The following is a 115,343-nucleotide window of genomic DNA, read 5'->3' as shown; positions in this document are numbered from 1 at the left end:
GCCTCCAAAGGGTAGCCTCCGCCCAGCTTCTTGGCGTCAGACAGCAACAAGCCTTCCGATCCACCGCAGCGGTGGGCCGAAAGGCTTGTTGGAGTGCGCCCGGCATGGGCTATACTTGGCGGCGAAAGTCCGCTGCAGGCTATTGAATGTGGCTTTCTTCTTTAAGTACGAGCATGGTCGCTAGTTGTCGGAAAAACGCTTGTTCGCTTCATACTGGCCGTACAATTGTCCGCAGGCGGCGTCAATCTCCACACCGAAAGATTGACGTATGGTTGCCTTGAATCCCGCTTGCTTGATTTGCTGGTAAAAAGAACGGATATCATGCTCTTCAGGACGCTTGTAATCGTCCGCTACACCCAAGGCCGGATTGTAACGAATAAGATTTAGGTGATAAAGCTGCTTCAGGTCCATTCTTTTCCTTAAAATCGAAATCAGCTTCTTGGCATGATCCGGCGAATCATTCACCCCGGGAAGCAGGACGTAAGCAATGTATACTTTTCTCCCCGTCATTTTCACATGCTCATCTAATACTTCCAGCACGTCTGCCAGGGGATATTTTTTGTTGATCGGCATCAATTCGCTTCTTTGATCGTCAAAAGGAGAGTGGAGCGAGAAGGTGAGATGAATTTGCGGAAATTGCCGCGTCAGCTTCTGAATTCCCGGAATGATGCCGATGGTGGAAACCGTAAGTCTCCTTTGACTTAATCCGAATAATTCCGGTTCGGTCAATGTTCGGATGGCGGTAAAAGTATTCGGATTAGCCAGCGCTTCTCCCATCCCCATGAAGGAGATGCTGTCCAGGGAACGATTCTTTAATGTGAAATATAAAATTTGATCGGTGATCTCGTCGGCCGTCAGGTTTCGCTTCAATCCGATCGTACCGGTAGCGCAAAAACGGCAGCCGAAACCGCAACCAGATTGGGAAGAGATGCAAAACGATTCCCAGCCTGCACGGTATTTCATTGCCACAGTTTCTACTTTATCTCCCCCGGACAGTTCAAAGAGCACCTTGTCCGCCTGTGGCGACGATGTTTGCGCAACAGGTTTAATTCCAAGAATGCTGCTGCCGAATTGTTCGACGATTTTCTCGCGCAACCTTTTTGGCAATACGGTCATGTTTTCGAATTGATGTATTTTTTGTTTGAATATCGCTTGCGCGATTTGGGTAAACCTGAATTTCGGCTCGTTCTCGGCATGCAGCAATTGCTGCAATTGCCCATATTTTGTTGCAATCTTTTCACTAGATAACTGATGGAATGTACCTTTGGTCATGAAAACTCCTCCTTATAATCCGCTTCATTTCCCGGATAGGAGGAGGCTCCATACGCCAATAAGATACACCCCTCATGCAAGGGGAATCTAAAGGAGTATCTGAAAAAGCCCATACGTATCCTATCCGGAAAAAAGCGTAAATTAGTTACGAATTTTTTCGTCTGGATAGGATTAGTTGTACATCGTCTTGGGGCTCACCCTTTCTGTTGCTGATGAACGTCAAAAAAGCCTCTTGTCCGCATCATTCCCGGACAGGAGGCTTCATACGCGAAATAGAGACCGCCCCTCATTAAAGGGGGGAGAAATCTCGCAAATGTATACAAAAGCCCATACTTATCCTGTCCGGAAAATATACCTATTCACGAAGCATTCGTGTGGACAGGATTAGTTGTACATTGGCCTGAGTTCATCCTTTCAGTTTGAATTACTAGTCTAATTTATCATAAATCCGGTATGGATTCAAGCTCATAAAACGGTGTCAAAATGGCTATGAAACTCCCGAATCATTCGCCAAAGCTGTTCGCAAACAGCATGGTGTTACTCCAAGTGAAGCCTTAAAAGGGATCAGTGCAAGTTATATTAAACAAAAATCAATCCGAAAAGCTGCTTCTCCTTACATTAGAATTGATTAAACAAAAACACGGAGAACTCAAGATCAACTAAGAACGGAACCACCTAATTATTTGTCGTTAATGGTGGTGACGTTCAGCAAATTACAATTAAACTAATCTGCCCGTTAGCTAAATAAGGCGACGGATCTGTATCCTGGGTTTGGAGTGGGAACGGGGATCTAACTGGATTTCATGCAGCTAGTTTGTGAGCTAGAGGTTAGTTTCGAAAACTACCTTGGAAATCCGTCTATTCCACCGTCTGCTGGTGCCGTTGCAAGTGGAATGGCGCGTCTAACTGTATTTTGTACAGGTAGATTCAAGCGAATGGGCGAAAACGATCAAACTAACTGGATAAACTACAGTTAAAATGGGCAACTTTGGGCGAAACGGCTGTTTTGGCGCAAACTAGCTGTAGGTTTTCCAGTTAGTTTCCATATTTCTTCCGAATATAGAAATCTAACTGTATGAAATCCACTTAGAATATATGGGAGAGTCTAAAAGTTTCATTCATTTTCCATTAAATGCAAGTTTAATGCAGGCAAATCCCTATTAACCACAACAGGAGTGGACGATGGACGAAAGTTAAGTCGGAGGAGCGGATCAGTGACGGAATAGCAATCGATAAGAAATGTAATCTGTTGATCTTGTATAATATAGAGCTAAATAAAGAGTCTCTTCGATTCATTATAATGAAAAGGAACGATGAAGATGAATGACAAATCGAAAAGAACGGACACTGCTTCGAGAAACATTCAGGTGCCTCCGCAAGCAATCTATCGGGCATATATGGACCCGAAGGCGCTCGTTGCCTGGCTTCCTCCGAAAGGAATGGAAGGCCGAATCGATGCGTTCGAAGCTCGGGTAGGCGGGATATATCGCATGACGCTTACCTATATCGGCTCGGACCATCCGACGGGCAAATCTTCGGAAAATGCGGATGTGGCGCAGGGAGAATTCCTCGAGCTCGTCCCGGATAAGCGGATCGTGCAACGGATCGTGTTCGATTCAGAGGATCCTGCGTTCGCCGGAGCCATGATCATGACCTGGCATCTGGACGAGGTTCCGGGCGGCACCGAAGTGACGATTGTGTGCGAGAATGTGCCCGAAGGCATCCGTCAAGAAGATCATGAAGCCGGGATGAGTTCCACGCTGGCCAATCTTGCCGCATTTCTCGAGTGAATATATGGAATGTAAGACGTCTGGTAATCGAAACAAGAGGAAATAGCAGTGTTGAAGGGGAGTTTTTTACGCAGCGTATCGGAGGAGAAGAGTGGAATACCTCGGGCATCATGAATATTTCCAGAGTGATCGCCCTCGCCTCCGATGAATGCGTTGATTACAAAGTTTGGGAAGGCTGTTTATTTTTAATCCGTTGCTGGAACGACAGGGTCGCTATAAATACAGTTACTCCCCATAAGAACAATCCTCCGTAAGTTACCACATACACCCAAACGGCTAACCCCTCAGCGTAGCCTTTTGGAAGCACTCCGAAAAATTGAAGAGCTGTCATGAAACTAATTAGAACTGTCACGATCCCAACTGACCATCCTGATACGATTAATAACCATTTGGGCAGTTTCTCCCCCCAGGAAGTCACGAAAGCTAAAGCAAATAAAGAGGCCAGTATCGCCAAAATAGCTGTGAAGTCTATTCCGACGGTATATAACGTGTATAGAAAAGCAGGTCCTTCCTTTAAAGTATCACCAAACCCCGCCACATCTTGTACAGCTTGTTCTGTAGTAAGTCCTATCGTAAATCCCGATGCCCAAAGCGATTTTAAAATCGCATACGGCAGCAGCGCAAAAGCTGCGACATAGCCCCATCTTTTAGACAAATAAGTTTTATCAGCTATATCTGACTTCATATCTTTCTCATTTGTTATGCTCAAAAGACAATCTCCCTTCTAAACTAAGAAATGAAACCTATCAGTTTTCAATACTACTCAAAAAAACGAGTTTTCAAAATTCTCTATTTTGACACGCTTGATGATCTTGTTTTCTGTTTCAAAAGACCAGCTATCCAGGTTTAGTTCCCTTCCGATAGCTTTCTATATAATGAAGCCCTCGACACTATCTGTCTATTACACTTGTATAAAATAGCATACACTTTATTGAAATATAATTGAACTAAATTAATTGAATAATTGCGGAAATGAGATGATGCTGTATGAAAAAGGGGGATCTGAATGTTCAAAATTGGGGATTCGCCAAATTGAGCGGTATCTTATGTTTGCGAGACGTTGCCAATAAACAAACCGCTCCAAGAAGCGCAGAACATCCGTTAACGATTTGGTGCTAATGTTACCTAAGTCTCTCTTTAGTACATTGAATCGTCGAGGAGCTGTAGCAAGTGCACCGATGAAAATCGTTGAGGGGAAAATCACAATGCGTACGATTGTAATAGCCGGAGGAACCGATGGGATTGGAAGAGAATTAGCCTTACAACTTTTACGTAATGGGGAGCATGTCATTATTATCGGTCGCAGTTCTGAGAAAGGCGAAGAATTGCGACTAGAGGCTGCCCGCTTAGATGGGGAAGACAGATTCTTATTTCTCCAAGCAGATTTAAGCCTCGTCTCTGAAAATATCCGGATAGTCAACGAAGTACAAGCTGTTGAAAATATTGGTCAAGCTCATTTATAAAATAACTGGTCTGCCTGTCCACAAAGCAGTAGAACCCGTTCTTCATTTCATAAAGTCGCCGCCTAAAGGTCCGCTAACTGCTTATAAACAAAACAAGAAATTAGATATGGCTCAAGTTATATTAAACAAAAATCAATCCGAAAGGCTGCTTCGCCTCACATTAGAATTGATTAATCAAAAACACGGAGAACTTAAGATCAACTAAGTATGGGACAGCCTAAATATTTGCCGTTACTAGCGGTACGGCTCAGCAAATTCCAAATAATTTAAGAAGCATGATGGGAGTCCCTTCGCGGACTCTTTTCTCTTTTTACATTTTCGCAACGCCTGGGTTTGGAGTGGGCATGGGATCTAACTGGATTTCATCAGATTGTTGAAAAAGCATCTACGCTCTCGTATCCATCTCTTGAGTAATCAAAATAAAGATACAGATGCGCGAAGGTTGGCGCGAACGAGTGCGTTTTTGTACGAAAAATCGTACAGATAGACATGCGTTGCCGCGAATGTCCTGCATTTGTATGAAATATCGTCCAAACAGCCGTGCACAGCCGTGAATGTCTTGCTTTTGTATGAAATATCGTACAAATGACGAAAATTTCCGCGACCGATTTTTTCAACAGTCTGAGTAGTTCCATCTATTCTAGTCCATCTGCCCCATTCGCTCCAATTTACCTACACAAAATACAGTTAGCCTCATTCATGGATTCTTTTGGATTGCTCGAAAACACCGTTTTTGGATATATATAACCAATCCATCTATTGATATACTAGCATAGTGTTCTTCATCCATGCAATGTGACACAGGCTGAACAATTCCTAAGTACAAGCCCGCAATTTAACTGACGTACAGTCTGTTTGTACATAGAGAAGGAGGAATGTCGATGTTTAAAGTTTTGGTATCGGATCCGATCAGTGATTTTGGATTGCAGCAACTGACGCGTGCTGCGGATGTGGAAGTCGACAAAATAACAGGACTCGGCGAGGAAGAGCTTATTTCCATTATCCGTCCCTATGATGCGCTGCTCGTCCGTTCTCAAACGAAAGTCACTCGGCGTATCGTGGAAGCCGGTGTTCAATTGAAAGTCATTGGCCGGGCAGGGGTTGGTGTGGATAACATTGATTTGGATGCTGCAACGAGCCAAGGAATTGTCGTGGTCAATGCACCCGATGGCAATACGGTCACAACGTGCGAGCATACCTTTGCGATGATGATGGCATTGGCCCGGCATATTCCGCAGGCCTATGCCCAAACCGTTGCCGGGCATTGGGACCGCAAATCATTCCTTGGCGTTGAATTGCGACACAAGATACTCGGTGTGCTCGGGCTTGGCCGAATTGGGATCGAAGTGGCCAAACGCGCAGCGGCTTTTGGGATGACCGTTATCGGCTACGATCCCTTTCTACCTGAAGAAAAGGCAAACAAACTGGGCATCAAGCTGACGACAGTAGATGAAGTCATACGGACAGCTGATTTCATGACCGTTCATACGCCGCTAACGAATGAAACGCATCATATGATTGCGGGACCGCAATTTGACGTCATGAAACGGGGAATGCGGATCGTCAACTGCGCCCGCGGGGGGATTATTGACGAGGCGGCTCTTGTTGAGGCGCTCGACGAAGGGATTGTGGCAGGCGCCGCTTTTGATGTATTTGAACACGAGCCTCCGGCGCCGGATCACCCGTTCTTAAGGCATCCCAAAATAATTGTTACCCCGCACTTGGGCGCGTCTACTTTGGAAGCACAAGAGAATGTAGCCGTTGATGTCTCCGAGCAAGTCATCCATATCCTGCGGCATGAACCGTTTAAAAATGCAGTCAATATGCCGGCCGTTCCGACCGACTTGCTGAACAAATTACAACCCTACTTCACATTGTGCGAACAATTGGGAAAAGCGATTGCCCAGATGACCGATGGCGCCGTATGTCAAGTCACAGTCGAATGTTCAGGCGAACTTGCTGATCTGGATATATCGCCACTAACCCCTTATGTGATTAAGGGTATACTTTCTCACCATCTCGGTGCGGAACAAGTCAATGTCGTCAATGCCATTCACTTGGCGAAGTTTCGTGACATTCATCTTGTGGAGCGCAAATCTCTGTTAACCCAAAGCTCGTCCAGCGAGATTACGATTCGATTAAAGACGGCAATCGAGGAGAGATGGGTGACAGGGTCTGCGCTGCCCAGCGTCGGGGAACGTCTTGTCCGAATCGGTCCCTATCCGGTTGAAATTTCACCTGATGGATTTGTTTTGTTAATTTCACAGAAGGATAGGCCGGGCATCATTGGGCGTGTTGGAACATTGCTCGGGGATAGCGGCATTAATATTGCCACGATGCAAGTGGGCCGCAACGAAGCTGGCGGTTCGGCGGTCATGATATTAAAAATCGATAAAAAAGCACCCAAGAACGTGATGGAATCGTTATACGCAATACCGGAAATTAAGCGCGTACGGGAGATCGCCTTTGATTAATTTAACAATGTGGCGGATAAAGGGATGCAGGGAGCCTAAATTAACAGGATCATTTACAAACGTGGAGTAGAAAGAGGGTAAGAGACATGGGGAATCCAGTTGAAGAGAATCTCAAAACCGTGAAACAGCAGATGAAATTGGCATGCCGAGCTTCCGGGCGCAAGATCGAGGACGTGCAATTGTTGTTGGCGACCAAAACCGTACCGCTTGAAAAGCTGCAAATGGCCATGCAAGCGGGTGCAGCTCTCTTTGGAGAAAACAAAGCGCAGGAACTGCGGGGGAAATTTCCACTTATGCAGCAGTATAATCAGGTGGAATGGCATTTTATCGGACATCTGCAAACGAATAAAGTAAAGGACGTTATCAAATATGTTACGCTCATTCATTCTGTGGACCGTTTGAAATTGGGGCAGGTTTTGCACAATCAGCTCGTTAAAGAAAACAAGACTATGGATATTCTGATACAAATCAATACGTCCTACGAAGAAAGCAAATTTGGCGCTCCGCCGGAATCGGCATTGGAATTGGCTGAACAATTGTCCCAGTTTGAAACGTTAAACGTGAAAGGCTTAATGACCATTGGAAAATTGAATGCCACAAACGACGAGACCCGGCACTGCTTCCGATTACTAAAACGGATTCAAACAGAGATTAGGGAGAAGAAGCTTCCACGGGTAGAAATGGATATCCTCTCCATGGGCATGTCTGGTGATTTTAAGGTAGCCATCGAAGAAGGAGCTACCATCATTCGCGTAGGAACAAGTGTATTCGGCCAACGTTACTTGCCGGACAGTTATTACTGGAATGAAGACGCGAGTCAGGTCGATTAGGGGAGAGGCAGGAGAAAAGATATGAACACAACATCACCTTCGCTGCGCGGCCGTGATTGGATATCGCCGACCATAGCCGCTTTAATATCTGTCATTGTCAACTATGGGGGCACCTTTATTCTCGTGTTTCAGGCAGCAAAAGTCGCAGGCCTAAGTCCCGAAATGACCGCCTCATGGATATGGTCGATCTCCATTGGTGTAGGTATAACCGGGATATGGCTAAGTTATCGATACCGGGAACCAATTATTACGGCTTGGTCAACACCAGGTGTGGCATTTCTCGTTTCGGCATTAGCGGTAACCCCTTATCCGGAAGCCATTGGCGCTTACATCATCTCGGCTCTAGGATTTATTGTTCTAGGGTTATCGGGCATGTTTGAACGTTTCGTCCGGCTTATTCCTTCGGGTATCGCTTCCGGGCTGCTAGCAGGCATTTTACTGCAGTTTGGCATTTCGGCCTTCGGAGGGGCGCAAGTTGACCCATTGCTTGTCGTTATACTGTTTGCCGCTTATGTCGTGCTGAGACGGTTTACATCCCGCTATGCGATTGTAGGCATACTGGCCATCGGACTGGTGCATTTGATCAGTACGGGGAAAGCGGATTTCAGCACGATCCGATTGGCGATTGCCTCACCCGTATTTGTCGTTCCGGAGTTTTCGTTACATGCCATACTGGGCGTTGCATTGCCGTTGTTTATTATTACATTGACGGGACAATACATGCCCGGAATGCTCGTATTGCGGAATGATGGGTTTAAGACGAGCGCGAATCCGATTTTGACCGTAACGGGTTTGGGCTCGCTTCTTGCAGCGCCATTCGGCTCGCACGCTTTTAATGTAGCAGCTATTACAGCAGCGATTTGCACAGGGAAGGATGCGCATGAGGATTCGACAAAACGTTATATTGCAGGCATTGCCTGTGGCATTTTCTATATTGTTGTCGGCATTTTTGGCGTGACATTGGCCGCTTTATTTCTGATCCTTCCTGCAACCTTTATCGCAACGTTAGCGGGATTGGCATTGCTTGGCACCATTGGCGGCAGCCTTGCGGGCGCTTTAACGGATCCGAAGGGACGCGAGACCGCATTGATTACATTTTTAGCAACAGCCGCGAATGTGACCTTGCTTGGTGTCGGCGGCGCATTTTGGGGACTTGTCGCGGGTTTGGCAGCACATCTGTTTATTCATGGGAAATTTCACAAAAAGCAATACAGACCGAGTGGAGTGCAACAAGCCGAACAAAAACAATAGGAGTCGGGAAATAATTTATAAGAAAGTGGTGGTTATGCTGATGAAGAGTTATTTATTTCCTACCTATAATAAATTCCCGCTCACACTGGTGAAGGGAAATCAAACGACACTGTGGGATGATGAAGGGAAATCCTATTTGGATTTTATGACGGGCCTCGCCGTTTGTAATTTGGGTCACGTCCCGGATCGGGTAAAGGCGCGAATTCAGGAACAACTGGAGCAATTATGGCATGTATCCAATTTGTTTCATATCCCGACGCAGGAAGAGCTTGCCGAGAAACTTGCGGCAATCAGCTGTGCGGATCTCGTTTTTTTCTGTAATAGCGGCGCTGAAGCAAACGAAGCGGCTATCAAATGTGCTCGCAGGTATCACCAACGTGTGCTTGGGAATGAGAGATACGAAATTATTACGTTTGAACAATCGTTCCATGGCCGTACACTTGCGACCTTGACTGCTACAGGACAAGGGAAAGTCAAGGATGGCTATCTTCCACTTCCGGAAGGGTTTGTGCATGCCCGCTTTAATGATATCCAGAGTGTAAGAAGCAGGATTACGCAGAAAACGGCTGCTGTCATGCTGGAACTGGTGCAGGGAGAGAGCGGCGTTCATCTTGCGGAACGAGAATTCGTGCTTGAACTGGCCAAGTTGTGCGAGGAAAAGGGAATTCTCCTGATCGTCGATGAAGTGCAAACCGGAATAGGAAGAACGGGGAGCATGTTTGCCTACGAGCATTATGGAATCGAGCCGGATATTATCACGCTGGCGAAGGGATTGGCTAGCGGTCTGCCGATTGGGGCTATGATGGGAAAGGCAAAACTAGAGGGTGCCTTTTCAGCCGGAAGCCATGCATCCACGTTTGGCGGTTCACCTCTTCCCACGGCAGCCGGGCTGGCGACTATTGAAACATTGATGGAGGACGGGTTGTTCGAACGGGCAAAAAAAGCGGGGGCGTATGCCTTGGACAAGCTGGAAAATGATTTAAAAGTTTATCCTGCCATTCGTGCAGTACGGGGGTTAGGACTGCTCATTGGTATTGAGTGTGCGGAACCTGTTGCGCCAATCATTCAGAAATTACATCAGAACGGACTGCTTGTCTTGCCGGGAGGAACCCACGTGATCCGATTGATGCCAAGTTTATACGTAACCAGCGACGAAATAGATCAAGCGGTCCATATATTAGGTCATGTTCTGAAGGAACCGGACGGCAGCACGAATGGACTATAAGTAAGGGTGAAATCGGGCGTATGATGGAAACATGAATGCTTCCGCGGGGATGCCTGTATCATAAAAGCATCCCCGCCAGACGAAAAATGCCTTCTTCAATGGCTGTTTCATCTACTTTAGCAAAACCGAGTACCCATCCTTTTCGATCGCTTTCCAAGCAATACTTGCTAAGCGGATAAACCCGGATTCCTTTTTCGAGCGCTAGGGAAGTCACGGCTTCTTCATCAAACGATGGTTCAGCCTCAAGAAGCATATGCAAGCCTGTTTCTACGCCGCTTAATGTGAAGCGTTCACTCAGACCTGACGTGATGATGGCCTTCGTCATGGCCTCGTGTCTGCGCCGATATACATTTCGTACTCGTCTCATATGGCGCATGAAATGACCATGCTCGATAAAATGAGCAAGCGTTAATTGCTCCATAATCGGAAGATGACGATAGATTAATTCATGGACCTTAGCTAACTGTCGAATGGCCTCTTTGGGGCCGATGATTGCCGATATCCGAATGCCGGGAGCAATCATTTTGGAAAAACTCATCATATACAACGTGTTCTGAGGTTGCTGGCTGAACAAGGTTGGAAGCGGATCGCCGCGATATCGAAATTCGCTGTCGTAATCATCCTCCACAATCCAAAACCGATGCTCGGCGGCCATGTGCAACAATTGTTGTCTGCGAGGCTCCGACATAATGACTCCGACAGCACATTGGTGCGATGGCGTAACAAACACAAGTTTGGACCCAGTCGGAAGGCGGTCTACGCAAAGCCCGTACTCGTCGACCGGAACGGGGACAACTTGCATACGCCGATACTTCATCGCCATCCAGGCAGCAGGGAAGCCGGGATCTTCAACCGAAACCGTTTCTCCTTCATGTAAAAGGGCTTGGGCGATCAAATCGATGCTATGTTGTGCGCCCGAGGTTAATAGGATTTGATCGGTATTCACATGAACGCCTCGTTCAAGTGACAAATAACGTTGAATCTGTTCTCGGAGCGGCAGGAATCCATAGGCGTCGCCGTAAGCCCAACTGTCCAGGTCTGTTTCTGCGGAGGCCTGTAAAAAGGATTGCCTCCAGTTTCTTTGAAAATGTTCATCCAAATACGGCTCATGAGGACTGAAATCGATCTCTGCTTTTTGATTGTCTTTATCTCCGAACCAACTGTGTAGATGGCCGACTGCAGCGTTTAATAAAGGCAATTCGGGAGGGACGAGTTCTTCGATCACAGCATCCTCTGAAGGGCGGGCCGCATAGGTCCACTCGCTAACTCTCGTCCCGCCGCGGCGAGAGGTTACGGTATACCCGCGGCTGAATAATTCCTCGTAAACAGTCTGTATGGTGGAACGGGAAACGCCAATCAATTGAGCGAGCTCGCGGGAGGGGAGCAGTAATTCGCCAGGCGGCCATTTCCCGGTTGTAATATTATGGATCGCTTGGTCCAGCAGCTGCTGCCAAATGGGACGTTTATCATCCCGGTTCACTTTTAGCATTCGATTCACCTCCAGTATTTCTACTGAAATTATGGATTGTTGAAATCACGTATATATGGATGGTTTATATCAATCCATTGATTGATATACTATCATGACAATCGTCGCTTTAGCAACACGATAGGATTAGATATAACGAATTTTGCATATCTAATCAGAAATTTTTGCAATCGGGAGAATTAACCGATCCCTTCCTCCGTAGGACAAGAATTAACAATTAGGCAACGAAATATATGTGGATAAAACTGTTAAAAAATCCCTAATATTGGCAGTATCGCTAATGGATGAAGGGCTGACTGTTGCATCGGGAGGTACAGATAATCATATTGTTTTGGTTGATTTACGCTGATGACGTCCCGTTTTCCTCAATATGAAGAACTTTAATTGTCTGATAGCACGAAAATTCGGTTAATTACGGGGGTGCAATCGATGACTTACGCGTATAATTTCAATGCTGGTCCGGGAGCCTTGCCATCGGAAGTATTGCAAGAAGCACAGGAAGAATTACACAGTTTTCAAGGGATCGGTGCATCGATACTGGAAATGTCCCATCGAAGTAAACCGTACGAAGCCATTCATAATGAAGCGCAGCAATTGATTAAAGAACTGCTCGAGCTCTCTTCTGATTACGACGTTTTATTGTTACCGGGGGGAGCAAGCGCGCAATTTTGTATGGTGCCGATCAATTTTTTGACCAAAGGAAAGACAGCAGGGTATGTAAACAGCGGAACATGGTCGGGAAAGGCGTGGAAAGAAGCGCAGAAAATAGGGAAGACCCTCGTTCTGGCAAGCGGGGAAAAAGAATATTTCAAACGGTTGCCTGATCTAAACAACCTGGATATTCCGAGGGAATTGGCTTATGTCCACCTCACTTCAAACGAAACGATTGGCGGCATACAATACAAGAGCTTCCCTGATACCGGGGATGTTCCGCTTTTTGCGGATATGTCCAGCGACATCATGTCTCGACCCATCGAAGCATCGAAATTTGCACTTATATACGCAGGCGCACAGAAAAATATAGGGCCAGCAGGCGTCACCATTGTCATTGTCCACCGTCCTTTATTGGAGCGTATTCCCGAAGCTATCCCTGATATGTTAAGTTATAACGTACATGCCAAACATAATTCGTTGTTTAACACGCCGCCAGTTTTTTCAGTATATATGGTGAACCTCGTGTTGAAGTGGATTGTGAATCAGGGTGGATTACCGGAGATGGCCGCGCGCAATCGGCAGAAGGCGGATTTGCTTTATCATGTGATTGATACTAGTGGCGGTTTTTATAGAGGATTGGCTCATAAGGACAGCAGATCCATGATGAATATTACTTTCGGTATATCCAGCCCGGAAATCGAAAATAAACTGCTTGTTGAACTGGAACAAGAAGGATTCATGGGATTAAAAGGACATCGAGATGCAGGGCATTTACGTGCTTCCGTTTATAATGCTGTACCTTACGAGCATTGCAAAACATTAGCGGAATTTCTTGCTGATTTCCAAAAGCGGAATGGTTGAGTTTAAATAATGGGAAAAGAGGCTGTAGTGCTCTGACGATAATTTCTCTGAGTGTAAAACGGTTTGGATATTGTCAAAAGTATTCTTGATTTGTTCGTTCATGTTCTCGGGAATGTTACCGTTTCGATCCGCTCCGATTTGACCAGAAGTAACATACAGCTCGGAATTTCTTGGAATTTTGGTAACATGAGTGTAGCTGCCTACCGGACCATGCATACCTTCAGGGTTTTTTCTTGTAATTTTGGAATTTTCCATTATAAAACATACCTCCGCAATATAAGAATGTTCTGCCGTTTTTGACAATTCATTTTTGGACACACTTCACCCGTAATCATGAATTCTAGAAAAAAACAGCAGTAGAGTATCCATATCCACAAGAAATAAACGCTAAAGATCTTTTCTTCATGGATTGAACACTCCTTTCTTATTGAATGCGAAGAGAAAAAATTTACAGAATTATAAATATATATAGAGGAAATAAGCTTGGATGTCAATATCAATCGGACGCTCCTCCCTATACGGGGATTCCCGGTTACATTATATGCACGCTGGTTCCCAATGCATATACGCTGCCCCGTTTGAAGGCGGCTCTGGCACATGAAGTCAATCACAATGTTCGTTACCAGTACATCCAATGGGACCATACCGTCACCTTGGGCGAGCTGATTGTCAGCGAAGGGCTGGCGGAAAATTTTGCGACTCAACTGTACGGGAAGGAGCTTCTCGGCCCTTGGGTTTCAAAGACGGATGCGGAAACACTGAATAGCCGGATCAAGCCCGTGTTGAAGGAACGGCTGCATATAACGGGTTTTGATCAAATAGCACCGTATCTATACGGCGACGAATTGACCAAACTCCAGAGCTCCACGCCGGTCGGTATGCCGTATTGCGCGGGCTATGCCTGCGGATATTATTTAGTACAATACTATTTACAAAAGACGGGAAAATCGATCATAGAAGCGACCATAACCCCAGCGAATCAAATCCTGGACGAAGTCAGGGAATACTGGAATGAAACTTTGAATTGACAGCATGAGGGATTGTTGTTAAACTAATTAAAACGTAATTATTACGAATAATACAAGCCCATTTTCTGACGAATAGTCAACTGATTCCGCAATAACTCAGGACTGGGTCCAGTTTCCAGGCGAGTTTCCCAATCTAGCAGCGACGGAAGAGTTGCAAACTGCGGCATCCATGAACTGGATGTTTTGACGAATTTCACTTCAATAAAAAGCGGAGGTGTTTGCTATGAGAGTTATTGTTACATTAGCATGTACGGAGACGGGAGACCGTAACTATACGACCACGAAGAACAAGAGAACTCATCCGGATCGGTTGGAGCTTCGCAAGTATAGCCCGCGTTTGAGACGGATAACCTTGCATCGGGAAACGAGGTAATCTTGCCCGGACTTTGGTCCGGGTATTTCATTCTTCATTAATCGTAAAAATTACATATAACGGAGGAGAGGCAAGTTGTTCACCCGAAAATTAGTCAAGACAGGCGGCTTCACAGGCTTGGTCTGCGCAATCATTATCGCACTTTCGGTTACAGGCTGCTCAGCCGACAAGAACGCTCCCGAGCCAGATGTGGTGGGGGAACAGTCCGGGCAATCTGAAGCAGGGGGGCAAGCTGAGCAATCTGCAGCGGGAGAGCAATACGGGCAATCCAATCCGCCAGCAGAGACTGAGCCAACTACTTGGACATTCACGGACACAAGCGGCAAGCAAATTACACTGGGTATTCCGGTTGAAAAGGCGGTCGTCATCAATCGAAATACGGCAGAAGCGATCACCCTTCTCGGAGCGGGCGATCGTATTATCGCTACTGGCGACAATACGGTCAAAAACAACCCGTATCTCGGTCTCGACAGCTTGCCGGAAGTCGGGGAAACCGGACAGGTTAATCTCGAAACGATCCTCAGCCTGAGGCCACAGGTCGTATTCGCTTATACGAACCGGCCTGATGAGCGGTTGGAAGAAAAACTGGAGCCTGCCGGTATTAAGGTCATCCGAATGAACAATTACTTGCCAGATCAGGTCGATGAAGAATGGAAACTGCTCGGCAAACTGTTCGCTCAAGAAGATAGGGCTGCTCAGTTTCTGGAATGGAAGCACCAAATCGAAAGCATCCCGGCAGAACGGATCCAGTCGATAGATGAAGGCGATAAAAAGAGTGTCATGGCGCTGTCCGCAGGTTTTCTGAATTCCAATGGGGGCTATCGCGTTTTTCCGAGCGAATCGTTAGGCGGCGAGCCTGGAGTAGGTGAAGGCTATGCCACGATTTTGGCTGGGGGTAAAGATGCGGCCGATTTGCAGTGGAATCCGGCTGAAGCCTCTACGACGATCATGGTCGATGAAGAATATGTGCTTACGCGAAATCCGGACGTCATTACGCTGCATGGCACCTGGCTTGGCGGATATGAGGCAGTGGATGCGGAGCCGCTCGAAGAGGCATTTTCCAATATTGTATCGATCTCTTCTATTGACCAGCTAAATGCCGGAAAAAATCGGGAAGTCTATTTCTTCCATACGAATTTTATCGGGTCGGATAAACGATATATCGGGGTGCTGCAGCTTGCCAAATGGCTGTATCCCGACCGCTTTGAGGATGTTGACCCGGGCACTTACGCCAAAGAGTATTTTGAACAATGGCTTGGCGTTCCTTATCAAGGGATTTGGTATTATTCGTTCAAGGAGAATCATTGATGGAGAAATCAATCCGCCATAACGAGACGCAGTCACTGGAATCGTTAGAGCCCGTATCGCCAGCTCGCCCTATGGCATTCCTGTATCGCAGCAGCTCATTGCGCAAGCTTCTCCTGCTTGTTCTGCTTCTTGTTTTGCTGGTGCTTGTAGCGGCAGCAGCGGTCATGAAAGGCTCGGCAGATGTGCCGCTACAGGAACTGTGGGCAATGCTGACGGGAGGCGCTGTAGATGAAATGAACGCGTATATCGTGCGTGAAGTCCGCCTTCCGCGAATTGTGATGGCGGTGGTGACCGGCATAGCGCTCGCTGCTGCAGGTGCGATTATGCAGGCGCTGCTGCGCAACCCGCTGGCGGACCCGTTCACGCTGGGCGTTTCCAGCGGGGCTTCGTTCGGCGCAGCGCTCGCCATTGTGGCGGGTGCCAGCGCTTTTGGCATCAATCTTGTCCGTAGCGGTCAATGGCTGATCGCTTTCAATGCTTTTGTATTCGGTTGTTTAGCAGTAGGGGTCGTCTACGGTATCTCGCGCTTGAGAAGCAGCTCCACTACGGTGCTGCTGCTTGCAGGCGTGGCGATCGGCCAATTGTTCGCGGCTGGTGTATCGGCGCTCAAGTATTTTTCCAATAACGAGGCACTCAAAGACTTGATCGTCTGGCTCATGGGAGGCTTTTGGGGAGCTGAATGGGGGGTGCTGCACATTCTTTTGCCGTTATTTACCGTATCGCTGTTCGTACTGATGAAGTATGCGTGGGATTTGAACGCTCTCGTATCCGGTGAGGAAGTAGCGAAGACGCTTGGCGTTAAAGTGAAGAGAATGCGCTGGATCTGTCTGCTTGTGGTGACGCTGATGGCGTCGACCACGATAGCTTTTACCGGAATTATCGGGTTCATCGGACTGGTGGCCCCCCATATCAGCCGGATGATGATCGGCACGGATTACCGCTATCTGCTGCCATGCTCATGCCTAACCGGTGCGTTGCTTCTGCTGCTGTCGGATACCGTTGCCCGGCTGCTGCTGTCTCCGATTGAGATTCCGGTCGGGATCGTGACTGCCTTTTTCGGCGCACCCTTTTTCGTTTACTTGCTAATCAAAAAACGTCGGGAGTACTGGACGTAAGGGGGGAGAGCCTTGTTCGTAAACATTGAGGGCTTATCGTTGGGCTACCGTTCCAATGTCATCCTGCACAATATTCATATGAGCCTCGGCAAGGGAGAGGTGACCAGCATCGTTGGGCCAAACGGGGCGGGGAAGACAACGCTGCTCAAAAGTATGGCCTCTATCCTTCCGCCACAGAAGGGAGTAGTGAAGATTGACGGTGTGGATGTTCGTTCGATCAGGTCAACGGATTTAGCAAAAATTCAGGCCTACGTGCCACAGCAAGCTTCATCCGGGTTCCCGCTTACGGTCCTGGAAACGGTGATGCTTGGACGCAAGCCCTACATTCGTTGGGGAGTTAAGCGGCAGGATTTGCATATTGTCGAAACTTTGCTTGCCGAGCTTCGATTGGAGCGCTATGCCGAGCGTTATATGGATGAGCTGAGCGGAGGCGAACGGCAGAAAGTGTTGATCGCCCGCGCGTTGGCTCAACAGCCGGATATGCTGCTGCTCGACGAGCCGACTTCGGCGCTAGACATCCGTCATCAGCTTGAAGTGCTGGAAATCGTCCGCGGTCTGGCGAAGCGTTCCGGAATTCTTGTTGTACTGATTCTGCACGATCTGGAGTTGGCAGCCCGCTATTCGGATGTCGTCTATATGCTCAAGGACGGCACTGTATTTGCCAACGGCACACCGGAAGAAGTGTTTACCGCTCCCAATATGGAGGCTGTTTATGGGGTGCGGATGGAGATTGAACAGGCGGCTCACGGGATGAAAATGACCGCCGTAGAGCCGCTTCAGGTATAGCAGAAGGAGGAATTTTATGTATCACGGTGTACGATTTGACATGAATTTCAAACAGCTTTGGCAGGAAGGAATGAAGGACTGGAATGGAGAACTGCCGGAACGAATGACGGATGATAGCAAGGAAGAAGCGTTCTGGGAAACGTTTATTCCGAAAAAAGCGAATGCACTGGATGACTATGCGGCAGCTATTCGGACTGAGCTTCTCCGTCTCATTGAGCCTGGTGACAGCGTGCTGGAAGTCGGTCCGGGCTGGGGCAATTACACGTTTGCTGCCGCGGAGAAAGCATCTGCGCTGACTTGTGTGGACAGTTCCCGCAGTGTGCTCGATTATTTGCAGGAGGAGACGAGGCGGCAAGGTCTTCCGCATACCCGGTTCATTCACGCCAAGTGGGAAGAGTATATGCCGCCTGCCGAATCCTTTGACGTTGTCTTTGGGATCAACTGTTACTACAGGATGCAGCAGATTGACCGGGCGCTTCTGAATATGAACCATGCAGCTAAACGGCTGGCGATCATTGGACTGACTAGCGGGCCGGAAAAACCGCATTTGTATGAAATCCATCGTCAGCTCGGCTGCAAAATCAAATTTCAGCGGCGGGATTACATCTATTTAACTAACATGCTGTATGAGTTAGGTATCGATGCTAACTGCAAGATTATTGATATACAGCGGACCTATCGCTACGACAGCGAAGAGCAGCTGATTAAGGCCAGATGCAGATTATGACCGCAAAGCTGCGGAAGCCATCCTCCATCAATATGTGATTGAACACGATGGAGGGTATCTGTACACACACCAGTTCAAAGCGGCGCTCTTGTATTGGAGACCGCAAAAGCTCTATGCAAGCAGAGCATTAAAAGTCGAGGGAGCATTAGAAGCTAAAGAAGCCTAGAAGTAGAAAGGGACCGGAATTCGGAGAAACATAGAAGATAAAGGAGCCTGGAAGTTGAAGAGCCAGAACCTCGCAGCCAGTAATGAATAATTACTCGACTGCGAGGTCTCTTCTTTGCTTTGAAGACCGATTAGCCGGCCACACAACCGGCAAACTGTTTGCGGAACCATTCCTCATCCAGATTGCGGCCGATAATCACAAATTCGCTGATTGGTACTTCATTCGGCTGCCAGTCGCGGTCGGGATAAGAGCCAAACAGCATATGAATCCCCTGGAACACAACACGCTTCTTGACTCCCTTGATATTCAGAACGCCTTTGTAGCGGAATGTATCAACACCGTGATCGACAAGCCACTCGTTAATGAATCGCTCCACCTTGTCCAAGTTAAGCGGACGCGTCTCGCGGAAGAAGATCGAGGTGACCTCATCATCATGGTCATGATCATGCGCTTCCTCTTCAAGAAATCCGGGTTCGATCTCTAGTTTTTTCTCCAGATCGAAGGCGCCGATTCCGAGAATTTGTTTGATGTCTATTTGTGCCTGTTGGGTACGGTAAAGCTTGGCAGCCGAATTCATCGTATGTAGGCGCTGTTCCAGCTTTTGGAGCTCTTCTTCGGAAACGAGGTCCGTTTTGTTCAGAAGTAGAACGTCCGCGAAGGCGACTTGTTCCTGTGCCTCGTGGCCTTCGTCGAGATGCTGTCCGACATGCTTTGCATCTACGACTGTGACGATGGCGTCGAGCTTGAAAAATTGGGAGATCTCAGGATCGACAAAAAAGGTTTGGGCCACCGGAGCCGGATCGGCGAGTCCTGTCGTTTCGATAAGCACGCGGTCAAAATCCGCTTTGCGGCCGCCGCCTTTGCCGAGCTTCGCTTCCATGAGCTGGCCGAGAATGCGAATGAGGTCGCCGCGTACGGTGCAGCAGATACAACCGTTATTCATTTCGAAGATTTCTTCATCCGCACCAACGACCAGTTGATTATCGATGCCGACTTCTCCAAATTCGTTAACGATGACCGCGACTTTTTCGCCATGATCGGCAGTAAGTACATGGTTCAGCAGCGTCGTTTTGCCGGCACCCAGAAATCCGGTGAGCACCGTAACGGGAACGCGGGGATCGGCTTGCAAATTTGACATAAGGTTCACTCCCTAATATTATGTTATTAAATCGTAATATTTACTATTAATTGAGTATAATCCCTCCTCATGTCATTTGTCAAACGTTGTAGCGACATGTGATGCTTATATGGTTGAACACAATATGTTTTGCGTATATAATCGTAATAATTACAATTAGAATATTGAGAAACGCTGCCACTCTGTTTGATCATTATTGCTTGAAAGGAGAACATACCCATGTCAACGTGGAATTTGCAAGAGACCCGCTGCCACCTGCTCATCTGCAACGGCGGCAGCTGTACGAAACGGCGAGCTGAAGAGGTGACGCAAGCAATCCGGGATGAAATTTCCCTGCTCGGAGCAGATAAACTGATTCATACGACGAGAACCCGTTGCAATGGTCGTTGTACCGATGCCTGTGTGGTAATCGCCTATCCGGACGGGGTTTGGTACAAGGATATTTCTCCGGAGCTGGGAAGGGAGCTTGTCCGCAAGCACCTTTCGGGAGATCGACTGGACGAACGGCTGGTCTATTCGTTCGATGGCCGATTTATCGCCTCCGGTCTCTCTGTCACTGGTAAAGAAAAGGCTTCGTGGCAGGCAGTAGACCTTTTAAACGATGGAAAAATTTTAGCTGAAAGAAAGAGAGGGTTATAGATTGATAGACAAGGTACCGGTCATCATTCTATCGGGTTTTCTGGGAAGCGGAAAAACAACGCTGCTTACGAAGATCCTGGAATATTACGCCAAAGGGCGTTTGCGCCCCGCTGTTATTATGAATGAAGTAGGAGATGTCAATCTCGATGGTCAGCTGGTGGATGAAAATATCCCCATGCGGGAAATGCTGAGCGGCTGCATTTGCTGTACGATCCGCGGCGATTTGGGAATGGAGATCCGGAACCTGGTTATGGAATCTTCACCTGATCTGATCCTTATAGAAGCGACAGGTGTTGCCAACCCGTTGGAAATTTTTGAAGCGGTGACGGAAGCGGCCCTGCTAGTGCCTATTGATATCCGGACGATGATTTCGGTGGTGGATGCGGGACACTTTCTCGAGTGGCGGCGGAAGGGGACTGGAAAGACCTATCATCTGATAGAAGATCAAATTCGGTGTGCTTCGCTGCTTTTACTGAACAAAGCTGATCTTGTCAGCGCTGCAGAGCGGGATGAGTCGAAACGTCTGATGGCAGAAATCAACCCAAAAGCATCCATACATCCGACCGTTCATTGTGAAATCAGCGAAGAAGCGCTTAATCAGGTGCTGCTTGAGAATAACAGGCTTTGTTTCGAGGAGGCTCAACAGAAGGATCCCTGCAGCCATTCCGCACATCATCATGATAATGAAGGACATTGTGAACATCACGGTGGCTATGATCATAATCATTCTTACGATCACGTTATGGTTTATACGCATTACTTCGATCGGCCTTTGGACAGCACCCGCTTCGAGCAGATTATAAGCGAACTGCCGGATAATGTATATCGGGCCAAAGGTATTTTTACGGAGGCAGAAACTGGAGAGCGGAAGATGTTTCAATACGCTTACAGACAGTTGGATATTTTTCACATTAAACCGCAAGGCAGTGTTCAGGACGTTGCTGTTTTTCTAGGTGAACAATTCCCAAAGCTAGAGCTTAAAAGGAAGCTGGAAGCTGCGCTTTGACTTTTGGCTGCAAGGAAAAAGGGACTCATTATTTTCTCAATGGAAGAATGGACAACGAAGGAACTGCTGAAGCGGCAGCTAATCAGCTCTAAGATGATTCTGAACTGATCTATATAGAAAGTAAAATATTATATAGTAATTATTACAGTTAATATATTACTAATCTATTTTTATGAAAAAAACAAGATTGAAGGAGTCTGCACCCAACAAATACATGCCCGTATTATTGAGGACCCCGAAGGAAGCAAGCCGTATTTTATTCCTCATAGTGTAGCAAGAGGAACGAATATCTGAATATCCGGACGAACCGCCTAAATCATTCTAACGACCGGTTGTTGTTTGAGTATAGTGATCGACGGCGAAGCCAAATAGCACTTTTAACATAAATAATTGGCAAGTGATTAACATATACGGCTCGATATTGGGCAGCAGGGGGATACAACCTATGCCGACGGACAGAAGCAAGGCTGCAACAAACCGCTGCGACTGCTTCCCGATCAGCGCGTTCACGATAAACGCTCCTGCTATTGTATACGCCCATACCGCAATAGAATATCCGATCGCAGTGTTTAACAAAACTGCAATAATGACGATATGAAAATGAATGGCGATGAACACGAGCCGGTTCTTCTTTCTTGCTGCATAAAAATTGCTTGTTGAAGCCGTGAAATTAGCTATACAGCCCGAAAAAATATCGAAAATGAACAATAAAGCCAGGATGCTTCGCCATACCGGCAAATGGGCGGTCATTTCAGGGTACAGGAAATATAACAGTGCAGTCAGCCCTCCGCCAAATAATAGAACGGCGGCAATGGATAAGATATGCTGTTCTTCGCCGAAAATATCATGCAGGATCGATGGAATCCGTATTGGTTTCATTTCTCCACACTCCTCTCAGTATTATGTTTGAGCACGGTACTCCCAAATTACACTAAAGTTTTGTAGTAAATATACTAAAATGCTACATAATTATTATAACTATTCAAAATTGATTTTCAATAGTTTTGTACTGAATTTATTGAATTACTCTAAAATTTAAGTTACACTTCAAATGAGGTGGGGAAGATGAACGGCTTCGAACGAAGAAAGCAGAAAAAAATGGAGCAAATCTTCAATGTCTCCGTGCAGCTTTTTTTCAAATACGGGTTTCAAAAGGTAAGCGTGAATGAAATCGCCCGGATGGCAAACGTTTCGCCCGCCACCATATACAATTACTTTGGAACCAAGGAGCGGCTCTATGCCGATATGCTTGTGAACTGGATGGACAAGCAGTTGGAGCAATATGAAAGCATTCTTGATTCCGAGCTGTCCTTTCTGGAGAAAACGAGGAAAATCATGCTGCTGGAGGCCAAGAACTTAAAGATCTTATCCGGCGAATTTCCTAAACTCCCTGAATCTGACGTAGAAGGGCTGGCGCAAATGCTGGAAAGCTATACAGAGGAAAAGGTAAAGGGGTTTTTCATAAAGTTCGTCGCGGCGGGAAAGCAGGCGGGGCATATTCATCCGGATCTGACGGAAGAGGTAACGATGCTGTACTTCACGATGTTCAAGAACGAGCTCGGCAAGTATTGGGGAGCGGCAGGTGAAGACGGCCAAGCCCTAAATATCGATCAATTAATCGAGTTGTTTTTCTATGGATTGGCCGGGCGGGATGCGTAAAAGATGAAGCCGAATGATATTGAACGATAGCGTTCATTGCATCACCGCATGCTTCAGTGCCTGTTGGAATGAAATACTTATTGACATATTTAAGAGCATACAGTATATTGTGTGTAACCGGTTACCTATAAGTGGAGTGAAAATATGATTTCTATCAAAGATGTTGCCAAGCATGCAGGCGTATCTGTAGCAACTGTGTCTAGAGTCTTGAACAATAGCGGATATGTAGGCCAGGATACGAGGATTAAGGTAGAAAAGGCAATTAAAGAGCTTAATTACAAGCCGAACGAGGTAGCGAGAAGCCTGTTCAAGAAGCAGTCCAGCGCTATCGGCTTGATCGTGCCCGATATTACTAATCCTTTCTTCCCCGAGCTTGCGAGAGCTGTTGAAGATACGGCCATTCAGTTAGGATATAATGTAATTCTTTGCAATTCCGATGAAGATGAAAACAAGGAACAAAACTATCTGGACGTGCTGCAGCAGCAATATGTCAAAGGTATTATTGTATCCTCAAATACGATGACAGCGAAACAAATCGAACAGTTGAATATTCCCGTAGTTAGTATCGACCGCGTGATCAGCAAAGGCTTGCCGACGATTGTCGTAGAGAATAAGAAAGGGGCAATGATGGCGACGCGCTTTTTGCAGAGCAAAGGCTGCCGCAGGATCGGCCATATCAAAGGAACCAGCGGCGTAGTCAATGCTGAGGAACGCTGCGAAGGCTACAAGGAAATCGTCGGTGGGGAACCTTGGTTTAAAGAGACATACATCACGGAAGGCCAATATGATATGCAATCGTCCATTCAAGCGGCACTGGAGCTTCTGCAAAGGCATCCGGATATTGACGGAATCTTTGCGGCGAATGACATTATGGCGATCGGCGCGATTAAGGCCGCGTATCAGCTCGGTAGAAAGGTACCCCAGGACATAGCTATCATCGGTTTTGACGGCATCAGCCTGTCCAAGGCGACGACGCCCGAGCTGACTACGATACAGCAGCCCATTTATGAAATGGGCGAGAAGGCAACCAAGATGCTGGTGAGCTTAATGGAGCGTCAGCAGACCGTGGAACAGGAGAATTATAAAATATTGGACGTATCGCTTATAGAGAGAGAATCGACCTAAGAAGGAGAGATAGGGATGGAGCGGAAACCCAAAATTACTGTTGTTGGCAGCATCAACATGGACCTAGTCACCATAACAACTCAAATGCCTCAAATGGGAGAGACGCTCCTTGGCAAGCAGTTTCAGATGAATCCCGGCGGCAAAGGAGCCAATCAAGCGGTAGCGGCAGCACGGCTTGGTGCGGATGTTCGTTTGATTGGCTGCGTCGGCAATGACCTTTTTGGTCAGGACATCTTACAGCACCTTAGAAATGAAGGGATTGATGTGTCCGATGTGGAACCGGTTACAGATCGTACGGCCACGGCTACGATAACGGTTTACAACGCAGACAACAGTATTATTGTCGTACCGGCGGCCAACCATCATGTAACCGCATCTTTTGTCGAGTCCAAGCGAGAAGTGATCGCAGATAGTGATGTTCTTCTCGTACAGTTGGAAATACTACTGGAAGGTGTGCAAAAAGCGGTAGAAATTGCCAAAGAGAACGGAGTTACCGTCATTCTTAACCCGGCTCCCATTCAGGAACTGCCTGCGGAATTGATACGGCAAGTGGACTATCTTACGCCGAACGAACATGAGCAAATGGTATTGATGCAGCAGCTTGGCGAGGACATCAGAGAGAAGCTGATCGTTACGAAGGGAAGCCAGGGCCTGTCGTTTTGGCAGGAGGGCCGGGAACTGAACGTTCCCGCCTATAAAATCGATGTCGTGGATACGACCGGAGCCGGGGATTCCTTTAATGGCGGGTTAGCCGTTGCCCTAAGCCAAGGTATGTCGCTCAAAGCTGCTTGTGATTACGGCAATGCGGTTGCTGCCTTGTCAACCACGAAGCTCGGGGCGCAGACCGGAATGCCGACCGCAGAAGAGGTAGCACAGTTTATTCAAGGAGGAAGAAACCAATGAACAAAAGACCGATTATTATTGACACCGATCCGGGAATCGACGATGCAGTTGCCTTAGCGATAGCCTTGTACAGCGAAAAGCTGGATGTACGCTTGATTACTACCATAGCCGGGAATGTGGGCTTGGATAAGGTTACGTTGAACGCCTTGAAATTGCTGAAGTTTTTCAAGAAAGAAATTCCGGTGGCGATGGGCGCCGATAGACCCTTGATCAAAGAACCGATTGATGCGAGCAATGTACACGGATCAACGGGGATGGACGGCTACGATTTTGAAGAGCCGACGAAGGAACTGCTCTTGAAGGAGAATGCGGTCAATGCCATGTACCGGGTCATCATGGAAAGCGAGCAGCCGATTACTTTGGTTCCGATCGGTCCTTTGACAAATATTGCGCTGCTGCTCAAAGTGTATCCGGAAGTGAAAGAGAAAATTGCCGAGATTGTACTCATGGGCGGTTCAACGGGACGCGGCAATGCCGGAGTTATGGCGGAATTCAACATATATGCCGATCCGGAAGCGGCCAAAATTGTGTTCCAGAGCAATCTGCCTGTCGTCATGGCCGGGCTTGACGTTGGATGGAAGGCGCTCGTGTACCCGGAAGACAGCGAGCAGCTGAAAGACATGAACGAAACCGGAAGAATGATCTATCAACTGTTCCAAAAATATAGAGGCGGCAGCATGAAGACGGGATTGAAGATGTACGACAGCTGCGCGATCGCCTATCTCCTGCAGCCTGAAATGTTCACGGTGGCGGACACATTCGTGGATGTTGAGATTCACGGCTCATTAACATCAGGCTGTACCGTCGTTGACTTGAAAGGATATTTGGGACAGGCCGCCAACGCCAAAGTATGTGTCGATATCGATCCGCAAATGTTCAAAAAGTGGTTCATGGAAAGCTTAAGCAAGTGCAACTAAGCTGAACCTTGCTCTGCCGGTTCTTTTTTACCAATGACTACCTGATCTGATCTGTTACACCCAATCTGCATCTTAGGAGGAAACCAGCTATGGGCTCTAATGTAGTCATGTACGGCTCAGCGATTATTGCTGTACTTATCGTGATTTATATGCTAATCAAGAAAATGGATATCAAGATTACGCTTTTTCTGATGGGGATCATTTTGATTCTGGTCGCCACAGCTATGGGCAACGATATCGCCGTCAAGGGTTTCGAATCGACGGGCTCTATATGGCTGGATCCGCTGCAGGTCATCGTTACTCAGTTCAAGCAGACATTCGCGGCTGCGGGCTTCATCATTCTTCTGCTTGGAGGCTACACCGCCTACATGTCCTCCATCGGAGCGAACGAAGTGACGGTCAGCGCCTTAACGAAGCCTATTTCCAAGATAAAGTCGCCTTATATTCTGGTACCGATCGTATTTTTGTTAGGAAATTTATTGTCTCTCGTTATTCCGAGTGCGTCTAACTTGGCGATCATTTTGCTGGCAACCTTGTATCCGATTTTAAGAAAAGCGGGCATGTCGGCGCTTTCCGCGGCAGCAGTCATCGCTACATCCGCCACGATCGTTCCTACGCCGCTGGGAAGCGACAACGTCGCCATCGCAGAAGAATTGGCCAAGCATGCGCTGTTCGCCAACTTGACGGTAACGGACTATGCGTTCAGATATCATGCTGTCGTATCTATTCCGACCTTAATCTTTATCGCTCTGGTTCATTATTACTGGCAGAAGCGCATGGACAAGAAAGCAAGCCATTTGCAGGCCGACGCCGAAGTGAACCATGAATCCAAGGAAGACATCGAGATCAAAGGCGGCAAGCTGTTCAAAACGGTTTATGCGATCCTGCCGATCTTCCCGATCATTCTTCTGCTGGGTACTTACGCGGTTAAGCTTACGACAGGCAATGCCATAGAGCTCAGCGTAGAGTCGGCGACCTTGGTATCGCTCGTGCTGGCCATCCTTTGCGAACTCATTCGCCACAAAGGCGACAAAAGCGTGCTGGAAAAAACGGAATCCTTCTTTAAAGGAATGGGCGGAGCGGTTCCGATCGTCGCCCTGCTGGTTGCCGCTTCCGTCTTTGTTACAGGGCTGAAATCCATCGGCTTGGTGGATGCGCTGCAGCAATCGATGCAGAATATCCAAGGAAACGGAATGGACTTCGTTCTGCCGCTTATCCTGGTAGCCATTACTGCGCTAATCGTTATTCTTAGCGGCAGCGGCACGGCCTTGATCTTCGCCATGGTGCCGCTGATGGTTCCATTAGCCGATGCAGCGGGCATTAGCCCGATAGCGATCTCGGTGCCGATGGGACTTGCGGGCAACTTGTTCCGTGCGGTGTCCCCGGTTGCTGCCGTCGTGCTGATCGTTGCCGGTACGGTGAAGACGGATCCGATCGCTATTGTAAAAAGAACGTCGGTTCCTATGATCGCAGGCGTGATCTTTATGTTCGTCCTGTCGATGGTTCTCTTTCTCTAAACTGAAATTCATCATAGTGCCATAGTCACTCATTTTCCCTTCATGGATTCGTATGATCGTTAACGAAAACGAAGGGGATGGAGTGATTATGGCATTTTTTTTAAAAATATAAGAAAGTATAAGTTTTCATAATACTTGTTCTTATATTTCATCGGTAAACGCGCCCGTCCTAAGGACGGCGATAGCCGTTTATCCTTGCCACATATAGAATTTACAAGTTTTTGCTTCCTTAATCCCATCAAACTCTATTTGGCGATATAAACAACCTTTAAAAGCGGTCGCTCATCCTCGATGAACTAAGATAATTATTTTTTATTGACACGTCATATTATTAATAGTAATATTATGACTATGAAAAACACGATTAAAAAATCACCCGTCGCTCTAGCCGTACTTTGTTTTCTGATTGAAGAGCCTATGCATCCTTATCGAATGCAGCAGCTTATTAAGGAGAGGGGGAAAGACGAAGTTATAAACGTTCGCCACCGAACGAGTATTTACCAGACGATCGAACGCTTGCATCGGGACGGAGCCATTGCCATCCAGGGCAAGAAGAAAAATGAAGGGAGACCGGATTTAATTGTTTATGAAATCACGGATCTGGGACGAAATGCCGCATATTCATGGATCCGGGAAATGATCTCCAAGCCGGCTCAGGAGTTTTTAGAATTTCCCGCTGCGGTTTCATTCCTGGCCATGTTAACGCCTCAAGATGTCGCATTGCTCTTCAAACAAAGAATAGACGCCCTTGAAAATACACTTGCCCGACTTCAAGATCAGTTTGAGATAGGGGCATCACTGGGTCTGCCGCGCTTATTTTTACTTGAGGCCGAATATCAACGAACATTGCTTGTCGCTGAAGTGGAATGGCTCCAATCCGTAATCGCCGATATACAATCGCACAAGCTGACATGGAGCATGGAAGAGCTGCGGGAGAAAGCCGAGCAAATAGATAACCGTATGGAGTGAAAAATAAACTAATTTACGAAAGGGCGTAATTAGATGAACAAGACACTAAATAACTCTTCATCATTCGATGAATCGGTTCCTGTCCTCGTAGTAGGAGGAAGTTTGGTAGGTCTATCCTTCTCCCTATTTCTGGCCAGGCAAGGAATTAAACCGTTAGTCGTCGAACGCCATCCGGGGACGGCGATTCACCCGCGCGTGTCGAGCCTGACTGCCCGAACAATGGAAATATTCCGTTCGGCCGGCATCGAGGACGAAATTCGCCGTGAAGAGCCCCCTTTCCCTAGGGAATTCGGCGTCATGTTTGTAGAGAGCTTGGCCGGGGAAATGTTTGATAACCTGATGGAAGATATGAGTGCTTACTTTACGGATGCCAGCCCTGTTGAAGGAAACGGCATCGCACAAGATCTGCTTGAGCCGGTCCTCCGGGAACAGGCTGAGAAAGCCGGTGTCGATTTGCGCTACAACACGGAGTTGATCGAATTCGAAACGGATGCGGACGGCATCTCGGCTACGATTCGCGATCGAATCAGCGGCGAAACGCGCCGTGTTCGGTCCGGGTATATGGTCGGAGCGGATGGCAGTAAAAGTGGAACCCGCGCACAATTAGGGATTGGTCAGCATGGAGAAGGTACGCTCTGCCACCTGATCAGCATCGTTTTCGATGCGGACATTCATGACCTGTTTGGTAGACAAAACGCTCATATGTGTTTTCTCGCCAATGATACCGTAAGCGGAAGTCTCGTTCTGTACCCCGGAACTTTCAGGCGGCCTCATATATACCGGTTGGACGTTGTATTTGATCCTGAAGAGGAAACCATCGACGATTATCCGGAGGAGCGCTGCATTGAATTAGTTAGGGCCGCCATCGGAATTTCTGACATCCCGGTTACAATCAGAAAGATATTGACTTGGGAAATGGCCGGCCGTGTAGCTGACCGCTTCCAAGAAGGGCGCATCTTTTTGGTTGGCGATTCCGCACGGGTTCAACCTCCAAGCGGCGGCTTGGGAGGTAATACCGGTATCGCCGAAGCGCAGAACCTCGCCTGGAAGCTGGCCGCCGTCCTGCGCGATGAAGCCGGTCCGGCTTTGCTTGCTACTTATGATGCTGAGCGGCGGCCCATCGCGGATTACACGGTAGAGCAGGTCATTATGCTTTCCCAGCAGCGCGAACATGAAGGATCGGAAGGGATTACGGTAAACACCCTGCATGTCAATATGGGTTATCGTTATCAAGCCGGCGCAATCGTACCGGAAGCCGACGGGATGAACCTCCCCATGGTACAGCCGCCCGAGTTATGGACGGGACAGCCGGGAACCCGCGCTGCGCACATCGTTCTCGAACGGAACGGCCAACCTATTTCAACGTTGGATCTATTTGGTTCCCGCTTTGTCCTGCTCGTTGGCCCAGACGGACAGAACGCGTTGGAGGCTGCTCAACATGTTAAAGATACACTCCGTCTTCCGATGGATATTTATCAGATTGGCGGTCATAGAGCTGACTTCAGCAATCCTGGGAACGATTTTCTTGACGCATACGGAATCACTTCCACGGGGGCTATCCTCGTGCGGCCGGACGGGTACATCGGATGGCGAACAACGGCTGCCGAGGGGAATAAGGAAGAACTGGAACAAGTTATCACCCATGCGCTGTCAACCATCCTCTCGTTAAATACATTCTAAAAAGGAAAGGAAGATCATCATGCTTACTTTTGAATATTCCGAAAGCTATGAGTATCCGGCCTCTATCGTTTTTGCACGCCTCATCGATCTAAAGGGGCGAGCTTCCTGGATGAAAGGCATTATTGAGAATCGAGTCACTCCTGAAGAACCTGCCCGGTTGGGGACCAACTATTTCGAAAGCGGAAAATATTCAGGCTTTAAGAGCGAAAAAAATATGGTCGTGACCGAACTTGTTCAGGATCAATTGTTGACCATAGAGACGGTTCCCGGCGAAAAACAATTTTTTCGTGAAACCTATCGTATTGAGCCGATCTCCGAAAAATCCTGCCGTGTTCATTTCACCATTCAGGTTGACAATGTTCCGAAGGTAGCCGAATTTTTCATGCGCCAATCGATGAAGAAGGAGCAGCCGAAAACAGCGGCCGGCTTGAAGGCCGTGCTTAATAGCTAACCTTAAAGCAGCAGCTTGATCATTGCCTCGATGCCAATCGATACCGGCTGTGACGGCTCTCGATCGTTGCCATATGAAAATCTCCGTATGATTCACTAAATGGAAGGAGCAAAAAATGAAACAACAAGAAGATCTGCTGGCCTGCCAACTTCAACTGCAGACTGAAGCATCTGCGATTGTGGAAGAGTTGAACCTTGACCAATTGCTGAAGGCAGCCGGTACCCCCGTGAAAGTAGGGAGTGCGGCACTTGGATTAATGGCTTGGAGAGACCTCGATATGACGGTCGTTTGCTCCAAGTTGAACATCGCTGCAATTACCGGAATTGCTTCACAATTGATGTCCAATCCCGGTATCCGGGATTTGAAATTCATTAACGATACCGGGAAATGGAACACCGACCCGGCCTACCCTGACGGTTATTTTCTCGGGATGACGTATGAGTCCAGGAACGGAAACAAATGGGAGCTGGATATTTGGTTCGTAGATGAACCGGAAAAACAACCCGATCTGCAGCATGTTCGCACGATGCCCGATCGTCTTACTCCCGCAGCAATTATTTCTATTTTAAGTATTAAAACCATATGGGCATCACGGGCCGAGTATGGGGAACAAGTGAAAAGCTTCGATATCTATACCGCCGTTTTAGACCATAATGTGCGCACGCCTGCCGAATTCGAGCAATGGCTGCAAGGCCGTAACGATATATCTCTTTGAACGGCCATTAATGCAGAGAAGGGGGAAACCAGATGCCCGATTTTTCTACCTTAATTACGTATGTGATTGTTGTTATAGGTCTATTTTTGATTCCAGGCCCGGCCGTTCTTCTTACAATTACCCGTACCGTTCAGAACGGGCGCAAAGGAGGCATTATGGCGGGGCTCGGCATCGCAACCGGGGATTTCCTTCACACGTTATTTGCTGCCGTGGGGCTTTCCGCCATACTGATGACCTCGGCTCTCGCTTTCAATGTCGTCAAATATGCGGGGGTGGCGTACTTGTTATATCTGGGGATTTGCGAAATGATAAGGAAGCCCTCCGAACCGCAACTTCCAAAGGTTGAGTCGGCAGGAGCCTTAAAGTCATATGTATCGGCTACTTTGGCAGAGGTTCTTAATCCGAAGACGGCGCTGTTCTTTCTGGCGTTCCTGCCTCAATTTGTTCATCATGAACGAGGTGAAGCCGTAATGCAGTTTTTGATACTTGGATTCATCTTCGTCATACTAAGTATATTGTATACAACCACAATTGTATTAAGTGTCTCTACGCTTGGTAAAATGGTTAAACGGACGGCATGGATAAACCGTTTAAGCCGTTGGAGCGGCAAGCTCGTCGGAACGATCTATATCGGGTTGGGCTTGAAGGTTGCGTTCCAAAGACAGTAATGACGAGAATGGTCTGCAGCTCTTCCGGTTGGTACTTCGAATATAGCTCAAGCATGGCATCGTTCAGCGGCGCAACCGTTCACTCTAACTATAATCAGGGCTATCGCCATTTCGGCCGATAGCCTTATTGCGGTGCCCTTCTTGCGACCGTCATTGACGAATTCCGGACAGACTGCCGCACCCCACCCTACAGAGCCATCTTGCTGCCGTGAACCTTCCCCAAGCTCTCTATCCTTGCTCCCCTTGAATGTCCTGGCATTTCAGCAATTGCTTGTAGCTCTTGTTCCATTCTATCATGCACTCGATGATCGGGATTAACTGCCGGCCATGCGGGGTCAAGGAATATTCCACCTTCGCGGGGAACACAGGATAGACCTCGCGGTGTACCAGAAGATCATCCTCCAGCTCCCGTAACTGGGTGGTCAGCGTTTTTTGCGTGATGGGCTGCAGCATTTTCTTGAGCTCGCAAAAGCGGATGGTGTCGTTGCGCAAATGCCACAAAATCATTGCCTTCCATTTCCCGCTTATAATCGAAAAGTCAAAATCCTTTTGACATATTGACATTTTTCTGGCCGGGTCCATAGTTTATCCTCCTCCTGTAGTATCCTTTTGCATACCTGGTATCCTAAATGTGCGCTATTCCCAAGTTTACTTATAGGAATTATAATAAAATTAATGTTCAGAAAAATCAAACGGGAATTGAGGTGAAGACCCCTTTGCTCCAGAAATTTGATGTCATCATTGTAGGGGCGGGCTCCTTCGGCATGAGCACGGGCTATCAGTTGGCCAAGCGGGGAGTCTCTGTACTGCTGATCGATGCGCACGATCCGCCCCACAGCTATGGGAGCCATCATGGAACGACACGCATAGTGAGAGGGGCCTATACGATGGGCGAAAGCTACGTAAAGCTTGCCCTGCGTTCGATAGAGCTGTGGAAGAAGCTGGAGCGGGAAGCGGCGGAGGTGCCGGGGACTTTAGGCCAAGACTATGCCACTCTCTATGATCCTATTGGTGTAATCAGCATCGGTCCGCGCGGGTCCCGCTTTATCCGGAGCAAAACAGAGAGCTGCATAGCTTTCGGCATACCGTATGAAGCGCTCAATGCACAGCAAATCCAGGAGCGCTGGCCGGGATTTTCCGTGCCTTCTCATATGGAAGGCCTTTATGAGCCGGAGGGCGGCATTCTGTACAGCGAACAGATTATTGCAAGCTATAGAGCGTTGGCCGTTCATTATGGAGCGAAGCTGCTGCCCAACACCAAGGTGCTGCAACTGGTCTCGGAAGCCGGGGAGCCCTTAGTGGTTACAGAGCGCGGCAGCTTCACCGCAGGCAGCGTCCTCGTCAGCGCAGGTGCGTGGTCGGCACGGGTGCTGCCGGAGCTGCACAACATCATTAAGCCGTACCGCAAACCCATTGCCTGGTTCAAAGCACCGAAGGAACGATACGGGAGAGGCCGGCTCCCCGCCTTTATTTTCAATAACGGGGGGGCTGAAGAATACTTTGGTTTCCCGGCGCTTGACGAATCGGGTTTGAAATTAGGCCGGCATGATGGCGGGTATCCCGCTTTGCCGGATCAGCCCGTACCGCCTTTCGGGGCCTATGAGGAGGATGAGGCAGAGCTTCGGCATGCGTTGAATCTATTTTTGCCGGAGGCCGGAGAGCTGCTGGCCGGACAGACCTGCTTGTACGAAAATGCTCCCGGTGAAGAGTTTATTATTGATGAGCTGCCGGGCAGAAGCCGTGTCTGGTTTGCGGGAGGAGGCTCCGGCCATGGCTTTAAATTCGCCAGCGGCATAGGAGAAGCGTTAAGCGTTGCAATGCTGAAAGGAAAGGAACACTACCCTCTCGATTGGGACGCTTTTACATTAAAAGGAGTGAATCTATAATGGCATTGTCAAAATCCGGATCTTCTTTACTTCTTTCCATTATACTTGTTTGTTCTGTTCTATTTTCCGCCTGCTCCAGTTCCAAAGCCTCCGAAGGCCAGCTTGAAGTTGTGCGAATTGGTTACCAGAAAGGCAATACGCTCAACATTTTGAAGGTAAAGGGAAATCTGGATGAGCGCCTGAAGAAGCAGGGAATCAAGATTGAGTGGAACGTGTTTCCGAGCGGCGGCACGGTGCTTGAGGCGCTGGCTGCAGGCAAAATCGACTACGGCAACGCAGCGGATGGATCGGGTGTATTTGCTCAAGCGAGCGGACAAAGCTTTGTTTACGTCGGAAGCGATCTGCCAAACCCCGAAGGCATGGGCATTATGGTGCATAAGGATTCCGGTATTGCCGGCATTGGCGATCTGAAGGGGAAGAAGGTTGCCGTTGTAAAGGGCGGCAATCATCATTATTTGACTGTGCTTGCCTTGGAAAGCTCGGGGCTTCAATATGATGATGTTGAATATGTGTATGTTAAGGATGCATCGGAGGGCAGAGCGCTGTTTGAAACGAAGCAGGTGGATGCGCTGGGCTCCTGGGATCCGTTTTTTGCCACGGTGCAAATGGATTTGCAGCCTGTAACGCTTACGGATGGAAGCCATTATTCGCCAAACCGGACCTTCTATTATGCGACCAAAGAGTTTGCCGAAGCGCATCCGGAAATCGTCAAGGCGATTCTTGAGGAAACCGATGTCTCCGACCAGTGGGCCAATGAAAATAAAGGCGAGGTTGTGAAAATGCTTGCCGGGGAGCTCGGCATAGACGAGGAAAGCCTGGCTAAAATGGTAGGGCGCAGAACCTATGGCGTAGAAGCCATTAAGAAGGAAATTATTGCTCCGCAGCAGCAGTTGGCAGATACATTTCACAAAATCGGTTTGATCGAACATTCCATTGATGTAAGTTCCTATATGCCTGTCGGGAAAGAATGGGTGCCGGATTTGAAATGATGAAGAAGCGTACGATCGTTAATTTTATGCTGCCATGGCTCCTTCCTCTTCTGATCATCGTTATATGGCAGTGGACGGCCTCTATGGAAATTGTATCCGCGAAAATTTTCCCCACTCCTGTTACGATTGCTGAAACCGGCTGGAAAATGATTGCCAATGGAGTATTGGCGGAGCATATGCTGATCAGTCTGCAGCGCGCCCTGATTGGTCTGCTGATCGGGGGAGGAATAGGATTGGCGTTGGGGATACTGAACGCCAGCTTTCATTTATCCTATCGCTTGTTCGATACAACTATCCAGATGGTAAGGAACATACCGCATCTTGCTTTAGTCCCGCTAGTTATTATATGGATCGGAATCGGAGAGTCTTCGAAAATCTTTCTGGTGGCGCTTGGCGTTATGTTTCCGGTTTATGTTAACACTTATCACGGGATAAGGAACGTCAGCAATGATTTGGTGGAAATGGGCAAAGTATACGGCTTGAAGCGCCGGGAAATTTTCAGGCACATTCTGCTGCCTGGCGCGCTGCCTTCCATTTTTGTCGGCCTGCGCTATGCGCTCGGTGTGATGTGGCTCACGCTCATTGTGGCAGAGACCATTGCGACCAATTCCGGCATTGGCTATTTGGCGATGAATGCCAGAGAGTTTATGCAGGCAGACATTATCATACTGAGCATCATTATATACGCATGCTTTGGTAAAATCGCAGATTTGCTGGCCAAATGGCTGGAAAAAGGGCTGCTTAAATGGAACCAGACTTATCATCCGTAAACATTGGTGGGAAAGGAGTTTCTCTATGACCCGTTCTGCGGTTATCCCGGAAGGAAAAAACGGGGTGCTTATTCAAATTAAGGCCGTAACCAAGTCATTCCAGCAGCATGACGTGCTCAAAAGGCTTGACATCACTTTATATCCCGGGCAATTCACCAGTATCATTGGAAAAAGCGGAAGCGGAAAAAGCACGCTGTTAAAGCTGATTTCCGGGCTGGATGCGCCGTCGGAAGGCGATATTCTGCTGGATGGAGAAGCGCTTAATGGCATTAGCGGCAGCACGACGATGATGTTTCAGGATTCGCGTCTGCTGCCGTGGAAAAGTGTGATAGATAACGTAGGAATCGGTCTGCAGGGCGAATGGAGACCTAAAGCGCTCCATTTTCTGCAGCAGGTAGGATTAGAGAATAAAGCAGAGCAGTGGCCTTCTACGCTGTCGGGCGGCCAAAAGCAGCGGGTCGCCCTGGCACGCGCATTGGTGCGCAATCCCCGGATGCTGCTGCTCGATGAGCCGCTTGGCGCGCTGGATGCTCTTACCCGGCTTGAAATGCAGCAGCTCATCGAACGGCTGTGGCTGGAGCAGCGGTTTACCGCTCTATTGGTTACCCATGATGTCAATGAGGCCATTACTTTATCCGATCGCATTCTATTGCTTGAGGATGGAGATATTGCTCTTGACATGGACATTGATCTGCCGCGTCCCCGCTCCAGAACGGACTCTCAGGTTGGGAAGTGGGAGAGACAAATTTTGGACCGCATTATGCGGAACTCTTAATATAAAATGCAGTAAAGTTGAGGACATCAGACTATGGACCGATTAGACAATATGTTTGTGTTGAGCGCGGAACAAGAACGGCGCTTGAAGGCAATCGGCGAGCTTGCGGACGGCTTTGCAGAGGAAGCCCACCGTGTGGATGCCGAGCATGATTTTGCCTATGCGCATATCGAGGCGCTGCGCAGGCTTGGTTATTTCTCGTATACTGTACCGGCTGACGAAGGGGGAGAAGGCATCTCCTTGTATGAGTTTGTCCTGTATCAGGAGCGGCTGGCGCAGGGGGATGCCTCGATTGCCTTAGGCGTCGGCTGGCATTTGGGGGTTGTATATGATCTGAATCATAAGAAGCAGTGGACGGAGGCTGCGTTGACCGATTTGAATGAGAAGATCGTCAAAGATCAGCACTTGGTGAATCGCGCAGCGACCGAGAAGGCTTCAGGGAGCCCGACACGCGGAGGCAAGCCGCTGACAACCGCCAAACGGCGGCAGGACGGTTCTTATGTGTTAAATGGCAGAAAAACGTTCACTACTCTTTCTCCTGTGCTGGATCATTTTATTGTTACGGCGAGTGTTGAAGAGGACACGGCCGAATTCCTCATCCCGCGAAATACGGCAGGTCTTCGCATCGAAGAAACCTGGCATACGCTAGGCATGCGCGGAACAGCCAGCCATGATCTGGTGCTGGAGGACGTTGTATTGCCCGAGTCTGCACTGGCCTGTCTGCTTCCCAAGAAATCAGCCTCGGCGGCAACGCCATATTTGCTTCATATACCTGCATGCTACCTTGGCATTGCGCTTGCCGCCAGGAAGGAAGCGATCAAATTTGCTTACAGCTATCATCCCAATTCCTTGCCCGCTCCGATTATCCATTTGCCGAATATCGTTCAGCAGCTTGGCCAAATCGAACTGGAGCTGCATGCAGCCAGACATTTTCTGTATAGTGTGGCGGCAAGATGGGATCGGCAGGTGCTGCCTCCTGAGCGGTTAAATGCAGAGCTGAATGCGGTGAAAGTGACCGCCGTTCAGACGGCCATGTCTGTCGTTGATAAAGCGATGCGCATCGCAGGCGCACATAGTCTTGCATTGGACCATCCGCTGCAGCGGTTGTACCGCGATGTACGATTTGGCTTGCATAACCCGCCTATGGAGGATGCTGTGCTTTCCATGCTCGGCAAGCTGGCCATTTCCGATTACGAGGACGCGTACGGGCGCGGCAATGCCCCCTCAACACGCTCTGAAGGAAGATAGTTCCCGGGATTTTTAAAGAAAGCGCCCGTTGACCGGACCGTGGGTTATACAGTCCGGCAGCGGGCGCTGCCATGGATAAAATGATTAAGGATAATAAGAGCGGAGCGCTTCTTTAATGCCCAGAGGATTTCTGCGAAGATCCTTCGCGCTGAAGAAGATATCCCCTTTAATCTCGGAATAGCGCTTGTTGTATTCCAACTGATTAATAATTTCCTGCGCACTCTGCCAGCCGGCTTCCTTCGTCCCCAGCTTATACGGAGAATGGCCGATGTACAGGTCCACTCCGGTTCCCTTCACCTCTTGCACCCACCAATCCACCAGCTTGTCATATCTGGCGGCCGGAAAGGAAAGGCTCCAGTACAGCTGCGGATTGATATAGTCGATCCATCCTTCCTTGATCCAGGTGCGAACATCGGCATACATACTGTCATATGCCGTCAGCGAGGCCTTCGTATCCGAACCGGTCTTGTCCGTCGACTGGTTGCGCCATACGCCGAACGGGCTGATTCCAAAGCGGACCTGAGGCTTGGCGCTGTCGATCGCTTGTCCGAGATCACGCACAAATGCATTGATATTGCTGCGTCTCCAGTCGGCCTTCGAGGCGATTTTGTCCGGATTATATGTCAGGAAAGTCTGGTCATCCGCAAATTCTGTATTGGACGGATAAAAATAATCATCCAGATGGACCCCGTCAATATTATAATGGTTTACCACTTCCATGATCGCGTCGATAATGTGTTGGCGCGCTTGCGGAATGCCCGGATTGATGTACAGCTTGCCGCCGGCATTGACGATCCAGTCCGGCTGCTGCTTCACAATATGGCTGGAGGCAAGCTGCTCGGTGTTGGTGTCAACGGCGGCGCGGAACGGATTGAACCAGGCATGAAACTCCATATTCCGCTTGTGGGTTTCCTCTATCATGAAGGATAGCGGATCATAATCGGGGGCAAGACCTTGAGTGCCCGTCAAATATTTGGACCAGGGGACAAGCTGCGATGGATACAAGGCGTCTGCGGCAGGACGAACCTGCACGAATACCGCGTTCATCCCTAACTCCTGCAGCTCGTCGAGCAGCTCGCGGAATTCCTCCATCTGCTGAACAGACTTGCCGTAAGAGGCTTGCGACGGCCAGTCGAGATTATAGACGGTTGATATCCATACTCCGCGCAGCTCGCTCTTCTCGCCCTTGCCATCGCTGTCCGGGGCTGCCTTCTCTGATCCCGGTAAGCCCTCTCCGGCCCCGGCAGCGGGGACAGGCGCTTCATTATCGCCCGTAGTCAATGTAATACGCTGATCCTGCTGGTTCCAGCCGACCTTCAGGCCGAGCTGCTCCGCGATAAAGCGAATCGGCACCATCGTATAACCGGATTTGTTTGCGACGGGAGCATCAAGCGCTGCGCTTTGCCCATTGACTATAGCATTCGACAATCCTTGCTTCATAATAATCAGCTTGCCGTCTCCTCCTCTGATCGTTGCTTGCCGCTCCTGCTGATTCCAGCTTACCTCTGCGCCCAATGCTTCGCTTATAAGGCGCAACGGCACCATCGTTACGTACACTTCGGGGACGATGTAGGGAGAGACGTCGCTCTCCAATCTTTTACCGTCCAATACTATTTCGATTTCCCGGGCAGAGCCGGAAGCTGCGGCGGCTTCAGCGGCCGGTGTTACCCATGCAAGAAGCATAACTGCGACCATTATCCAAACGAACCGGTTCCTTCCTCCCATCCTGCTGGCTTCCTCCTGTTTTCATTTAATCTAGTAAACTTTTCCTCTAACATTAGACGCCGGAATGTAGTATTTGTTGCACATGCAGTTGATTTCGTTTGGAGAGTTGTAGAAATCTAAGTGGATTTAGCCCCCGAGGGGACTTATTGCATGGATCGGATTTGGTGGCGCAGCAGCATGGGGGGATAATCGTATTCCCGCCTAGCTGCCATTTTGGCCTGGGAGAAGGAAAGCGTCTACCTTGAAAATCCGTCTATTTTTACTATCTGCCGGTGCCGCGGTCAGAGACATGGGGGTCTAACTGTATTTTATGCAGGTAGATTGAAGCGAAAGGGGCGAGGGGACTTGACTAGATGGAAAAACTACATTTATAATGGAGTATTTTTGCTGATATTCTTCTTTTTGTATGAAATAGATGGAGTTTTTCCATCTAGTGTTCATTTTTTGCTCTAAAGAAGCAAAACTAGCTGTATGAAATCCATTTAGACGCGCTATTCCGCTTGCACGACTCCGGCGGAAAATGGAAATAAACCCATTTTCAAGGTAGCTGTCTTATTTTGCGACTATTTAGCCATTGCCGGGAATACGTACAAGGTTGTTCTTCGGTGATGATCTTTTTTATGGGAGCGGATTTTTCCTTTTTTTGTATATAATTGGTTTTGGAACCGAATAGCGGGTATGCTGATCCCATTAAGGATATGGAGAGATAATAAGTATCGTCAAAAGGGGTGGGTGTTGTTGAGCAAAAAAAGCATAGGGGAATCCTTGAAAATATTGCTTGTTCTGGCTGGAATTATACTCGTTCTGATCGTTATTCTAGGATTTTCAGTCTACTCGTTACTAAGCTTCAATTTTATCCATATCCGGATTTCATCGATCGGTTCGGTGTTCGCTTTTATGGGGTTAGTCCTGCTGGGGACGGGGGTTTTGGGTATCGTAGGCACCTTGCTGGACAGCTTGAGAAGGCATTTGCTTAAGGAACGCTTCCAATTATCCGTTAAGATCCTGCAGGAGCTCGTGCTGATTGCCGTTTTTGGAGTGATCATTCATACAATTGACCAATGGATCGATGGAATAGAGATCGGGAATGTACTAACGGAAATTTTGTTGACTCTTTTCTTATACGGGCTTATCGCCCTTCTTGGAAAGCTGGGCAAGCAAATTCGGAAGCAGGATGCCGAAGAGATAGCCAGGCGCCGCTTATGAACGATAAGCCGGCACGCAAAAAAACCGAGGGCTCCCCTCGGTCTATAGTATTCGCGGCAAAAAAACAGATCCCGCTAATGCGCGGTTTGTCCGCCGTCCACGGTGAAGGTTTGACCGGCCGCGAAGCTGGCGGACGGCGAGGACAAGAAAACAACCATTTCCGCGATCTCTTCCGGTTTGGCAGGCCGTCCTGCCGGTACATTGCCGACAACCGTCTTCCGAAATTCGGGGTCGTCCATCCATCCTTTGGTCATCGGAGTCTCCGTAAGTCCCGGCGCAACCGCGTTCACCCGAATGCCCTGCGACGCATATTCGATCCCTGCCGCTTTGGTCAATCCGACCACGCCATGTTTCGCGGCAACGTAAGGAGCCATGAACGGGTCTGCAATCAGCCCGGCTACGGAAGCCGTATTCACAATCGTACCGCCGCCGGACTTGAGCATCGCTTCAATTTCGTATTTCATCGCCAGGAAGACGCCCTTCAGGTCAACGGCAATCGTTTGATCGAAATCTTTCTCATTCATTTCAACGAACGGCTTGGTCGGCGGCAGGATACCGGCGTTATTAAATGCGTGATCCAACCGGCCGAACCGGGCGACCGTCTGCTCTATTAATGCTGCGACTTGTGCGGCGTTCGAAACGTCGGTTTTGATAAACACAGCTTCTCTTCCCATCGCTTCAATCTGCTTCACGGTTTCCTGGCTGCGGTCGTCCACATCGCCAATCGCGATGGACGCCCCCCGTTTCGCAAACGCCAGCGCAGCGGCCCGTCCGATCCCTGTCGCCGCTCCCGTAATCATTACCGTTTTGTTGTCAAAATCGTTAAGAGTTGTCATGTCACCCTCCTGTTGAGCACCTGATGAATGTTGCTGCGATTGAAGCCGGTATTTCGCTAATTGTATACTATGCCGCCGTCAATCATCACCGATTGTCCGGTCATATAATCAGAGTCCGGGGATGCTAGATAGGAAACGAAGTTCGCCACATCTTCCGGCTCTTGAGTGCGGCCTAATGCAATATCTTCTGCAAATTTTTTGAAGGCTTCTCCTTTTTGCAACCCCATATATCCGACCATCGCCGCATCAATGCGATCCCACATGCCTGTTCCGACAATTCCGGGACAATAGGCGTTGACGGTGATTTTATCTTTGGCAAGCTCCTGCGCGGCGACCTGGGTCAATGCGCGGACAGCAAATTTGGAAGCCGAATAGATCCCGAGCATGGCAAAGCCCCGGTGTCCTGCAATGCTGCAGGCGTTGATTATTTTCCCGCCGGTTTCTTGTTTTTTCATTTGTTCGGCCGCCGCTTGAATGCCGTATAATACACCGAATACGTTCACTTGAAAAAGCTTTTCCAGCTTGGCCGGCTCGACATCCGTTAGCGGCGATACCTGGTCAATTCCCGCGTTATTGACAAAAACATCGACTCTTTCAAAGTGATCGACCGCCGTCTTGACTAAAGTTTTTTGATCCTGCTGCTTGGAAACATCGCCAACGAATGAAGCAACATGGATGTTCTGTTCTTTAAATTCATTGACTGTAGCGTTAAGCACTTCTTCGTTCATATCGCTTAAGACGATGGCGAAGCCGTCATGTGCCAACCGTTTAGCGATACCTTTCCCGATTCCTTGCCCTGCACCCGTAATGACTGCTACTTTTTGGCTGTTCTTCATTGATCATCATCTCCTGAGGCATAGTTGTCTATTTTCGTCTGGAAATAGGATGGAATAAACGTATTATGTTCCATTCATCCATTGATTAGTCGTCAATTTCTCTGGAGTGATCGACCGTTCTGACGTCAGGAATGCAGCACAATGAGCAGTAAACGCAGTTGCTTTGATGAGGGACAAAATTGCACCATTGAATAACGGCGTAGCGCGGATTCTCAAGATTCAAGTGGATTCAGGGTTCGACAATGTGTTGATATTATGGATTTTAAACAGCGGGTCAAAACACAAGAAGCAAGTGAATTGTTCGGAATGCGATTGGAAAATTGACATGGTATCGATGGTTTGCTATGACGACGTGATGCCGGGAAAGAATAAACAGACTGATTTAATTCCGAGTGGCCGCTATCGGATTTCTAGTATTTTTCTTAGTACAAGCAATGATATAATCAGGTCATGGACTTGAATAGCGGTGGATCGTGACCACGGCGCAGCTTCCCGTTAGATAGGGGGTGAGGCCGGTGGTCGCACTTGTGGCGCTACTGGGATATTCAACGGATTCGCTAGTAGGAACTAAATTGGTTTTTCCAAGTGTTCTATTCCCTAAAAAATATATTTGAAAAAAAGTTAAATAAACCGTAACATCTTTCATTGTGAGATTTGTTAGAATCTGTAAACTTCGATAAAAAAGGAGCCCGACTTCCTTTTCGAACATCGTAAAATATTGGGATAATAATGGGGGGAGCTTTAAGGCTCCCTTTCTTTATGGTGCAACTATTTGATGGAAAACATCGTTTTGAAGGTAGGGGGTGGCGGGTTTGCTTAAAGCAAGGATTCCTATATATATGAGTATGTTGCTTGTACTGATCGCATTGTTCGTTGTTGGGTGCGACGGCCCAAACAACGATGACACGAAGGGGAAGGTTATGAGTTTAACCGGCGTGTTAAAAAGTGATTTTTCAAATGTAAATGAAATCGATGTACAATTCAGTGATGGAAACAAGTTTTCAGTTACTGATTCGAAAACAATCCAAGATATTGTTTCCCGGATCAAGAGCATTGAGGTTCGAGAAACAGATAGTAAAGGCGTCGGGTATTTGTATTTTTTTGATTTGAAAGACGGAAATCAAACGTATCGTTTGGATAGTAATTTGACATTTGGCGGAAAGAATTACGAATCCACTAACGATAATTCAAAAAAACTAAATGATTTTATTCTAAAATTAGGTAGAGACAGAATTCCTGGGTTGCTTCCAGGTGTGCAGTAAGGGCGGGGATGGCACCACACCCTACGTACGCACTACCGCCACCACTGTCCTCGGAGATGATGTCTATGTTCTGTGCTCAGAACTCCAATACGACCAGAATTTCATCTACAGAATAAACCTGAAAACGAATAAGACCGAGAGGGTAGTGAACTCGGGAGTCAGATGGTTCCAGATAATCGATAACAAATTGTACTATGTAAAAGACGAGGATAACATGTTATATTCTTCTGCGCTAGACGGGACGGGTGAAATGAAACTGTCCGACCATGCCGTGTCATGGTTTGACAGCATCGCCGGCAAAGTATTTTATACAACCGAGAAGGATACGAACCGATTCGAGCTGTACCAGGCCGAACCGAACGGGAAAGATCCGCTTGTATGGAAAACGCCAATAGCCGGCGTGCAAGTGTTGAACGACCGGCTCATCTGCCATGTTGGCGAAAATGATGATTACGGCGTCGTACTGCTGGATGGTTCAGGTCAACTGGTGCTGAAAGTGGCGGATCCGATCTCTCGTGTGCTTACTTCGGATGAAGGGGTTTTACTTAAATCTGCTCGAGATCCCTCGGTCAAATTCATTCGTTGAACGAAAAAAAACCGGACGAAAAGGCGCTCCTGCCTTTCCCGTCCGGTTTCTTCCATATATGCTCTTTCCCGCATCCACTAGAAAAACGATTCGTGTTTCCGAATCCTAAAAATGTATGTCCAAGTTGCGGACTTCTTACGAACCGTAAAGAATCCCTCGAAAAATCTTTGCTTTCATTGTAACATAGGCGAGAGGAATAGCCGCAAGGAAAGCCCTACGAAAGGAAAGAGGGGGAGGGGTATGAGAAGAACGAAAATTGCAATATACCTCTTTATATTCGTCTTAATTCTAACCGGTATACGACTCGCCTGGTTACAAATACAGGGTTCATCGAGAGCTGTAGCAGTTTCCGGAGGTGTGCTGGATTTAAGCGAGTGGAACAAAGAGCAAGCTCCGCTATTGTTACTGAACGGAGAATGGTTTTTTTATCCCAACGAACTGATCCATTCTAAAATGGAGCCCATAACGGAACAAAAACTCGTACAACTGCCGTCAAGCTGGGAAGATGAGCTTCCGGAAGGAGTGGGTTATGCGTCGTATCGGTTAAGGCTCATGTTACACCCGGCGTCCTCAGGTGCCTACAGCATACGCGTCCCCTCCATTCCGTCATCGTCCGCATTGTACGTGAACGGAGAACGGATTGCGGGCTCCGGTAATCCTGCGGCACGAGAGGAAGATTTCATACCCGGCAACCTTCCGTATATAGGGACGTTTATCCCGGATCAAGGCATTGTCGATATTGTCATTCATGTAGCCAATTACGATAATCACGCTATAAACGGAATTATGCAGCCGATCAAGTTTGGGACGGAAGAGGCGATTCGCAAGGCGTATTCGGTATCAGCAGGGCTTCAAGCTGCGATATTTCTGTTTCTGTTCATGCATGCCGCATATGCTGTCGCCCTATTCGCTATGGGAGCCCGTCATAAAGCGCTGCTTTCTTTCTCTATGCTGATGCTTAGCGCAATGCTGTCTATTATTACGGATGATGACCGCATTTTGTTGGACTGGTTTGGAATTGGTTATCTTTGGGGGTGGAAGCTGTACTACCTATCGTTTCTCGGTGTATCTGTTTTCCTGTTGAAGTTTACCAATGATCTGCTGACATCCTTCGTGCGGCTTGCTCTCTTTACACGCTGGTACGGTATAATTTGTGCGATTTATGCAGCTTGCGTCGTGATTTTGCCTCCCGACATATTGAGCTATACGGACCTGCTTCATACCTTGCTGACTCTGGTGCCTTTTGTCCTGGTGCCGCTATATGTTTATCGTGCAATACGGCAAGGCTATCAGGATATGATCTATATTTTGTTCGCAATGACGGCTTTCACCGCAAGTACCCTGTGGGGGGTTCTCAAGACAGCCGGTCTGGTCAGCAGCGACTACTACCCTTTCGATTTGTTGGCCGGGTTTTCTTGTTTGGCCTTGTTTTGGTTCAAGGATTATTTTCGCCATTCTGAGAAAACGGCTAAGCTTACACGGCAATTGCAGGCACAGGACAAACAGAAAGACGAATTTCTGGTCGCTACTTCCCATGAACTGAGAAATCCGCTGCACGGTATAATGAATATGGCACAAGCCGTTATGGACAGCGGGGGAAGTATAGATAATGGGAGCAACCGGGCGCGAATGGAGCTGCTTCTTGCGGTTGGCAAGCGAATGTCCGTGCTGTTGGACGATCTGATGGATCTGAAGCGATTTAAGGAAGGACGCGTACGAATTTATCCGGCCAAACTCCATCTGTCCAATGTAACGGCAGGTGTATTGGATATGATTCGCTACCTCGCCGAAGGGAAGCCGATTGAGCTTAAGAGCGAAGTTCCGGCTTCGTTACCTCCCGTATATGCAGACGAGAATCGGCTCATCCAGATATTGTTCAATCTAATTCACAATGCAGTCAAATTTACGAATGAAGGCATAATCCGAGTTCGTGCTTTCGACAAGGATGGAAAAGTACATATCGAAATATCCGATACTGGAATCGGGATGGATGAGCAGACGGTAAGCCGCATTTTCCTGCCCTACGAACAAGGGCCTTCCGATGAGTCCGGTAAAGCGACGGGGTTAGGCTTGGGGCTGGCAATTACAAAGCAGCTAGTCGAGCTGCATGGAGGCTCACTATCAGTAACATCGACGCCTGGTCAGGGGTCGGTATTCGTATTTACACTGCCGGTCGCTGACATCGAGAATGAGATTCCGGACAGCATGATCGAAGAAAATCCCGCCAGTTACGTCGCCGCTTCGGCTGAAGCAGCCGCTGCCCTGTCGGAATACAAGGGTAGCGACAGGCCGCGTATCCTGGCTGTGGATGACGATCCCGTCAATTTGCGTGTCCTCCAAAGTGTTCTGCCGTCAGAAAGCTATGAACTCGCGACGGCAGTAAGTGGAGCCGAAGCGCTCTCCCTTCTGGAACAAGGAAATTGGGATTTACTGATCGCTGATGTCATGATGCCGGGCATGTCGGGATATGAATTGGCCCGGCGCGTCAGAGAACTTTTCTCGCTTACAGAGCTGCCGATTCTGCTGCTTACGGCACGCAGCCGTACCGAGGATATCGAAGCCGGCTTCCGCGCCGGGGCGAACGACTACGTTACGAAACCGGTCGATTCGCTTGAATTGAAGTCGCGGGTTCGCGCTTTGACGGAGGTCGTCCGCGCCGCGCGCAACCAGGCACGTATGGAGGCTGCATGGCTGCAAGCACAGATCAGACCGCATTTTCTGTTTAATGCACTTAACTCTATTTCTGCATTAAGTGAAATCGACATCCGCCAAATGCAGGCTTTGCTCGAAAGCTTCGGACAATACTTGAGAACCAGCTTCGATTTTCAAAATACGGATCAGCTTGTCCCATTGCAAAAGGAGCTCGAGCTCGTCCGTGCTTATTTATATATTGAGAAGGTGCGGTTCAGGAGCCGTATTCACGTCGAATGGAATATAGATGATAATCTGAAGCTATCGATTCCTCCGCTCACACTCCAGCCGCTGGTTGAAAATGCGGTTCGTCACGGAGTGCTTGCCCGCAAGCAAGGGGGGAGGATTGCGATTACCGTTGCCGACATGGGAACGCATGCTGTCGTGTCGGTAAGGGACGACGGCATCGGCATGGACGAAGACGTCATTCGGCAAGTGCTGCAGAAGAAAGACATGGATGGCAGGAGAAAAGGAATCGGACTCTACAACACCAATTTCCGGCTGAAGCAGCTTTATGGCGAAGGATTGCAAATTGTCAGCAATCCAGGCCAAGGAACGACCATCACCTTCTCCGTACATAAATAAAAATGTATTATCACAGCAATTTCTACATTTTAAAGATGGAAACCACATGCTGATCCGGCCGGACTAGTGCAAATACGAAATCGTTGGATAGTTTACGGTAAGAAGAGTTTACGTTCGGATGAACAAGCTTCCTGCCGGCCGGGAAGCTGAACTCTTTCATTATGTTTTCGAACAGCCTCTGCTCTTGTTCAGGGTGATGCTTTCCAATGGAGATAAGCGTATGGGAGCGATCCATGCCGGAAAGAGGGTGGGGGCCCTTATCCGCTGCGATGTAAGGAACCCTTTTGCCCAACTGCCATGGGCCATAGGAGCTTAAGGAAAGAACTCCACTCGGAACATATTGATCGGAAGCCCCCGAAACGGGCAATGCTTGGCTTAATAATGCCTCTTTCTCCAGCGCGGATCTTCCGAATGAAGAAATGCGGCCAAAGTTCCTTAAGACGAATGCCCGTCCTGCTGCCAGAAGCGGATGGGTTATCGCCATGTTTCTAAAAATCATCGCATTGTTGTTTTGGATTTCATTCGCTCCCTCTCTTTGTTCTTTGGAATAATCTTCAAGCAATTTATCGGAATCGGGATGATTCTGCATAGCCAGCGCCAGCCTCCAAGCCAGTCTCCAGGCTCCGAGCACTCCGACCATCATCCCCGCACCGGCCGAAGGGCCCATGGCATGTGCCGCATCTCCCGCCAACAGCCATCTTCCTTTTCGATAATGATCGCTCTGCCCTTGCCCCAATCGGAACGCGCTTGCCCAAAGCAGACGTTTGACTTTGGCATCCGGCAATTTTTCCTTTAATAATCGATGGATAAATTCCGGGCTTGTAGCCTCGCTTCTGCTTTCTTCTTTATTGATTCGGTAAATGAGTCTCCAGCGGCCGGGAGCAAAGTAGAAGAACCCATAGGGACGTTGGGGATCCAATACAATATTTGAGATGTCCTGCGAAAGCCCGCATTTCAATTCAAAATCTGCAACGGCCGAATCCATGCCGTAATCCCTCCATGTTTTTCCGATGTTCAGTTTCTCCCGAATGAGCGACTTGGCCCCGTCACATCCAACCCCCCATGGGGATTCCAGCTCGTAAATCCGATCATGACATTGAACTTTGACCGTTATGGCGTGCTCCGTTTGCCCGATATCGATTACTTTATGCCCTCTGTTAATTTCAACATAACCCGTGGACCGTGCCGCTTCTTCCAAAATCATTTCCGTATCATGCTGCGGCAACTGCAGGGAGAAAGGGTAGGGGGACGCTATGCCTTCGAAAGACCAGCTAAGCAATTTTCCACGGCGGCTTTCAAACTGATGACAAGTGCGAAGAACCCCTTTCTTATAAAAAGGGTGATAAATCCCCAGCCATTCCAACAATTCCAGTCCTCTCGGCATCCATGTGATCGCTCTGGATTCGTCCGGCGAAGTAGCCTTGTCCCGAGCTTCCAGAACGATAGAAGGAATCCCGTAACGAGACAGGGCAATGGATAATGTCAGTCCGACCGGTCCTCCGCCTATGATGATCACTTTGTTTATTGAAGCATTCATTCTGTTCATCCTTCATTTATTTATTAAGTACTTACTAAGTGAAATTTATCAGGGAATGTTCGAGTTGTCAAATCCGCCTTATGGGGTTGACTGTTTTCCAATCGGTCTTATGGTTACAATGAGAATATCAGACTGCTCTATAAAGTTTCGCAGAAGGGGGAGACGATCATTCGTTATTTGTACGAATTTATCAAGCATCCCGACGATTTACCCGTCAAGCTGTTCGTCAACAGCGTCAATCATGTCCGCTTCCATTGGCATAAAGAAGTCGAAATGATCTATGTGCTTCAGGGCTCGGTTCTGGTCTACGTCGATCAGCGCCAATTCATTCTGCATCAGGACGATATCATCGTAATTAACAGCATGTCGGTTCATCAGATCGAGCGAACGCAGGAGGATAATGTGCTGTTGACCTGGCAGTTTAATCCGGAATGGCTGGGCGGAGATGCTCTGATCGAATGCAATTCCACGGTTCAGAGCGAACGCAACCGCTCGAGGTATGACAGAATTCGCCGCGATCTGGCCCGAATCGTGCAAGAAATGAATAAGAAAGCGCCGGGCTATCGCAGTTACGCAATCGGCCGCATGCAATTGCTCTGCGGTCACCTCGTTCGTTATTTCTCGATCGGAACAATAGAGACCAGCCCGACGGCTTCCGACGATTACAAACGGCTGAACCGCATCCTGCAATATGTTGATCGAAACTACAGCCAGAAGATTACGCTGCAGACCATTGCGGATCAGGAGCATCTGAGCCTGCATTATTTCTCCCATTTTTTCAGCGATAAGATCGGCATACCGTTTCAGAAATATTTGACGCTTGTCCGGCTGGAGAAGGCGCAGGAGCAGCTGATCAACAGCACGAACAGCATTACGCAAATCGCGCTGGATTGCGGTTTCGCCAATGTGAAATTCGCGATGTGCCGCTTGATTTCTTCTCGTTCCATGTCTATTCCGATTATCCGTACCGCAAGGGGGAAGCGAATCCGCTCACGACAATGATGCCCCCCTCTTTTTATATGGACAACATCAGAAGTGTGAAACAGAAGCTGGAAGCGGAAGGCCGGTCGCATCTTGAGCTTCATATAACGGAATGGAATTTCTCTATGTACGACCGCAACCTGGTCCACGATACGATGTTTATGGCGCCGTTCGTCATTTATCATGCCTTGACGACCTTGGGCAGCATCCACGCGCTGGCGTTCTGGACTTTTACCGATGTGTTCGAGGAAAGTCCGGTGCCGCCTGCGCATTTTTACGGCGGGTTCGGACTGGTCAATCGCGACGGGCTGCGGAAGCCGGGCTATTACGCTTTCCAACTGCTTCATCAGTTGGGAGACCGGATCGTGGCGCAGGGAGATGGATATATCGCAACGACAAGCGATGACGGCCGCCTGCGGATATTGCTGTACCATTATGTCCATGTGGATCATCTGTATGCCAGCGGAGACTGGTCGGGCTTATCAGAGACGAACCGGTATTCCGTATTTGAAGAGAGAGGGGATAAAGCCTTTCGCATCACAATCGAAGGACTGGCCGGCCGTTATAAATTGACGAGCTACACGCTTGATCGGGAGCATGGTTCTGTGTTCGATGAATGGGTTCAGCTCGGGGCGCCGGCAGCGATGACCGAAGAGGAGATCGAATATCTCCGCGGGAGAAGCGGTCCGGGAATGACAACGGAATGGATAGACGGACAGGAGCTTTGGCAGAAGAAGCTGGTTTTGCCTCCCCACGGCGTTCTGCTGCTGGCATTCGACAGGCAATATTGAACATAACGCGGTGCCGGCAGGCACCCCGGATACTACCCCCGGATTCGGGGGTTTTTTCTTGCTGTATTAGTCCCATATGCAGGCAATAAGCGGACCGTTGAACAGAAACGGAGAACAAAAAATGCCCCCCAAGAAGGCAAATAAGGACGCGAAAGCGTTCCCAAGGAGGGGTATACTAACGGTAAGTTTTACAGATCATAGTTGCAAAGGGGGATGCTTATGGATCGTTTTATGAAATGGATGACGGAGAAGTTCGCTCCGCGCCTGGAGGCATTTACGAAGAACGTCTGGGTCGATTCGATCCAGGAAGCGATAATGGTTACCTTGCCGATGATTTTCATCGGTTCGCTGATTACCCTGATCTCGATCGTTAAAGATTTTGTTCCGGCCATGCCGGATTTGACTCCGATCACGACATTCAGCTTCGGCCTATTGGGCATGTTTATCGCTTTTCTGACGCCGTATACGGTCATGCACAAAAAAGGAAGAGAGAAAGTGAAGCTGATTGCCGGAGCGACGGGGCTATCGTTATTCCTGATGCTGCTCAAGCCCGACATTAATGAGGACGGGACGATTCAATTTGTTCTGGAGCGCTTCGGCCCTTCCGGGATGATCACTGCGCTGCTTGTAGGTGTCGTCGTAGCCGTCATGATGAATATGTTCAACAACTTCTCGCTGTTCAAGAAAGACACGAAATTACCGGAATTTATCGTTGATTGGTTTGATTTTCTGGTGCCGATCGCCATCGTTCTGACGGGCGGGTGGCTGCTTGTATACCAATTGCATTTTGACATTTTTGCGTTGATAGTAAGTGCGTTCGAGCCGATTCAAGCGGTCGGTCAAAGTCTTCTCGGTATCATTCTGTTCAATTTCCTCGGCGTAGTGCTCTTTTCTTTCGGGGTCAGTCCGTGGGTGATGACGCCGATCTGGTATGCCATCTGGATACCGGCTATCGAGCAGAACGCATCGCTTGTAGCACAGGGCTTGGAACCGGTCAACATCAATACATTCGAAACCTTCTTCTCCGGCTGGATCGGCGTAGGGGGACTCGGAGCAACACTTCCGCTTGTCGTCTGGTTTTTGTTCGCGAAATCGACGAAATTGAAATCGATAGGCAAGGCGACGATCGTTCCGTCTTTGTTCAACATCAACGAACCGGTCATTTACGGAGCGCCGGTTGCTTTTAACCCGATTCTGATGATTCCGATGTGGATCATCGGGCTGGTGACGCCGATCATCGTTTATTTCGCGCTTGATCTCGGTCTCGTGCCTATTCCGAGCCAGGTATTCCAGTTGTGGTATACCCCGATGGGGCTGTCGACGTACATGATGGCGGGCATTCGAGGCGTTATCTTGCTGGCTATTATCCTGCTTCTGGTATTCGCTATCTGGTTTCCGTTCTTCAAATTGTATGATGCGCAAGAATTGAAGAAAGAGCGGGATGAGGCGAAACAACAGCAAAGCTAGAAAAAGAAAGGGATTGGAGAGATAAAGATGAAAGAACAAATTGACCAATGGCTGCAAGCTTTGACTTTGGAAGAGAAGGCGTCGTTATGCGCCGGGGAGAATATGTGGATGACCAAAGGGATTGATCGCCTGAACCTGCCGCCGATTCATATGTATGACGGGACGAACGGCATCCGCAAGACGAACAGCGACGAGGAGATGGGGATTACGACCGAAAATATGCCGGCCACCTGCTACCCTACCGGGGTCGGCGATCGGCTCTTCCTGGAATACCGAACTGCTCCGTGAAATCGGCGTCGCCCTCGGCGTGGAGGGAAGATCGATGGGAGTCGAGCTTCTTCTCGGTCCCGGGATCAACATGAAACGGACCCCGCTCGGCGGCCGGAATTTCGAATATTATTCCGAAGACCCCTGCTTATCCGGGGAATTGGGGGCCGCATTCATCCAAGGGCTGCAAAGCCAAGGAGTCGGGGCATCCGTCAAGCATTTCGCCTGTAATAATCAGGAGAATGAGAAGATGGTGACCAGCTCCGAGGTCGACGAGCGCACACTGCGGGAAATTTATTTGAGCGCCTTCGAGCGTATTATTAAAAAAGCCGATCCGTGGACGGTAATGTGCTCCTACAATCTGTTGAACGGGACGTATGCGAGCGAGAACGAGCATCTGCTGAATGATATTCTTCGCGAAGAGTGGGGCTATGACGGCGTCGTACTGTCGGATTGGACGGCTGTCAACGACCGGATCCGCGGGCTCAAGGCCGGCCTTGATATTGAAATGCCGGGACCGGCGCATTACAACACGAAGGCTATCGTGGAAGCGGTGCGTCAAGGGTCTGTGAGCGAGGAGCAGTTGAACCGCAGCGTGCGGCGCATTCTCGAACTGGTCTATAAAACTACGCGCGCACAAGCGGAGAATACCGCAAGCGGCATCGATTATCATGCGCTGGCGCGGAAAGCGGCTGCGGAAAGCATCGTGCTGCTGAAGAACGATAACAGCATCCTTCCGATCGATCCGAACCGGACCCGGTCGATTGCCGTCATCGGACGTTTCGCCAAGAAGCCGCGGATTCAGGGAGCGGGCAGCGCGGAAGTGACTCCGACACGGGTGGATACCCCTTGGGAAGAAATGCGGGATGTGGCCGGTTCGACCGTCGACTTCCGCTACGCCGAAGGATATCCGCAGGACGACCGCATCGACGATTCGCTCATTGAAGAGAGCGTGAAGCTGGCAGCGAATTCCGAGCTGGCTCTGCTGTTCGTCGGGCAGCCCGAATATGCGGAATCGGAAATGCATGACCTTAAGGGAATCGAGCTGCCGGAACAGCAAGTGAAGCTGATTCAGGCGGTCGCGGCGGTACAGCCGAGATGTGTCGTGGTAACCAGCAGCGGAACAGCGCTCGTCATGCGGCCGTGGATCGAGCATGTGCCCGGCGTCGTTCATGCCTGGCTGTCCGGACAGGGCGCGGGCAGGGCGATCGCCGAGATTTTGTTCGGCCGGATCAATCCTTCGGGCAAGCTGTCGGAGACGTTCCCCGTGAAGCTCTCCGACAATCCGGCCCATATGCGCATTCTCGGCGAGAATGGAAAATTGTACTACCGCGAAGGGCTGTTTATCGGCTACCGGTACTACGACCGCAAAGAAATGGCCCCGCAATTCCCGTTCGGGCACGGCTTGTCCTACACATCGTTCGCCTACTCCGGTTTGAAGGTGGAGCAGCGAGGCCGTGGCGCGCGCGTGTCGTTCAGCCTGGAGAATACGGGGGCTATGGCAGGCAAGGAAGTCATTCAATTGTATGTCCATGACGAGGAATGCAAATGGGTGCGGCCTGTCAACGAATTGAAAGCATTCGCGAAGGTGGAGCTTCAGCCGGGTGAGAAGAAGGAGATTGTCCTCGAGCTGGAGGAGCGGGATTTCGCTTACTACAATACGAAGGACAATCGTTGGACGGCCGAGAGCGGTTATTTCCAGATTGCTGTCGGAAGCTCGTCTAGGGATATTCGCATTAGGGAGCGGCTGTATTTAGATTTCGGACAGGAAGAGACGGCCTTCCACAAATTCAGTCTGCTGAACGATTGGATGGCTGATCCCAAAGCAAGGAAAGTATTGGAGAGCACCCTCGAGGAAATGAACCGGCATGTGACGGAGAAAGTCGAGCTGGACGACGTGTTCCTCGGATTTTGGGGAGATTTTCCGACGATCAAGATTTTTCAAATGTTCGGGCAGCAGTGGCTTTACGAAAAATCTCCGGATCAATTGATCCAAGAGATGATCGAGCGGGTCGAACAGGAGCGTCAATCTTAATAACCAGGGTACAATAACCGATCCCCGTCCCTTTGCGAATGCAAGGGGGCGGGGATTTTTTTCGCGAAAAAGCATCTGCTTGATTGAGCAGAGTCCGTTCCGGCATGGCGAGTGCCTGCCCGGCGGTGGCAACCGTTAGAAAGCGGATCAGACGGCCGATATCCTGCCCGGTAAACAAAGGCAGGAAGCGTGACCGCGTTTAGGAAGGTACCGTTTAGAGCAGGCACAAATTGCTGCGAATCTGCATCAATTTTGAAGCGTTGCGACCACTTTTGGAAAAAAGCCTGCGATAATATAGCAATTTCGGTAAAAAATGCTCCGGTCTCCCACGGAACGAGAAAAAAGATGCATTTTCGCAGGCTTTGCCACGGACAGGAAACCAAACGGCCAAAAGCATGCAGATTTGCAGGCTTTTTAAAATTCCAGGGCTCCCCGCAAAGAGCAAAATAATCTGCTAATCGGAGCCAGGTTCATGAAGAGCGAGCGTGCTTAATGGAAGGTTTAGACGCCGGCTCCGTTGGGGTTGGGGGGCGGACGGAATACGCTTCGAAGGCTAAACGTCACTTTGCTCGGGATATTCCGAGAGGTTGTGCAGAACTTACGCCTAAGATTGAACAGCTTTTCAGCCGATATATTTTTGTGCATGGTTTGTTCCGTATTCCGTTAGTGGAAATGCGACAATCATCCCTGGTCTCGCTTCACCGTAGTTCGAAAGGCTGTCCGGCTACCATGCTTCTCCAAAGCGCCCGGAAGAGCCCGCGTCCACTCTTCATTGGACGGTCTTTCCTGCTTCTAAATCTGTCAGTGCACGATAGAAGCGGAAGAAGATGCTTTTAACCGACCGAATCCATAAAAAACATCTTGCACTCCAGATGAAAACGTTCTATAATTCACTTGAACCAAATTTCAGAGTATGAAAATATGTTCAAGGGAGGGGGAGTTGCCATGGTAGCCAAACAAGACGAACGGATTCGGCTGCTGGTCAAAGTAAGTACTATGTATTATTTGGACGGGCTGAATCAGCAGGAAATCTCCGCCCGTCTTGGCATATCCAGACCACAGATAAGCCGGATGCTCAGTGCGGCCAAAGCGGAAGGGATCGTGCAGATTAGAGTACGAAATCCTTTTTCCAAGGAGCAGCAGTATGAGAAGGCTCTTTCGGAAACGTTCGGTATTTCGGACGTGACGGTTCTGCAAACCCACGATAATGCAAATCGGGCGCAAATCGAAGCTCAATTGGGACAAGCGGCTGCGGCCTTGATGGAAACCGTTTTGCGCGATCGGGATACCGTCGGGGTAATGGCTGGGAAGGCCGTCGCTTCCATCGCTGACGCCTTGTCTTATTTTGCGAAGAAGGACCTGGTATTTGTGCCCATGGTAGGCAGCTGGGGAACGGACGGCACGACGTGGCATGCGAATTCTAACGTTCAAACAATGGGAGAGAAGCTGCGGTCCAAATATATGTTCCTCAACGCACCGACGATAGTCGGCAGTCCGGAGACGCGGGAAGCTTTGGTTAAGGAGAAAGAAATCAGCGAAGTATTACAGAGAGCAGAGAACGCCTCCGTGGCCGTGATCGGGATCGGGCAAGTATCGGAAGATGCGACTATGGTGCGGTCCGGGCATTTCAACGAAGAGGAGTTAGCCTCCGTCCGCAATAAAGGTGCGGTGGCCAACATTTGTACGTCGTTCCTGGATGCCAAGGGGAATGTGCTGGATGTGCCGGCCAAGGACAGAATGATCGGAGTGACCGCCGAGCAATTGCGGAATATTCCCAAGGTCATAGCCATGGCCTACGGGGAAGAGAAGGTGGCAGCCATTACGGCCGTGCTTAGAGGCAGATGGATCGATTGTCTAATCACGGACATGAATACGGCAGACCGTGTGCTGGAATATCATCGCCAGCATCGTGCTTAGGTTACACCAAGCACCGGACAATTAATACATTTCATAAAAAGGGGATATTTCAATGAAACGAATAGTGACATTAGCAACTGTCGTTTTAATGGTTATGGTTTTGGCCGTCGGCTGTGCAGGAAAATCCGGTGATGACGGAACAAAGACGAAAACGATCTCCATCCTGACTCCATATCTGTCTTCCGTTACTACTAATGAAATGGTAGAGTCGCTGAAAAATCAGGCCAAAGAGAAAGGCTGGAAGACCGAGGTTATTGACACGAAAAGCGATATCGGCCAATTGGCCAGCCGCATGGAAGATGTCATCATGAAGAAGGTCGACGCCATTGTTCTGGTCAGCACAGACCCTAATCAGCTGAAAGAGCAAATCGAGCGTGCGGCATCCAAGAACATTCCGGTATTCGGCTGTGATTCCGGATACATTGAAGGAATGGCCATGAATGCAACAAGCGATAACGCTGCCATGTCCAAGATGATGAGCGATTATTTGTTTGAGAAGATCGGGGATAAAGGAAACATTGTCGTCCTGACGCACCGTCCGCATCCTGGCGTGCTGAAGCGGAGTCAGACCTTGGACGAAATTCTCAAGGAGCACAAGGACATCAACGTACTGACCGAGCAGCAGGTTCAGGTTCCGGGACCGATTGAAAATGCGCGTAAGCAAATGGAAAGCATTTTGCTGGCCAACAAGGATGAAAACTCCATTACCGCCGTATGGGCCGGCTGGGATGAACCCGCCATCGGCGCTGCTCAAGCGATTGAAGCGGCAGGACGCAGCAACATTATCGTAGCGGGTATCGATGGAAATAGCCAAGCTATCGAAATGATCAAGCAAGGAACTCCTCTGAAAGCAACCGTTAAGCAAAACTTTAGCGGCATGGCGGAAATCGTCATCGGGCAAATCGACCGTGTATTTGGCGGAGGAGAAGTAGAAAAGACGGAAATGTATGCTCAAGCTACACTTATTACTCAAGAGAACGCCGGCCAATAATCCGATCAGCTTCCTTGGGGAAGGGTTTATACGGTCTTAAACATTTGACAATGGAATGGGGAAATACAGAGCTCTGTATTTCCCCCGCCTTTTGACCGTCGAGAAGTGAAGGAGGGGGAAACTTCGATGGAATTGCTGCGAACGGAACGATTGGGGAAGCAGTTCGGTCAGCATAAAGCTCTGTCGGACATTACGTTCGAAATTCGGCCGGGCGAGGTACATGCTTTAGTGGGCGAGAACGGCGCAGGCAAATCAACCTTTATCAAAATGGTTACGGGCGTCTACAGCATAGATGAAGGAAAGCTGTTCTGGGAAGACAAGCCGGTTGTCATTCAAACTCCTCAAGATGCGGTGAATCTGGGAATTAGCGTTATTCACCAGGATCGTCAACTGATTCCTTCGTTTAAAGGATACGAGAACTTGTTCCTGGGCAAGGCTTATCCCGCTAACGGCCTGTCCCGGAGCGTCAAATGGTCCCAGATGAAGGAAACGGGAGAAACGCTGAAGAAGCGGCTGGGGATCGATCTGGATCTTAATAAAACGGCGCAGGAAATGTCTCCTCCGGAAAAAACGATGCTGGAAATTCTCAGGGCGATGATGCAGGATTGCAAGCTTCTGATTCTGGACGAGCCGACAGCCTCATTGACGGACCGGGAGGCGGAGCTTCTCTTCGAATTAATCGGACGCTTGATCAAGCAAGGCACCTCGATCTTGTATGTGTCCCACCGTATGGAGGAAATCTTCCGTCTATCCCACCGTATCACTGTATTCCGTAATGGACGATATATCGGCACCGTAGCCAAGGAAGAGGCCACTCATGAAAGTCTGGTTCAAATGATGACGGACCAGGATGCCCCGGAACGCACAAGCCGTCCAGTGAAAAAAATGGATGGAGCGAACAAGCTGCTGTCGGTATCGGGGTTGGCTACGGCGGACGGTAAAGTCAAGCAAGCCTCCTTTGACGTTCACGCGGGAGAAGTGCTGGGAATCTTCGGACTCGCCGGAGCCGGCCGCACGGAATTGCTGGAAGCGGTGTACGGCCTTCGTAAGATAGTAGCAGGCACTGTAGCCGGAGCCAATAATGAAGCGGTTCGTCCGGCTCCGAAAACGTCTTTGCAAAGAGGCATCGTCCTCATCCCTGAGGACCGCCGTTCCCATGCGATGATCGGAAGCATGACGATCCGTGAAAATATGACATTACCTGTTATTAAGCGTTTTGCCACCTGGTTGAAGATAAAACACAGGCAGGAAAAACAGACCGTTAAGCAATATATGGAGTCGCTGCAGGTGAAAGCGACCGGGATGGAGCAGGAAATCGGCCAGTTGAGCGGAGGCAATCAGCAGAAGGTAGTTTTTGCGAAAGCGCTGCTTTCCGATCCGAAAGTGTTCCTGTGCGATGAGCCGACCCAGGCGGTGGACGTCATGACCCGGGAAGAGATTCATCGGCTGCTTCAACGCAAAGCTTCCGAAGGATGCGGAGTCGTTTTTGTATCCTCCGATCTTCAGGAAGTGCTGGATATAGCGGACCGCATCGTAGTTATGCATGAAGGAAAGACGATTGCGGAGCTTCCCAATGTGGGAGTGACTCCGGAGCAGGTCTTGCAGATTTGTTATCGACATGGTGAGAAAGGGGCTTGAATGAGATGACATTTGTTAAAGTGATGCGCACTTACGGAACAGTGATAGCAGGTCTTCTCATTGTTCTTGTTTTTAGTCTTCTTAGTCCCGATTCGTTCGCCACACCGGATAACGCTCTCAACATTAGCCGGCAAATATCGTTCCTCGTAATGATTTCCATCGGAGCGACTTTGGTCATGGCGGTCGGAGAGTTTGACTTGTCCGTTGGGGCAATGGCGAGTCTGGGAGGAGTCATGGCAGCCAAGCTGGCCATAGCGGGCTATCCGATGGCGCTGGTATTTACCCTGCCATTGCTGGCAGCTTTAGTCATAGGTGTAATCAATGGCTGGATCGTAACCAAATTTCGGGTGCTTTCCTTTATTACAACGTTGGCTATGGGGACGATTCTCGGCGGCTTCACCTTCTGGCTGACGGGAGGGGCAACCGTCTTTGAAAATATCCCGGCCAGCTTCCGCTATGTGGGACAAACCCAATGGGGCGGCATCCCGCTTCTGTCCATCTTGATGATATTCGTAACCTTGCTGTTCTGGTACATTATGAATCAAACCGCATTCGGGCGCAGGCTCTATGCCCTTGGAGGCAATGAACAGGCTTCCCGAGTGGCTGGGGTTAACGTGAAATGGAACAAAAATGCGGCTTTCGCACTCTGCTCCATCATGGCGGCTCTGACCGGTATGCTTATGGCTTCCCGTCTGGGATCCGCGCACCCAACCGGAGGGGACGGGCTGTTCTTGACCGCCTACGCTGCCGCATTTCTGGGAATGACTGCCTTCAAGGAAGGAGTGCCCAATATTTGGGGAACATTCGTAGGAGCAGCGATTCTCGGAATTGTGGCGAACGGTCTGACCATCCTGGGTGTGCCGACGTTCATGCAGGATGTATTTACCGGGGTGATCGTCATTGCTGCCGTCATACTACAACGAATGGGTCGTGAAGCGAAATGACGGGAAATAAACGCAACAATTTGTGTCTACAGAAAGTTAAGAATAATCAAGAAGGCTTGTTAATCGGATATTTCGCGGCAGGGGATCCGAATCCGGACAAATCTCTGGAGCTGCTGACGGAGACGGTATCCGCCGGTCTGGACATTCTGGAAATTGGTGTCCCTTCGGCCAACCCGGTCTATGACGGGGAAATTATCCAGAGGGCTCACTATCGGGCGCGCCTTAACGGGGCTCCGGAGGAATGGCTGCCTGATTATATGAAAGCATTGCGCGAAAGAGTGGACGTTCCTCTGTGGGCGATGGCGTATCATCGGGATTTCATCGCCAACCATTGGTACGAAATCTTTGTAAAGGAAGGCTGGATCGACGGTCTGGTCATTCCGGATACGACGGATGAAGAGCTGGCCCGACTTCAGGAGAAGGTGGAGCCAAGCGGAGTCGATGTCATCCGTTTCATTAATCCGGGCATGAAGCCCGAGCAGTTGGAAACTATCGCCAAGCAGGCCAAGATTATTTACGCTCAGATGTATGCGGGGACAACAGGAGATCCCTTCTCGACAATAAACAACGCTCATCAGCTGCTGTCCTCCGTATCCCCCTGGTTTCAAGGGATGGCCGTGGCCGGCTTCGGGCTGAAGAACGCCGATAATGTACGGGAAATTATCGAAACGGGCTATGACGGAGCGGTTGTAGGCTCGGCGCTGGTTTCCAAATGCGAATTTCAAGAAAAAGACGGGCTGTATCGCTTAATTTCTGAAATGAAGCAAAGTACGTTACCTTCCTCCAAGGCAGGTGAAGCTTGATGACAATGGAATCAGGCGTTTCTGCAGAACAGGCTGTGAAGGATATCCCCTTCGCGGGGACCGGTGCAGAGACATCGTCCGCCGGGGAGGTAGTGGCCTCCATCGATATCGGAACGACCGCCATTAAGGGTGTTCTGGTCGGACGGGACGGCGTCTTGAGGCATGAACGGACGATTCCGTTAACGACCATGCATCAAGGCGGGTATATGGAGCAGGATCCGGAAAGCTGGTGGACCGCATTCGTCCAGATGTGTCGGGATTGGGACGCGTTAGGCGTCGGCGGAAAGCAAATTCGCTGCGTAGCCTTCAGCGGGCAGATGCAGGATTTGATCGCCGTCGATTCCGACGGGGCACCGCTTCGTCCGGCCATTCTGTATTCCGACAGCCGGGCGGGGGTGCAAGCAGAGTCACTGCTTGCGCAAATTACGGAGCGTGAAATGAAGCGCCGTACGGGAAACCATTTTGACGGGACATTTCCGCTGGCCAAGATGGCCTGGATGCGGGAGCATGAACCCGACAAATATGATCAGAGCCGGTATTTTCTGTTCGGCTCCAAGGATTACGTCATTCTGAAGCTGACGGGGAAAGCGGTGACGGACCCGACGACGGCCTCGACCGTAGGCCTGATGGATGCGGCGAGCCGGCAGTGGGTGACCGAATGGACGGAAGCCCTGCAGATGGATGCGGGCAAGCTTCCGGCCATCATACCTTCGGTCGGCTTGGTCGGCACGGTTACCCCCGAGGCTTCCCGGCTGACCGGACTGAGCACCGATACGCGCGTGCTGGCCGGTGCCGGCGATGCCGGCTCCTCTACCTTGGGGGCCGGAGTGATGGCCGAGGGAGACATGTACGTCTACCTCGGGACGACCGGTTGGGTAGCGGCCGCCGTCGAGCAGCCCATTGAGAGCGCCGGCGGTATTTTCCACCTTGCCCATCCGGCCGGCTCGCACCTGATCGCCATTGCCCCGCTTCTGAATGCGGGCAGTGTTCACCAATGGGCGGTCGGGAATTTCGCAGAGGGTCCGGAGGATTACCGCGGATTCGAGCAATTGGTGGCCTCCAGCCGCCGCGAGCGCAACCGGGTGCTGTTCCTGCCCTATCTGGCAGGGGAGCGCTGCCCGGTACAGGACCCGGACGCAACCGGTTGCTATGTCGGCTTGACCGGCGAGACTACCCGCGCCGACCTCGGTGCGGCTGCGCTGGAGGGAGTCTCCTTCGCGATCCGCCAGGTCAGGGATCTACTGCTATCCGGGCAGAAGCCGGACGCGATGAATGTCATCGGCGGCGGCGGCAAAAGCGAAGCCTGGATGCAAATTCTGGCGGACATATGCTCCAGCCAGGTTCTCGTTCCTGCAGATGCCCAATTTCTACCCGCCCTGGGGGTAGCCTCCCTTGGCTTCGTGCATCTGGGCTGGTCCGCAAATTTTGCGGAATTCAAGGCGGCCTACCTGCAAAAAGGAGAGCACGCCGGTTATGCGGCCAATCGTGAACTGGACGACCATTACGAGGCCAAATTTTCCAAGTACAAGCAGCTTTACGCGGCTCTTCAGCCTGTAATGGTGCCTTGAATGCCTAAGAGATCATCGGATATGGACTAGCCCGTCTTCCGTTTAGCGGAGGGCGGGCTTTTTGCTTGCTAAATGTTCCGGTGTCCCCTGCAAGGCACATGCGATGCGCTTCGAAGGCTGCACATTTGAAGGGAATGTTCCTCCCCTGAACCACGTTTAGAGGAAGGTTTAGACACCGACTTTGTTGGAGTGTGGCCAGAATACACTTCGAAGGCTGCACGTCACTTTGTGGCATTTCATGAAAGAAATCTCTCGTTTCTCCACAGGACCTCTATCGAAAATGATATAATAGTAGAATCAGGCATTTTAGCCCTGAGCTATTTTCCAATATGAACGAAAAGTCCTCCTCAGGGACGGGTCCCGCAGGAATGGATTTGGCCCGGCAAGCCTCTTAGAAGGTACTTATGGGCGCATAGAAAATTGAGGTGTAACGATGCTTCAGCAAGCAGTGCAATTATTGCAGAAAGTATATGGATATTCTAATTTCCGCACAGGACAGGAAGATATTATTTGGGATATTTTACATAAAAGGGATACGGTAGGCATTATGCCGACGGGCGGGGGCAAATCGATTTGCTATCAAATTCCCGCCCTGATGCTGCCCGGAACGACGATCGTCATTTCCCCGCTGATTTCTCTCATGAAGGATCAGGTGGACGCGCTTCACAGCCTGGGGGTATCCGCAACATATATCAACAGCTCTCTAAGCCAGGCGGAGACGGAGGAAAGACTGCGCTTGGCCTCCAACGGCGAATACAAGCTGCTTTACGTAGCACCGGAACGGCTCGATTCCCCCCGTTTTCAATCCTTGACCTATCGGGTAGAGGTTCCCCTTATCGCCATTGATGAGGCTCACTGCTTATCCCAATGGGGACATGATTTTCGGCCGAGCTATTTATCTATTGTTCCCTTCTTGAGACAAATTCCGGATCGTCCGGTGGTGGCTGCTTTTACGGCTACCGCTACGGAAGAGGTAACCCGGGATATCGTGAAGCTGTTGGGCATGGACCGGCCCGAGATTCACGTTACCGGCTTCAATCGTGAGAATCTGTCCCTTTCCGTGCTGAGGGGCGTTAACAAAACGGAATATGTGCTGAACCATATTCATCATCATCCCGATCAGGCTGGCATTATATACGCGTCTACCCGTAAAGAGGTGGATGAGCTTTGCCGGCTGCTTGAGCGCAAAGGTGTAGCAGCCGGGAAATATCATGCCGGAATGAGCGACGAGGAAAGAAAACAGAGCCAGGAGGCCTTCCTGTATGATGAAGTTAAGGTGATGGTGGCGACGAATGCTTTCGGGATGGGGATTGACAAATCTAATGTCAGATATGTCATTCATTACAACATGCCCAAAAATATGGAGGCCTACTATCAAGAAGCGGGACGTGCGGGAAGAGACGGCGAGCCGGGGGAGTGCGTACTGCTGTTCAGCGCTCAGGATATTCAGACTCAGAAGTTTCTGATTGAGCAGTCCGTTTCCGATGCGGAGCGTAAATCCAACGATTACAAAAAGCTGCAGACCATGATTGATTACTGCTACACCCAGCAGTGCTTGCGCAGCTATATTCTCGATTACTTCGGGGAGGAGGCGGCCAGCCCGTCCTGCGATAACTGCAGCAGCTGCAAGAATGAAGGGGAACTGGTGGATATAACGGTAGAGGCCAGCAAAATTTTCTCGTGCGTCTGGAGAATGAAGGAGAGGTTCGGAGCGACGCTGGTCGCCCAGGTGCTGAAAGGGTCCCGTAATAAGCGGGTTACGCAGTTCGGCTTGGATCGGCTTCCGACCTACGGCATTATGAATTCAATGACGGAGAAGGAAATCTCCGATTTGATTCACAAGCTCATTGCCGAGCGGTATCTGGCTATGAGCGAAGGGCAGTATCCGGTTGTTCGGCTGCTTCCCAAAGCGGCGGAAGTGCTGAAAGGCAACGAGAAGGTGCTGCATAAAGTGCCCAAAGCTCCCAAGGCGGCGGCAGATGCCGGGCCTCTGTTCCAGCGGCTGAGGGAGATCCGCAAGCAATTGGCCGATCAGGAAGGAGTGCCTCCTTACATAATATTTTCGGATAGCACCTTGCAGGATATGGCCAGACGTCTTCCTAGAACTATGGAGGAGATGCTGCAGATCAAGGGAGTGGGGGATGCCAAGCTGCAGAAATACGGGGCCTTGTTCCTGAAGGAGCTGCAGCAATCCGCAGACGCTTCCGACTCAGGGGAGATGCAAGCGGAATTCGATTACCGGGCGGGAACGAACGAGAGGAACGGGAAGAAAAGCGCGAATGGCGGCAAAGGCAGTCATCTGCTCACTTATGAAAGCTTTATTCAAGGAAGAAGTGCTGAGGAAATAGCCAGGGAGAGAGGGATGAGTGTAGTAACCATCCAGGATCATATTCTCCGCTGCGCCAAGGAAGGGATGGAGATCGATTGGGACCTTCTGATTCCGGAGAAATATGAGGGCATGATCATCGAGGCAATCCAGCAGCTGGGCGCGGACCGGTTAAAGCCGCTCAAAGAGGCTCTTCCCGATGAGGTCGATTATTTTGCCATCAAGGCGGTAATGGTCAAGCACGAATTTATTTGATCATCCGACTAACACATTTTTGGGTCGAAAAGAATGTCTCGGAGAAGCTGAGGTCAATAACGCGCGAGGAGATAACGCCGACTAAGAAGGCCATTGTTATGCAAGCTGACTGCTGAGGTTAGACGTCAATGCTGTAACGTGCCGTGGAGATACATTTATGTCTTTTGGCGTTAACCCGCCGAATGGTGTGAAAAGACGCGCAAAACTGCAGGTCTTTTTGGGAAAAAGCTGCGCGATGCCTTATTCTAAAGCGAAAATGCAGGTCTTTGGGGCGATTTCTTCGAGATCGCTCCATTTTTATCAAAAAGACATGCACATTTGCTCGTCTTTCGCTCTTTTTTGGGAAAAGGGGCGGATTTTAATGCACTTTTGCTCGTCTTTGCCCCCCTCTGCTCCTCTGTGCTCCTCTGTGCTCCTCTTTGCCCCCCTCTGCTCCTCTGTGCTCCTCTGTACTCCTCTCTGCTCCCCTCTGGCCGCCTTTGCGGGAGACCATGGAGCTGAGACGAATAACCCGATAATTAGAGGTAGCTTTTTATGCCAAGTTGAAAAATGTCCCACCCAATACCACTATGTAGTAAAAAAGGGCTGGCATCGCCAGCCCTTTTCGAATATTCGTTTTCAAATCAGGCCCATCAAAGGGGCGTTTTGTTCCTCTGCAGAGATAGCCCCGCAATGGCTGCAAATTCAAGCCCTTGCCTAGAATACGAGCTTCTCTTCGATATAGGCGCGAAGCTGGTCCACCGGAATGCGCACTTGCTCCATCGTATCCCTGTCGCGAACCGTTACTTGACCGTCCGTTTCCGAATCGAAATCGTACGTAATGCAGAACGGTGTGCCGATTTCATCATGACGGCGATAGCGTTTGCCGATGGAGCCGGCTTCGTCATAATCGACCATGAAATGCTTCGCCAAATCGGCAAATACCTGCCGTGCCCCTTCGGAAAGCTTCTTGGACAGCGGCAGAATGGCCGCTTTGTAAGGCGCTAATGCAGGATGCAGATGCAGAACGGTGCGGCTGTCTCCGCCTTCCAATTCCTGCTCCTCGTATGCATCGATGAAGAAGGCGAGAGTGACGCGGTCCGCTCCGAGCGATGGCTCGATGCAGTAAGGAATGTACCGCTCGTTCGTTTCGGTATCGATGTAATGGAAATCCTCACCCGAATGCTCCATATGCTGTTTCAGATCGTAATCGGTACGATCCGCGATTCCCCAGAGCTCTCCCCAGCCGAACGGGAACAGATACTCGAAGTCCGTCGTTGCATTGCTGTAGTGGGACAGTTCCTCCGGTGAATGGTCGCGCAGCCGGATATTGTTCTCTCTTATACCGAGATCGAGCAGCCATTTACGGCAGAATTCCCTCCAATATTCAAACCATTGCAAATCTTCTCCCGGCTTGCAGAAGAACTCCAGCTCCATCTGCTCAAATTCTCTGGTGCGGAAAGTAAAGTTGCCGGGCGTAATTTCGTTCCGGAAGCTCTTGCCGATTTGGGCAATTCCGAAAGGCACTTTTTTACGCATTGTGCGCTGAACGTTCTTGAAATTGACGAAAATACCTTGGGCCGTCTCCGGGCGCATATAGATTTCGTTCGCACTGGATTCCGTTACCCCTTGGAACGTCTTGAACATGAGGTTAAACTGGCGAATATCGGTAAAATCATGGCTGCCGCAATCCGGACAAGCCAGGTTATGCTTCTTGATCAACTCGGCCATCTCATCGAATGACAGACCGTCGGCAATGATTTCCGTTCCTTGCTGAGCGAGCCCTTCTTCAATCAGCTTATCCGCCCGATGGCGGGCTTTACACTGCTTGCAATCAATCATCGGATCGTTGAAATTGCCGATATGCCCGGAAGCTACCCAAGTTTTGGGATTCATCAGGATGGCGGCATCCAGCCCTACGTTATAAGGGGATTCCTGGACAAACTTTTTCCACCAAGCGCGTTTGATGTTATTTTTCAGCTCCACACCCAATGGGCCGTAGTCCCAAGTATTCGCGAGTCCCCCATAGATTTCCGATCCGGGAAAAATAAATCCGCGATGCTTGGCTAATGCTACAATCTGTTCCATCGATACTGTCATTGATGCTCTCTCCTTTTTCCATCGCTTACAAAGATGTGGGGGCTTGACGGCAAATGAAAAAGCCCTCCTCCCAGTGGCATGAAACATGCCTAGGGACGAGAGCTTGTGCACCCGCGGTTCCACCCTAGTTGACACGCCGTTCCAGGCGTATCCCCTCTTAGAGCAAGCAGCTCCGGATTGCCGTTTCTCTGAAGCTTCTCCCGGGCTTTCACCGCCCCCGGGTCGCTTATGCAGAAGGAGTTCAGATACTATAGATCCATCTCAGCCACATCTTATTAATAATTGTATTGTAATCCATCATACTGATTTTAAACAGGAAATGCAAGTAAACATTGAAGGAATGGGCAATTATGAGAATAGGAATGAACCTGTTAGGTTGTACTTATTTTTTTTCATCGGTAATGGTTTCCCGCCACTCCAGCGCACCACTATGATAAAATAAGAAGAGAAGGAGTTGATAAGCATGGAGGGAAAACAACTGTGTCCTAAATTCGAAGCGGCTTTCGAGCTGCTCGGCAAACGGTGGACCGGTTTGATCATTCATGTGCTGATGGATGGCCCTATGCGGTTTAAAGATATTTCCGATCAAATTCCCGCCATGAGCGACCGGATGTTGTCGGAGCGGTTCAAAGAGCTGGAGGCGGCCGGAATTGTAGAACGCAAAGTTTTTCCGGAGATGCCGGTAAGAATAGAATATGAACTCACGGTTAAAGGAAAAGAATTGAAACCGGTGATGGATGAGGTCCAGAGATGGGCGCAAACTTGGGCAGACGCGAATGGACATTAACCTGTGCCGCTGTTGGGGTGGCCGGTGCGGCCGGCGCCTTGGCCCGATATTATTTAGGGTATGGCATAGCAATGGCAGCGGGAGGACATTCTTATCCGGGGACATTAGCCGTTAATTTGATAGGCTGCTTTATGCTTGGCTGGTTGACTGCCTGGGGGATGAATAGAAGCCTCCTTCCGTTCTGGTTGATGACTGCGGCAGGAACCGGCCTGATTGGCTCGTTTACAACCTTCTCTACCTTTAGTGTAGAGTCGATTCAGCTTCTGGCGGACCGCCAATGGGGGACGGCTGCGATATATTTTCTCTCCAGTCTATGGGGAGGACTAGCTGCTGCCTGGGCCGGTTACAGGTTGGGGAACCTCCGCTCAAACCGCAGAGATGGGGAGGAGAGTTGATTATGGCGGGGTTATGGATAGCTATTGGAGGATTCTGCGGAGCCGTCTCCAGATATGTGCTGTCCTCTTGGGTTACCCGCAGATTCCCTTCTTCCATCCCTTTGGGAACTCTCTTTGTTAATCTATCCGGTTCATTTTTATTGGGAGTGATTACCGGGATGGGCTTGTCCGGTACTTGGGCGGGAATGCTGTTCGGAACGGGTTTTCTGGGAGCCTACACTACGTTCTCCACGTTTAAGGTAGAGAATGTTAAGCTGATATTGGCCGGCCGACGGAAATCGCTGCTTGTCTACTTGGGATTAAGCTATGGAGCCGGGCTGGGATTGGCCTGGACAGGCTTCATTTTAGGCGCGTTGCTGGTGAACTGACTGGAAGTACATATTAGAATATGTGGACGGCGGGGGAGAAAATATGACAACGATAGGCTTGGTCCGGCACGGAGTGACGGATTGGAATCTGGAAGGAAGGGCACAGGGACAGCATGATATTCCTCTGAACGAGGAAGGTATTCGTCAGGCGCGTCTGCTTGGAGAACGGTTGGCCCAGGAGCATTGGGATTATATCTATACGAGTGACCTCGCAAGAGCGAGCCGGACAGCGGAGATCATAGCAGAGGCGATGGGGATGAAGGTGACCGGCTATGATGCCAGATTGCGGGAGAAATCCCATGGAGATTTGGACGGAACTACGGAAGAGGAAAGAATCGAAAGGTGGGGCCCCAGCTGGAGGGAGATAGATCACGGTGAGGAAACCCTACAGGATGTGCTTAGGCGAAGCCTCAGCTTTATGAAAGAAATTACGGCCAAGCATCCTGAGGACAGGGTGCTGGTTGTCAGTCATGGAGCCTGGATAAGGGCGACAATGGGAGAACTGATCCGCGACCGGGAAATCTCCAAGCTAAGCAATACGTCAATCTGTGTACTGCAGCATACCGAGGAGAATTGGAGCTGCCTTCTCTATAACTGCACCCGGCATCTGGAGGCGAGGTAGAGCCTTTGCTTGAGGCGGCGGATATTCTATCATTTGGCAATCGAATGGAAGCTGTCTTTTGCCGTATCTATAGTATAATAGGAAGAAGCTTGGCCGATGGCCAAGCTTGCAAGAACATTATAGTGCAGAACCTCCGAACACGAAGCGGTGTTCCCAATGTTTCCCAGCGATGCTGTCCACGCGTACCCCGCCGGATTTAACGGAATAAGTATGAAGAATTTTGCCATCTCCGAGGTAGATGCCGACGTGGCTGATTCTCTGTTTGGATTTGTTGATTCCTTTATAAGACGAAGCGGAGGAACCTTTGTAATCCATGAAGAACATGAGGTCACCGCGTTTCAAGTTTCTCCAGTTAGTGGTGGTATGCCCTTTTTTCTTGACATAATCGGCTTGCTTCCTGGAATCGGAAGGCAGGGTGACTCCCAGGGCTTGTTTGAAAGCATGGCGAACGAAATCCGAACAGTCAAAAGTCTTCGTACTGTTCCGGTTGGAACCAAATTCATAAGGGGTTCCTAAGTATTTCATTCCGGTGCTGATCACCTTCTCTACTTTAGCGGAAGAAGAAGTTGAAGTTGAAGGCTTGGACACGGCATTCGCCGAGGAGGTTCCGCCGTTGGACGGCTGGTTCGCTGCACTGACATATTTGGATGAAGAAGAAACATATCCGATCTTTCCATTTTGATCTTTAACTTTATACCAATAGGAGTTAGGCTGACCTACTATATCTAAAGTTTCACCCGGCTTCAAATAACGGATCTGGTTATTTTTCACGCTAGGTTCGGTACGAAAATTCACGCTATTTACGACTTTTAAAGTCCCTTGTCCATCGGTAGCGGCCATCGCTTGAAAAGGAATAGCACTAAGTCCAATCGAAGCGGCAATTATACAAGTTACGACTTTCTTTTTCATTTTCAGCTAGTACCTCCGAATGAATTTTGGTTTTAATGATATCCAAATTTTATTTTTCTTCTAAATTTATCCAGATCAGCAATGATTTAAGTTATCCTCCTCCTAAATTACCAATTGTGGGCTTGCTCCAAAACTATAACACAGGATTTCATGGCAAAAGAGTAGTAGATATTACCAATTGGTATTTTACCAGTTTTCCATTTAACCGCTTTCATAAATCCATAGGCCGAAGGAACTATTTTTGGACAACAAAAAGACTGAATTTTCTCCAATTTTTCGACAGTATATTCCAAAAAATATTTATTTTTACCATAATATTCAATTTTATAGGACTTTAGAATTATTTTTCTAAAAAAGGTTTCAAAAAGGTTAAAATCCACAAGTTTTGGTTCTATTAAGCTATATTTATCCAGATAGATTTTTATCTAAAACGGGGTGATTTATTTTCGAACCGCTCTGCCAACGAACTTTGGTTAAATTGATGTTTTACTCTTTTTTTTCCAATCTTTGTAACACAAATGTAATTTTAATTTCATGCTTTGTTAATGTTCATCGCCTATACTAAATATCGACCCCCCTTTTTATGATATATATATTTTCTAATAGCCTATAACCCCGTTGGTTGTAGGCTTCTTTCTTTCTGTTTTGGGGTAGCCGGAAGGGGCTGTCTCTTTAGGGCGTGGTACGGAACAATTCATGCGCAAGGAAGACTTTGTAAAAACAAATGTCCATGATAAGATTTATACTGTCGGCATATCAAGATCTGTCGAACTTCGGAAGCTTTAGCAGAATAGGGGGATATATAGATGAGGGAAAATATCAGACCATTGACTCAAGCGGAATTGCCTGACAGCATTAAACTGTCGGAATTCGCTTTTCAATATGAACTGAGCCCGGAACAACGTGCAGAGAGAATAGCTTCGGCCAAGCCCGGAGAGCAGTGGGGGTATTTCATTGAGGACAAGCTTGCAGCGAAGATGACCATCTATCCGATGGCGACGTGGATTAACGGCAAGCGGACGAAATTCGCCGGGGTAGCCTCCGTGGCCACTTGGCCGGAATACCGCCGTCAGGGTATGGTGGGGAAGCTGCTCGTCAACGCATTCCATATTATGAAGGAACAAGGCCTGAGTTTAAGTTGTCTTCATCCTTTTGAATTTTCATTTTATCGCAAATTCGGTTGGGAAACCTATGTGGAGTATCAAAATTATGAGCTTGAATCCAGACATCTGCCCCATCAGTTTGCTATAGAAGGGCGAATTGAAAGAACAGAGGACCGGAATCTGATCAAGGCCATATATGAGTCCTACGCGGCATCGTACAACGGTATGCTTGAAAGAACCGACGAATGGTGGGAAAACCGTATATGGAAAAACGCCAAAGGCACTGCTGCGGTTTATTATAACGAGGCTGACCAGCCCGCAGGGTATATGATGTATAAGGTAGCGGACAGCATCATGACTATTCATGAGATGGTCTTTCTGGACGAGAAAGCGAGAGCCTCGCTCTGGAAATTCATCGCGAATCATGATTCCATGATCCGCAAAGTATGCCTGCGAGCGCCATCGGATGATGAGCTCCCTTTTTTGCTGCATGATCCGCGTTTTAAGCAGGAGAAGGTTCCTTACTTTATGGCCAGAATTGTCGATGCGGAAGCTTTTGTGAAGGAGTACCGGTTTAATTCTGCAGGCGAGCGGACCCGGATTACCCTTGCATTAGAAGATCGTTATGCGTCCTGGAATCAAGGGATATTCTCAATCGAGATCGATGAAGAAGGATCAGCGCAGGTTAAGCGGTCCGGGCCGTCTGCCGACGAGGCTGATGCCGGCCGGGAGGAAGCTCAGCTAACCTGCGATATTCAAACCTTGACCGCGATGCTGGTGGGATACCGCAAACCGGCCATGCTGCATCGCGCCGGGAGATTGCAAGGTACCGCAGAGGCCGTCAAGCTTCTGGAAGATCGGCTTCCTGACCGGACGACTTATCTGATGGACTATTATTGAACCAGGAACAATAAAGAAAAGCTCCTAAACAGGGCCCTGCAAATCCCCAACAAAAAGCAAGAACACCCCATTCGCAGCAGGAACGGGTCTTCAACCTGGGGAATAGAAACTTTGCTGCTCCAACCGGAGTATAAGATGATAACAAATGGGTTTTCTGATTGTCAGTCGGGAGACTGCAGGATACAGTATTAAGTACAGATAACCCGGGAGCCCGGGACAGGAAATTTTATAATTTCCGATGCTTGTTAACCGATAATGGTTAATTCTTTAGGAAAGGCGGTCAGCACTTCGCAGCCGTCAGCGGTTACTGCTATGTCGTCTTCTATGCGGACCCCTCCCTTGCCGGGCCAATAAATCCCCGGTTCTATGGTCAGCACCATCCCTTCTTCCAGCGGGTCATCATTCCGGTCGTGAACGGATGGATATTCATGGACGTCCAGTCCGAGTCCATGCCCAAGACGGTGCATGAAATGCGGTCCGAAGCCTTGCTCTTCAATATACTGTCTGGCCGTCCGGTCCAGAACGGATAGAGGAGCCCCCGGACGAACCGCTGCAATGGCACGGCGATTGGCTTCCAGAACGGCATTATATATAGTAGATAGTTCGTCAGAAACATCCCCTACGGCGAAAGTTCTTGTAATGTCGGAGGCGTAGCCGTTCGCGTAAACTCCAAGATCGAACAGCAGCAGCTCTCCTTCCCGGATTGCTCTATTACCGGGTTGGCCGTGAGGCTGAGCCGACTTCTCACCGGCCAGTACCATTGTGTCGAAGGCCGGGCCGTCGGCACCCAGCACCTTCATCCGGTATTCCAGCTCGGCAACCAAGTCGAGCTCCGTAATTCCGGGCTTTACGAGCTTCACTCCGTGCTCCAGCACTTGCTCAATGAGGCGGATGGAATGCTTGATCCGCTCCAGCTCGTCGTGCGACTTGATCTTGCGCATTTCCAGCAGCGCCTGATCCACATCCGTATAAGTACGGTTTTCCAAGGCCGCGGCTAAAGCTTCGTACTGATGCACGGTTAGATGCTTCTTCTCCAGCCCGACCCTTCTTATGGAAGCGGGCAGCAGTTTGTTAAGCAGAAGGTAGGGATTATCCGTATCCAGATGGGTATGAATGGTTAACCAGCCGGCAGCCTGCGCCGCCGCTTCGCGATCCAATTCCGGAACGAGCAGCGAAGGTTCTTCCTGCCGAATAACTATAAGTCCCAGGAATCTCTCGTGGGGCTCCGAGGCAAATCCGGTTAAATAATATACGTGCTTGGGAAGAGTAATAAGGATAGCATCCAGGGCCTTCTGGTCCATGTAGGATTGCAGAACATTTAAACGCTCCAGATAAATTGATTTCATAACCTTCACCGGCTTTCATTCATTTATTGGTGGATCCTTTTATAGGGAGAATACCATGTTCATTATTAAAATAGAAGCAATCCCGAAACTGTTCTTATGGAAGAATGTCCGGAACCGAAATGGGCCGAGCCGTGCCGAACCGTGCCGTGCCGAACCTGCCGGATCCTAACGATGGTACTAACATTCCACTCATATTAAATGCTACAGCATTATAGGAGGCCATTATATGGAACAATCTACAGCCATAGCAGCGCCTACGGAAGCTGACACAGGATCTGCCTCCTCATCCGGAAAGAGCGGTAAATCCGCAGGCAGAATCCGTGAGCTGGAGCTGCTAAGAGCCTTTGCCATCGGGGCTGTCGTCATCATTCACGCAACAGCCGGAGCAACTGTGGAGGCGGCACTAGGCAGCCGGTCCCAATTATTGTACTTGCTGGTGAACCGGTTAAGCCTCTTTGCCGTACCAATCTTTATACTGCTGAGCGGAATTGTGCTGTTCTATCGCTACAGCAAGCACTGGAGCTTATCGGAAGCCATCTCTTTCTACCGCAAAAGGCTCCAATTTATTGTTATCCCTTACCTCTTATGGTCATTGTTCTATTCCTACTTCAATCCGTGGTTCTACAAGACTGTTCCGCTCAGCGCTTTGACACCGGACCTGCTGCTGGACCAATTGCTGTGGGGAACTTCCAGCTATCATCTTTATTTCATGGTTATCATCATTCAGTTTTACGCTGTGTTTCCGATTCTGATGACGTTGATTCACCGCTTTCCTTCGTTAGGCAAGGCATTGCCATGGATTGGCCTGGTGCTGCAGGCCGGAGCTTATGCCTATCGTTATTACGGCGGCGGTCTGGAGCATGGCGCTTCCCTTGCCGTTACTTATGCTTTCGTCTTTGCAGTAGGGGGCTGGATCGGCTTGAATTACGACCGTTTCCGGCAATGGCTCGATTCGTATTCCTGGGTGGCGACTGCGGCTGCAGTTGCCGTTGGGGGCGCGTATACTCTGCTTCATGTCGTAAGCCGCTACGGGATTAAATTCGGCTGGGAAACGGAGGCGGTTTTATTCCATCTATACGGAGTAGCCGCGGCTGCAGGATTGCTGGTGCTGTGCAGGCACCTGTCGAATTATAAAGGCATCAGCCGGTTTCTGACATCCATTGGCGCAGTCTCCTTCGGAATCTACTTTGTTCATCCTGTGCTCCTGTCGGTCTACCGCGCTTATTGGACCGCCCCGCCAGGAAGCCTATCGTATCATTGGTTGACTATCGGCGGATTTTTCATTATCTTTACTCTGTCCTGGGGAATTAGCAGGGGAATCAAATCACTTCCCGGAGGCTGGATATTGCTTGGCAGGTAACGGATATCGTCTCTCATCAAGCTTCATGCAAGATATTATTTCCAGTATAATGGACAAACTGAGGCTGTCGATTCATTGTGGGAAAGGCGTACAAAAAGGATGTTGTACTAGTGAAAAGTTCAGCAGCGAAAACGTAACGGACCTGGGAGACCCTATTTCGTCAAAATAGGCGGTTTCTTTAGACTAACGGACTCAGCTGCGCTTATTGCTTGGAACTCTCCTACTTTCGCATGCATTTCTTGGGGATAAGGTCATCCGATTCCGTTAAAATGACCGAAAGGCCATTTTGGAACGATTAAGGTTTCTAGGGTCCGTTAAAACCAAACCATGCAGCATTTTCGCATTAATCGGCAGTCTCAAACTACGCGTATGCGGCTCCGTTAAATTCAAATAAAGGGGGCAGGACATGTCCAACGAAACGGTAGTGCAATTGAAGAACGTATCCAAAACCATAAACGGCAAGCCTATTATCAAGAAGCTGTCCTTCTCGGTCCGCCGTGGAGAGATTTACGGCTTCCTCGGGCCGAACGGCTCCGGTAAAACGACGACCATCCGCATGATGGTCGGACTTATCTCCATTACGGAAGGCGATATCTATATCGCCGGCCATAACATTAGAACCGAGCGGAGCCAGGCGATGACCCACGTCGGAGCCATTGTCGAAACGCCCGAGCTTTATGGGTATATGAGCGGGTGGAAGAACCTGATCCACTTCGCGAGAATGAGCCGGAATCCTGTCAGCCGCGAACGGATGATGGACATTGTCCGTCTGGTGGACTTAGAGGATGCGATCCACCGGAAGGTGAAGACCTATTCCTTGGGGATGAAGCAGCGGCTTGGCATCGCCCAGGCTTTGCTGCACCGGCCGTCCATTCTGCTTCTGGATGAACCGACCAATGGACTGGACCCTAGCGGCATAAGGCAGCTTCGTGATTACTTGCGCAGGCTGGCCTCAGAGGAGAATATAGCCATCGTCGTATCCAGCCATCTGCTGTCGGAGATTGAATTGATGTGCGACCGGGTCGTTATCATTAAAGACGGCCAGTTTGTCGACGAACGCCAGCTTCATGGCGAAGCGGAAGACATGATGGTCTACCCGGTCGTGTTCGAAGTAAGCAACGCCGATCAAGCGGCCTTGCTATTGGAAGCCTATGGGGAAGTGAAGAAGAAGGATAACCGGGTGACGATTGAAATCAACCGGGAAACCATTCCGCAGGTAGTTACGCTGCTCGGCAAGGAAGGCATTCTCCTGTACCAAATCCGGACGATGTCTCCAACTTTGGAGGACATGTTCCTGTCCCTTACGAAAGGGGAGCGGCAATGATGGGTTTTGTGTCACTGATCCAGAACGAATGGATGAAAATTAATAGCAAAAGGCAGAGCTGGTTTTTCTATCTGTTTCTTATCACGTTTGTCCTGCTGGCCGGGCTGATCATTTTCTTTTTCCTGAAAAGTCTGGCCGACAATATAGGGGCAGCCGATTTTACTAACTATATGAATACGGCCTTCGGCATTTTCATTACCATCTATATGATGGTCATGGGAGCGCAAATCATAACGGATGAGTACCGCGACGGAACGATCAAGCAGCTATTGATCCGTCCGGCCGGCCGCGCGGCCATTCTGGGCTCCAAATATGTCACGCTGCTTCTTCTGCTTCTGGCTACTTATGCGATTCTCTATGTCTTCAGTCTTCTGCTCGGCACGATTCTTTTTGGAGTCGACAACAGCGGAGCCACTCCCGGCAGCGTCCTGGGCGGCATTCTATACCAGCTTCCCGGTCTTGTATTCTTCGTCACTCTGTCCTTCTTCATGGCGGTTGTCTTCAAAAGTCTGGGACTGGCTATCAGCATCTCGATCGTGGCCAATTTCATCGGCGGGGTACTGACCGGGCTATTGTCAAAGTATGAGTGGTCGAAGTTTATTATCTTCGCCAATACGGATTTAACGGTATACTCCAAAAACACGCTAATCAGTTCAGGAGCCCGTCCTTTCAAGGAAGGGATGACTCTGGGATTTTCCTTGACGGTCATTGTCGTTTATGTCATTGTGCTCTATGTGTTGGCCAACTGGATATTTGCCAGAAGGGACGTCCAATAGATCTGACGGCGGTAACAGCCTTCTTCCGGTTCTCCGGGAGAGGGCTGTTCTGCTATATCGGGAAGCGTGACGATGCGGGTCCAGTGCCGGGTCTGACCGGGGTTCAGCTTGTCCCCCGACTTTGGTCCAGTACCAAAAACCGACGAGGGTCCGTTTTGACGAATCCTGAAATGACCTAGAATAAAGACATGAACAAGAAGAGAAGCAAAAAGAGAGGCGGTGAATCATTATGAAGCTTGACGGTAAAAGCGGTTTTGCCATTCTGCTTATCGGTTGCGGAGCATTGATTCTGTTGAATAAAATCGGGTTTCACATGGGTGGCCTGATGGGATACCTGATCCCGATTGCGATGATCGCTCTTGGATATTTCGGAATTCAGAGCGGCCGCAAAATTCTCGGAGGAATTGTTCTTCTCCTGGGTATCCTCATTCTGATCGGCAAGTTCTCCTGGCTAATCGGTCTGATTATCGCATTTGCGATGATCGCATACGGTGCCTCGATGTTGAAGGGAACCGGCCGGAGTTACTGATGCATGAACGGGGGTTAGGAAATACCGAGAAGGAGGAAGTTCTATGAGCATACTTAGACGAATGCGGGATATTACCGTGGCAACTCTAAACGACAGGCTAGAGCAAAGCGAGGACCCGGTACGCTTGATCGATCAGTATCTCGCAACCCAACGGGAGCAGATTCAACAATCCGAGAGGTTGTACTCCCAATGCGTACACCATGCGGAATCATTAAAGCGGCAATACATGACAGCCAAAGAAGTGATGGAGAAGAGAGAGCAGCAAGCCATGCTCGCCCTGAAGGCCGGAGAAGAGGAAGTCGCCCGGCTGGCATTACAGGAGAAGATGACGCAGGAAGAAACTTATTTAAGATATCTGGAACTGTATGAGAATGCACGAGGCCCGATTGCCGAACTGGAGGATCAACTCCGATCCTTGCGGGCGGACTATCAGGAGGTAGCGGCCAAGCGAAGCTACTATCAGGCCAGAATGGAAACGGCCCGCTTGCAGCAGAAGTTGAACGAACGGCTCAGTGGGGGTGGGGGAACGGAATATACTTACCGGATGTTCAATCGCCTGGAGGAGCGAGTCTCCGATATGGAGATGGTCGCCAGATCGTTGAAGGAAGTCAGGAATGTGACGAAAGAAGCTCTGTACGAGGCAGGAAACACCATTAAGTCGGCATTGGATCAAGAGATGGAGCAATTAAAGCGTAAGCTGGAGAAGGAGGGTTGGACCAAGCAATGAAAAAGTTGTATCGCTCACGCAAAGACAGCAAGCTGTTCGGTCTGTGTGGCGGACTGGCGGAAATGTTGAATGTGGACTCGACTCTGGTGAGGCTCGTTGTGGTAGTCACGGCAGTATTCTCCAGCGGCACCTTGATTCTGCTTTACTTCATCGCCAGCATGGTCGTACCGAAGGAGCCGGACCTGGGAGGACCTACGTTCGGAATGCCCGGCGGGAACCCGCATTCTTACGGCTATAGCGGTCCTTATACCCAATCCGCCCCGAAATATGAGCCGCCGCAGCCGAAACCGTCCGATCTGGATGAGATGATGAAAGATATTGAGAAGAAGGCTTTACAGAAAGAAATCGAAGAATTAAGAGCCAAAGTGGCTAAATACGAGAAGGGAGATGTGTAACAATGGGAGTATTTTCGAGAATTAAAGATATGACGAAGGCATCTATTCATGAAGTGTTGGATAAGGTGGAAGATCCGATTGTAATGCTTAACCAGTATTTGAGAGATATGGAGGAGGAAATAGCACAGGCTGAAGTAACCGTCGCGAAGCAAATTGCCAACGAACGCAAGCTGCGCCAGCGTGTCGAAGAGGCCGAACGCTACAGCATGGAGCGGGAGCGGCAAGCGGCCGAGGCTTTGAAGAACGGTCAGGAAGCGATAGCGAGACAAGCGCTCGAGGAAAAACTGTATTACGATCAGAAAGTGACCGAATATGGCGAAATGCATTACCAATCCAAGAGCCAGGCTGACGAGCTGATGAAGCAGCTCCATGAGATGAAGGATGAGTTCTACAAAATGCGCAACAAGCGCAACGAGCTCGTATCCCGCGCCCAACTGGCCAAGGCGAAGAAGCAAATGTCCGAGGTCGTCTATAACGGAACGATCGGAGGAGGCAAAGCATTGCGCGGCTTCCACCGCATGGAAGAGAAGATCATGCAGCTGGAAGTGGAAGCGGAAATCAGCCGCAAGCCTTATGGCTACACACCGGCAGGCCCCTCTTACGGAACCGGGACCGTTGATCTGGCGAAGAAGCAGGCCGTGGACGAACAATTGAGCCAATTGAAAGAAAAGCTGGGCTTTACCGCAGCCGCTCCGGCGGAAACAGCGGGTGACAATTCGGAAACAGAAGCAAAATAGTATTGACGGACATATCCAATGTGGTATGCTATGGGAGGAAAAGCCATTGGGCGGCAAACGGAGGCCTTATGGCTTTTCTCCACTGTAATTACTTACCTACTACTTGGCATATGACTTGCAGGGGGGTGCGACATGGAGGATCAGAAAACAAACCGAAACCGCAATGCCTATCTTCTTTTTATCGGTGCTGGGGTATTTTTGCTTGTGCAGCATGTATTCGGGTTTGAAGCCATTGTCGCCCTTTTCCTTATTTTTCTAGGTGTTCAATATATTCAATCGGATGCCAAGAAACGAGGCTACGTCATGCTGGCGATTGGCCTGCTGTTCATCATGGGAGACAAGATGACGATTGTCGTCGCCCTGATCTTTATTTTTCTCGGACTCTTCTACTTAAAGTCCAAGCAGCAGCCCAAAGAATCGAATGTCCGGCATAAGCAGCGGATTATAGACAGTGTGAAGTATGATAAAGGCCCCTGGGTTCTGAATAACTTGAGCCAATGGAGTTTGATCGGGGAAATGCATATGGACCTGTCGCTCGCTATCTTCGAAGAGAAGGAAGTGACCGTCGTTCTGCAAGGGGTCATTGCCGATATCGACCTGATTGTCCCCGAGGATGTCGGAGTCTCCATTGAAAGCTCGGTGCTCTTCGGACAGATTGATGTTCCGCATCGTAAAGAAGAGGGAATGCTGAACAAGCTGAGCTGGAAATCTCCGAACTATGACATTTGCGAAAACCGGGTTAAATTTGTAGTATCCTATGTTGTAGCCGATATAGATATTAAGGTTGTCTAAGGATGGATGCATATTTCCTTGAAGAGAGGGGGACTGGAGCTTGAAGAACAGACTAACCAATATGATATGGAGAACTATGGGGGAGTCTATTCTTTTCAGTCTTCTTCTTTTCGTTATTATTCTCTATATTTTGTACACCTACGGATATCTTGACACACCGGAAAAATGGAAGGATGCTATCGTTATCGGTTTTGTTCTGCTGGCGGCCGTCATTGCCGTCGGCGCCGTATTCGGATATTGGCAGGCCAGCCGAATCAGCATGCGGATAGAGCAGTTGAGGGAAATCATGCTTCTGTTTGAAAAAGGAAACCTGTCCCGCAAGGTGCCTCCGCTTGGAGAAGATGAAATCGGCCGGCTGGGAGAACAGCTTAACCGGGTGAGCAAGAAATGGGAGGAGCAGATCAGTTCGCTCCAGAGGCTGTCCAACGACAACGCCCAGCTTGCCGAGAAAGCAAAATATTCGGCGGTCATAGAGGAGCGGCAGCGGCTTGCCAGAGATCTGCACGATGCGGTCAGCCAGCAGCTTTTTGCCATTTCGATGACAGCCACTGCGGTTGGCCGTACACTGGACAAAGACTTCGACCGGGCGAAGCGGCAAATCCATCTCATCGAGGAAATGTCTTCCGTGGCTCAATCCGAGATGAGGGCGCTGCTCCTGCATTTACGGCCCGTTCATCTGGAAGGCAAGCGTCTGGCGCAAGGCTTGATCGAGCTGCTTAAGGAGCTGCAAGCCAAGACACCGATCGAGATTTACTGGGAGATGGACGATGAAATCCAGCTTCCCAAAGGGATAGAGGACCACCTGTTCCGCATCGTGCAAGAAGCGCTGTCGAACACGCTGCGCCACTCCAAAGCAACGAAGATGGAAATCAAGCTGCTGCAGCCTCCGGAAGGAGTGCGATTATCCATCCGTGATAATGGGGTGGGCTTCGTTCTGGACGAGAAGAAGCTGGCCTCCTACGGACTCGTATCGATGAAAGAGCGTGTCAATGAAATCGGGGGCTCGATGAACGTAATTACGGCACCCAACAGAGGAACGCGCATCGAAATCCGCATTCCGATTATGGACAATGAGAAAGGAGAAAGAGTGGAAGATGGAGCAACCCATTAAAGTTCTGCTGGTGGACGACCACGAGATGGTACGCATCGGATTGGCTGCTGTTCTGGGAACGGAGGAAGGAATTGAGGTAGTCGGCGAAGCCAGCAACGGGATGGACGGAATTCGTCTGGCGCAGGAGTATAAGCCCGATGTCGTTCTGATGGATCTGGTTATGGAGGGAATGGACGGGATCGAGACCACCCGCAAGCTGCTGCAGATCTATCCGGATTGCAAAGTAATTGTACTGACGAGCTATTTGGACGATGAGAAAATGTATCCGGTCATCGAAGCCGGAGCCTTCAGCTATTTGCTGAAAACGTCCAGAGCTTCGGAGATTGCTCAGGCTATCCGCGCCGCGGCCAAAGGGCAGCCCATTCTGGAATCTCAGGTGGCCACCAAGATTATGAACCGGTTCCGGCAGCCCAAACAGGAGCAGGCTCCCCATCATGATTTGACGGACAGAGAGATGGAAGTGCTTCGTCTGATTGCCAAGGGGCATTCCAACCAGGAAGTCGCTGACGAGCTGTTTATCGGAATTAAAACCGTCAAGTTCCATGTCACCAACATTCTGGCCAAGCTGGGTGTGGACGATCGGACCCAGGCGGCGATCTATGCACATAAGCACGGTTTGGCGGACTAATGCCTGAGAAGTTCACCAGGGTTCTTTGATGAAAAGGTATATAGCTTTGACTACTCCGGCTTCCCCCGTTACAATATAGTCATGTTAACGGAATGGAAGATTTTCTATTTCCGGACATCAACATCTTCCATCAACGAGGTAGTTTGGCCTCGATCACTCCGGCAGGAGTTCTTTCTTTTATTGGCATGAAAAGCTGGCTCTAATACCGGGTTGTTCATCTCCAGTCCCTGGGCCCGCAAGTACCCGGTATAAGCTTCGAAGGTTATACGTCGCTTTTGTATTTACAGAGCTCCGTTAAGGGCTTTACATACCACATAAGATCTTAAAGTTCTTTACAGCATTGATGCGTCGTAAATAAAGATACTTATTGGCATGGAAAGTTACAACTAAGACCGGGTTATTCATCATCGAAAGTAGCTCCGTTAAGAGCTTTACATTTAATAAAGCGGAGGGGTCTCGCTATGAATTATACTAAAATCGTTGTCATTGCCGTCATTATTATCGTGTCAGTACCCTTCCTATGGCTGGTGCGCAAGAAATACTTCAAGTAAAATCCCATAATGGGCCATCCCTAGGGGGATTTAGAAAAAGAAGGTCCATGCTGGCCGTAAGCAAAGGAAGCCTCCTAGCTCCATTCATTTCCCATCCTTAAAGAAATCTTTTTCATCAGACGGTTGTTCCTCCCCGGATAGCTCATACCATGGATTAAGGTGCACCAGGACCTCATCCACCTCCTCGTGAGCCTCCATGATCGAATGTTTGATTTCTCTGCTGATATTATGTCCTTCCTGTACAGTCATTGTGCCGGGAACACCGATCCGCAAATCCACAAGAATGTAATGGCCGTGCTCACGGGCACGAAGACGGTCTATTCTTTTCACCTCGGGATATGACCGGACAATGCTCTCAAACTGCCTCAGCTTGACCGGATCCACTGTTCTTTCCATCAAAATATCTATCGCTTCCTTCCCCATATCCCAAGCCAGCTTCAGCACCAGCAGGCTGACTATGATTCCCGCAACCGGATCTCCATAGCCGAGCCAGGCAATATTGTAGGCCGCTCCCACCATTCCCAGCCCGATCCCGATGACGGCGGCTATAGAAGCATAGACATCGGCGAGATGGTCATACGCTGTAGCTATCAAGCCTTTGCTGTTTGTCTTGCGGCCCAGCCGGATGGTATAGAGGAACAATAACTGCTTCCAGACAAGCGAAACGGCGGCTGCGGTTAGAGCTATCCAATGGGCGCCTGTTAGCGGCGGGCCAAGCAGCGCCTCGAACGAATGGTAGCCTATCCAAACAGCCGCAATCGCCAGGATGATAGCGACGAGTCCGGCACCGATCACTTCCGCCTTGCCATGCCCGTAGGGATGGTCCTTGTCGGCCGGGCGATTGGAGATTCTCATCGAGCCGAGGGCGGCTGCCGAAGCAATCAAATCCCCCGCATTATGTACGCCATCTGCAACAAGCACCTGGCTATGAAATAACCAGCCCACCGCCAGCTTGATGACCGTTAATAAAGCATTGCTGATCAGACTGATCCAGGCGGCGAATAATGACTGACTCTTATTGTTTGCAGACGTTTTGTGCGGGTCCCCGTGGCTTTCCATTATTTCCTCTCCTTCCGAGAACTGTATTATCCTGTCCGATTGAGACCTTACCGGTTATGCCTTCAACATTCCTTTGATTTAAGCAAGTTCATTAGGGTAATAAAGACCTTAACTGTTAATTTGAATGTTGCCCTCGAATTTTATGTAACATTATTCCCTGAAAGTGAATAGTCCTTGCAGTAAGGGCGCAATATGGATCGAAAAAAGTGTCAGCGGCTCTATTGGACTATTATCCCCTTTGCTCAGGCGGGGGGGGGGGCTATACGATATTGCGTCGACAAGTAGCTGTAAATTGAAGAAAATCGAGTGCCCTAAGTACAGAAAAACGGGTCAACCGCATGAGTTTAAGGACCCGTAATTGGAGCAACTCGCAATACACCGCATGAGCTCCAAGGGCCTGTAAGTGCAGAGACTGATCAATACCGCAGAGTGCCAAGGGCCTGTAAGTGGAGCGACTGATCAATACCGCACAGACGAGGACCCGTAAGGTGGAGCGACTCGCAATACACCGCATGGGTGCCAAAGACCGGCAAAAGTGCAGGTCTTTTGAAGAGTTTTGGGTGAAATCGGCCAAAGACCGGCAAAAGTGCAGGTGATTTCGGCCAATTGGCTGATTTTTCGATTTTGGCGGCGAAAGACCTGCAGAATTGCTCGTCTTTCCCGGGATTTATCGAATTTTTGCAAAATGACCTGCACTTTTGCTTGTCTTTGAAGCGTGGCATCAGCGGTTTGCGAAAATTAGGTGTTTAGCCGACTATAGCGACAGGAAGATTACCTCGAGGTACTCGCTGTCGCCTTCCACCGAATGGCGATAGAAATATCGTCGCGAAATACTCGGTCATCGCCATAAATTAAGGAGGACAATTTCCACCTGATTGGAATGACGTTGGTCTACAGCAAAGCTCACCTTCATCGCGTAGGATAGAAGAAGGCAGAGAATGCTGGGGGTGAGACGATGCAAATCCGGCCAAGGAACAGGGAGCAGGATGACCGGTACATCTATCGTATGGTGTATGAGGAACTGCTGCCTTATGCCAATGCGGCAAGACCCGATACCAGGATCAGCCGGGCGGAAATTTCACGAAGACTTCAACAAGGAATCGTATGGGTAATAGCTCCCGGTCGTAAGGGGAAGCCGGCAGGTTTTATTTCCTTTTTTCGGCGAGACCGGGATTTGCATATTGACATGCTTGCCGTCGACCGGCACTTTCAGAGCCGAGGTTTGGGAGGTAAGCTGATGGAGGCGGCGGAGCAATATGGATTGGAACGAGGCTGTCAAACGGTCAAACTGTTTGTGGATGAGCCGAACCCTCTCGCTCAGCAATTTTATTTCCGCAGAGGGTATACGGTATCGGAATATTATCCGTCTTACCGTTGTTTTTTGCTGAATAAGCATTTGTAGAATTACTAGAAGAGTACCAGTCTCCGTCTTACACCACTATACACGCAGGTGCGTAATACCGGATCTTAATGGCTAACAATGTTACTCATACCATCGGAATATGCTGAATAGCCTTCGTGTATCCCAATATCGAAGCCATATCATTACGTGTTGTCCGCCGACAACGTTTAAGATACACACGGCTTACAGATAATTTACTACGGATGAAGTTAAAGGTGCACGGGGCTTCCAGATGATCTTCTACTTCTACGGATCATGTTTAAATCGCACCGACCCCAGATAATTTACAGCGGATCAACGGAATAAAAAAAGCTTCTAACGGAGCCTCTTCGAAGACGAATAACCCGGTTTTAAAGGTAACTTTTTATGCCAATTAGAAAGTTTGTTCCACTTTAATGCTTTAATGAACTTAAAACTTTCTAATGTGGTAAGAAAAAACCGGGAATCTGCAAGACGAGAGGACAGGGCCGATTCCCGGTAATCTGAAGAAGCCTGAACTTCTATAGGGGCATAAGGAATAATTGATCAATCGAGTCCGCATCAAGCTCGACCCGGCTGCCGAACGGGTTCGGCGGATAGAACGGCCAAGGCTCGGCTCCCTGATCGAAGCCGACTTCATCGGAAATAAGTCCCGCCGTAAATGCGGGCTTTCCGGAGGCCCTTCTTCCGGCTCTTTTTTTCCGCTTATTCCTGCGGATGCGTGCCGTTTTGCCTTTGCTGCTTGCAGCAGCGGGCTCCACCCATGGAGCGTTATCGTTCAATATTAACTGGCCGTTGTGAACGCCTCCCAGAATACCGATTTGTCGGGCACCATCCTTCATAAGAGCTACAACCGGATACCCCCGGAACGGATGGCAGGTTTCTGGATCGACCGGGTAGATTCTGTACACCTGCTTGCACCTCCTTAGTCAATTCACAATAGTATATTCACCTATTGCGGCAGGCGAATAGACGAATACCGGGGGTGCCCGCCCATTTTATTGTTTCACCGCGATGGCGATTCTTGAGCGGATATGCTAAACTGTTGGAATAGAAACGGGTAAGCTCGTTACATATAACCTCGTAAGGGAAGAGATGAACCATGCTTGAGACCAATCAGGAAAAAGTGAGAGAAACAGGAGTTCTGTTCTTTATTTTCGGAGCGACCGGAGATCTCGCCAGCCGCAAGCTGTTTCCCGCTATATACAGCTTGTTTAAGGAAGGCAAGCTGTCCGACAAGTTTGCGGTCATCGGCTTAGCCCGCCGCGAAAGAAGTCGGGAGCAATTTCATGAAGATGTGCTCCGTTCGATTCAGGAATTCGCTCGGTACAAGGCATCCCCCGACGATCCGGAATGGGGCCGTTTCGTGGAGCATTTTGAGTATATGTCGCTGGACATCAATCGGGTAGAGGCGTTCAACGAATTAAATATAGCGGCGGAAAGGCTGGAGGAGCAGTTCGGAATAGCCGGTAACCGGTTGTTCTATCTGGCGCTGGCCCCGGATTTGTTCGGAAGCGTTGCCCACAATCTGAAGGCGGGGGGACTGCTTCAGACCGCCGGGTGGCACCGTCTCGTTATCGAGAAGCCGTTCGGATTCGACCTGCCTTCCGCGGAGAAGCTGAATAAGGAAATCCGGGAAGTTTTCGAGGAGCATGAAGTATACCGGATCGACCACTACCTCGGCAAGGAAATGGTTCAGAACATCGATGTGATCCGCTTCGCCAATGCGTTCTTCGAGCCTCTCTGGAACAACAAATATATCGCCAACATTCAGATTACTCTTGGAGAAACAGTGGGAGTGGAGGACCGCGGGGGGTATTACGATCACTCCGGGGCTCTTCGTGACATGGGGCAGAACCATATGCTCCAGATGGTCGCCATGATGGCTATGGAACCGCCGAGCCGTCTTCATCCGGAAGATATCCACGACGAGAAGGTTAAGGTGCTTCGTTCTCTAAGACCCTTCACCTCCGCAGAGGATGTCCGCAAGCATGTCATACGTGGACAGTACACGGAAGGACAAGCCAACGGACGGCCGCTGCCGGGATACCGGTCGGAGGATAAGGTGAATCCCGATTCGACAACCGAAACTTATTTCGCCGCCAAGGTCTATGTCGACAATTTCCGTTGGGCGGGAGTTCCGTTCTACATTCGGACCGGCAAGCGACTCCCGGTGAAAACAACCGAAGTCGTCGTCGAGTTCAAAAATATGCCGAAGAACGTATACCACGGCAGGAAAACGGGATTGGAGCCGAACCTTCTAGTGTTCCGCGTGCAGCCTATGGAAGGCATCTACATTAAAATTAATGCCAAGAGACCGGGCTCTGAAGGCGTTATCGTTCCGGTGGCGATGGATTTTTGCCAAAGCTGCCAGGTCGGCTTGAATACGCCGGAAGCGTACGAAAGACTGCTGTTCGATGCGGCCAGGGGTGATTCGACTTACTTTACCCGCTGGGATGAAGTTGCCCTTGCTTGGCAATATGTCGATCAGATTGCTTCCGCTTGGGCTGAGGATGCGAGTGATCTCAGAATGTATCCGGCAGGCTCCTGGGGACCGGAGGAGGCCCAGGCTTTGCTGGAGCAGGACGGCTTCCACTGGTGGCCGGTCAATGGTCAGCAGGAGTCGGAAGTGGTCTGGGTGACCAATCGCAGCGAATAGGAGAAGGCAGGAAGGACAGGCAACCGCCATTCCTGTTCGGGCCACTTGCGAATAGCAGGTGGCCTTTCTGTATTCCCCGGGGAAAACAGCTTATTCCGGCGTTAGCACGTTACTCGGCGGGTTATTCTTATGAATGCTCGATAGGACGGCATATCCAACGAAAAAGGTGCAGGATAAATAAAAAGTGACTATAATAAAAAATACGGATCGTTCATAGAAGGATGTGAGGCCGTGACAAGAAGAGCTTTTTTGAAATGGCTGCTGAGCCTTGGTGCTGTGGCCGCGGCCTTTGGTATAGGATTATGGCGAGGATGGTTTGGCGCAGTCAACCGTTCCTCAGGGCAAGGCGGTTCCTCCGCCTCCGCGCCCCCGGAGCCGCCTCCTCCCGAAGCAGAACAAAACGCGGGAGAAACAGGACCGTTGTTGACTCTGCTGATCCTTAGCGATCCCCATATTAATCCCGACCTGCCCGAGCATAGCAAGCATTTGGCTCAAGCTTTGGAAGATATGAAGAGGCTGCCCAATCCGCCGGATTCGGTTGTGATTACCGGTGATTTGACCGATTATGGACGCAAGCAGGATTATCAGGAGTTAAGAAGAGTCCTGGACAGATTCGAGCTTCCCCCTCTCTATGCGAATATGGGCAATCATGATTATTACGATATTTGGATCAATGAGCAGGGTCAGTTCAATCGTGAAGGAATGCCTAACGGCAAGTCGGATGCCGATTCCCGGGAGTCCTTCCTCAACTTCATGGGCCAGGAGAAGCCATATCGTGATGTATGGATCAAGGGGGTTCATCTTATTCTTTTATCCCAGGAGGCTTATGTAGAGGAGAGGCCGGAGGTAGGAGAAGGAGCCTGGTATTCCGATCAGCAGATGGCCTGGTTCAAGGAGCAGATGGAGCAGCATAAGGACGGCAAGCCGGCCTTCGTCATGATTCATCAGCCGCTCCCGCCCGCCGGGCAGGACGGAGGCTCGCATCGGCTCATTCGCGCCAACGAATTTCGCGATATTGTGAAAGACTGCCCGAACGTATTCGTGTTCTCGGGTCATCAGCATCAGGATTTTACTAACGGCATGAACCATTATGTTAAGGAAACCTTCCATTGGTTCCACAATTCCTCGGTCAGCCGGGTGATGAATCGCCGTTACGAGAACGCCCGGCCGGAGGCGGCACAAGGCCTGTATGTTGAAGTTTATGAAGACCGGGTCTTGTTGAAGGGCCGTGAATTTAGCGACGGGACCTGGATCGCGGAAGCCGATTGGCTCGTGGAACTGGCTCGCGGGGCCTAATAATCACCAGTGTTTCCAGAGCGAGAGCGGCAATAGTTTCTGTGTTCAACTATCCGAAAGCTTGTACAACGCAAGCAATAGAAAACAAGAGATGCATAGCATCATGTGCAAGTCATTATCTTTCGGGACAATTTATATATGGAAAGGGAATAGCACCGTATGACGACTAAATTAAGTCAAGAGCTGCAAACGGAGGTTGACAGAAGAAGGACGTTTGCGATTATTTCTCACCCGGACGCCGGGAAAACGACACTAACCGAGAAGCTTCTGCTGTTTGGCGGCGCCATTCGCCTGGCGGGAACGGTTAAGGGAAGGAAAGCGAATAAACACGCGACCTCGGACTGGATGGAAATCGAGAAGCAGAGGGGAATCTCCGTCACCTCCAGTGTCATGCAGTTTGATTATAAAGGCAACCGTGTGAATATACTGGATACCCCCGGCCACCAAGATTTCAGTGAGGATACCTACCGCACCCTGACAGCCGCAGACAGCGCCGTCATGCTGATCGATTCGGCCAAGGGGGTCGAGGTTCAGACCAAGAAGCTGTTTCAGGTTTGCCGCCAGCGGGGAATTCCGATTTTTACCTTCATCAACAAGCTGGACCGGGAAGGACGCAACCCGTTCGACCTGCTGGAAGAGCTGGAGCAGGTGCTGGGCATCCGCTCTTATCCGATGAATTGGCCGATAGGTTCGGGCAAGCAATTCTGCGGGGTGTACGACCGGGAGAAGACACGTATCGAGCTGTTCCAGGGGGACGATCACGATAAGATAGAGGTGCAGCCCGTCAGCGGGTACGACGATCCGGCCATTAAAGAAATCGCCGGTGACTATTTGTACGAAAGGCTGTGTGAAGATCTCGAGCTGCTGGATGTCGCGGGAGATCCGTTCGATATGGAGAAGGTGAAGCAAGGCGAGCTGACTCCAGTTTTCTTCGGCAGCGCGATTAACAATTTTGGCGTACAGACATTCCTGGAGAATTTCCTGCAGCTGGCGCCCAAGCCGGAACCGAGGGAAAGCTCCGCCGGCCGCATTGAACCGACGAAGGAGCAGTTCAGCGGGTTCGTGTTCAAAATTCAGGCCAATATGAATCCGGCGCATCGCGATCGCGTCGCGTTCCTGCGAATCTGTTCCGGCAAATTCGAGCGGGGCATGTCCGTCAAGCATGTGAGGGCAGGCAAGGAGATCAAGCTATCCCAGCCGCAGCAATTTCTGGCCCAGGACCGGGATATTGTAGACGTTGCCTATGCGGGAGACATTATAGGCCTGTACGATCCGGGAATTTTCCGCATCGGAGATTCGTTAAGTCAGGCCACCGAAATCGTCTATGACGAGCTGCCTACGTTCTCTCCCGAGCTGTTCAGCAAAGTAACCGTCAAGAATGCCATGAAGCATAAGCAGTATCAGAAAGGGATCGATCAGCTGACAGAGGAAGGAACCATTCAAGTTTTCCGGACGATCGGCTTCGAAGACACGATCCTGGGCGTGGTCGGACAGCTTCAATTCGAGGTGTTCGAGTACCGGATGAAAGCGGAGTATGGAGTGGACGTTATGCTGCAGCGAATGAATTTCCAGTTCGCCCGCTGGCTTGTCGGTCCCTCGATCGACCCCGGCAAGTTCCGGATTAATTCCCAGCTCGTCAAGGACAAGAAGGATAATTACGTGGCTTTGTTTGAGAATGAGTATGCGCTTCGCACCGCCATGGAAAAAAATCCGGATCTTCAATTTTTGAATGTAGCTCCGTAAATTACTGTGGGGGCGAACGGAAAGGTTTGTCTAACTGCAAGCAAGCGGGAGTTGTCAAACGGCTTGCGAACCTCGGGGAATCCGGTGGACCCATAGTCTTCACCGGATTCATGTCCCGCCGGGGGCAGGTACCTGACCCGACAAGCATGATCGGATAAAATGAAAGCGATAACAATTTGTCTTGTCCGGATCTACAGATAAGCGAGGAGGAGCTGGGGTATGGTTAAACCGATCCGCTTATGGAGGAGAATGAGCTTCAAGAAGAAGCTGCTGGTCTATTCTTTGCTGCTAAGCGTTATTCCCGTCATGCTTCTCGGCCTGATCTCCTCTTACATGGCCGGAAGCAGCGTGCAGGAGGAGGTGGACCGCAATCATCGGATTATTCTTAAACAGATGGAATATCAGATGGATGGTATTTTGAAAAGCCTGGACGCCTCTTCCCTGCAAATTGCCAGTGACCGGACCGTGGAGAAATCAGTCCGGCTCGGGATCTCCATGGATTCGTTGGAAACCTTGGAAACGACATTGGAGATGAAAGAAATCATTCGGCAATACCGCAGCTATAACGGGACGCTCTTCAACGTATCATTGGTGTATAATCGGTTCGGCCAAGTGTATTCCAATCATTACGGAATGCTTGCGCTCAACGATTTTCCCTATTACGAGCTGATTAAATTCGCCAGGCCGATGTATACGGGAGCGACGGTCGTCCCTCCCTATACCTATCCGCAACAAACCGAGTTTCTCCTGCTGCGTCCGGTGCCGATTAATTCTCCGGTTATGGAAGGCTGGCTGCTGCTGCATGTCGACCCGGAGATTATAGAGGAGGTTTTCCAGTCGGTCAGCCTGGGCAACGGGCGAAAGCTGCTTGTGATCGACGAGCAGGGACGCATCGTGCTGAGCAGCAATAAAGCCGATATCGGTACCAAGCTCACCGCCACCAATGATTTGCATCAATTTTGGCAAAATCCTTCCAGCTTTACAGGACCTTATACATACAATAAGCAGCAATACCATCTGTCTTCGGAGAAGTCCTCCTTCAATAACTGGACTTATCTGGCGATGACTCCGTATTCCGAGTTAACGGCCAAATCTGATCATATCCAACGGCTCACCTGGATAACCGTCATCATTCTGATCGGACTCTGGATGTTGATCTCCGTCATCGGATCGCATCGGCTATATTTTCCGATCCAAAGGCTTGCGGGCAAATTCTCCGGATCGGACCGGGAGGCGGATGATCTTAATGCTCTGGACTCCTATTTGGAGAAGGTACTGAGGATCAATGAAGGGCTGCGGCTTCAGTATCAGGAACAGCTTCCCCACTTGAAGGAAAGCGTGCTATTCAAGCTGCTTAGAGGAGAGATGACCGAGGATGAGTTAGCCTTCCATTCGGCGAATAAACATTTGGCGCTTGACGGAAGCCGGTTCTATCTATTGGCTCTGGAAGTGGATCAGCCGGTTAAATTTTGGCGGAAATATCAGACCCGAGACCGCTCGCTGATGATGTACGCTCTGTCCAAGCTGATTCAGGAAATTTGTGAGGAGATGCCGACCTGTGTGACGTTGACTCCCAATCCGGGACAGATCATCTGCATTCTCGGCACAGAACGGAATGATGATGCGACCTGGAGCCGGATCAACGAAATGAGCCGTCTCATCCGGGAGAAGGTGAAAGAATATTTTCAGCATACGATTACCGTCGCCATTAGCGATGCCCAGCCTTCCCTGACGGCTGTCAGCCTTGGCTATGAACAAGCGCTCCAACTGCTTCGTTATCGTTTTGTAATGGGCGGGAATGCGACCATTACCCGCGAGATTGCGGAGAATTCAACGATGCTCCGGCAGTTCAATCATTTTTTCGCCAAATGGCAGAGAAGGATTCTGGCAAGTATTGCCGAGGGGGATATAGAGCAAGCCCGGAACCAGTTCGCGGAAATGATGGAGGACGTCCCTCATTTTATGGCCAATGTGGAAAGCGTGCTTGGCTTGATGGCTTATTTGCTTGGGGAAATCGACCAGTGCTTGCAGGATAGAGGCTATGATCTTCATGAATGGATGGATGATCAGCTCTATATGAATATTTATTCCGCCTCGTCCCTCGAAGAGGTCCGTCAGTGGTTCTGCAATGAGCTATTCCCGTCCATTCAGCGCGAGATGGAGCAGTCCCGGCAGTCCAAACAGGCCTTGCTGATCAGCCAGGTGATTGACTACATTCATGAAAGATTCGAGACGGATTTATCCCTGCAGCAGGTCGCGGAGCATTTTCACTGTTCCCCCTCCCAGCTAAGCCGCGCTTTCAAGGAAGAGAAGGGGATCAATTTCGTCGATTATCTTATCGACTACCGAATGAACAGGGCGAAGGAATGGCTGGCCCATTCCGATTTATCGATTAAAGAGATTACGGAAAAGCTGCGTTACGCAACGACTCAAAATTTTACCCGTGTCTTCAAGCAGTGCACGGGGATGCCGCCGGGAAAATACCGTGAGCAATTTCGTCAAGGATCTTAGCATCGGGAAGCGCGGGCTGGATTATAGACAGGTATAATACCTTTCTTCCTAATCGGGGAAAGGTTCTTTTTTTGCCTGTTTTGTTTCTTATTTTGCCCTGATTGTATGCAAGAATGGAAACTTCCCGTTTGCCGCCGTTTCTTGTACAGTACGGTTACAAACCGAATGAAAGGAGAGAAGCCGACCATGAAACCGGCTGCAGAATCGAAAGCGCATTCAAGGATGCCCGTTCAATCCCCCGCCGGATGGGGCCGGATGAGGAAGAAGATATGGCAGAGCCGTTATATGTATGTATTTGTGCTGCCGGGCTTCCTTTATTTTATCATCTACAAATATGTTCCGCTGCTGGGGTCTGTCATTGCCTTCAAAGAATACAGCCCATTCCAAGGGTTTATGGACAGTCCCTGGGTCGGCTGGGCCCATTTTGCCAGGATTTTCGATAATGCGGAAGTGGTGCAGGTGCTGATCAATACGCTGGTGCTGTCGTTTCTGCAAATCGCCTTTGCCTTTCCGGTTCCCATACTATTGGCGGTTATGCTGAACGAGGTTCGCCACGAACGATTCAAGAAGCTTATTCAATCGATCGTCTACCTTCCGCATTTTTTGTCTTGGGTGGTGGTTATCGGAATTGTAACGATTTTCCTGCGAAGCGACGGGCTCATCAACGGGATCCTGCAAGCCTGGTTCGGCATGGAGCCGATTCTGTTCCTGCAAATTCCCGCCCTGTTCAAGCCGCTGCTCGTATTGGAGGTCATCTGGAAGGAGTCGGGCTGGGGAACGATCATCTTCCTCGCGGCCTTGGCGGGAGTCAATCCGGAGCTCTATGAAGCGGCCGTAGTCGACGGGGCCAGCAGGCTGCGAAGGATCTGGCATATTACACTTCCCGCGATCCGCAGTACGGTAGTCATCTTGCTTATATTGCGCCTTGGTACCGTACTGGACAACGGTTTCGAGCAGGTGTTTCTGATGCTGAATCCCTATGTGATGGAAGTGGGAAATGTGCTGGATACTTATGTTTATTACAAAGGCATTTTACAGTCGGATTTCAGCTTTGCCACCGCTGTTGGCCTGTTTAAGTCCGTCGTAGGGCTCATTCTGGTGATCGGGGCGAACCGGCTGGCCAAGAGATTCGGGGAAGAAGGCATTTATTAGCAGATATACACCGGGAGGGATACGCATGTTTCACCGAACCGTCGGAGACCGGATTCTGGAGACGGTCAATATCGTGCTGCTTGTGTTAATCGCCGTCAGCATGTTCATTCCTTTTCTGTATATTTTCTCGGTCTCCTTCTCTTCCATGAAAGATTTTCTGGAGAATGATTTTATTCTGTGGCCCAAGGAATGGGTGGCGGACGCGTACAAGTATATTCTCGGCAACGACCGCTTCATCCGGTCCATCGGGGTGACGGTCTTCATAACGGTAGCAGGAACGCTGATGAATCTGCTCTTTACGACGACGATGGCGTATGGCTTGTCGCGGGATTTCGCGGGCCAAAGAACGATCCTTTTCATGGTGCTGTTTACCTTCCTGTTCGGAGCCGGCATTATTCCGACCTATCTGGTTGTCAAAGAGACCGGGCTTCTGGACTCCGTCTGGGCGCTCATTATACCTGTGCTGATCAGCCCGTGGAATCTGATCGTTATCCGCCAGTTCTTCCGCAATATTCCCGAAGAATTGCACGAGGCCGCGATTGTGGACGGAGCCAATCCTTTTACGATATTCGGGCGCATCATCCTTCCGCTGTCCAAGCCGGCGTTGGCCACCTTCGGCCTGTTCTACGCTGTCAGTCACTGGAATTCTTATTTTACGGGCTTGATCTATATCAGCAATCCGGCCAAGTGGCCCATACAGGTGCTGCTGCGCCAAATTGTCGTCGTGAATGACAACACCTCCTTGCTGGAGCAGCAGACCTTGGTTCAGCCGCCCCCGGCGGAGACGATTCAGATGGCCGCTATTTTGTTGGCGACGGTCCCTATTTTGGCGGTTTATCCGTTTCTGCAGAAGCATTTCGCCAAGGGGGTGATGCTCGGTTCGGTCAAAGGCTGACTATTTCATGCCGGCGTTCCGGGAATCTGTCCGATTTATCGATGACGCAACGATTCCGGGATGACAAGAGGGTGGCACAAGATTCGCTCATTATAAGCGGAGGTGGTCGTAATGGCTAAAAAGAGATGGATAAGCGCGGGCTCGGTGCTGATGACGGTGGCTTTAACAGCGGCGGCCTGTTCGGGCGGGGGCTCCCAGGGAACTTCCCAGCCTTCCGGGGAGCCCGGGGCAAAGCAGGCGGAAGAGAACAAAATGCATGAGATCAGCTTCATGAACTTCGCGTATACGATTTTTCCTGCGGCGGAGGGCGCCGGAGTCGATGCCATCAAGGAAAAATTCAACGCTCATATCAAATCACAATTTATATTGCAATCGGATTTTAACAGCAAGCTGTCGGTCGTCATGGCCTCTGGCGACATGCCGGATGTCGTGGCGATCAAGGATCTGGATTCGAATTATTATAAATGGGCCAGGCAGGGGGCTTTTCTTCCGCTGGATGACTATATCGACCAATACGAGACGTTTCGCATGGTTCCCGATGAAATTTGGGATCAAATCCGTGTAGACGGCAAAATCTACAGCATCCCGATGTATGCCCCCACCTATGTGTTCAGCAATATCATCCGGAAGGATTGGCTGGACAACCTCGGGCTGTCGATGCCGACCAATTATGAGGAACTGCTTGAGGTAGCCATTGCCTTTACCAAGAATGATCCGGACGGTAACGGCAAGGACGATACGTACGGCTTTGCTCTTGGAGAAAATATTTCACCTGAATATATGGCAGGAGCTTATTGGTCCGGAGGCTGGTACCACAAAAATGAGAACGGCGATTATATTCCCGGAATCATCGGCCCCGGGCGTAAAGAAGTGATTGAAACCTTAGCGGCGGCGTACAGGGAAGGAGCGGTGACCAAGGATTTTGCCGTGCTCAACTGGGCGCAGGCGAATAAAGAATTTTATTCCGGCAAGGCGGGGATTTTCATCGGCACTCCGACCGGGATGGTAGAAGAGTATTATACCGGATTGCTGGAAGTGAATCCCGAGGCGCGGCTGGCTTCGATTCCTCATTTCGTAGCTCCCGACGGGAGTCAGGGACGGCTGCTGGGGCAAGGATATTTCGGCCTGTCCACTCTATCCTCGAAGCTGAAGAATGATCCGGAGAAGGTCAAGAAAATACTGGAGATTATGGATTATGGCCGGCAGTTCATCCCGGTGAATGAGCGAACCCCGGACAATGAAGTGTTTGATTGGCTAATGGGGCACGAGGGAGTGGGCTACGAGATGGTGGACGGCAAGGCGGTGCTTAAGCCGGGCTCGGAGAGCATTACGCCGATTCAATATATGCTGCAGCGGCATGAATTTTGGAAGCCGTGGGCACCCAACGATGAAGCGAATCAATACTCGATCGCTTCTTACAACGATCCGAGAATGCAGCAATTTATCGCTGAAATCGAAGAGATGGAAGCGACATACAACAAAACCCCTTATGCGGATCCGAGCCGCGGTATTTTCTCTGAAGCTCAATCTTCCAAAGGAGCCGATTTGCAAAAATATATTATCGGAGAGCAGACGAAGATGATTTCCGGTCAACGCCCGCTATCCGATTGGGATCAAATGGTCAAGGAATGGATGGGACGAGGGGGCGCGGATATCATCAGAGAGATCAATGACGGAATTAAAGAAAGAGGAGCGGCCAAGTAAATTGCCGAGACGAATTCGGGCCAAGCCGAGGTTATATGACCTCGGCTTTTTTTGGTTCATAACAGAATATATAACTCCACTTTGTGGGGGACTGGTAAAAGCGATTAAACGTGTTAAGAAAATTGGCATAAAAAAGCTCATTATGGTGAAACTACCATTACTTATTGATATCAACAAGTGTGGCAATTGGAGGTGTCAGGATGGCAGAGGAAAAACATAATAAAAGCGCCCCGCGCGATGAATCCAGACGACAGTTCCTGAAATATTCCGGAGCGGCTCTTGGCGGAGTAGTTGCCGGCGGAGTGATTGGCGGAGTGATCGGATCGACAATGACCGCTCCTAAGGAAACGGCACCGCAGCAGCCGGGCCAGACGGAGCAGCCGCCGGTCAAGGATTATAATCAGGCGCTGATGTTCCTTAATACGGAGCAATTTCAGTTGACCCAGGCAGCAACGGAACGTATTTTTCCGAAGGACGAGCTGGGGCCCGGCGCTATTGAATTGGGGGTCGCGTATTATATCGACCACCAACTGGCCGGTCCGTGGGGTATGAACGCCAGAGATTATATGATAGGTCCATTCTTCAAGGCAGAGGCGACCCAAGGATACCAATCCGGGTTTAAACGCCACGAAATATTCACTTTGGGGCTGCAGGCGCTGAAAGATTATTGCCAAACGAAGTACAGCAAGGCTTTCGCGGATCTGGACGAGGCCCAGCAGGACGAGGTTCTGACCGTATTTGAAAAAGGAGAAGAAGTCCAGCTTCACGGAATGTCGAGCAAAATTTTCTTTAATTTGCTGCGCTCCTTGACTCTGGAAGGAGCTTATGCCGATCCGCTATACGGCGGCAACAAAAATATGGACGGCTGGAGGATGCGCAATTATCCCGGCAATCAGATGAGCTATGCCGATGTCATCGACAAGGAAGAATTTATCAAGATGGAGCCGTCGAGCCTCCATGATCACATGAGTCACTAACTAGATAAGGGGACATGCAAGTGGCTACTACATTACCAAAGGTACCGATTGTAATCGTTGGATTAGGTTGGATGGGAGGCATCATTGCCTCGGAGTTGACCAAAGCGGGACATAAGGTAGTTGCTTTGGAGCGGGGTAAACCGCGGAAGACGGAAGATTATTTCATGGTGCATGACGAACTGCGCTACGCTCAACGGTATGAGCTGATGCAGGATCTGTCCAGGGAGACGGTTACTTTCCGCAATACGGAAAAAGTGCGGGCCCTGCCGATGAGATCCTACGGCTCCTTCTTGATGGGAGATGGAATCGGGGGCGCAGGGGTTCACTGGAACGGGCAAAACTACCGTTTTCTCCCCTATGACTTTGAGATTTATTCCAAGACGGTGGAGCGCTACGGAAAGAATAAAATTCCGGACGGCATGATTATCCAGGATTGGGGAATTACCTACGACGAGTTGGAGCCTTACTTTGACAAATATGAGAAAATGGCCGGAATCAGCGGTGAACCCGAGCAAAACCCAATGGTCGGCCAGCGCTCCAGCCCGTTCCCGACTCCGCCGATGAAGAAAACCCCGGGAATGAAGCTGTTCGAGGATGCCGCGAGAAAGCTGGGATACAATCCCTATGTCATTCCGTCAGGCAATTTATCCGAAACCTATACGAATCCGGACGGCATTACTCGTGCTGCCTGCCAATACTGCGCTTTCTGTGAACGGTTCGGCTGTGAATATGGCGCGAAGGCGGATCCTATCGTAACCGTGCTTCCCGTAGCCCAGAACACCGGCAACCTGGAAATCCGCACATTTTCCAATGTGACCCGGATCATTCACGACGGCAAGAGGGCAAGCGGTGTCGTTTACATCAATACGTTAACCGGAGAAGAGTTCGAGCAGCCGGCGGATTTGGTCATACTGGCCAGTTATGTATTCTCCAACGTTCGTCTGCTTCTTCTCTCCAAGCTGGGCAAACCGTATGATCCGGCTTCCGGAACCGGTGTTATCGGCCGAAACTACGCGTACCAGATTACGGGCGGGAATGCTTACGGCTTCTATGATGACAGGGAGTTTAATCTTTATATGGGGGCAGGGGCGCTAGGAAGCTGCTTCGACGATTTCAACGGAGACAATTTCGACCATTCGGACCTGAATTTCATTCACGGGGCGAATATTCGCTTCACCCAAACCGGAAATCGGCCGATCGCCAGCAATCCGACGCCGAGCGGCACTCCGAAGTGGGGCAAGGAATTTAAGCAGATGTCGATCAAATACGCCAACCGCATGCTTGTAGTCAGTATTCAAGGGGCCAATATGCCATGGAGGCATCATTATATGGATTTGGACCCGACCTACAAGGATATATACGGACTGCCGCTGCTTCGATTAACCTATGATTTTGAGAATCAGGATCGGGAATTGGTCAATTTTATTTCAACCAAAACCGAAGCGGTCATGAAGGAAATGAATCCGACCAAGCTGGAAACGTCCAAAGCGATCAGCAACTATGATATCGTCCCATATCAGTCCACGCACAATACGGGAGGCGTAGTGATGGGGGCGGACCCGAGCACTTCTGCAGTCAATTCCTATTTGCAGATGTGGGATGCGGAAAATGTATTTGTTGTAGGAGCATCGGCCTTTCCCCATAACAGCGGATACAATCCGACGGGCACAATTGGGGCGCTGGCATACCGGGCTTCGGAAGGCATTCTCAAATACTTGCAGCAGGGCGGATCTCTCGTATAGGGCTCTGTTCTGTTGAAGGACAGGGGTAGAATGGATATAAAAGAAAATCTGGTCGTTCATCTGACCGAGCTACGCAAGAGATTGATCGTGGTCGCGACGGTCTTGTTGGGCGCCATGTGCGCGGGGTTGTATTTATCTCCCGCCATATTGCGCTATGTTCAAGCCAGGCCGGGCGCCAGCGGCATCGAGTGGAACGTATTCTCGTTGACGGACGGGCTGTTCGTCTACATGAAGTGCGCGTTTCTGTTTGCGATCCTGTTCACTCTTCCGGTGCTGCTGTATCAAATATGGGCATTTGTCAGGCCGGGTCTGACTGATGCGGAGGCCAGAGGAACACTTGCATTCGTTCCGGCCTCCTTCCTGCTCTTCCTTACGGGCACCGTTTTCGGCTACTATGTCGTTTTTCCGATGATGGTCGGGTTTATGAAAACGATGAACGCCTCGATCGGGGCAATGGAGACTTACGGGATCGATCGTTACTTTTCCTTCCTGTTCAACGTCGTCTTTCCGATGGGGGTCTCCTTTGAAATGCCCGTTGTCGTCCTGTTTCTTACACGGCTTGGGCTGTTGACTCCGGAGAGGCTCAAGGGAACCCGGAAATATGCTTATGTCGGGCTTGCGATCGTAGGGGCGCTGATCTCGCCGCCGGACTTCATCTCGCATCTGTCCGTGACGATTCCGTTAATTGCCTTGTTCGAAATCAGCGCCGCCTTGGCAGGCCATTACTACAGAAGACTAGCAACACTGTCAACCAATACCCAGTAAAGGGGAGGTTAATCAAATGTTCAATAATGTAGGGATTCCCGGCTTGATTATTATCCTGGCCATTGCCCTGATTGTCTTCGGGCCGGCCAAGCTTCCGCAGCTCGGAAGAGCTTTCGGCGATACGCTGCGTGAGTTCCGCAATTCGACTAGAGGAATGGTCGACGATACCGAGGATAATGTGGTCCGCCAGGAGAAGGACGAACTTAAATTGCTTAAGTGACAAGGAATAAAAGCCGCAGATCCCTGTGATCGGCGGCTTTTTTACCTATAAAATGGCTTGATCTCCCTTGGAATGAAAAAAAAGATGTGTTTTTGCAGGCTTTACCGCGGACACGGGATCAAACAGCCCAAAGCGTGCAGAATTGCAGGCTTTACCGCGGATACGAAGCAAAACGTCACTTTTCTTGGGGTTTTGGGTCTTGGTCATGCACTGTCAGTTGTCCAGTGCATCAGCGGGTATGCACACATATGATATTGGAGTAAAAAAGCTCTATATACCAGTACAGTAAAGGCCGCGTGTACAGGAACGCGAGCAGTGAATCTCTGATACCGGATGCCGTCTCCGATATCGGTTAAGGAGGTGCCGTCTGTTGCATCTGTTAATTATCGCCCCGGAACAAATCCCGGTTCCTCCGGTATTGGGGGGATCGGTGGAAATTTCGATTCACCATATTGCGAAAGAGCTGTCCGCCAGCCATCAGGTAACGATCATCAGCCGCGAACATACCGGCTATCCCGCCTTAACTAAAGACGGAAATCTAACGATCATCAGGGTTCCGGGAGGAAGTCAGGGCAATTATTTAAACCATGTCCTCAGAAGATTGGCCGGCCATACCTTTGACTGGGTGCAGGTAGATAACCGCCCTCTCTTTCTCCCTCGGGTAAAGCGGCAATTTCCTAATACGCCCGTGTCCATTTTCCTGCATTCGCTGACATTTGTTTCCGCCCCCCGAATTTCACGTGAGCTGGCGTTCCGCTGTTTGTCCAAAGCCGATTTGATAGTTGCCAACAGCTTGTCTTTACAGAATAGGCTGAAAGAACGGTTCCCCCGCCTTCACAACAAAATTAAGAAAGTTTGGCTGGGAACGGACTTGAATCGGTTTCGGCCGCCGACACCGGCAGAAAAAATGGATCTGAAAAACCGATACGGGCTAGCGGCATCATTCACCGTGGCCTTCGCAGGGAGACTGATTCCGCGCAAAGGACTTCCCCTGCTGATCCGCGCTATCCGCATGGCGCGAAATGAAGTTCCCGAAATCAAACTGGTAGTGGCAGGGAAGAGCCAGGTGCATGGTTACGGGATGAAATTAAAGAAGCTCGCCCGGCATTACCGGGTCCCGGTCGTGTTCTTGGGGCAGCTGTCGCATCGGCAAATGCACAAGCTGTATTGGATGGCCGATTGCTTCGTCTGTCCGTCGCAAAAGCATGAAGCCTTCGGCCTGGTAAACGTAGAGGCGATGGCTACCGGGCTTCCCTGCATAGCCTCTAATATCGGGGGAATCGGGGAAATTATCCGGGACAAACATAACGGACTGTTGGTCGATCATTATCAGGACTACAGAGCGTTTGCCGCACGGATTGCTTATCTTGCCCGTCACCGGGAATGGGGGAAGCAATTGGGCAAGCAAGCGAGGGAGGATGCAGTCAAGAGGTTTGGTTGGAAAACATCAGCAGGTCATTTAATCAATCTGTATGATCTTTATTACAGGTCCAATGTTAAGTCAAAGGTGGAGGAAGCGCGGTGAAACTGACAGCGAACAAATGGCTTAAGACAACCATCCTGCTGCAGAACGAACAGATTCGCCCGGTCATTCCCGAAACCCGGCGGATGAACAGGGACAGCCTGCAGGAAATGTTGAATAAATACGGTATGGTTTATATTAAACCTAATTTCGGAACCTTCGGTATCGGGGTCATCCGAGTCGAGAAGGAAGAGGCCGGGGGTAGACTCCGGTTTCATTTTCAAAGAGGGAAGCGCAGATGGACGTTCGGTTCTTATACGGATATGTATGCTAATCTGTTAAGACAAACCGGGAAGAAGCGCTATTTGGTTCAGAAGGGAATCAGGCTCTTAAGCCATGAGCAGCGTCCCTTCGATATTCGCGTAATGGTGCAGAGGAACCCGGTGAAGAATTGGGAGACCACCGGGATGATGGGAAGGGTGGCTCATCCTCAGAAGGTAGTAACGAATTATCATAATGGAGGGACACTTAAGACGGTTGACGTCCTTCTGAGCCGATACATGGGCCCTGCCGAGAGGGAGAAGTATATGGCACGGCTTGCCAAGCTGGGGACGGATGCGGCCATACAACTGCATAAACATTTTCCCGGATTGAAGGAAATCGGGGTCGATATCGCCATCGGCAAAGATTTAGATCCATGGATTTTGGAAGTTAATTTCCGGCCGGACCCTTATATTTTCAGAAAATTGGCCAACCGAAAAGCCTACTTAAAAATTTTAAGGTATGCCAGGGCCTATAAAAGAATCCGATAGCCTGTCTACTTCGATTTATGCGTCTGAAAAATTTGAAAAGCTCTCTCCATCTATTTCCTTATGAAACTATAAGGGGTCTGGATGTGGTATGATAAGGACAAATTGACGTTGCTTTCAATATAAACGAAATGGGTGGAGAAAATGTCTAAGCTGGCCGTTGTCACCGATTTTGACGGGACCTTAATGCAGCAGGATGTCGGAGATTTGCTTATGAAAAAAGCCGGGGTCGAGAAGGAACCGGCAGTGGTGGAGGCTTACCGCCAATTCGATGCCGGTCAGGTCGGTTCCATGGAGGTGGCGAGAACGAGCTACTCCTTTCTGGCAGACCGCAAATCATTGGTGGACGATGTGATCCGACAGATAAATCCGCGGGAGGGAGCTGCGGATTTTCTTGACTTTTGCCGTAAGCACGGTATCCCTGTCACGATACTGAGTGATGGAATGGAATATTATATCCGGGAAATCATCCGGAAGTTCGATTATCAGGTGGAGCAAATCATATCGAATCCGATTTATTATACGGAGGACGGAGGGTACAGGCTTGATTTCCAAAATGAAAATGAAGCTTGCAAATGGTGCGGCTGCTGCAAAGCGGACGTGGTGCGGAAATTAAAGCAGGAAGGCTACCATGTGCTGTATATCGGAGACGGAACGAGTGATTATTATGGTTCGGGTTTTGCCGATTGGATCTTTGCCAGAGCAAGGCTGGCCGGTTACCTCGAAGAAGCGGGAGAGGCCTACTTTCCGTTCGAAACCTTCCATGACGTGCTGAAAGTTATAGAACCGGATCTGGATAAGTTCCTATCCGGAGAAGCCTCGGGCAAACGAATGGTCCCTAATACTTTTTGCCTGTTTGAAGAATAAATTTATCACTTCCCGTTCAATGATGAGTGAGTAGAATAGTTTTGAACTTAAACAGGACAATAGTAGACTCTCGCGTTGGGCATGTCGGGTTGCCGACCCAAGGCCCGCAACGCGCGCCAGGAGAGGCGTGCGTTGACCGGGAGTCTTTATTTTTGGCATTTTCGTGTGTCAGGAAAGAACTCTACTGGGGAAGATGATCCTTAAGGGCTTGAACCAAAGTGGAATGGGTAGGTTCATCCGTATTTTTCCAAATAATTTCAAATAACACGCCTAACCCGGGAAGGGCCTGATCCGTGCTGTCAATCGAACCTTCAATCACATCCGTCAGTTCTTCTGTCGATTTGCCCTGTACTCGCTGCACAATAGCCTGCCTTAAGTCGATATTCATCGTGAGAAAACCTCCGTTGTCGTAAGATTCGTCGCGAGCAACCACAAAAGTTGCCCTATCTAAAGGCCGAACCATTTACCATATATAAAAGTGGGGGATGAAGCAAGCCACGAAGCCTGCTTTAGGGGGAATTGTTATTAATATGTCTTTAGGCACCCCCTTTTATGTATGGATCCCTACGGTATGGTATAATTCTAGGAAGAAGCTAAAGGAGCGGTAGCGATGAAAAAACAATTTGCCATTATCGGAATGGGCCGCTTCGGTTCGAGTGTGGCCAAGTCTTTATCGAAATCCGGGTATGATGTGTTGGCTGTCGATTCCAACGGCCAGAAGGTACAGGAAATGAGTGCCTTCGTGACCCAAGCGGTTCAAGCGGATTCCACGGATGAAGAAGCACTGAAGGCGCTGGGAATCCATCATTTTGATGTCGTTGTCGTAGCTATCGGGCAGGATATTCAATCCAGCATTCTGACTACCCTGATTCTCAAAGATCTGGGCATCCAGAAGATTATTGTCAAGGCGCAGAACGATTTGCATGGCAATGTGCTGAAGAAAATCGGCGCGGACAAGGTCATTTTTCCGGAAAGGGATATGGGAAATCGGGTCGCTCATCACTTGATCTCTCCCAACATCTTGGATTACGTTGAATTATCCGATGATTACAGCATCGTGGAGATTAAAGCGTCTCCCCAGATGATCGGCAAGAGTTTGCTTCAGTTGGATATCCGGGCCAAATATCGCTGTAATGTGATGGCTATCAAAACAGGCACCCATATGAATATTGCACCTCATGCTGAAGATGCGATCAAGGAGGACGATGTTCTTGTCGTCGTAGGGAAGAACGAGGATTTAGTCGAATTCGAGAAAACGTTCACGAAGTAATGGAGGCTGTATGACCAACGAAATTACATCAGTTAATAACCTGCGGGTTAAGCAGTGGGCGCAGCTGCTTGGCAGGAAGGGAAGAGACGAGCAGAATAAATATTTGATCGAGGGCACGCATCTGGTACAGGAGGCTTTGCGTTCGAACGAGCCGGTCGAGACGGTGCTTTATTCCATGGAACGCGGCCTTCCGCCGGAGCTCAAGGACAACGATCGTGCGGGGCGGGAGGAATGGATAGCCGTTACGGAAGCGGTGCTTTCCAAAGTGACGGATACCCGAACGCCGCAAAGCGTCGCTGCTATTGTCAGGAAGAGGGAAGAATCGGCCGAAGGGCTGCTGTCGTTATCGGACGGATTGGTCGTTGTCGTGGATGGAATTCAGGACCCCGGCAATCTGGGGACCATCATTCGGGCGGCCGATGCTGCCGGCGCTTCCGGAGTCGTGCTCGGACAAGGCACCGTGGACTTGTATAACCCGAAGACCATTCGCGCCACTATGGGATCGCTGTTCCATCTGCCCGTTGTGCAGGCAGAGCTGGCCCCGCTGCTTCGCAAAGCGGGCGATAGAGGCATTCAACTGCTGAATACTTCGTTGAATGCAAGCAAGACCTGCTACGAAACCGACTTCAGACAGGCGACCTGGATCATTCTCGGCAACGAAGGGGCAGGGGTTTCGGAAGAGGTGAGCCGTCTGGCCAATCATAACGTAATCATTCCTATGCGGGGCCGTGCGGAATCGTTGAATGTTGCCATGGCCGGAACCATTCTTCTGTACGAGGCGCTTCGACAGCGGTCTTTTCAGCAAATATAATTCCTGTCCAACCGACTAAGATAAAATTAGTACCCAAACAATACAAAAGACTGGAGGGGGATCTGTTTTTACTCGATCCTTTCATCAGTCTTTTTTCATCCTCCGCGACGATCAAAAGCAGGGATTTCTCATCCTTTAAGCATGAACCCAGGTGATCAACGGGTTAGGGGATGTGATGAGTGCTTTGCTCAAGTTTTTTTCCCAAGCTCTTGCTCGGATTTTAAAACACTGATCTCAGCGTTCCCCTGACATTTATCCTGCCCTTCTGGACACGAATTTTTATCTCGTTTCGTTTCTAAATGAGACCTGCTCGTCAAGCGTCTATTTTTACGAATGTCAGAATGCCTATTTTGGTGCCCACTTCTCCAATCTTATTTTAATCTAGCCTTTTATGGTTGGTCGGTCCTACTCCTAACATGATAAGAATGTAAACCATGGCCAATGGTATAACGCTCATATTTTTCAAAAAGAACAGGTAGGCATTATATGCGGATTGTGCTGAATGTTCAACCGAATTGATATCTAAAATGTCGAGGATTGGGGTTAAAGAAAGATTCACGATGACGATAATAGCTAAATTTCCTAGGCCATATAAGAACACAAGGAATATCACGATTTGAGCAAGAAAGAAGCAGGGCCAATTTTTCTTCAGATGCAAGGAACAAGAATCCCCAAGCCTCTGCCAAAACCTCTTCCGCCACAAACTTGTCAAATTTCCAGTAGTCATAAGGCAAAGCATGAGCAGAAACAATACGATTCTTGTCAATTCCACTAAAATTTCAAATACCATGGGTACTTGAAGCTGATTCCACATTTGATATGCACGGATACAAGACGGGATAAGTGCAAGGATGAGCAGGGAGAGATGGCGGTAAAAAAACAAGACGGAGGAAAAAAGTGTATGGAGACCATATTTTCCATAACGCATAAGATCAGAAAATCCCATAAGATCACCTCGTTTAACGATCAGATTATCTGTACAATGTTTAAAAGATAAATGATACTAACGGGAATAATGAACAGATTTTTTATGCCCAAAACCGCAACTTTTTGAATGGAATCGATAGCTGGAACGTGTTCGAACATTTTTTTAGACATATTCATTGCAATAATTATGACCAAGTTGAGGAACCCGAAAATAAGGCAATAGGTGAGCACATATTGTGATATCCTCAATATCCATACCATGCTTTCAATAAAAGCGAAGGTTTTATTCGTGTGTTTGATTATGCTTTGAAAACACCGCATAATAGCTATAGGAATGGAGAGAAGAAATACGATGGCAAAGGTGAAATAAAATGCGTATGACCAGATCAGTACTCGCAATCCTTCCATGGCAGGATATAAAATACTGTTGTAAAAGATGTCCTCGAACAACTTTGTCATTCCTTCCGATTATAAAGCACAATAAAAACAAGGTTTAATTTACCTCCATAATAGAGTATCTCTAATTTGGAGATAAATTCATTATAGGGAGGGGCTATCTGATTGTCAATGAAAAATAATCCTGCGAATGAGCATAATGCAGTCAATTTAGGACAACAATTTAGTCTTGCTTTAATTATGTTCCACCAGACCGTTGCTGAAAAAGTTGGTTTAAATTTAACGGACTACAAAGTGTTAGGGCTTATCCCCGTGGAAGGACTTACTGCCGGGGAGATCGCATTAAAAACGGGGTTATCGACTGGAATGGTTACAACAGTGGTCGATAGACTTGAAAATAAAGATTTTGTTTACAGGGAAAGAGATCCGAAAGACAGGAGAAAGGTTATTATTAAGGCCAATTTTGGAAAAGTGGGAGCTGAATTAGGGCCGATTTTTCAATCGTTTGGACAAGCTATGAGCGAAGTAATGTCTGCTTACAGTCCGGAAGAAAACAAATTGATCGAAGAGTATATTATGAAGAGTACAGAGGTATTTAAACAAGAGACCGAGAAGCTGAACCAAGGATAATATTGCACTACAGATATGGAAACCCGTTGAAAAAAGCTTGAGGGACAAGGGAGTTCGAGAGAAGGGCAGAGGGGAAAGTTTGACTTTTAAATTCGGAAACGAAACAGCCATCCGACGGATCCATTTTATAACCGAGACAGTCCGGGTTGTGCCCGGACTGTTTTCTTTTTGCCCGAATAGGGCGTTTCGTTTTGTTACAGCTTAGCCTCGCGTTCCGAAAGCTTTGCTTTGGAAGGGATGATTTTGTAAAGGATGAACAGCAAGCCCGACAGCACCGTTAAAGTGCCCGATGCGATAGCCAAGGCTGTGTCCGGGTCGGCCGTCAAGGCGCCGACGGCCGATGATCCCGCCACCACCCCGAGCGAGAAGAAGGCGTAGAACAAGCCGAAGGCCTTCCCCCGGTCCTCCTGGCGGACATGCTTGACCAAGAGCGCGCTGGTCGAAGGGAATATCAGTCCGTAGCCTATTCCGTACACAGCCATAATGAAATATAAACCTCCGAGGCTGGATACTATGGACAGGCTAAGCAAAGAAGCAATGACGATAACCAGTCCGATCATCAGCAGGCGGAAAGGGGGCAGCCGGTCGAACATCCGGTTGGATGGCAGCACGAACACGAGAATCGCCACCAATCCGAAGGTGCTGAGCAGCATTCCGGCAGATTGCGCCGGCAGCTGCAATTCATCGGTTTTGAGCGGAAGAGCGAAGGTAAGCACGCCCATGGCGAACAGAAGGGCGAAAGCCCCGGCATAGGCGGTTACGGCATGACGGTTGCCAAGAAGCGGCTTCCACGCTTTAATGGTTTCCGACCAGGACTGGCGCTCTACTCTTGTCCGCTCCGTCTGTTCCGCCTGCTTCTTGGGCAGCATCGTCCAGGCAATAATCGAGAAGACGGCAAGCAGTGCAGACGTTACAATAAACACCGCATCTACTCCCCACTTCGCTTTAAGGATTCCTCCCAACGCCGGACCTATAATGGCGGCCAGTCCGACGGAAGCGCCAGACAATGCCATAGCCCTTCCTTGACGGTTCATCGAAGCTCTCGAAGAAGCGAGAGTAAACGCGCATGGTGTCAGAAGCCCCCCTGTAAGACCATGTAAAAAACGAACGGCAATGAGATGCTCCGGAGTATTAACGGTTAGGTATAACAAGAGTACAGCCGCTGTTATGGCCATCCCTATAATAAGCACAACTCTGGCTCCGATACGGTCAATCCATTGTCCTGCAACGACATTGCCGGCTATATTCGATAGCGAGTACATTCCGATTGTAAGACCGATAGCGAGCGATCCGGCTCCCAGGCTTTTGGCATAGGGCCCGATAATCGGAAGCTGTACGAATGTATCCAGGAAGGATACGAGAATAATCAAGTAGATCAGTGCTCTCATCATTTCCTCCAGGTTAAAAAAGGGAGCTGCGGCTCCAATAGTAGGGTTTTCTTACCTATTATAGCAGGTTTGGCGGTTATTGCGGACACTAAAGGAAGTCATCTTGACAACGAGTCCTTCTTTTTTGGCTGCGTAAGGCATAGATTAGTTAGAGGGATATGCCTATATACAAGGGGGGAAGGGGATGCGAAGGCGCAGATGGAGAAGCCGGAATCCGCGTAAAGCAAGCTTGAGAAGAACATTCCTCATCACGATGATTCTAATCTTTCTGTTTACACTGCAAACCTTCGTTTATATTGAGAGGAATCTGAAGCCGCCGCTCTTCCACCTGGCTTCCGTCCGCATGAAGCAGATTGCAACACAATCCATCAACGCGGCCATTACCGACCGGATCTCCCAAGGTACCGATCTCAATAGATTGATTGAGTGGAGATACGATAATAACGGCAAGGTGAGCGGGTTTATGCTAAATTATGCCGAGCATATGAAAATACAGGCGGATGCCATTAATAAAGTTCAATCCGCTCTGACCAATCTGGGAAGCATCCCCGAGCATATTCCGTTGGGGATGGCCATGAACAGCGCGATTATCGCGTCCTTCGGTCCGGATATTCCAATTCGGCTCGTTCCGCAAGGAAGTGTTCAGGTGGAGCTGAGCAGACGCTCTGAAAATGTGGGGATTAATATGGTGCTGGTGGAGGTTTACGTTCGGGTGATCGCCGATGTGGCCATCATTATTCCGTTCGATTCGGAGCATGAAATCGTTGAGACGGAAATTCCCATTTCCTATGTTCTGGTCGTTGGGGATACTCCGATGTATTATGTGGACAGCAAAGGAAATCCTCTGGGCGGATCACCTCCTCTTCCGCCGAGCGTTACGCTTCCTGTACCGCAGCCCAGCCAGGCAGGGACAGCGGAGGGCGGGACGGAGCCGGTCACTCCCGAATCGGCCAACAAGCTGTAACAGGGTGCTGGCCTTCTGGCCGTTTAAGCAGTATGGGCGGAATATACAAGAAACGGCGGGGTTCTTTTTCGCGGTATCATTCTTCCTTGCCCGTTCACGCAAATAGTGCTGTTAATTTGCCGTTAGGGCTTTTTCCAAATATTTCCCCAGGGGTGCCATCTAAAGGTACTCCTGTTATTTGTTTATGGGCATTATTTTCCCGATGAAATTAATAATTGTCACACAGACATGACCTCAAGGAATGTTTAATCTGCTTTCGGTTCCGGAGGCAGCATTTACATAGTAAGCCGGGGAAGGCTATAATTTGGGAAAAAGCGATCGTTACGGGTCGATGGGACAAAGGATGGCTGACAGAATGAAGAAATTCGATCATGGGCAAGAGCACCGGGATGATGGGATGGTGCTCATTCAAACGAATCTGGACGATATGAATCCGGAGTACTGTCCCTACATCACGGACAGGCTTCTGGAGAAAGGAGCGAACGATGTCTACTGGATTCCTATTCTTATGAAAAAAGGGCGTCCCGGCCTGATGTTAAATGTATTAACGGACGGACTCTTATTGTCGGAAATAGAAACCGTCATCTTCGAGGAAACGACAACGCTCGGATTGCGATATATGCCCGTATCCTGCAGCAGACTCGGCAGAAATTTCGAGAAGGTTTCCACTCCCTGGGGGGCTATTACGGTAAAAACCGGGTATAAAGCCGGAAAGCTTGTGCATTTTGCCCCGGAGCATGAAGATTGCGCCAAAGCCGCGCGGGAACACGGAATTCCGATCAAACAAGTATACGAGTACGTCAGGGCGATCTATATCAGTCAAAAATCGTTGTAACTAAATTCTCCTCTTACTCCTGATAAGGGGCTAAGGTATAATGGTAATAATTTGAAAAAAATATTACTATAACCAAAGAGGTGAATATCGTGAACGGGAACATTCGGATAGTTGAATATGAACCGCATTATGCCCGGGCGATTGCTGAAATGTGGAATGCCAGCACAGAGGGCTGGGGAGGAGGGACGGCTAACCGAACGGAGGAATCCATCCTTCAGGAGCATGCCAATTCGACTCTGCTGGCCGCTTTCCTGGCCTTGGATGAAGACAAGGTGGTAGGCTACTGCAGCTTCGCCCATTATCGTAATGATGAGGGAGCTTTATATATTCCGCTTCTTAACGTAAGGCCTGATTATCATGGGCGAAAAATAGGGCGGGACCTGGTCCTGAGCGCGGTGCGAAGAACGATCGAGATGGGTTGGCCGAGATTGGACTTGTTTACGTGGGCGGGGAATACGAAGGCTGTTCCGATGTATAAAAAGTGTGGATTTTTTTGGGAGAAAAGGGAAAACGCCACTCATTTGATGAATTTTATTCCGACTGTTCTGCAAACCGAGGCTCTCCAGCCTTACTTCGAGACCATGGATTGGTATGAGGACGGGAAGAGGGACATCGCCATAGAGCCGGATGGGCGAAACGAGAACGGCTTCGATTTCTTTGAATATAAATGGGCGAAGGACGGGAAGTCCCTGCGTGTGGAATTTGAAAAAACCGGGCGCGGCATCCGTTTGATCGAAACGGACGATTATATTCTGTACGCCGAAGCGGACAGGCATAAGCTCGTTTTTGGGAAGAGCTATCCCATCCGTTATGTGATTCGCAATAAATCGGGGGCACCCCTCCATGTTCAAATTGAAGGGGAGAATAACAAAAATATTAGCTTCTCACTGTCCCGCAATCTGGTAGTTCAAGAGGAAGCCATCATCGAAGGTCAATTTGAAGTTGGGCCGGTAGAGGAGGACCAGAATGATTGGAAGACGCATCCTTGCGTCACCGCACGGTGCCGGATCAACGGACGCAGTGCTGAGCTTCGTGTCGGAATAGAGCCGCAATATCCGGCGAAGCTGATCTTCTCCGCCGTGAATCATGAAAGCCTGCTTCAAGGGATGGAGGAAGGCTTCATAACGATTGAGAATCAGGATACCCGGCCGCTAGTATTTGAGTTTCAGCTTCCAAGTAATGAATGTATCCGTTTTGAACCCGAACGGTTGTCTGTTTCCGTGCCTGGAGAAGAAATTAAAACCGTTGCCGTTTCATACAGGCTCCAGGATTTTGGATTGTTAAGCGAACGGGTTATGATCCATGCTTATTCGGAGAACAGCCGGGAAGAGCCGGTTGTCTTTACCAGAAAAATAGAACGGATTTTTAAGGGACAAACCGGAAGGTTCGGCGGTGAGACCCAAAAGCAGTGGTTCATTGTCAATGGTCCTTATACTTTATATTACAACAAAGAGGATAATGAAATGTGGGTTCACCGGTATGGTGAAGAGTCCAGGTGCCGATGGATGTCACCGAAGCTCGGGCGCCCCTATTCTCCCGAGTTTGTGAAAAAACAGGCTTCGCGTGTTTCCATAAGCCGGGAAGATCAAGCGATGGTGCTTACGGCGGAATGCGATTCCGAGGAATTCCCGTCCATCCGGTTGACGATAACCGCCAAACTATTTCCTAACGGGTTGGTCGAAAGGTTCCACGAGGTCCATAATCTTGGAACCCTGACTGCAGAGCAGCCTTTGCATATTGGAGAAGGATTTTATTTCTCGCTAAATCAAGGGATTATCCCTTATGAAGGCCAAGTGATTGATTTGCGGGATCCGGAGGTCGTTTCATACGATAGGCTGAACGATTGGGATATCCATCAGATTTCGGAAAACTGGCTGTTTAGCTACGGCTCCGGGGACCAAGTAACCTGGGGAATGACCTGGCATCCAGAGTTGGCTCTGACCAAGAGCGAATGGCATTTGCAATTGGAGCATCCGGCAGGCCGACCGGGACCGGGGGAGAAGGTGCGGACTGCTTCTACCTTCCTGGCATGCGGCAGCTTTACGAACTGGTCCGATTTCCGCTCCTATGCGCTTGGGCGCAGGGACCGGGTGAATCCCCATTTAATGTCTCCATTCGAAGTGAGCGTAAATAACGGGAATCCATTCGTTCAGGCGGGAATGGAATTCACAGTTCAAGCCAGAGAACGGAGAAACTCCCCGATAGAAGGTCGGGTGAGTGTAAGTTCCCGGAACGGAAACTTTGCCGCCGTGGAACGGGAGATGGCGGAGGAAGAGCAGATGAGGCTGCTCGATTTTCGAGTGGAGCCCCTTAAGGAGGGCGGCATTTCGGATACGGTTCGACTGAACCTTCAATCCCGAATGGGAGAAAGAACCATCGAACGGGCTGTGTTTGCCTTTTCGGACGGAGTGCAGCCGATAGAAGAGATGAAGCTGACAGACGGAACCTTCCGTTTTTCCAATGGGGGAGTCACACTTCAAGCTTCTCCGGCTTTCGGGAATGCTTTGTATTCTCTTCAGTATAACGGGAGAGAGTGGCTGGAATCCTCCTATCCCGAGCCCGGGCCCAAATCGTGGTGGAACCCGTGGCTGGGAGGACTAGGGATCGAGCTTCAGGGAATTTCCCAGTTAAGCTTGCAGGAGGAGACGATTACCGCCGCCTTTGAGACACTAACGGATAATTACGGGAACTCATGGCGGGGAATATGCCTGCGGACACGGGTGGAGAAGCTGAAGGAGAAACGCGGGCTGGAGTTAGACCAGTATTATCTGATGCTTCCCGGAACCCCCGTTCTCTGTGTGGTGAACCGGATTCGGAATCGAACGGGACGCATGTTCTATGATTACCGCTGTATGGTGGACTCCTTCATCGGAACGGATACTGAACCGGAAGTGCAGTGGTTCCGGGGGCAACCGGACCGCACCTACAAGCGAGGATCCAAGGCACCGGAAATCCAATCCCAAGGTCTGCTGGAGCTGGGCAGTGAGCGGCATGAAGACCGAATGCTCTACATCAGTGGGGAGAAGAATACGTATGCTTTTTCCAATAATCAAATCTTGAGGGTTTGTTCGGAAGAATGGGTACGGCTCGCGGATGGAGAGACGGTATATACCAAGCCTGTCTTCTGCTTGTTTACTGACAGAGATTGGACTTCCGAAGCGTTTACCGAGTTAAGAAGAATACGTTTCGGAGCGGAAGAGAATAAGTAGAGGAAGGAGAAGGAGGGCACCATTGAAAATTATCGACGCTCATATTCATTTATCGGATATTGACAGCTTTCGCAGGACGGCCCGGGAGCTGGCCTTCGTGGAATATTCGGCAGCAGGGCTCAAGGAAGAATTTGACCAGGCCGGAGTAGTTATGGGAATCGGCATGGGGGTGGAGGAACAAGAGGCAGGGCGCTTCCCGGACAGGGGAGCGTCCAACCCGATGACTCTTGATTTGGAACCGGAGGTTCCTCCATTTCTGATGGAATGTGTAGGCATTAATCCTGTACGTCTGGCTTCGGACGGTGCGCAGGAGGAACTGGATCGGATCGAAGCCCGTCTCCGTCAAGAGTTCGTAGCGGGAATTAAGCTCTATGCCGGCTATTACCATTATTACGTTTATGATCCGATTTACGGTCCCGTATATGAACTGGCCAAACAATACGGGCTTCCGGTCGTCATACATTCCGGGGACACGTATTCAAGCGAGGGGCTGCTGAAATATTCCCATCCGCTGACAATCGATGAATTGGCGATACAGCATCGGGACATTAATTTCATCATCTGTCACCTCGGGGATCCCTGGGTAATGGATGCCGCGGAAGTGATCCATAAAAATGCTAACGTCTTCGCGGATTTATCCGGGCTTATCGTTGGAGATTCGAAAGAGTTCGACCGGTTTATGAAGGAGACGCTGTTCATGGATCATTTCCGCCGCGCGCTCATATACGCCGATCACTATGATAAAATGCTGTTCGGCACCGATTGGCCGCTTGCTCCGATCAAGGAATACATCCGCTTCGTGGAGCGTCTGATCCCGGAAGCGCATCAGGAGCAAGTATTCTACGATAATGCTTTGCGGGTATTTCCAAGGCTCGGGGAGCGGCTATCCGCTAACCCGGGTGAATAAAGCAACGCAACGCGCGCCGTTCATTGGCGCGCGTTGCGGCGTTATACGGCGGTAGTCCGCCGGATTGTGTAAAAGACAATCAAAACTGCAGGTCTTTTTGGGGAAAGCCGCGCGGTGGGTTATTCTAGAGCGAAACCGGCTAGGCCCCCTAATTCCGGAGTCCGCACCATAAAAAAATAACCATGTATACAATTCCTCTCTTTTTGGAGGT

Annotated in this window: 104 protein-coding genes and 1 pseudogene (1 of these 105 running past the window's edge); 86 read left to right on the top strand and 19 right to left on the bottom strand. The window is 49.6% G+C overall.

Annotated elements, in window-relative coordinates; genetic code table 11:
• A protein-coding gene (locus ACTHRH_RS10815; protein WP_144938575.1) for a sugar ABC transporter permease crosses the window boundary here: on the top strand, positions 1-15 show its end. It extends 822 nt beyond the left edge of the window; only the last 15 of its 837 coding nucleotides appear in the window; its start codon lies off the left edge, out of view; its stop codon occupies positions 13-15.
• 165 nt (positions 16-180) lie between these two features.
• Here the strand turns inward: ACTHRH_RS10815 and ACTHRH_RS10810 are convergent, their stop codons facing one another.
• On the bottom strand, positions 181-1,272 hold the full coding sequence (locus ACTHRH_RS10810; protein WP_440415501.1) for a Cfr family 23S rRNA (adenine(2503)-C(8))-methyltransferase: 1,092 nt from the start codon (positions 1,270-1,272) through the stop codon (positions 181-183).
• Between the two features lie 1,319 nt (positions 1,273-2,591).
• On the opposite strand from ACTHRH_RS10810, the gene ACTHRH_RS10805 reads away from it, so the two are divergent.
• On the top strand, positions 2,592-3,062 hold the full coding sequence (locus ACTHRH_RS10805) for an SRPBCC family protein (RefSeq protein ID WP_379285732.1): 471 nt from the start codon (positions 2,592-2,594) through the stop codon (positions 3,060-3,062).
• A 157-nt stretch (positions 3,063-3,219) separates the two neighbouring features.
• Here the strand turns inward: ACTHRH_RS10805 and ACTHRH_RS10800 are convergent, their stop codons facing one another.
• Entirely contained in the window at positions 3,220-3,771 is a 552-nt protein-coding gene (locus tag ACTHRH_RS10800) for a hypothetical protein (RefSeq protein WP_440415499.1), read from the bottom strand.
• Positions 3,772-4,267: 496 nt separating this feature from the next.
• Between ACTHRH_RS10800 and ACTHRH_RS10795 the strand changes: the two genes are divergently transcribed.
• From ACTHRH_RS10795 to ACTHRH_RS10775, 5 genes are all read left to right on the top strand, one after another.
• The gene (locus ACTHRH_RS10795; RefSeq protein WP_379285736.1) at positions 4,268-4,525 is read left to right on the top strand and encodes an SDR family NAD(P)-dependent oxidoreductase; all 258 of its coding nucleotides are present in this window, start codon (positions 4,268-4,270) and stop codon (positions 4,523-4,525) included.
• Positions 4,526-5,406: 881 nt separating this feature from the next.
• Positions 5,407-6,999, top strand: a complete 1,593-nt coding sequence (gene serA, locus ACTHRH_RS10790) for a phosphoglycerate dehydrogenase (protein ID WP_379285738.1) — start codon at positions 5,407-5,409, stop codon at positions 6,997-6,999.
• A gap of 86 nt (positions 7,000-7,085) precedes the next feature.
• On the top strand, positions 7,086-7,829 hold the full coding sequence (locus ACTHRH_RS10785; RefSeq protein WP_440415496.1) for a YggS family pyridoxal phosphate-dependent enzyme: 744 nt from the start codon (positions 7,086-7,088) through the stop codon (positions 7,827-7,829).
• Positions 7,830-7,850: 21 nt separating this feature from the next.
• Positions 7,851-9,080, top strand: coding sequence for a benzoate/H(+) symporter BenE family transporter (locus ACTHRH_RS10780; RefSeq protein WP_440415494.1), 1,230 nt, complete (start codon positions 7,851-7,853; stop codon positions 9,078-9,080).
• A gap of 40 nt (positions 9,081-9,120) precedes the next feature.
• Positions 9,121-10,305 carry an acetylornithine transaminase gene (locus ACTHRH_RS10775; RefSeq protein ID WP_440415492.1) on the top strand — a complete coding sequence of 395 codons (1,185 nt, stop codon included), beginning with the start codon at positions 9,121-9,123 and terminating at the stop codon, positions 10,303-10,305.
• A gap of 58 nt (positions 10,306-10,363) precedes the next feature.
• Here ACTHRH_RS10775 and pdxR read toward each other — a convergent pair whose 3' ends face one another.
• Positions 10,364-11,794, bottom strand: coding sequence for a MocR-like pyridoxine biosynthesis transcription factor PdxR (gene pdxR / locus ACTHRH_RS10770; RefSeq protein WP_440415490.1), 1,431 nt, complete (start codon positions 11,792-11,794; stop codon positions 10,364-10,366).
• Positions 11,795-12,029: 235 nt separating this feature from the next.
• Between pdxR and ACTHRH_RS10765 the strand changes: the two genes are divergently transcribed.
• Together ACTHRH_RS10765 and serC are read left to right on the top strand one after the other, a co-directional pair.
• Positions 12,030-12,143, top strand: a complete 114-nt coding sequence (locus ACTHRH_RS10765) for a hypothetical protein (protein ID WP_440415488.1) — start codon at positions 12,030-12,032, stop codon at positions 12,141-12,143.
• An 80-nt stretch (positions 12,144-12,223) separates the two neighbouring features.
• Positions 12,224-13,309, top strand: coding sequence for a 3-phosphoserine/phosphohydroxythreonine transaminase (gene serC / locus ACTHRH_RS10760; protein ID WP_440415486.1), 1,086 nt, complete (start codon positions 12,224-12,226; stop codon positions 13,307-13,309).
• 27 nt (positions 13,310-13,336) lie between these two features.
• Here serC and ACTHRH_RS10755 read toward each other — a convergent pair.
• Positions 13,337-13,564, bottom strand: a pseudogene (locus ACTHRH_RS10755) (RidA family protein); the annotation flags it as partial.
• Positions 13,565-13,740: 176 nt separating this feature from the next.
• Here ACTHRH_RS10755 and ACTHRH_RS10750 point away from each other — a divergent pair.
• The 6 genes from ACTHRH_RS10750 (at position 13,741) to ACTHRH_RS10725 (ending at position 18,646) form a co-directional block, all read left to right on the top strand.
• The gene (locus ACTHRH_RS10750) at positions 13,741-14,337 is read left to right on the top strand and encodes a DUF2268 domain-containing protein (RefSeq protein WP_379285748.1); all 597 of its coding nucleotides are present in this window, start codon (positions 13,741-13,743) and stop codon (positions 14,335-14,337) included.
• Between the two features lie 223 nt (positions 14,338-14,560).
• Positions 14,561-14,710, top strand: coding sequence for a 50S ribosomal protein L33 (rpmG, locus tag ACTHRH_RS10745; RefSeq protein WP_379285750.1), 150 nt, complete (start codon positions 14,561-14,563; stop codon positions 14,708-14,710).
• 75 nt (positions 14,711-14,785) lie between these two features.
• A complete protein-coding gene (locus tag ACTHRH_RS10740) occupies positions 14,786-16,018 on the top strand; it encodes an ABC transporter substrate-binding protein (RefSeq protein ID WP_440415483.1) in 1,233 nt (410 codons plus the stop codon).
• The gene (locus tag ACTHRH_RS10735) at positions 16,018-17,133 is read left to right on the top strand and encodes a FecCD family ABC transporter permease (protein WP_440415481.1); all 1,116 of its coding nucleotides are present in this window, start codon (positions 16,018-16,020) and stop codon (positions 17,131-17,133) included. The genes ACTHRH_RS10740 and ACTHRH_RS10735 overlap by 1 nt, the downstream gene beginning before the upstream one ends.
• Before the next feature lie 12 nt (positions 17,134-17,145).
• Entirely contained in the window at positions 17,146-17,919 is a 774-nt protein-coding gene (locus ACTHRH_RS10730) for an ABC transporter ATP-binding protein (RefSeq protein WP_440415479.1), read from the top strand.
• A gap of 16 nt (positions 17,920-17,935) precedes the next feature.
• Positions 17,936-18,646 (top strand): class I SAM-dependent methyltransferase, encoded by a 711-nt coding sequence (locus ACTHRH_RS10725; protein WP_440415477.1) that lies wholly within the window; start codon positions 17,936-17,938, stop codon positions 18,644-18,646.
• Positions 18,647-18,942: 296 nt separating this feature from the next.
• Here ACTHRH_RS10725 and ACTHRH_RS10720 read toward each other — a convergent pair whose 3' ends face one another.
• On the bottom strand, positions 18,943-19,950 hold the full coding sequence (locus ACTHRH_RS10720) for a CobW family GTP-binding protein (protein ID WP_379285760.1): 1,008 nt from the start codon (positions 19,948-19,950) through the stop codon (positions 18,943-18,945).
• A 219-nt stretch (positions 19,951-20,169) separates the two neighbouring features.
• On the opposite strand from ACTHRH_RS10720, the gene ACTHRH_RS10715 reads away from it, so the two are divergent.
• Both ACTHRH_RS10715 and ACTHRH_RS10710 read left to right on the top strand, forming a co-directional pair.
• Positions 20,170-20,589, top strand: coding sequence for a (2Fe-2S) ferredoxin domain-containing protein (locus ACTHRH_RS10715; RefSeq protein WP_440415475.1), 420 nt, complete (start codon positions 20,170-20,172; stop codon positions 20,587-20,589).
• 1 nt (position 20,590) lies between these two features.
• Positions 20,591-21,595: a CobW family GTP-binding protein gene (locus ACTHRH_RS10710; RefSeq protein WP_440415473.1), complete on the top strand. Its 1,005-nt coding sequence runs from the start codon at positions 20,591-20,593 to the stop codon at positions 21,593-21,595.
• Positions 21,596-21,916: 321 nt separating this feature from the next.
• On the opposite strand, the gene ACTHRH_RS10705 is transcribed toward ACTHRH_RS10710, so the two are convergent.
• Positions 21,917-22,474, bottom strand: a complete 558-nt coding sequence (locus ACTHRH_RS10705; RefSeq protein ID WP_440415471.1) for a hypothetical protein — start codon at positions 22,472-22,474, stop codon at positions 21,917-21,919.
• Positions 22,475-22,660: 186 nt separating this feature from the next.
• On the opposite strand from ACTHRH_RS10705, the gene ACTHRH_RS10700 reads away from it, so the two are divergent.
• The 10 genes from ACTHRH_RS10700 to ACTHRH_RS10655 all read left to right on the top strand — a co-directional run bounded on the left by ACTHRH_RS10700 (position 22,661) and on the right by ACTHRH_RS10655 (position 32,199).
• Complete coding sequence (locus tag ACTHRH_RS10700; RefSeq protein WP_379285767.1) at positions 22,661-23,254, top strand: TetR/AcrR family transcriptional regulator; 594 nt, start codon at positions 22,661-22,663, stop codon at positions 23,252-23,254.
• A gap of 144 nt (positions 23,255-23,398) precedes the next feature.
• Positions 23,399-24,379, top strand: coding sequence for a LacI family DNA-binding transcriptional regulator (locus tag ACTHRH_RS10695; RefSeq protein ID WP_440415469.1), 981 nt, complete (start codon positions 23,399-23,401; stop codon positions 24,377-24,379).
• A gap of 15 nt (positions 24,380-24,394) precedes the next feature.
• Positions 24,395-25,282, top strand: a complete 888-nt coding sequence (rbsK, locus tag ACTHRH_RS10690) for a ribokinase (RefSeq protein ID WP_379285771.1) — start codon at positions 24,395-24,397, stop codon at positions 25,280-25,282.
• Entirely contained in the window at positions 25,279-26,199 is a 921-nt protein-coding gene (gene rihC / locus ACTHRH_RS10685; RefSeq protein WP_379285773.1) for a ribonucleoside hydrolase RihC, read from the top strand. Before rbsK ends, rihC begins: the two co-directional genes overlap by 4 nt.
• 89 nt (positions 26,200-26,288) lie before the next feature.
• Positions 26,289-27,716, top strand: coding sequence for a C4-dicarboxylate transporter DcuC (gene dcuC / locus ACTHRH_RS10680; RefSeq protein ID WP_440415466.1), 1,428 nt, complete (start codon positions 26,289-26,291; stop codon positions 27,714-27,716).
• A gap of 345 nt (positions 27,717-28,061) precedes the next feature.
• Entirely contained in the window at positions 28,062-28,685 is a 624-nt protein-coding gene (locus ACTHRH_RS10675; protein WP_440415464.1) for a PadR family transcriptional regulator, read from the top strand.
• 33 nt (positions 28,686-28,718) lie between these two features.
• Positions 28,719-30,365: an FAD-dependent monooxygenase gene (locus ACTHRH_RS10670; RefSeq protein WP_144938566.1), complete on the top strand. Its 1,647-nt coding sequence runs from the start codon at positions 28,719-28,721 to the stop codon at positions 30,363-30,365.
• Between the two features lie 19 nt (positions 30,366-30,384).
• The gene (locus ACTHRH_RS10665) at positions 30,385-30,816 is read left to right on the top strand and encodes an SRPBCC family protein (RefSeq protein ID WP_144938563.1); all 432 of its coding nucleotides are present in this window, start codon (positions 30,385-30,387) and stop codon (positions 30,814-30,816) included.
• A gap of 115 nt (positions 30,817-30,931) precedes the next feature.
• Complete coding sequence (locus ACTHRH_RS10660; protein ID WP_440415462.1) at positions 30,932-31,531, top strand: hypothetical protein; 600 nt, start codon at positions 30,932-30,934, stop codon at positions 31,529-31,531.
• Positions 31,532-31,563: 32 nt separating this feature from the next.
• Positions 31,564-32,199 carry a LysE family translocator gene (locus ACTHRH_RS10655; protein ID WP_144938557.1) on the top strand — a complete coding sequence of 212 codons (636 nt, stop codon included), beginning with the start codon at positions 31,564-31,566 and terminating at the stop codon, positions 32,197-32,199.
• Between the two features lie 228 nt (positions 32,200-32,427).
• Here the strand turns inward: ACTHRH_RS10655 and ACTHRH_RS10650 are convergent, their stop codons facing one another.
• Complete coding sequence (locus ACTHRH_RS10650) at positions 32,428-32,781, bottom strand: winged helix-turn-helix transcriptional regulator (RefSeq protein ID WP_144938554.1); 354 nt, start codon at positions 32,779-32,781, stop codon at positions 32,428-32,430.
• Between the two features lie 134 nt (positions 32,782-32,915).
• On the opposite strand from ACTHRH_RS10650, the gene solA reads away from it, so the two are divergent.
• Genes solA through ACTHRH_RS10625 form a run of 5 tightly spaced genes read left to right on the top strand, consistent with a single transcriptional unit; the run spans position 32,916 to position 37,867 of the window.
• The gene (gene solA / locus ACTHRH_RS10645) at positions 32,916-34,085 is read left to right on the top strand and encodes an N-methyl-L-tryptophan oxidase (protein WP_440415459.1); all 1,170 of its coding nucleotides are present in this window, start codon (positions 32,916-32,918) and stop codon (positions 34,083-34,085) included.
• Positions 34,085-35,074, top strand: a complete 990-nt coding sequence (locus ACTHRH_RS10640) for a sulfonate ABC transporter substrate-binding protein (protein WP_440415457.1) — start codon at positions 34,085-34,087, stop codon at positions 35,072-35,074. The genes solA and ACTHRH_RS10640 overlap by 1 nt, the downstream gene beginning before the upstream one ends.
• On the top strand, positions 35,071-35,844 hold the full coding sequence (locus tag ACTHRH_RS10635) for an ABC transporter permease subunit (protein ID WP_440415455.1): 774 nt from the start codon (positions 35,071-35,073) through the stop codon (positions 35,842-35,844). Before ACTHRH_RS10640 ends, ACTHRH_RS10635 begins: the two co-directional genes overlap by 4 nt.
• A 25-nt stretch (positions 35,845-35,869) precedes the next feature.
• Complete coding sequence (locus ACTHRH_RS10630; RefSeq protein ID WP_144938545.1) at positions 35,870-36,619, top strand: ATP-binding cassette domain-containing protein; 750 nt, start codon at positions 35,870-35,872, stop codon at positions 36,617-36,619.
• Between the two features lie 33 nt (positions 36,620-36,652).
• Positions 36,653-37,867 (top strand): acyl-CoA dehydrogenase family protein, encoded by a 1,215-nt coding sequence (locus ACTHRH_RS10625; protein ID WP_144938542.1) that lies wholly within the window; start codon positions 36,653-36,655, stop codon positions 37,865-37,867.
• An 84-nt stretch (positions 37,868-37,951) separates the two neighbouring features.
• Here the strand turns inward: ACTHRH_RS10625 and ACTHRH_RS10620 are convergent, their stop codons facing one another.
• Positions 37,952-39,562 carry a family 10 glycosylhydrolase gene (locus tag ACTHRH_RS10620; protein ID WP_440415516.1) on the bottom strand — a complete coding sequence of 537 codons (1,611 nt, stop codon included), beginning with the start codon at positions 39,560-39,562 and terminating at the stop codon, positions 37,952-37,954.
• Between the two features lie 768 nt (positions 39,563-40,330).
• On the opposite strand from ACTHRH_RS10620, the gene ACTHRH_RS10615 reads away from it, so the two are divergent.
• Entirely contained in the window at positions 40,331-40,798 is a 468-nt protein-coding gene (locus ACTHRH_RS10615; RefSeq protein ID WP_379285799.1) for a hypothetical protein, read from the top strand.
• Between the two features lie 74 nt (positions 40,799-40,872).
• On the opposite strand, the gene ACTHRH_RS10610 is transcribed toward ACTHRH_RS10615, so the two are convergent.
• On the bottom strand, positions 40,873-41,634 hold the full coding sequence (locus ACTHRH_RS10610) for an SDR family NAD(P)-dependent oxidoreductase (RefSeq protein WP_440415452.1): 762 nt from the start codon (positions 41,632-41,634) through the stop codon (positions 40,873-40,875).
• Positions 41,635-41,690: 56 nt separating this feature from the next.
• Positions 41,691-42,470: an acetoin reductase gene (locus tag ACTHRH_RS10605; protein WP_440415450.1), complete on the bottom strand. Its 780-nt coding sequence runs from the start codon at positions 42,468-42,470 to the stop codon at positions 41,691-41,693.
• An 812-nt stretch (positions 42,471-43,282) separates the two neighbouring features.
• On the opposite strand from ACTHRH_RS10605, the gene ACTHRH_RS10600 reads away from it, so the two are divergent.
• From ACTHRH_RS10600 to ACTHRH_RS10590, 3 genes are all read left to right on the top strand, one after another.
• A complete protein-coding gene (locus ACTHRH_RS10600) occupies positions 43,283-43,732 on the top strand; it encodes a hypothetical protein (RefSeq protein ID WP_379285805.1) in 450 nt (149 codons plus the stop codon).
• Positions 43,722-44,318 carry a DUF5050 domain-containing protein gene (locus tag ACTHRH_RS10595; RefSeq protein WP_440415448.1) on the top strand — a complete coding sequence of 199 codons (597 nt, stop codon included), beginning with the start codon at positions 43,722-43,724 and terminating at the stop codon, positions 44,316-44,318. Before ACTHRH_RS10600 ends, ACTHRH_RS10595 begins: the two co-directional genes overlap by 11 nt.
• A gap of 240 nt (positions 44,319-44,558) precedes the next feature.
• The gene (locus ACTHRH_RS10590; protein ID WP_440415446.1) at positions 44,559-47,594 is read left to right on the top strand and encodes a hybrid sensor histidine kinase/response regulator; all 3,036 of its coding nucleotides are present in this window, start codon (positions 44,559-44,561) and stop codon (positions 47,592-47,594) included.
• A gap of 22 nt (positions 47,595-47,616) precedes the next feature.
• Here ACTHRH_RS10590 and ACTHRH_RS10585 read toward each other — a convergent pair whose 3' ends face one another.
• Complete coding sequence (locus ACTHRH_RS10585; RefSeq protein WP_440415444.1) at positions 47,617-49,131, bottom strand: FAD-dependent oxidoreductase; 1,515 nt, start codon at positions 49,129-49,131, stop codon at positions 47,617-47,619.
• Positions 49,132-49,308: 177 nt separating this feature from the next.
• Here ACTHRH_RS10585 and ACTHRH_RS10580 point away from each other — a divergent pair, with 177 nt between their 5' ends.
• The 13 genes from ACTHRH_RS10580 to ACTHRH_RS10520 all read left to right on the top strand — a co-directional run bounded on the left by ACTHRH_RS10580 (position 49,309) and on the right by ACTHRH_RS10520 (position 65,814).
• Positions 49,309-50,133 (top strand): AraC family transcriptional regulator, encoded by an 825-nt coding sequence (locus ACTHRH_RS10580; protein ID WP_440415442.1) that lies wholly within the window; start codon positions 49,309-49,311, stop codon positions 50,131-50,133.
• Positions 50,052-50,903: a GH39 family glycosyl hydrolase gene (locus ACTHRH_RS10575; RefSeq protein ID WP_440415440.1), complete on the top strand. Its 852-nt coding sequence runs from the start codon at positions 50,052-50,054 to the stop codon at positions 50,901-50,903. The genes ACTHRH_RS10580 and ACTHRH_RS10575 overlap by 82 nt, the downstream gene beginning before the upstream one ends.
• 219 nt (positions 50,904-51,122) lie before the next feature.
• Entirely contained in the window at positions 51,123-52,370 is a 1,248-nt protein-coding gene (locus tag ACTHRH_RS10570; protein WP_144932509.1) for a PTS sugar transporter subunit IIC, read from the top strand.
• Positions 52,371-52,397: 27 nt separating this feature from the next.
• The gene (locus tag ACTHRH_RS10565; RefSeq protein WP_440415438.1) at positions 52,398-52,658 is read left to right on the top strand and encodes a hypothetical protein; all 261 of its coding nucleotides are present in this window, start codon (positions 52,398-52,400) and stop codon (positions 52,656-52,658) included.
• Positions 52,659-52,677: 19 nt separating this feature from the next.
• Positions 52,678-54,672 carry a beta-glucosidase family protein gene (locus ACTHRH_RS10560; RefSeq protein WP_440415436.1) on the top strand — a complete coding sequence of 665 codons (1,995 nt, stop codon included), beginning with the start codon at positions 52,678-52,680 and terminating at the stop codon, positions 54,670-54,672.
• A gap of 945 nt (positions 54,673-55,617) precedes the next feature.
• A complete protein-coding gene (locus tag ACTHRH_RS10555; RefSeq protein ID WP_144932507.1) occupies positions 55,618-56,589 on the top strand; it encodes a sugar-binding transcriptional regulator in 972 nt (323 codons plus the stop codon).
• Between the two features lie 52 nt (positions 56,590-56,641).
• A complete protein-coding gene (locus ACTHRH_RS10550) occupies positions 56,642-57,580 on the top strand; it encodes a sugar ABC transporter substrate-binding protein (RefSeq protein ID WP_144932505.1) in 939 nt (312 codons plus the stop codon).
• A gap of 126 nt (positions 57,581-57,706) precedes the next feature.
• On the top strand, positions 57,707-59,218 hold the full coding sequence (locus ACTHRH_RS10545) for a sugar ABC transporter ATP-binding protein (RefSeq protein ID WP_144932503.1): 1,512 nt from the start codon (positions 57,707-57,709) through the stop codon (positions 59,216-59,218).
• A 5-nt stretch (positions 59,219-59,223) separates the two neighbouring features.
• Complete coding sequence (locus ACTHRH_RS10540; RefSeq protein WP_144932501.1) at positions 59,224-60,162, top strand: ABC transporter permease; 939 nt, start codon at positions 59,224-59,226, stop codon at positions 60,160-60,162.
• Positions 60,159-60,965 (top strand): tryptophan synthase subunit alpha, encoded by an 807-nt coding sequence (gene trpA / locus ACTHRH_RS10535; protein ID WP_379285824.1) that lies wholly within the window; start codon positions 60,159-60,161, stop codon positions 60,963-60,965. The genes ACTHRH_RS10540 and trpA overlap by 4 nt, the downstream gene beginning before the upstream one ends.
• A complete protein-coding gene (locus tag ACTHRH_RS10530; protein WP_379285826.1) occupies positions 60,965-62,533 on the top strand; it encodes a xylulokinase in 1,569 nt (522 codons plus the stop codon). Before trpA ends, ACTHRH_RS10530 begins: the two co-directional genes overlap by 1 nt.
• A gap of 433 nt (positions 62,534-62,966) precedes the next feature.
• Positions 62,967-65,114: a DNA helicase RecQ gene (recQ, locus tag ACTHRH_RS10525; RefSeq protein ID WP_144932496.1), complete on the top strand. Its 2,148-nt coding sequence runs from the start codon at positions 62,967-62,969 to the stop codon at positions 65,112-65,114.
• Between the two features lie 157 nt (positions 65,115-65,271).
• Complete coding sequence (locus tag ACTHRH_RS10520; RefSeq protein WP_379285828.1) at positions 65,272-65,814, top strand: hypothetical protein; 543 nt, start codon at positions 65,272-65,274, stop codon at positions 65,812-65,814.
• On the opposite strand, the gene ACTHRH_RS10515 is transcribed toward ACTHRH_RS10520, so the two are convergent.
• Positions 65,811-67,193 carry a glycine--tRNA ligase gene (locus ACTHRH_RS10515; RefSeq protein WP_144932495.1) on the bottom strand — a complete coding sequence of 461 codons (1,383 nt, stop codon included), beginning with the start codon at positions 67,191-67,193 and terminating at the stop codon, positions 65,811-65,813. The genes ACTHRH_RS10520 and ACTHRH_RS10515 overlap by 4 nt on opposite strands.
• A 463-nt stretch (positions 67,194-67,656) precedes the next feature.
• Between ACTHRH_RS10515 and ACTHRH_RS10510 the strand changes: the two genes are divergently transcribed.
• From ACTHRH_RS10510 to ACTHRH_RS10495, 4 genes are read left to right on the top strand one after another with little or no spacing between them, the layout of a single operon-like run.
• Entirely contained in the window at positions 67,657-67,980 is a 324-nt protein-coding gene (locus ACTHRH_RS10510) for a winged helix-turn-helix transcriptional regulator (protein WP_144932494.1), read from the top strand.
• Positions 67,944-68,375 (top strand): fluoride efflux transporter CrcB, encoded by a 432-nt coding sequence (gene crcB / locus ACTHRH_RS10505; protein WP_440415430.1) that lies wholly within the window; start codon positions 67,944-67,946, stop codon positions 68,373-68,375. Before ACTHRH_RS10510 ends, crcB (ACTHRH_RS10505) begins: the two co-directional genes overlap by 37 nt.
• Positions 68,376-68,377: 2 nt before the next feature.
• Positions 68,378-68,743: a fluoride efflux transporter CrcB gene (crcB, locus tag ACTHRH_RS10500; protein ID WP_144932492.1), complete on the top strand. Its 366-nt coding sequence runs from the start codon at positions 68,378-68,380 to the stop codon at positions 68,741-68,743.
• 43 nt (positions 68,744-68,786) lie between these two features.
• Complete coding sequence (locus ACTHRH_RS10495; protein ID WP_440415428.1) at positions 68,787-69,365, top strand: histidine phosphatase family protein; 579 nt, start codon at positions 68,787-68,789, stop codon at positions 69,363-69,365.
• A gap of 117 nt (positions 69,366-69,482) precedes the next feature.
• On the opposite strand, the gene ACTHRH_RS10490 is transcribed toward ACTHRH_RS10495, so the two are convergent.
• On the bottom strand, positions 69,483-70,274 hold the full coding sequence (locus ACTHRH_RS10490; protein ID WP_144932489.1) for a C40 family peptidase: 792 nt from the start codon (positions 70,272-70,274) through the stop codon (positions 69,483-69,485).
• Between the two features lie 806 nt (positions 70,275-71,080).
• Here ACTHRH_RS10490 and ACTHRH_RS10485 point away from each other — a divergent pair.
• Entirely contained in the window at positions 71,081-72,277 is a 1,197-nt protein-coding gene (locus ACTHRH_RS10485; protein WP_440415425.1) for a GNAT family N-acetyltransferase, read from the top strand.
• 245 nt (positions 72,278-72,522) lie between these two features.
• Here the strand turns inward: ACTHRH_RS10485 and ACTHRH_RS10480 are convergent, their stop codons facing one another.
• Positions 72,523-73,623, bottom strand: coding sequence for a M24 family metallopeptidase (locus ACTHRH_RS10480; RefSeq protein WP_440415423.1), 1,101 nt, complete (start codon positions 73,621-73,623; stop codon positions 72,523-72,525).
• A gap of 226 nt (positions 73,624-73,849) precedes the next feature.
• Between ACTHRH_RS10480 and ACTHRH_RS10475 the strand changes: the two genes are divergently transcribed.
• The 10 genes from ACTHRH_RS10475 to ACTHRH_RS10430 all read left to right on the top strand — a co-directional run bounded on the left by ACTHRH_RS10475 (position 73,850) and on the right by ACTHRH_RS10430 (position 82,002).
• Positions 73,850-74,983 carry an acyltransferase gene (locus tag ACTHRH_RS10475; protein WP_440415421.1) on the top strand — a complete coding sequence of 378 codons (1,134 nt, stop codon included), beginning with the start codon at positions 73,850-73,852 and terminating at the stop codon, positions 74,981-74,983.
• Positions 74,984-75,389: 406 nt separating this feature from the next.
• Positions 75,390-76,307, top strand: a complete 918-nt coding sequence (locus tag ACTHRH_RS10470; RefSeq protein ID WP_379285843.1) for an ABC transporter ATP-binding protein — start codon at positions 75,390-75,392, stop codon at positions 76,305-76,307.
• Entirely contained in the window at positions 76,304-77,083 is a 780-nt protein-coding gene (locus ACTHRH_RS10465) for an ABC transporter permease (protein WP_260981935.1), read from the top strand. Before ACTHRH_RS10470 ends, ACTHRH_RS10465 begins: the two co-directional genes overlap by 4 nt.
• Positions 77,084-77,312: 229 nt before the next feature.
• Entirely contained in the window at positions 77,313-77,612 is a 300-nt protein-coding gene (locus tag ACTHRH_RS10460) for a LiaF transmembrane domain-containing protein (RefSeq protein WP_144932480.1), read from the top strand.
• A gap of 43 nt (positions 77,613-77,655) precedes the next feature.
• Positions 77,656-78,339, top strand: a complete 684-nt coding sequence (locus tag ACTHRH_RS10455) for a PspA/IM30 family protein (RefSeq protein ID WP_440415418.1) — start codon at positions 77,656-77,658, stop codon at positions 78,337-78,339.
• Positions 78,336-78,734: a PspC domain-containing protein gene (locus ACTHRH_RS10450; protein ID WP_144932475.1), complete on the top strand. Its 399-nt coding sequence runs from the start codon at positions 78,336-78,338 to the stop codon at positions 78,732-78,734. The genes ACTHRH_RS10455 and ACTHRH_RS10450 overlap by 4 nt, the downstream gene beginning before the upstream one ends.
• A 2-nt stretch (positions 78,735-78,736) precedes the next feature.
• Positions 78,737-79,471, top strand: a complete 735-nt coding sequence (locus tag ACTHRH_RS10445; protein ID WP_144932473.1) for a PspA/IM30 family protein — start codon at positions 78,737-78,739, stop codon at positions 79,469-79,471.
• 132 nt (positions 79,472-79,603) lie between these two features.
• The gene (liaF, locus tag ACTHRH_RS10440; RefSeq protein ID WP_144932472.1) at positions 79,604-80,263 is read left to right on the top strand and encodes a cell wall-active antibiotics response protein LiaF; all 660 of its coding nucleotides are present in this window, start codon (positions 79,604-79,606) and stop codon (positions 80,261-80,263) included.
• Positions 80,264-80,324: 61 nt separating this feature from the next.
• Complete coding sequence (locus ACTHRH_RS10435; RefSeq protein ID WP_144932550.1) at positions 80,325-81,374, top strand: sensor histidine kinase; 1,050 nt, start codon at positions 80,325-80,327, stop codon at positions 81,372-81,374.
• On the top strand, positions 81,358-82,002 hold the full coding sequence (locus ACTHRH_RS10430; protein WP_379285847.1) for a response regulator: 645 nt from the start codon (positions 81,358-81,360) through the stop codon (positions 82,000-82,002). Before ACTHRH_RS10435 ends, ACTHRH_RS10430 begins: the two co-directional genes overlap by 17 nt.
• 635 nt (positions 82,003-82,637) lie before the next feature.
• Here the strand turns inward: ACTHRH_RS10430 and ACTHRH_RS10425 are convergent.
• On the bottom strand, positions 82,638-83,612 hold the full coding sequence (locus ACTHRH_RS10425) for a cation diffusion facilitator family transporter (RefSeq protein ID WP_144932470.1): 975 nt from the start codon (positions 83,610-83,612) through the stop codon (positions 82,638-82,640).
• Positions 83,613-84,567: 955 nt separating this feature from the next.
• Here ACTHRH_RS10425 and ACTHRH_RS10420 point away from each other — a divergent pair.
• Complete coding sequence (locus ACTHRH_RS10420; RefSeq protein ID WP_379285850.1) at positions 84,568-85,014, top strand: GNAT family N-acetyltransferase; 447 nt, start codon at positions 84,568-84,570, stop codon at positions 85,012-85,014.
• Positions 85,015-85,514: 500 nt separating this feature from the next.
• On the opposite strand, the gene ACTHRH_RS10415 is transcribed toward ACTHRH_RS10420, so the two are convergent.
• A complete protein-coding gene (locus tag ACTHRH_RS10415) occupies positions 85,515-85,904 on the bottom strand; it encodes a hypothetical protein (protein ID WP_379285852.1) in 390 nt (129 codons plus the stop codon).
• Positions 85,905-86,095: 191 nt separating this feature from the next.
• Here ACTHRH_RS10415 and zwf point away from each other — a divergent pair, with 191 nt between their 5' ends.
• From zwf to ACTHRH_RS10345, 14 genes are all read left to right on the top strand, one after another.
• Complete coding sequence (gene zwf, locus ACTHRH_RS10410; RefSeq protein ID WP_379285854.1) at positions 86,096-87,652, top strand: glucose-6-phosphate dehydrogenase; 1,557 nt, start codon at positions 86,096-86,098, stop codon at positions 87,650-87,652.
• Between the two features lie 231 nt (positions 87,653-87,883).
• Entirely contained in the window at positions 87,884-88,948 is a 1,065-nt protein-coding gene (locus tag ACTHRH_RS10405; protein WP_144932466.1) for a metallophosphoesterase family protein, read from the top strand.
• Between the two features lie 159 nt (positions 88,949-89,107).
• Positions 89,108-90,691 carry a peptide chain release factor 3 gene (locus ACTHRH_RS10400; RefSeq protein ID WP_144932465.1) on the top strand — a complete coding sequence of 528 codons (1,584 nt, stop codon included), beginning with the start codon at positions 89,108-89,110 and terminating at the stop codon, positions 90,689-90,691.
• Positions 90,692-90,910: 219 nt separating this feature from the next.
• Complete coding sequence (locus tag ACTHRH_RS10395) at positions 90,911-93,202, top strand: helix-turn-helix domain-containing protein (RefSeq protein ID WP_379285860.1); 2,292 nt, start codon at positions 90,911-90,913, stop codon at positions 93,200-93,202.
• 186 nt (positions 93,203-93,388) lie between these two features.
• The gene (locus ACTHRH_RS10390) at positions 93,389-94,354 is read left to right on the top strand and encodes an ABC transporter permease (RefSeq protein WP_379285862.1); all 966 of its coding nucleotides are present in this window, start codon (positions 93,389-93,391) and stop codon (positions 94,352-94,354) included.
• A 25-nt stretch (positions 94,355-94,379) separates the two neighbouring features.
• On the top strand, positions 94,380-95,249 hold the full coding sequence (locus ACTHRH_RS10385) for a carbohydrate ABC transporter permease (protein WP_379285864.1): 870 nt from the start codon (positions 94,380-94,382) through the stop codon (positions 95,247-95,249).
• A 111-nt stretch (positions 95,250-95,360) separates the two neighbouring features.
• Positions 95,361-96,953 (top strand): extracellular solute-binding protein, encoded by a 1,593-nt coding sequence (locus ACTHRH_RS10380; protein ID WP_440415412.1) that lies wholly within the window; start codon positions 95,361-95,363, stop codon positions 96,951-96,953.
• Positions 96,954-97,153: 200 nt separating this feature from the next.
• Positions 97,154-97,930, top strand: coding sequence for a gluconate 2-dehydrogenase subunit 3 family protein (locus tag ACTHRH_RS10375; protein ID WP_440415410.1), 777 nt, complete (start codon positions 97,154-97,156; stop codon positions 97,928-97,930).
• 20 nt (positions 97,931-97,950) lie between these two features.
• On the top strand, positions 97,951-99,672 hold the full coding sequence (locus ACTHRH_RS10370) for a GMC family oxidoreductase (protein WP_144932455.1): 1,722 nt from the start codon (positions 97,951-97,953) through the stop codon (positions 99,670-99,672).
• Between the two features lie 30 nt (positions 99,673-99,702).
• The gene (gene tatC, locus ACTHRH_RS10365) at positions 99,703-100,437 is read left to right on the top strand and encodes a twin-arginine translocase subunit TatC (protein ID WP_144932454.1); all 735 of its coding nucleotides are present in this window, start codon (positions 99,703-99,705) and stop codon (positions 100,435-100,437) included.
• Between the two features lie 16 nt (positions 100,438-100,453).
• Positions 100,454-100,657: a twin-arginine translocase TatA/TatE family subunit gene (locus tag ACTHRH_RS10360; protein WP_144932453.1), complete on the top strand. Its 204-nt coding sequence runs from the start codon at positions 100,454-100,456 to the stop codon at positions 100,655-100,657.
• Between the two features lie 370 nt (positions 100,658-101,027).
• Positions 101,028-102,182, top strand: a complete 1,155-nt coding sequence (locus ACTHRH_RS10355) for a glycosyltransferase family 4 protein (RefSeq protein WP_440415407.1) — start codon at positions 101,028-101,030, stop codon at positions 102,180-102,182.
• On the top strand, positions 102,179-102,931 hold the full coding sequence (locus ACTHRH_RS10350; protein ID WP_440415405.1) for a YheC/YheD family protein: 753 nt from the start codon (positions 102,179-102,181) through the stop codon (positions 102,929-102,931). The genes ACTHRH_RS10355 and ACTHRH_RS10350 overlap by 4 nt, the downstream gene beginning before the upstream one ends.
• A 141-nt stretch (positions 102,932-103,072) precedes the next feature.
• Entirely contained in the window at positions 103,073-103,795 is a 723-nt protein-coding gene (locus ACTHRH_RS10345) for an MtnX-like HAD-IB family phosphatase (protein ID WP_440415403.1), read from the top strand.
• 181 nt (positions 103,796-103,976) lie between these two features.
• Here ACTHRH_RS10345 and sspI read toward each other — a convergent pair whose 3' ends face one another.
• Positions 103,977-104,183: a small acid-soluble spore protein SspI gene (sspI, locus tag ACTHRH_RS10340; protein ID WP_144932443.1), complete on the bottom strand. Its 207-nt coding sequence runs from the start codon at positions 104,181-104,183 to the stop codon at positions 103,977-103,979.
• Positions 104,184-104,405: 222 nt separating this feature from the next.
• On the opposite strand from sspI, the gene ACTHRH_RS10335 reads away from it, so the two are divergent.
• Both ACTHRH_RS10335 and ACTHRH_RS10330 read left to right on the top strand, forming a co-directional pair.
• Positions 104,406-105,065, top strand: coding sequence for a potassium channel family protein (locus ACTHRH_RS10335; protein ID WP_144932440.1), 660 nt, complete (start codon positions 104,406-104,408; stop codon positions 105,063-105,065).
• A 10-nt stretch (positions 105,066-105,075) separates the two neighbouring features.
• Positions 105,076-105,876: a TrmH family RNA methyltransferase gene (locus ACTHRH_RS10330; RefSeq protein ID WP_440415400.1), complete on the top strand. Its 801-nt coding sequence runs from the start codon at positions 105,076-105,078 to the stop codon at positions 105,874-105,876.
• 376 nt (positions 105,877-106,252) lie between these two features.
• Here the strand turns inward: ACTHRH_RS10330 and ACTHRH_RS10325 are convergent, their stop codons facing one another.
• Entirely contained in the window at positions 106,253-106,822 is a 570-nt protein-coding gene (locus ACTHRH_RS10325; protein WP_144932435.1) for a hypothetical protein, read from the bottom strand.
• A 548-nt stretch (positions 106,823-107,370) separates the two neighbouring features.
• On the opposite strand from ACTHRH_RS10325, the gene ACTHRH_RS10320 reads away from it, so the two are divergent.
• On the top strand, positions 107,371-107,829 hold the full coding sequence (locus ACTHRH_RS10320; RefSeq protein ID WP_440415513.1) for a MarR family winged helix-turn-helix transcriptional regulator: 459 nt from the start codon (positions 107,371-107,373) through the stop codon (positions 107,827-107,829).
• Between the two features lie 194 nt (positions 107,830-108,023).
• On the opposite strand, the gene ACTHRH_RS10315 is transcribed toward ACTHRH_RS10320, so the two are convergent.
• Positions 108,024-109,217 carry an MFS transporter gene (locus tag ACTHRH_RS10315; protein ID WP_440415397.1) on the bottom strand — a complete coding sequence of 398 codons (1,194 nt, stop codon included), beginning with the start codon at positions 109,215-109,217 and terminating at the stop codon, positions 108,024-108,026.
• A 184-nt stretch (positions 109,218-109,401) separates the two neighbouring features.
• Here ACTHRH_RS10315 and yunB point away from each other — a divergent pair, with 184 nt between their 5' ends.
• The 4 genes from yunB to ACTHRH_RS10295 all read left to right on the top strand — a co-directional run bounded on the left by yunB (position 109,402) and on the right by ACTHRH_RS10295 (position 115,132).
• Positions 109,402-110,181, top strand: a complete 780-nt coding sequence (yunB, locus tag ACTHRH_RS10310; protein ID WP_379285881.1) for a sporulation protein YunB — start codon at positions 109,402-109,404, stop codon at positions 110,179-110,181.
• 355 nt (positions 110,182-110,536) lie between these two features.
• Entirely contained in the window at positions 110,537-111,016 is a 480-nt protein-coding gene (gene larC, locus ACTHRH_RS10305) for a nickel insertion protein (RefSeq protein WP_379285883.1), read from the top strand.
• Positions 111,017-111,105: 89 nt separating this feature from the next.
• Entirely contained in the window at positions 111,106-114,225 is a 3,120-nt protein-coding gene (locus ACTHRH_RS10300) for an N-acetyltransferase family protein (RefSeq protein ID WP_440415395.1), read from the top strand.
• Between the two features lie 22 nt (positions 114,226-114,247).
• On the top strand, positions 114,248-115,132 hold the full coding sequence (locus ACTHRH_RS10295) for an amidohydrolase family protein (protein WP_144932424.1): 885 nt from the start codon (positions 114,248-114,250) through the stop codon (positions 115,130-115,132).
• Positions 115,133-115,343: the final 211 nt, after the last annotated feature.

It is taken from the genome of Paenibacillus sp. SAFN-117, assembly GCF_051966115.1.
In the GTDB taxonomy this organism is placed as follows: domain Bacteria; phylum Bacillota; class Bacilli; order Paenibacillales; family NBRC-103111; genus Paenibacillus_L; species Paenibacillus_L residui.
The sequence above is the reverse complement of the archived record's forward strand: the minus strand, read 5'-3'. Positions and strand labels throughout refer to the sequence as shown.

What these genes read in the sequence shown, in the direction of transcription:
- ACTHRH_RS10570 (WP_144932509.1), top strand. Translation starts at nt 51,123, where the DNA reads ATGGATCGTTTTATGAAATGGATGACGGAGAAGTTCGCTCCGCGCCTG.
- ACTHRH_RS10640 (WP_440415457.1), top strand. Translation starts at nt 34,085, where the DNA reads ATGGCATTGTCAAAATCCGGATCTTCTTTACTTCTTTCCATTATACTT.
- ACTHRH_RS10775 (WP_440415492.1), top strand. Translation starts at nt 9,121, where the DNA reads ATGAAGAGTTATTTATTTCCTACCTATAATAAATTCCCGCTCACACTG.
- ACTHRH_RS10540 (WP_144932501.1), top strand. Translation starts at nt 59,224, where the DNA reads ATGACATTTGTTAAAGTGATGCGCACTTACGGAACAGTGATAGCAGGT.
- ACTHRH_RS10315 (WP_440415397.1), bottom strand. Translation starts at nt 109,217, where the DNA reads ATGAGAGCACTGATCTACTTGATTATTCTCGTATCCTTCCTGGATACA.
- larC (WP_379285883.1), top strand. Translation starts at nt 110,537, where the DNA reads ATGAAGAAATTCGATCATGGGCAAGAGCACCGGGATGATGGGATGGTG.
- ACTHRH_RS10420 (WP_379285850.1), top strand. Translation starts at nt 84,568, where the DNA reads ATGCAAATCCGGCCAAGGAACAGGGAGCAGGATGACCGGTACATCTAT.
- ACTHRH_RS10635 (WP_440415455.1), top strand. Translation starts at nt 35,071, where the DNA reads ATGATGAAGAAGCGTACGATCGTTAATTTTATGCTGCCATGGCTCCTT.
- ACTHRH_RS10520 (WP_379285828.1), top strand. Translation starts at nt 65,272, where the DNA reads ATGTCTTTTGGCGTTAACCCGCCGAATGGTGTGAAAAGACGCGCAAAA.
- ACTHRH_RS10335 (WP_144932440.1), top strand. Translation starts at nt 104,406, where the DNA reads ATGAAAAAACAATTTGCCATTATCGGAATGGGCCGCTTCGGTTCGAGT.
- ACTHRH_RS10480 (WP_440415423.1), bottom strand. Translation starts at nt 73,623, where the DNA reads ATGAAATCAATTTATCTGGAGCGTTTAAATGTTCTGCAATCCTACATG.
- serC (WP_440415486.1), top strand. Translation starts at nt 12,224, where the DNA reads ATGACTTACGCGTATAATTTCAATGCTGGTCCGGGAGCCTTGCCATCG.
- sspI (WP_144932443.1), bottom strand. Translation starts at nt 104,183, where the DNA reads ATGAATATCGACTTAAGGCAGGCTATTGTGCAGCGAGTACAGGGCAAA.
- liaF (WP_144932472.1), top strand. Translation starts at nt 79,604, where the DNA reads ATGGAGGATCAGAAAACAAACCGAAACCGCAATGCCTATCTTCTTTTT.
- ACTHRH_RS10345 (WP_440415403.1), top strand. Translation starts at nt 103,073, where the DNA reads ATGTCTAAGCTGGCCGTTGTCACCGATTTTGACGGGACCTTAATGCAG.
- serA (WP_379285738.1), top strand. Translation starts at nt 5,407, where the DNA reads ATGTTTAAAGTTTTGGTATCGGATCCGATCAGTGATTTTGGATTGCAG.
- ACTHRH_RS10605 (WP_440415450.1), bottom strand. Translation starts at nt 42,470, where the DNA reads ATGAAGAACAGCCAAAAAGTAGCAGTCATTACGGGTGCAGGGCAAGGA.
- ACTHRH_RS10785 (WP_440415496.1), top strand. Translation starts at nt 7,086, where the DNA reads ATGGGGAATCCAGTTGAAGAGAATCTCAAAACCGTGAAACAGCAGATG.
- ACTHRH_RS10515 (WP_144932495.1), bottom strand. Translation starts at nt 67,193, where the DNA reads ATGACAGTATCGATGGAACAGATTGTAGCATTAGCCAAGCATCGCGGA.
- ACTHRH_RS10330 (WP_440415400.1), top strand. Translation starts at nt 105,076, where the DNA reads ATGACCAACGAAATTACATCAGTTAATAACCTGCGGGTTAAGCAGTGG.
- ACTHRH_RS10650 (WP_144938554.1), bottom strand. Translation starts at nt 32,781, where the DNA reads ATGGACCCGGCCAGAAAAATGTCAATATGTCAAAAGGATTTTGACTTT.
- ACTHRH_RS10660 (WP_440415462.1), top strand. Translation starts at nt 30,932, where the DNA reads ATGAAACAACAAGAAGATCTGCTGGCCTGCCAACTTCAACTGCAGACT.
- pdxR (WP_440415490.1), bottom strand. Translation starts at nt 11,794, where the DNA reads ATGCTAAAAGTGAACCGGGATGATAAACGTCCCATTTGGCAGCAGCTG.
- zwf (WP_379285854.1), top strand. Translation starts at nt 86,096, where the DNA reads ATGCTTGAGACCAATCAGGAAAAAGTGAGAGAAACAGGAGTTCTGTTC.
- ACTHRH_RS10705 (WP_440415471.1), bottom strand. Translation starts at nt 22,474, where the DNA reads ATGAAACCAATACGGATTCCATCGATCCTGCATGATATTTTCGGCGAA.
- crcB (WP_440415430.1), top strand. Translation starts at nt 67,944, where the DNA reads ATGGGCGCAAACTTGGGCAGACGCGAATGGACATTAACCTGTGCCGCT.
- ACTHRH_RS10435 (WP_144932550.1), top strand. Translation starts at nt 80,325, where the DNA reads ATGATATGGAGAACTATGGGGGAGTCTATTCTTTTCAGTCTTCTTCTT.
- ACTHRH_RS10750 (WP_379285748.1), top strand. Translation starts at nt 13,741, where the DNA reads ATGCGAAGAGAAAAAATTTACAGAATTATAAATATATATAGAGGAAAT.
- ACTHRH_RS10425 (WP_144932470.1), bottom strand. Translation starts at nt 83,612, where the DNA reads ATGGAAAGCCACGGGGACCCGCACAAAACGTCTGCAAACAATAAGAGT.
- ACTHRH_RS10620 (WP_440415516.1), bottom strand. Translation starts at nt 39,562, where the DNA reads ATGGTCGCAGTTATGCTTCTTGCATGGGTAACACCGGCCGCTGAAGCC.
- ACTHRH_RS10795 (WP_379285736.1), top strand. Translation starts at nt 4,268, where the DNA reads ATGCGTACGATTGTAATAGCCGGAGGAACCGATGGGATTGGAAGAGAA.
- ACTHRH_RS10465 (WP_260981935.1), top strand. Translation starts at nt 76,304, where the DNA reads ATGATGGGTTTTGTGTCACTGATCCAGAACGAATGGATGAAAATTAAT.
- ACTHRH_RS10390 (WP_379285862.1), top strand. Translation starts at nt 93,389, where the DNA reads ATGAAACCGGCTGCAGAATCGAAAGCGCATTCAAGGATGCCCGTTCAA.
- ACTHRH_RS10485 (WP_440415425.1), top strand. Translation starts at nt 71,081, where the DNA reads ATGAGGGAAAATATCAGACCATTGACTCAAGCGGAATTGCCTGACAGC.
- ACTHRH_RS10610 (WP_440415452.1), bottom strand. Translation starts at nt 41,634, where the DNA reads ATGACAACTCTTAACGATTTTGACAACAAAACGGTAATGATTACGGGA.
- yunB (WP_379285881.1), top strand. Translation starts at nt 109,402, where the DNA reads ATGCGAAGGCGCAGATGGAGAAGCCGGAATCCGCGTAAAGCAAGCTTG.
- ACTHRH_RS10360 (WP_144932453.1), top strand. Translation starts at nt 100,454, where the DNA reads ATGTTCAATAATGTAGGGATTCCCGGCTTGATTATTATCCTGGCCATT.
- tatC (WP_144932454.1), top strand. Translation starts at nt 99,703, where the DNA reads ATGGATATAAAAGAAAATCTGGTCGTTCATCTGACCGAGCTACGCAAG.
- ACTHRH_RS10470 (WP_379285843.1), top strand. Translation starts at nt 75,390, where the DNA reads ATGTCCAACGAAACGGTAGTGCAATTGAAGAACGTATCCAAAACCATA.
- ACTHRH_RS10695 (WP_440415469.1), top strand. Translation starts at nt 23,399, where the DNA reads ATGATTTCTATCAAAGATGTTGCCAAGCATGCAGGCGTATCTGTAGCA.
- ACTHRH_RS10510 (WP_144932494.1), top strand. Translation starts at nt 67,657, where the DNA reads ATGGAGGGAAAACAACTGTGTCCTAAATTCGAAGCGGCTTTCGAGCTG.
- ACTHRH_RS10590 (WP_440415446.1), top strand. Translation starts at nt 44,559, where the DNA reads ATGAGAAGAACGAAAATTGCAATATACCTCTTTATATTCGTCTTAATT.
- ACTHRH_RS10375 (WP_440415410.1), top strand. Translation starts at nt 97,154, where the DNA reads ATGGCAGAGGAAAAACATAATAAAAGCGCCCCGCGCGATGAATCCAGA.
- recQ (WP_144932496.1), top strand. Translation starts at nt 62,967, where the DNA reads ATGCTTCAGCAAGCAGTGCAATTATTGCAGAAAGTATATGGATATTCT.
- ACTHRH_RS10735 (WP_440415481.1), top strand. Translation starts at nt 16,018, where the DNA reads ATGGAGAAATCAATCCGCCATAACGAGACGCAGTCACTGGAATCGTTA.
- ACTHRH_RS10400 (WP_144932465.1), top strand. Translation starts at nt 89,108, where the DNA reads ATGACGACTAAATTAAGTCAAGAGCTGCAAACGGAGGTTGACAGAAGA.
- ACTHRH_RS10665 (WP_144938563.1), top strand. Translation starts at nt 30,385, where the DNA reads ATGCTTACTTTTGAATATTCCGAAAGCTATGAGTATCCGGCCTCTATC.
- dcuC (WP_440415466.1), top strand. Translation starts at nt 26,289, where the DNA reads ATGGGCTCTAATGTAGTCATGTACGGCTCAGCGATTATTGCTGTACTT.
- ACTHRH_RS10655 (WP_144938557.1), top strand. Translation starts at nt 31,564, where the DNA reads ATGCCCGATTTTTCTACCTTAATTACGTATGTGATTGTTGTTATAGGT.
- ACTHRH_RS10810 (WP_440415501.1), bottom strand. Translation starts at nt 1,272, where the DNA reads ATGACCAAAGGTACATTCCATCAGTTATCTAGTGAAAAGATTGCAACA.
- ACTHRH_RS10395 (WP_379285860.1), top strand. Translation starts at nt 90,911, where the DNA reads ATGGTTAAACCGATCCGCTTATGGAGGAGAATGAGCTTCAAGAAGAAG.
- ACTHRH_RS10700 (WP_379285767.1), top strand. Translation starts at nt 22,661, where the DNA reads ATGAACGGCTTCGAACGAAGAAAGCAGAAAAAAATGGAGCAAATCTTC.
- ACTHRH_RS10675 (WP_440415464.1), top strand. Translation starts at nt 28,062, where the DNA reads ATGACTATGAAAAACACGATTAAAAAATCACCCGTCGCTCTAGCCGTA.
- ACTHRH_RS10320 (WP_440415513.1), top strand. Translation starts at nt 107,371, where the DNA reads ATGAAAAATAATCCTGCGAATGAGCATAATGCAGTCAATTTAGGACAA.
- ACTHRH_RS10670 (WP_144938566.1), top strand. Translation starts at nt 28,719, where the DNA reads ATGAACAAGACACTAAATAACTCTTCATCATTCGATGAATCGGTTCCT.
- ACTHRH_RS10715 (WP_440415475.1), top strand. Translation starts at nt 20,170, where the DNA reads ATGTCAACGTGGAATTTGCAAGAGACCCGCTGCCACCTGCTCATCTGC.
- ACTHRH_RS10805 (WP_379285732.1), top strand. Translation starts at nt 2,592, where the DNA reads ATGAATGACAAATCGAAAAGAACGGACACTGCTTCGAGAAACATTCAG.
- ACTHRH_RS10430 (WP_379285847.1), top strand. Translation starts at nt 81,358, where the DNA reads ATGGAGCAACCCATTAAAGTTCTGCTGGTGGACGACCACGAGATGGTA.
- rpmG (WP_379285750.1), top strand. Translation starts at nt 14,561, where the DNA reads ATGAGAGTTATTGTTACATTAGCATGTACGGAGACGGGAGACCGTAAC.
- ACTHRH_RS10490 (WP_144932489.1), bottom strand. Translation starts at nt 70,274, where the DNA reads ATGAAAAAGAAAGTCGTAACTTGTATAATTGCCGCTTCGATTGGACTT.
- crcB (WP_144932492.1), top strand. Translation starts at nt 68,378, where the DNA reads ATGGCGGGGTTATGGATAGCTATTGGAGGATTCTGCGGAGCCGTCTCC.
- ACTHRH_RS10720 (WP_379285760.1), bottom strand. Translation starts at nt 19,950, where the DNA reads ATGTCAAATTTGCAAGCCGATCCCCGCGTTCCCGTTACGGTGCTCACC.
- trpA (WP_379285824.1), top strand. Translation starts at nt 60,159, where the DNA reads ATGACGGGAAATAAACGCAACAATTTGTGTCTACAGAAAGTTAAGAAT.
- ACTHRH_RS10545 (WP_144932503.1), top strand. Translation starts at nt 57,707, where the DNA reads ATGGAATTGCTGCGAACGGAACGATTGGGGAAGCAGTTCGGTCAGCAT.
- ACTHRH_RS10460 (WP_144932480.1), top strand. Translation starts at nt 77,313, where the DNA reads ATGAAGCTTGACGGTAAAAGCGGTTTTGCCATTCTGCTTATCGGTTGC.
- ACTHRH_RS10445 (WP_144932473.1), top strand. Translation starts at nt 78,737, where the DNA reads ATGGGAGTATTTTCGAGAATTAAAGATATGACGAAGGCATCTATTCAT.
- rihC (WP_379285773.1), top strand. Translation starts at nt 25,279, where the DNA reads ATGAACAAAAGACCGATTATTATTGACACCGATCCGGGAATCGACGAT.
- ACTHRH_RS10555 (WP_144932507.1), top strand. Translation starts at nt 55,618, where the DNA reads ATGGTAGCCAAACAAGACGAACGGATTCGGCTGCTGGTCAAAGTAAGT.
- rbsK (WP_379285771.1), top strand. Translation starts at nt 24,395, where the DNA reads ATGGAGCGGAAACCCAAAATTACTGTTGTTGGCAGCATCAACATGGAC.
- ACTHRH_RS10725 (WP_440415477.1), top strand. Translation starts at nt 17,936, where the DNA reads ATGTATCACGGTGTACGATTTGACATGAATTTCAAACAGCTTTGGCAG.
- ACTHRH_RS10625 (WP_144938542.1), top strand. Translation starts at nt 36,653, where the DNA reads ATGGACCGATTAGACAATATGTTTGTGTTGAGCGCGGAACAAGAACGG.
- ACTHRH_RS10495 (WP_440415428.1), top strand. Translation starts at nt 68,787, where the DNA reads ATGACAACGATAGGCTTGGTCCGGCACGGAGTGACGGATTGGAATCTG.
- ACTHRH_RS10630 (WP_144938545.1), top strand. Translation starts at nt 35,870, where the DNA reads ATGACCCGTTCTGCGGTTATCCCGGAAGGAAAAAACGGGGTGCTTATT.
- ACTHRH_RS10550 (WP_144932505.1), top strand. Translation starts at nt 56,642, where the DNA reads ATGAAACGAATAGTGACATTAGCAACTGTCGTTTTAATGGTTATGGTT.
- ACTHRH_RS10385 (WP_379285864.1), top strand. Translation starts at nt 94,380, where the DNA reads ATGTTTCACCGAACCGTCGGAGACCGGATTCTGGAGACGGTCAATATC.
- ACTHRH_RS10565 (WP_440415438.1), top strand. Translation starts at nt 52,398, where the DNA reads ATGAAAGAACAAATTGACCAATGGCTGCAAGCTTTGACTTTGGAAGAG.
- ACTHRH_RS10585 (WP_440415444.1), bottom strand. Translation starts at nt 49,131, where the DNA reads ATGAATGCTTCAATAAACAAAGTGATCATCATAGGCGGAGGACCGGTC.
- ACTHRH_RS10450 (WP_144932475.1), top strand. Translation starts at nt 78,336, where the DNA reads ATGAAAAAGTTGTATCGCTCACGCAAAGACAGCAAGCTGTTCGGTCTG.
- ACTHRH_RS10530 (WP_379285826.1), top strand. Translation starts at nt 60,965, where the DNA reads ATGACAATGGAATCAGGCGTTTCTGCAGAACAGGCTGTGAAGGATATC.
- ACTHRH_RS10780 (WP_440415494.1), top strand. Translation starts at nt 7,851, where the DNA reads ATGAACACAACATCACCTTCGCTGCGCGGCCGTGATTGGATATCGCCG.
- ACTHRH_RS10475 (WP_440415421.1), top strand. Translation starts at nt 73,850, where the DNA reads ATGGAACAATCTACAGCCATAGCAGCGCCTACGGAAGCTGACACAGGA.
- ACTHRH_RS10325 (WP_144932435.1), bottom strand. Translation starts at nt 106,822, where the DNA reads ATGGGATTTTCTGATCTTATGCGTTATGGAAAATATGGTCTCCATACA.
- ACTHRH_RS10380 (WP_440415412.1), top strand. Translation starts at nt 95,361, where the DNA reads ATGGCTAAAAAGAGATGGATAAGCGCGGGCTCGGTGCTGATGACGGTG.
- ACTHRH_RS10455 (WP_440415418.1), top strand. Translation starts at nt 77,656, where the DNA reads ATGAGCATACTTAGACGAATGCGGGATATTACCGTGGCAACTCTAAAC.